Origin of the sequence: Delftia sp. WSY_22 (genome assembly GCF_043104185.1) — a bacterium.
Classification (GTDB): domain Bacteria; phylum Pseudomonadota; class Gammaproteobacteria; order Burkholderiales; family Burkholderiaceae_C; genus Comamonas; species Comamonas tsuruhatensis.
On the sequence record NZ_JBICKN010000059.1, the window covers coordinates 1 to 112225 of the forward strand.

Consider the following 112225-nt stretch of genomic DNA (forward strand, 5'->3'; position numbering starts at 1 on the left):
TGCCAAGCGCTCAGGCACCATGCCTGACTCCAAGCCCATCGAAATCTTCCAATGAAGTTACTGATCGACTTTTTCCCCATCATCCTGTTCTTCGTCGCCTTCAAGGTCTGGGGCATCTACACGGCCACGGCCGTGGCCATCGTCGCCACCATCGCGCAGATCGCCTACCTGCGCGTGCGCCATGGCAAGGTCGAGCCCATGCAATGGGTCAGCCTGGGCGTGATCGTGCTGTTCGGCGGCGCCACCTTGCTCGCCCACAACGACACCTTCATCAAGTGGAAGCCCACGGTGCTGTACTGGCTCATGGGCGGCGCCCTGGTGATTGGCCAGCTGGTATTTCGCAAGAACCTGCTGCGCTCCGTCATGGGCGCGCAACTGCAACTGCCGGACAACGCCTGGCGCACCATGAACTGGAGCTGGGCAGCCTTCTTCGCGGTGATGGGCGCGCTCAACCTGGTCATCGCCTACCGCTTCGACACCGACACCTGGGTCAACTTCAAGCTGTTCGGCGGCATGGGGCTGATGCTGGTCTTCGTGATCGGACAGGCCATCTACATGAGCCGCTTCATGCAGGAAGACAAGGGCGAGGCAGCCGCCGCCACGCCCGACGCCCTGCCCCCGTCCGGCGTGCAACAGGACAAGCAGCCATGAGCGCACCCGCCCATCCACTGCCCATCACCGCCGAAGCCATGCAGGCCGTGCTGCGCGAGCGCCTCGCCCCCGATCACCTGGAAGTGATCGACGAAAGCCACCAGCACGCCGGCCATGTGGGAGCCAACGGCACCGGCTTCGGCACGCATTTCCGCGTGCGCATTGCGTCACCTTTGTTTCAAGGCAAGCCGCGCGTGGCACGCCACCGCCTTGTGTATGATGCGCTGCAAGAATTCATTGACCAGGGCGCTCACGCCATCGCCATCGAGGTTCTTTGAACTTTTACAGGCTCCGAAGATTCGGAGCCTGTTGCGTATCCACGCTATAGAATCAATTTTTCCTTCATCTCTGGAATTCGCATGAAAAAACAGCTTCTGACCAGCCTGGTGACTGCCGCCGTGCTGAGCACCGCAGCCCTGTCCGCCTCGGCCCAGAACATCGCCGTCGTCAACGGCAAGGCTGTGCCCAAGGCACGCGCCGAAGTGCTCAAGCAGCAGATCGAGCAAAGCGGCCGCCCCGTCACGCCCGAGATGGAAGGGCAGATCAAGGAAGAAGTCATCGCCCGCGAGATCTTCATGCAGGAAGCCAACAAGCGCGGCCTGGCCAACAGCGAAGCCTACAAGCAGCAGATGGAACTGGCCCGCCAGACCATCCTGATCCGCTCGCTGTTCGAAGACTTCCAGAAGAAGAACCCCGTGACCGACGCCGAAGCCAAGGCCGAGTACGACAAGGCCGTCGCTGCCAACAGCGGCAAGGAATACAAGGCCAGCCACATCCTGGTCGAGTCGGAAGACCGCGCCAAGGCCATCATTGCCGAGATCAAGGCCGGCAAGAAGTTCGAAGACATCGCCAAGAAGGAGTCCAAGGACCCCGGATCCGGCGCCCGTGGCGGTGACCTCGACTGGGCCAACCCCGGCAACTACGTGCCCGAGTTCTCCGAAGCCCTGATCAAGCTCGAAAAGGGCGGCATGACCCAGGAGCCGGTCAAGAGCCAGTTCGGCTACCACATCATCCGCCAGGACGACGTGCGCCAGGCCGAACTGCCCAAGTTCGAGGAAGTCAAGCCCCAGATCGTGCAGCAGCTGCAACAGCAAAAGCTGGCGCAATTCCAGGAATCGCTGCGCGAAAAGGCCAAGATCCAGTAAGATGCTTGCGTGTCGGCGGTTTTTGCCGTCGGCCTGACCATCACCAGCCCGCCTTGTGCGGGCTCTTTTTTTGCCCCAGGCAAGGTGGCCGCCAAAGAAAAAAGCTGCCCCTGGGGGCAGCCCGATTCAAGCCTGATTCATCCTGTCCCGGCGTCCACGGCACCGGAAACCAGGCCATCGTGCTTCTCAGAACTGGTAGAGCGCGGTCAATCTGACCGTGCGACCCTCTCCGTACTCCACGGCCGAAGAACGCGACTGCTCGCCCAGGCGCTGGCGCACGCCGGCCACATAGGCCTTGTTGCCGATGTTTTCGAGATTGAGCCTGAGCTTCCATTGCCGGTTGAGTTCATAGCCGACCATGGCGCTGTGCACCCAATAGGCAGAGAGCTTCCCATCGCCTGCCGAGGTGACATTGCGCGTGCCCACGAAGCGCACCCCATAGCCCACCGTCCAGCCTTGGGGCAATGCATAGGTGGTCCACAGGTTCAGCGAATGGCGCGGCGTATTGCCCAGCGCCTGGCCCACACGCGCAGGCTCGTTCAATGACTTGAGGGTCTTACTGGCCATGAAGGTGTAGTTGGCGAAGAGGTCCCATTGCGGAGTCACCTTGCCTGCAGCCCCGAGTTCCAGCCCGCGCACGCGCTGCTCACCTGCCAGCAGATAGCTGCCATCGGCCATCTGCTCTCGGGCATTGGTCTTGTCCACCTGGAACAGCGCGGCTGTCAGCGCCAGCTGGCGGTCCCGCACATCCCACTTGGTTCCCAGCTCCAGGCTGGTGTTCTTCTCGGGCGCCAGCGAGGCCGTGGCCGCATCCAGGCCGGAACCATTGGAGACCAGGAATTCCGCGGAGGGGTTGAAGGCCGTGCCATAGGCTAGGTAGATGCGGCCGTTGTCGGCGGGCTTGAAGCTCAGGGCCGTGCGGCCGCTGAGCCGGCCGTCGGAACTGTCCACCGAGGTGCGCACGCCAGCGGCCGTTGTGGCGTTGGAGCGCCCGTCGATCCAGTCATAGCGCAGGCCCAGGTTCAGATCCCAGCGCGGACCCAGCGCAATGGAGTCGGTGGCATACAGCGCGCGGGTGTCCAGGCGGGTTTCGTTCCTTCCGCTGTTTTGCAGATCCGTGGTGCCCGTCCAGTATCCGGGCGGACGGGCCAGCGGATAGCCGCCGGCCGGGAACTGCCGGTTGATGTTGTAGGAAGAGGTGGTGCGGTCATAGGTCTCGCGTGCGATCTCGAAGCCCGTGACCAGCGTATGCCCCAGCACGCCTGTGTCGAAGCGCTGGGTCAGGTTGGTCTGGTTGATCCACAAGGTGGTGGCCGCATCGCGGCCATAGGCCTGCGGACCTGCGGGCCGGTAGTAGCCAGGCTGCATGCCCCTCAGATCGACATGCGAGGCCGAGATCACGGTATCGCGGCTCAGCCGCGAGTAGCGCGAGAGGTTCTGCAGCTTGGCGCCCGAGGCGAAGTCATGCTCGATCTTCGCGGTCAGGGCATCCTGGCCGATCTTTTCCCGATCAAGGTTGCGCCAGCCGAAATAGGCATTGCGCGAGACGCCATCGAGCATCTTGCCGCGAAAGGCCGGCACGCCATAGTCGGGAAGATTGTCATCGCTCTGATGGAAGAAGCCGAGGGTCAGGCGCGTGGGCGAATTCAGCCCCAGGGCCAGCGAGGGCGCCACGCCCCAGCGCCGCTTGAAGATGGTGTCGCGCCCGGCCACGTCGCTGTCATGGCCCATGAGGTTCAGGCGCATGGCAGCCTTGCCGCCAGCCAGCACCCTGTTGGCGTCGAGCGTGACGCGCCGGTAGCTGGCCGTGCCCAGGCCTGCGTCGGCCTCGGTGAAGTCATGGGCCTTGGGCTGCTTGCTGATCATGTTGATGCTGCCGCCCGAGGTGCCCGCGCCGCCGAAGACCGAGTTGGGTCCCTTGATGACCTCGACGGATTGCGTGTTGAAGAGATCGCTTCGGCTCTTCTGCCCGCTGTCGCGCAGCCCGTCGATCTGCAGGTTGGCGTTGGCGCTGAAGCCGCGGATGTTGATGCTGTCGCCCGAGCCTGCACCGCCCTCGCCCGCATTGAAGGTGATGCCGGATACATTGGACAGCGCCTGCTGCAGGCTCAGGGCGTTTTGCTCCTGCAGCACCTGCCCGGGCACCACGGTGATGGTCTGCGGCACATCCAGCAGCGGCTTGGCGTATTTGGCCGATTCGGATGCCTCGGTGCGCGAGCCGGTGGAGCGCTGCCCGGAGACGGTCAAGGGCGCCAACTGCACCTGACGCTCATCGGCAGTGGCGTCCTGCGCATAAGCGGGCGTGACCAGCGCCGCAGCGAACACCGAAAAAAGGCACGACTGGGGGCCGGAGACGAAGGGTCGAGATAGCAAATGTGCTGTGCGCATGGCAAAGATCCACGTTGAAAATGAGAATCATTTGCAACGCAGCCTTTCCAAAGCAATCAGACCCGTCTGAATCTGGCGCATCACCCCTGGTTTCAGGCGTTTTCACTTGTTTTCACTTGCGCCGATCAGCGCGCTCCAGCCTCCTGCAGCAGGCGCTCCACCTCATGCTGGCTGCGCTGTCGGGCGTGGACGACGGCGGTCACGCCATCCTTGTCGGGCAGATTGAGATCGGCCCTGGCCGCGATCAGCTGGCGGACGATGTCCTGGTAGCGCGGGCCTCCGTCGCCCAGCAAAACGGCTTCGAGCAGGCAGGTCCAGCCCAGCCGGTTCACATGGTCGGCCCGTACACCTGCGGCCAGCAGGGCCTGCACGGTATCGACGTGGCCGCGCTCGCAGGCCGGGATCAGCGCCGTGCCGCCGTAGCGGTTGGTGCTTTGCAGATCGGCGCCGTACGACAGCGTCATGCGCAGTATCTCCAGGCGGCCCAGGGCACCGGCCAGCAGATAGGCACTGTCCTGCAGGTCATTCTTGAGATTGGGGTTGGCCCCATGGACCAGCAGCGAGCGCGCGACCTCGACATGGTTGCCGCGCACGGCCAGCAGCAGCGGCGTATTGCCCTGCCGGTCACGCACATCGACAGGTGCGCCGCGCTTGAGCCAGTCGCGTACCTGCAGCGCCTCGCCGGCCTGGGCGGCCGCCAGCAGCGCGGGGCCGAATTCCGGGCGATTCACCGCACCCTCCTGCGCCCTGGCCGCATCGCGGCCCTCGGCGGCTGTGGCCACAGCCTGCGCCTCCTGCGCCTCCTGCGCCTGCGTCTCTGGTCCCTGCGCATCCGCCAGTCCCGCGGCAAGACAGGCCGTCAGGATTGCAGCGTGCCGGACATGGGCGCCGGATCGGGAAACAGCATGGTGCATACAAGCCCTCCTGGAAAACACGGTTGTGCGGCAAGCGTAAGGCAAGCTTGCCCGGTTGCGCATGAAGCCGGGGCGTCGCACGTCAGTTTCATTCAGGAACTATAGCTACATCGCCTGATCCCACGCGCTTTCCCCGGGCTCGCGCCGGAAAGTCTCCGCGCGCCAGCCTTTCTCAAACGAAAGGAGACCTGTTCCCGTGTCTTGCAACAAAAGCCGTGCCGCCCGCTGGCTGGCCACAGCCGCCACCGCCCTCGCCGTCCTCACCACCACCCTGGCCCCGGCCGCCGCCCATGCGCGCGAGTTCGTCAGCGTCAAGGGCGCCAGCGTCAATGTGCGGCAGCAGCCCACCACGCGCTCGGCCACGCTGTGGGAACTGGGCAAGGGCTATCCGCTGCAGGTGGTGCAGCGCAAGGGCCAGTGGCTGCGCGTCAGGGACAACGAGAGCACGCTGGGCTGGGTGCATGCGCCGCTGACCGGCAAGACCCCGCACATGGTGGTGACCGGGCGCACCGCCAATCTGCGCGCAGGCCCGGGCCAGAAACACCGCGTGGTGGGCAAGCTGGCTGAGCTGGAGGTGGTGCGCACGCTCAAGAAGCAGGGCTCCTGGGCCCATGTCCAGCGCGACAACGGCCAAAAGGGCTGGGTGGCGCGCAGCCTGACCTGGGGCTGGTGACCTGGGCTGATTACCTGGACGTCTGGCTGGACGTTCAGCCGTTGACCACGACCTGCGCGCGCGGCGCATAGCCGTGGTTCAGCGGACCGTGGCCGGCGCCCGTGAACACATCGGCACCGGCCGCAATCGCGCCCAGGATGTACTCGCGCGCCTGGGCCACGGCCGTCTCCAGCGGCAGGCCCAGCGCCAGGTGCGAGGCAATCGCCGAAGACAGCGTGCAGCCCGTGCCGTGTCCGTTGTGCGTGGCAATGCGCTGCGACTGCAGGCGCAGCCGCTGGCCGTTGCCATGGCCCAGCAGGTCCACCACCAGATCGCCCGACAAGTGCCCGCCCTTGAGCAATGCGGCCGGCGCGCCCAGCGCCAGCAGTTCCTGCACGGCGCCGTCCAGTGCGTCTATGCCGTCAATGGAGTGGCCCAGCAGCAGCGCTGCCTCGTCCAGATTGGGCGTGACCACGGTGGCCAGGGGGAACAGTTCGCGCACCAGCACGGAGGCGGTTTCCGGGGCGATCAGCCGGTCGCCGCTGGTGGCCACCATCACGGGGTCGAGCACCACGTTGCGCAGCTGGTGGCGGCGGATGGCATCGGCCACCACCTGCACCACCTCGGGCGTGGCCAGCATGCCGATCTTGACGGCGTCGGCGCCGATGTCCTCGACCACGGCATCGATCTGGCCGCGCAGTATGTCCACGGGAATGCCGTGGATGCCGCTGACGCCCAGCGTGTTCTGCACGGTGATGGCCGTGATGGCCGTCATGCCGTAGCAGCCCAGGGCGCTGCAGGTCTTGAGGTCGGCCTGTATGCCGGCGCCGCCGCCGCTGTCGGAGCCCGCGATGATGAGCACGCGGGCATAGCGCTTGCGCGCGGCGGGAGCCGGTTCGGGGGATGCGGCGGTCGAAGGGGAGTGGTCGGCAGTCATGGGCGAAAATTATCACCCATGCGCATGGTCAATACCGGCAGCTGCGGGATGTGCTGTAATGCCTGCTGACGGACGAAACAGGGGTGTCCCGTCGGTGAAACAGGGCCTGGCCCGCCTCGCCGATGCGTGACTGAGAAACACCCTGGGGCCCCGGGGCGACCAGCCCCCTGCCGCACAAGCCTGCACCACAGGCACCTTGCCGCGCAGCGCCCCTGCACCCGATCCAGGTCATGCTGGCGTGGGGAGTTTCAATCAATCGGGGTGGTACGCCGCGTTTTGTCCAGCACATGCCCTGTGCGCGGACAGCCGGCCGGCAGTCCCACGGGCATGGGCGCACTTGACCACCAGATGCACATGTCCGTTCTACAAGCTTCTTCCCGCATCGCCATTCTGGGCGGCGGCCTCATGGGCCGGCTGCTGGCATTGGCGCTGGCCCGTCGCGGCCACGGCATTGCCGTATATGACGCCCACGGCCCCGAAGGCGATGGCGCAGCGGCCCGCGTGGCCGCCGCCATGCTCGCGCCCCTGGCCGAATCGGCCATCACCGAGCCCGGCGTGGTGCGCATGGGCCAGCACGGCCTGACGCGCTGGCCCGAACTGCTGGCCCAGCTCGATGCGCCCGTGTTCTTCCAGCAAAACGGCACCCTCATCCTCTGGCACCGCCAGGACGCGGGCGATGCCCAGCGCTTTTTCGGCCTGCTGGAGAAAAACCGCCGCATCAACCCCAGCCTTCCCGCGCTGCAGCCGCTGGCCGACCAGGCCCTGCACGACTGCGAGCCCGCGCTTGAGCGGCGCTTTGCCCAGGCCATGTACCTGCAGGGCGAAGGCCAGCTGGACAACCGCCAGCTGCTGGCCGCGCTCCACGCCACGCTGACCCGCCTGGGCGTGGAGCAGCACTGGAACCAGCCGCGCGAGCTGGCCGACTTCCGTCCCGGCACGCCGGGCCAGCCCGACTGGGTGCTGGACTGCCGGGGCCTGGGCGCACGCGGCCAGTGGCCTGCGCTGCGCGGCGTGCGCGGCGAGGTGGTGCGCATCCATGCGCCCGAGGTCACGCTGCAGCGGCCCACGCGCCTGATCCATCCGCGCTATCCGATCTACATTGCGCCCAAGGAGGACCACCTCTTCGTCATCGGCGCTACCGAGATCGAATCCGACGACATGTCGCCGGCCAGCGTGCGCTCCACGCTGGAGCTGCTGAGCGCCGCCTACACCGTGCATCCGGGTTTTGCCGAGGGCCGCATCGTCGAGATCGCCACCCAGTGCCGCCCCACCCTGCCCGACAATCTGCCGGCCGTGCGCTGGAGCGCGCCGCGCGTGATGGAGGTCAACGGCCTGTACCGCCATGGCTTCATGATCGCGCCGGCCATGCTGGACGTGGTGCTGGAGCTGCTCGACGGCGGTGATTCCGAACTGGCCCGCCGCTTCGATGTTGCCGTCGAGCATGCGCCATCGCAGCACAAGGCAGCCGCCTGAACGGCACGCACGGCACTTTCACGCACAACAGACCGGACATGCATGCAGGGCCGACAAGACCGGCCCTGCCTAAGATCGAACAAGCCCCCGTACCCGCCTTTCGTTTCCCCTCAGCCGCCATGAACATCACCATCAACCAGCAAGCGACCGAACTGAGCGACGGAGCCACCGTGGCCGACGCGCTGGCCCAGCTTGCGCCGCGCCCGCCCTTTGCCGTGGCCATCAACACCGTCTTCGTGCCCAAGGCCCGCTATGCCGAGCAGGCACTGAACGACGGCGACCGCCTCGAAGTGATCTCGCCGGTGACCGGCGGCTGATGCCCCATCCGACTCTCCCATTGCCTCACGCCATGACGACTTCCGCCCCTTCCTCCGACGACAGCCTGGTCCTGTACGGCCAGCGCTTTGACAGCCGCCTGCTGCTGGGCACCTCCCGCTACCCCTCGCCCGCCGTGCTGGAAGCTGCCGTGCAGCGTGCCCGCCCCGCCATGGTCACGGCCTCGCTGCGCCGCCAGGGCAGCAATGCCGCCGAGACCGGTGCCAGCTTCTGGGAATTGCTCAAGAAGCTGGCCGTGCCCGTGCTGCCCAACACGGCCGGCTGCATGACCGTGCAGGAAGCCGTGACCACGGCCCAGATGGCACGCGAAGTCTTCGAGACCCCCTGGATCAAGCTGGAGCTGATCGGCGACGACTACACCCTGCAGCCCGACACGCTGAACCTGGTCGAGGCCGCCTCCATCCTCATCAAGGACGGCTTCCAGGTCCTGCCCTACACCACCGAGGACCTGGTGCTGTGCCAGCGCCTGGTGGATGTGGGCTGCCAGGCCGTCATGCCCTGGGCGGCGCCCATCGGCACGGGCCGCGGCCCCGTCAACCCCTATGCCATGCAGACGCTGCGCGAACGCCTGAAGGTGCCGCTGATCGTGGATGCGGGCCTGGGCCGCCCGTCCCATGCCTGCCAGGTCATGGAGTGGGGCTATGACGCCGTGCTGCTGAACACGGCCGTGGCCCTGTCCGAAGATCCCGTCGCCATGGCCGGCGCCTTTGCCGATGCCGTGAATGCCGGCCACGCCGCCCATCGCGCCGGCGCCATGGCCGAGCAATCTGCCGCCCAGCCCAGCACGCCCGTGCTGGGCACGCCGTTCTGGCACCACGGCTGAGGAGACCGGCCATGAGCAACGACTCGATCCAATCCTGGGCAGACGCCATCGTGCGCCTGCACGGCGCCACCTTCGCCCCTGAAGGCTCCGCCCTGCCCTCCCAGCCCGTGCCGCAGGCACAGCGCCAGGAGCCGGCCTATCTTGCGGCGCTGCAGGCCTGCAGCGCCCTGGGCTTCATCGCCATCGACGCCGAGACGCTGGCCTGCGCCTGGCAGGCGCAGACGCTGCGCAGGGGCCGCTTCGAGGCCACGCTATGGCCCGACGATCCGCGCGACTTCGGCCTGGAGGGCGCCGATCCCGCACTGGCCTTCCCGGACTGCCCAAGGTCCCTGGGCCTGTACGGCGTGCTGCCCGATGCGCAATGGGTGGGCCGCATGGCCCGCGCCGGTGTGCCCACCGTGCAATTGCGCTTCAAGTCCGAGGACCGCGACGCCATCGCCCGCGAAGTGCGCGCCGCCGTGGCCGCCGTGGAAGGCACGGGCGCCCTGCTCTTCATCAACGACCACTGGCGCGAGGCCATCGATGCCGGCGCCTATGGCGTGCATGTGGGCCAGGAAGACCTGGATGCGCTGGCCGGCGCCGACCTGCAGGCCATCCACGCCTCGGGCCTGCGCCTGGGCGTGAGCACGCATGGCTATGCCGAAATGGTGCGCGCCCATGCCGTGCAGCCCAGCTACATCGCGCTGGGCGCCGTCTTTCCCACCACGCTCAAGAAGATGGCCACGGCTCCGCAGGGCCTGGCGCGCCTGGGCGCCTATGTGCGCCTGATGCAGCGCTATCCGCTGGTGGCCATCGGCGGCATCTCGGCCGACCAGTTCCCGGCCGTGCGCGCCACGGGCGTGGGCTCGGTGGCCGTGGTGCGGGCACTGGTCAATGCCGAGGACCCGGAAGCGGCGGCGCAGCAGTTGCTTGCCAGCATGCAGGCTGCGAACTGAGCCTTTGCGGGACCACACATCAAAAAAGGGAGCATCTGCTCCCTTTCTTGCATGTGCACCTGGCTCAGTCCTTGGACGGCTCCTTGCCGTCACCCTGCGGCGACGGAGCCTGTGGCGTGGTCCGAAAGGCCGGGTCGGTCTCGCGCGACAGCAGCATGTCCACCGAGCGGCTCAAGGGCTCGTCCAGGCCGCGGTGATCGCGAAGGGTTTCGGGCGGTTGCAGTTCCCAGTTCTCCAGCGCCAGATCCATGCTCAGCGGCGCCTTGAGATTGTGCTCGCTGAAGCCCACGGGGCCTGAGCCGGGCGCCGACAGCACCACGGGCGGAAAGCGCGAAGGCACGTCCACCGTGGGCAGTTCATCCTCGCCCAGCGCGGTGAGGTCTATGTCCAGCAGCGGTGCCGCCGCATCGTGGATGAAGGACGGCGTCTCGCTCAGCGGAACGGCACGCACCTGGCCGGCAGGCAGCTGGCCTGCCTGATCCAGGTCGAAGTCCAGCGGCTGCATTTCAAACTGCAGCGGCGCGGACAGGGAGTCCGGCGCGCGGCTGTCGGCAGCCTTCTCACCGGCTGTACCGGAGACCGTGGACAGCGCCTGCGTGTCCATGGGCGTGAACTCCAGGCCCGGATCCTGCGGCGACAGGGAAGAGGCAGCCTGCTGCGGTGCGGCCTCTACCGGAGACGGTTGCAGCTCGGCCATCCAATCCACATCCATGAAGGCGGCAGCGGCGGCCGGTGCGGGAGCGGGTTCCGCGGCCGATGCGAGGACGGCTGCGCCGGCCGTGGCTGCGCCGGCTGCGGCCGTGCCCGCCACCATGCGCGGCGTGGTGCGCTCGCGCGGGCCGGGCTCGCCGCGCGTTCCGGCGGGCGAGGTGCGCGCGATGGACAGCAGCAGCAGCAGGTCATCGAAAGCGGCCAGGTCGAAGGGGGCTGGCGCATCGGGGTCGGGTGCACCGTCCTGCTTGAACAGGTAGTGCGCCAGGCAGTCCTCGACCTCGTCCACAGGCCACAGCGCCTCGATGCGTGCCAGCTGCTCGGGATAGCCCTGCAGCAGGCTGCTGCCCTTGTCGGTGAAGCCCGGCATGGCCGGCACGCGGGCGTTGAAATGCTTGGCAAAGCGGGCGCGCAGCTGGTCGAAGTCGTCTCGGCGGCTCAGCGTGTAGTACAGGTGCAGCAGCTCCAGATAGGCCAGCGGCGAGGAATCCTCATGCGTGGCGATGTGCGAGCGCAGCAGCTCGATGGCCTGCTGGTGCTCGCCCACCGAGATGAAGAATTCCGCCTGCTGCTGCACGTCGAACATTTCGCCGGGCTGCACCATGCGCCGGGCCTTGATGGCCTCGGGCGCAGGCGAGCGCGCTGCGGTCTTCTCGCCCTCCGGCTCGGGCAGCTCGGCCTGCACGGACACAGGCACGGGAATGGTGGCCGGGCCGAAATCGCCGGGGTCCACGTCCTCATGCAGCTCGTACGTCACGCCAGGGCGCATCTGCGCGCCGCGCTGCACATAGGGCGAGGCCAGGGTATCCGGGCCACGGCGATCATCCGGCGACGGCGCAGGCCGGTGTTCACGCAGGCTGGGTGCCATGGGCCGCGTGGGCCGATGGGGGTCCAGGGAATGCGGCAGGGTGTTGATCCCGTCATCGTGCGAATGCGGCGGGCTCGACGGCACGGGGTCCTGCGACGAACGCTCCACCGATTCCCGCCAGGCATCCGGCTCGCGCGAGAACAGCGAGGCGCCCGAGCGCATTTTCCAGGCCATCCATGCGATCACGGCCACGGCGGCGATCAGCGCCAGCAGCAGCGCATTGAACAGCCACGACGAGCCGCCCGACTCCTGGCGCATGGCCTCCAGTTCGGCCCGTAGCTGGGCCAGTTGCCCACGGTCGGCGGTGTCGCGCTTCTTGAAGGCCGCCATTTCGGCCTCCAGCGCCTGCACGCGCTTGTTGGCCTCGGCCAGCTGCTCGCTGCCCGCATCGAACATGGGAGCCGCAGATGCGGCGGCGCCCTCGGGTGTCCCGGGTGTTCCGGCTGCGCCAGCGGCGCCCGGGGTGCCGCCCGTGCCCAGCCATTCCTCCACCGGCTCCATGCGCAGGCGCGGTTCTATGCGCAGGCCCGCCTGCAACTGCCCGGCCTGGGCCTGGGCGGTCACGCCCACGGGCGGCCTCGATTTCTCGGCCGCCGCCTTGGGTTTGGCCTGGGGCCTTGGCTGTGTCTTTGGCTTGGACTGGGGTTTCGGTTCCTTGGCAACGGGCACCGCTGCGGGCCTGGAATCGGCCCGGGCGCTGCGGCCAGCGGCCGGGCGGGAGGAAGTCGAAGATGGGTCGGAAGCGGCACCCGCTGCACCTGCAGCACCTGCAGCACCTGGTGCACCGGCACCCGCGGCCGCCAGCGCCGGCTGGGCTGCCGCCAGCTCCCGCACATTGATGGGCTGATTGCCCGTGGCATCCACCGACTCGGGCAGCTGCGCCAGCAGCGTATAGCTGCGGCTGATGCCGCCGCCTTCGCAGCCGGCCCAGAGCTTGAGCGTCACCACGGGCTCGTCCACCGTGTAGCTGGCCTGCACACGAACGGCCTTGCCCGATGTGGTCGGGCTGACGCGCACACGCGAGGATTCGATGGGCCTGTCACCGGCCAGCAGCTCGGCGCGCACGCAGGAGCTGCCGGCGTCATTTCCGCTATCGGGCTGCAAGCCCACCACCAGGTCGAACGGAGCGCCCAGCACCACGTTGCCCCGGGGACTGCCCAACGACAATGCGGACGCGTTCCAGGCCATGGAGGACAGGGCGACGCCGAGAATGGTGCTACAAATTCTCACATCAGCCTTTCTTTGAACGCTTGCATTTTTGCATAGACACCTGTAGGACACCTCCTCTATGTACATGATCCAAAACAACATTTCTCCTATCAGGAACGTCGGATTGATAGGCGCAGGCATCATGGGGCAAGGCATTGCCCAGCTGGCCGCCCAGGCAGGCGCCGGCGTGCTGCTGCAGGACGCTCGCCCGGGCGCTGCCGCGCAAGCGCAGCAACAGCTGTTTGCGCTGTGGGACCTGCTTGAGAAGAAACAAAAAATAACAAGTGAGCAGGCCGCAGATTGCAAGGCCCGGGTGACGGTGGCGGACGGTCTCGATGCGTTCAGGAACTGCGACCTGGTGATCGAGGCCATCGTCGAGCGCATGGATGCCAAGCAGGCGCTGCTGCGCGAGCTGGAGGCCATCGTTGCGCCCGGGACCCTCATCGCCAGCAATACCTCGGCCCTGTCCATCACCACGCTGGCCACGGCGCTCGAGCACCCGCAGCGCTTTGCCGGCTTTCACTTCTTCAACCCGGCGCCGCTGATGAAGGTGGTGGAGATCGTGCGCGGCCTGGCCACGGACGAGGCCACCTGCGCCACGCTGGCGCAGTTCGCGCGCAGCTTCGGCCACACGCCCGTGCGCGCGCAGGACACGCCGGGTTTCCTGGTCAACCACCTGGGCCGCGGCTATGTGACCGAGGCGCTGCGCATCGTGCAGGAAGGCATTGCCGACTTCGCCACCATCGACCGCATCCTGCGCGAGCAGGTGGGCTTCAAGCTCGGCCCGTTCGAGCTGATGGATCTCACCGGCCTGGATGTCACCCATGCCGTGATGGAGCACATCTACCACCAGTACTACCAGGAGCCGCGCTACCGCCCCAGCCCCATTGCCGCGCAGCGCGTGGCGGCCGGCCTGCTGGGGCGCAAGACCGGCCAGGGCTTTTACCGCTATGCCGAAGGCCGCGCCGAGCAGCCTGCCGAGCCTGCCGTGCCGCAGGTGCAGACGCTGCCACCGGTCTGGGTGTCGGCACGCGCGGCCCGGCGCAACGAGATCTACCAATTGCTCAAGAGCCTGGGCGCGCGCATTGAAACCGCGCAGGCACCGACCGAGCAGGCCTTGATCCTGGTGGCGCCGCTGGGCCTGGACGTGACCACGGTGGCTGCCGTGGAGCGGCTGGACTGCACGCGCACCATGGGCATCGACATGCTGATCGCCGACGCCGACACGCGCCGCCGCGTGCTGGCAACCACGCCGGCCACGCGCACCGACATGCGCGATGCCGCCCATGCGCTTTTTGCCAGCGACGGCAAGGCCGTGAGCGTGATCCGCGACAGCGGCGGCTTCGTCACGCAGCGCGTGGTGGGCTCCATCGTCAACATCGCCAGCGACATCTGCCAGCAGGGCATCGGCAGCCCGGCCGACCTGGAAAAGGCCGTGACCCTGGGCCTGGGCTATCCCATGGGCCCGCTGGCCATGGGCGACCGCTGGGGGCCCACCAACATGCTGGAGGTCCTGTTCAACCTGCAGACCGTCTACGGCGATCCGCGCTACCGCCCCAGCCCCTGGCTGCGCCGCCGTGGCGCGCTGGGGCTGAGCCTCACGCACGAGGAGCCATAAGCCCTGCAAAGCCGGCGACCCGACGCACGACGGGTCGCCTTTTTTTCGCCGCCCTGCCCCGTTTTCGGCAGGCCCAGACACCGAAGTGACAGGCCCGCCGGCGGCATGCTGCGCCGCGGCGGTCCCACACGCGACAATGTGACCGTCATCAGTCACGCAAAAGACAGGCCATGGACGACCCGATTCTTACCATCGAAGAACGTGAAGCGATCAATTCCGGTCGCTGGTTTTCATCACTTTCTCCATCGCTTCGGCACGACATTCTTCGATGCGCTTACGTCAAACGGTTCAAAGATGGCACGCTCATCTGCGCACGCGGAGAACCGCCCGAGGAATGGATCGCCTGCGCCCGGGGTGCGGTGCGCGTGAGCTCGACCTCGATCACGGGCAAGCAGATCACGCTGGACTACGTGGAGCCGGGCATCTGGTTCGGCGACGTGGCCATCCTGGACGGGGACAAGCGCACGCACGATGCCTATGCGCACGGCGAGACCACGCTGCTGTGCGTGTCCAAGACCGACTTCAAGAAAATCCTGTCCATGCATGTGGAGTTCTCGGAAGCCATGCTGCGCCTGCATGCGCGGCGCATCCGCCAGCTCTACGGCCTGGTCGAGGACCTCAACACCCTGCCGCTGCGCGCGCGCCTGGCCAAGCAGCTGCTGCACCTGGTGCGCAGCTATGGCGTGACCAGCCTGTCGGATGGCAGCGAGATCCGCATCGGCCTGCACCTGGCGCAGGAGGAACTGGCGCAGTTGCTGGGCGCCTCGCGCCAGCGCGTGAACCAGGAACTCAAGGCCATGGAGCGCGAGAACGCCATCCGCATCGAGCCGGGCGGCCTGGTGGTCTGCGACCGCGACACGCTGCTGCGCATCGCCGCGCCCGACGCCTGAACCTGCGCGGCCCGCACCGCGCCGCGCACACACACAGCCTTTTCCTTCACCGACCGGACGTTCGCGCCGGCCGGTGCCTTGCCGCGCCCGTGCTGCGCGGCTGTTCCCGTTTGTTGAACCGATTCTCGAACCGATCACAGGACTGACTGCCCCATGAGCACTTTCGACCATTTCGTAGGCACACGCGCCGTCTCCGACCAGCACGCATTCGACGTGCCCGCGCTCACCGCCTGGATGCAGGGCCATGTGCAGGGCTTTGCCGGCCCGCTGCAGGTGGAGATGTTCAAGGGCGGCCAGTCCAACCCCACCTACAAGCTGATCACCCCGGGTCGCAGCTACGTGATGCGCTCCAAGCCCGGCCCCGTGGCCAAGCTGCTGCCCTCGGCCCATGCCATCGAGCGCGAGTTCCGCGTGATGAAGGGCCTGGCCGGCACCGACGTGCCCGTGCCCCACATGTATGCGCTGTGCGAGGACGAGTCCATCATCGGCCGCGCCTTCTACATCATGGAGTGCATGGAAGGCCGCGTGCTCTGGGACCAGTCCCTGCCCGGCATGGAGCCGGCCCAGCGCGCCACCATCTACGACGAGATGAACCGCGTGATCTCGGCCCTGCACACCGTGGACTTCGCTGCCCAGGGCCTGGCCGACTACGGCAAGAGCGGCAACTACTTCGAGCGCCAGATCGGCCGCTGGAGCAAGCAGTACGTGGCCTCGGTCACCCAGCCCATCCCCGAGATGGACCAGCTCATGCAGTGGCTGCCCGCCCACATGCCGGCCAGCGCGCTGGATGCCTCGCGCGTGTCCATCGTGCACGGCGACTTCCGCCTGGACAACCTGATGTTCCACCCCACCGAGCCGCGCGTCATCGCCGTGCTGGACTGGGAGCTGTCCACCCTGGGCCACCCGCTGGCCGACTTCAGCTACCACTGCATGAGCTGGCACATCCCGGCCACGCTGGGCCGGGGCATCGCAGGCAAGGACCTGGCGGCCCTGGGCATTCCCGGCGAAGAGGAATACATCCGCCGCTACTGCGAGCGCACGGGCCTCAAGGACGTGGACACGCTGCGCGCCGACTGGAACTTCTACATGGCCTACAACATGTTCCGCATCGCGGCCATCCTGCAGGGCATCGCCAAGCGCGTGGAGGCCGGCACGGCCTCCAGCGCCCAGGCCAAGGCCTCCGGCGACACCGCCCGGCCCATGGCCGAGCTGGCCTGGTCCTTCGCCCAGCGCAGCTGAGCCATCCAGACCAGCCCCCAACACTCACCGATCACCCCGTTTCCACCACAAGCGACAAGCCAAGAGAAGGAGCGCATCCATGGACTTTGAATATTCGCCCAAGACCAAGGACCTGCAGGAACGCCTGCTGAAGTTCATGGACGAGCACATCTATCCCGGCGAAAAGGACTATGCCGCCGAGATGGAAGCCAACACCGCCGCAGGCAAGCGCTGGACGCCGCTGCAGACCATCGAGAAGCTCAAGGTCAAGGCCCGGGAGCAAGGCCTGTGGAACCTGTTCCTGCCCGTGGACAGCGCCGAGGCCGCAGGCTACAAGGGCGGCGGCCTGACCAACCAGGAATACGCGCCGCTGGCCGAGATCATGGGCCGCGTGCCATGGTCCAGCGAGGTGTTCAACTGCTCTGCGCCCGACACCGGCAACATGGAGACCATTGCGCGCTACGGCAGCACCGAACTCAAGGAGCGCTGGCTCAAGCCGCTGCTGGACGGCAAGATCCGCTCGGCCTTCGCCATGACCGAGCCCGAGGTGGCCTCCTCCGACGCCACCAACATCTGCACCCGCATCGAGCGCCAGGGCGACGAGTACGTGATCAACGGCCACAAGTGGTGGATCTCGGGTGCCGGCGATCCGCGCTGCCAGGTCTTCATCACCATGGGCAAGACCGACCCCGATGCGCCCAAGCACTCGCAGCAGAGCATGATCATCGTGCCCGGCGACGCGCCCGGCATCCGCATCGTGCGCCCGCTCAACGTCATGGGCTATGACGACGCGCCGCACGGCCACATGGAGATGTACTTCGAGAACGTGCGCGTGCCCGTGGGCAACATCCTGCTGGGCGAGGGCCGTGGCTTCGAGATCGCCCAGGGCCGCCTTGGCCCCGGCCGCATCCACCACTGCATGCGCCTGATCGGCCTGGCCGAGCGCGCGCTGGAGCTGATGTGCAAGCGCGCCAGCTCGCGCATCGCCTTCGGCAAGAGCGTGGCCCAGCAGACCGTGACGCAGGAGCGCATCGCCGAGGCACGCTGCCGCATCGACATGGCGCGCCTGCTCACGCTCAAGGCCGCCTGGCTGATGGACATTGCCGGCAACAAGGTGGCGCGCAGCGAGATCGCCATGATCAAGGTGGTGGCCCCCAGCATGGCCTGCCAGGTCATCGACTGGGCCATGCAGGTGCACGGCGGCGGCGGCATGAGCGACGACTTCCCGCTGGCCAGCGCCTACGCCCACGCGCGCACGCTGCGCTTTGCCGACGGCCCGGACGAGGTGCACCGCAACGCCATCGCCAAGTGGGAGCTGGGCAAGTACGGCGCCTACGGCAAGGATGCCGGCGTGCCCATCACGCGCGGCAGCTGAGCAGGCTTCAAGCCTGAGGCCTCAGGCCGCACACCCGGCAGGACCGGGTGGCGGCCCTGGCCCTTCCCTCTCAGCCAGGTGGCAATGCCCCCTGGCTTTTTTGTGCCTGTCTTTCCGGCATTTCAGTGCCCATGGCAGGCGCCTCCCACCCCCCGCCCAGCGCCCGGTACAGCGCCACGCGCGCCTGCAGCTGCAGCAGGCGCTGCAGCACGGCATCGTCCTGGGCCGCGTACAGCGTGGTCTGGGCCTGCAGCAGGGACAGCAGGCTTTCCGCCCCGGCCTTGTAGCGCAGCTCGGCCAGCGACACGGCCTGGCGGGCCTGGGCCAGCACCTCGGCCTGGGCCTCGGCCTGGGCCTTGAGGCCGTGGACGGCGTTGAGCGCCAGGTCCACATCGCCATAGGCCGCGACGATGGACTTGTAATAGCCGGCCAGCAGCTCCTCGCGCCGGGCCTGGGCGCCATCGCGCTCGGCCGCCAGCCGACCGCCGTCGAAGATGGGGCCGGCGAGGCCGGCCAGCAGCGAATAGACCGGCTCGCGCAGCCAGTCGCTGGCGCGGCCCGCGCTGGTGCCCGCGCTGCCCGTAAGGGTCAGCCGGGGCCACAGCGCCGCACGGGCGGCCTGCAGGTTGGCGCTGGCGGCGGCCAGTTGCGCCTCAGCACTGGCAATGTCAGGGCGGCGCTGCAGCAGCTGCGTGGGCAGGCCTGGGCCGATCTCGGGCAGCTGCAGGGCTTGCAGCGAATCCGTGGCCAGCGCGGGGCGCCGGGCCTGGCCCAGCAGCACGGCCAGCGTGGCATCGGCATCCTCGCCCTGGTGGCGCAGCGTGGCCAGGGCCTGGCGCTGGCTGGCCACCAGGCCGCGCTGCTGGGCCAGCTCCAGCTGGGTGGCGGCACCTGCGCGCGCACGGGACTCCACCAGGCCCAGCAGCCGCTCGGCATTGGCCACGTTGCGCGCCGCAATGGCCTGGCGCTCGCGCAGCGCCACGGCCTGCAGCCAGCCATGGGCCACCTGGGCGGTGACCGTGAGGCGCACCGTGTCCTGGTCGAACCGGCTGGCCTGCCAGGCCGCCGCCGCCGCATCGCGCGTGGCGCGGTTGCGGCCCCAGAAGTCCACCTCATACGAGGCCGTCAGCGCGGCGCCGTAGACGCTGGCCTGCCCGCCCGCCACCTGTGCATGGTTCATGCGCTGGGCGCGCAGCTCGCCATTGAGCGAGGGCAGCAGCGCCGCGCCTGCTTGGCGCGTGGCCGCCTCGGCCTGGCGCACGCGGGCCATGGCGGCAGCCATGTCCAGGCTCTGGTCCTGGGCGGCCTGCACCACGCCGCCCAGCTCCGCACTGCCAAAGGCCTGCCACCACTGCGGTGAAACAGAGGCAGGGACGGCTTCGCCCTGCTGCTTCCACGAAGCGGCCAGCGCAGGCGCTGTCCTGTCCGGCACCGTCTGCTGCGCGGCGCAGCCGCCCAGCGCAGCCAGGGCCAGGGCCATGCAGCCCAGGCGCGCATTTCCCAGCGTCTTGTCGTTCATGTCTTTCATCTCACTCTCCCGCCAGCGCGCGCACCGGGTCCAGCCGCGCCGCCGTCTTGGCAGGCATGTAGCCGAACACCAGGCCCGTCACCACGGCGCAGGCAAAGGCGCCCAGCATGGCGCGCACCGAAAACACCACGGGCACGCCCGCCACGATGAGCACCACGCCCACGGCCAGCCCGGCCAGCAGGCCCACCGTGCCGCCCACGAAGGTGACCAGGCTGGCCTCGGTCAGGAACTGGCGCAGGATGTCGCGCTGGCGCGCGCCCGTGGCCATGCGGATGCCGATCTCGCGCGTGCGCTCGCGCACCGTCATCAGCATCACGTTCATCACGCCGATGCCGCCCACCACCAGGGAGACGGCGGCAATCAGGCCCAGCATCACCGCCATGCTCTGGCGCGTGGCCGCCTCGGCCTGGATGCGCGCGGCCGCGTTGCCGATGCCGAAGTCCTCGCGCCCGCCGTGGCGCGCCAGCAGCAGCTTGCGCATGGCCTCCTCCGCCTCGTGCACCACGTCGGAGGACATGGCCTCGATCACCACATAGTCGGGCTGGGTCTGCGACTGGTAGACGCGCGCCCGGCCCGAGCGGTAGGGAATGAAGACCATGTCGTCATAGTTCTGCGCGCCCGAGTCCGCGCCGCGCTCGCTCATCACGCCGATGACCTCGAAGGCCGATGTTCCGATGATCAGCTGGCGGCCCAGCGGGTTGGGCGTGTCGGGGAAGAAATGCTGGTGCGCCTTGTGGCCCAGGACCACCAGGGGCGCCAGGTCGCGGTCCTCGGCCTCGGTGTAGTAGCGGCCCTGGGCCACCTTCCAGTGGTGCACCAGGGGCATTTCCTCGCTGGCGGCGAACACGTAGATCTGCTTGTCGGCCTTGCCGTAGCGCACGGTGATGGGGTCGCCGATCACGGGCATGACGCGCCGTATCTCGGGCAGTTCGCGCACGGCGGCCAGGTCTTCCTCGGTCATCTGCCCGGCCGGCCCGCCCGTGGCCGGCGGCTTGCTGCCCATGTAGAGGATGGCCGTGCCCATGGTCCCCATCTGCTCGACCACCTTGCGCCGCGCGCCCTCGCCAATGGCCAGCATCACAATCACCGAGGCCACGCCGATGACGATGCCCAGCAAGGTCAGGCTGGTGCGCACGCGGTTCATGCGCATGCCGCGCCAGGCGCTGCGCGCGGCCTCGAACAGCTCGGCCAGCCAGGGCGCGCCGGCGCTGCCGCGCTGCGGCGTGAGCGGCAGGGCAGCAGCGCCCGCATTCGCCGCATTCACCGCGTTGGCGGCATCGTCGCGCCGGCTGTCGCTGGTGATGCGGCCGTCGCTGATCTCGATCACGCGGCGCGCCTGGGAGGCCACCGCGCGGTCGTGGGTGATGAGGATGATGGTGTGGCCCGCATCGGCCAGCTCGCGCAGCAGGGCCATGACCTCGGCGCCGCTGTGCGAGTCCAGCGCGCCCGTGGGCTCGTCGGCCAGGAGGATCTGGCCGCCGTTCATCAGCGCGCGCGCAATCGACACGCGCTGCTGCTGCCCGCCCGACAGCTGGTTGGGCCGGTTGCCCAGGCGCGAGCCCAGGCCCAGGCGCTCCAGCAGCGCACGGGCGCGCCGCACGCGCTCTTCCTTGGGCAGGCCTGCGTAGATGGCGGGCATTTCCACGTTCTCGCTGGCGCTTTCGCTGGCGATCAGGTGGTAGCCCTGGAAGACGAAGCCGAAGGCCTCGCGCCGCAGCCAGGCCAGCGCATCCGAGTCCAGCGTGGCCACGTCCTGGCCCTGGAAGTGGTAGCTGCCCTCGCTGGGCCGGTCCAGGCAGCCCAGGATGTTCATCAGCGTGGACTTGCCCGAGCCCGAGCTGCCCACCACGGCCACGAACTCGCCCGCGCGTATCTCCAGGTCGATGCCGTGCAGCACGGTGACGGCGGGCTGGCCGCTGTCGCCGCCGCCGTAGTGCTTGGTGATGCCGCGCAGCTCTATCAGCGGTGCGGCCAGCGGCGCGCCGGCCTGCATGCCCTGCGCCATCACCATTGCAGCCACCGCGGGCCACGGTCCAGAGGCGTCTCGCCGACGATGACGCGCTCGCCTTCCTGCAGGCCCTCCAGCACCTCGGCCTGGTGGCGGCTGCGCACGCCCAGGCGCACGGTGCGCTGCTCGGGCTGGCCCTTGGCGTCCAGCACGCGCACGGTCTGCGTGCTGCCGGCCTTCTCGGCCTTTTCTGCCTTGTCGGCCACGGCCATCAGCGGCACGGTCAGCGCCTGCGCGGCCTGCCCGGTGACGAAGACCACCTGGGCCGTCATCTGGGGCATCAGCTCGGCGTCCTCGTTGTCCACATCGAACAGCACGGTATAGGCCACGGCCTTGGTGGCGGGCGCAGGCGCCTGGCCCGCATTGCCGCCGGCCGGCGCCTGGCTGGTAGAGGGCGAAGGCAGCACCTGGCGCACCTTGCTGGACCAGCGCCGGGGCCTGGCCTGGTCGGCGCCGCCCAGCGTGGTGAAGTACACCGGCATGTCGTCGCGCACGCGGCGCACGTCGGCCTCGGACACTTCGGTCCACACCGTCATGGCCGACAGGTCGGCAATGCGCAGGATGTTGGGCGTCTGGTAGGTGGCGTTCAGCGTCTGGCCCTCGCGCGCCTCCACCGACACCACGGTGCCCGCCATGGGCGCGTAGATGCGCGTATAGCCCAGGCGCGCCTCGTCGGCCTTGAGCGTGGCCTGGGTCTGGTCGATCTGGGCCTTCAGATGCTCCATGCGGGCGCCGGCGGCGGCCAGGTTGGCTTCTGCGGTCTGCAGGTCTTCCTCGCGCGTGGCCCCGTCGCGGGCCAGCTGGCGCTGGCGCGTGAGCTGCTGCTCGGCCAGCTTGCGCAGCGCCTGCTGCTCGGCCAGCTGTGCGCGCAGGCCCGCCAGCGAGGCGCGCCCCGCATCCACCGTGGCGCGCTGCACGCTGGGGTCGATCTCCACCAGCAGCGCGCCCTTCTCCACCTGGGCGCCGGGCTCCACGCGCAGCCGGGTGACCTGGCCCGACACCTGGGCGCCCACGTCCACATAGCGGCGCGGCTGCAGCGTGCCGATGGCCGTGACGGTGGACTCGATATCGGTGCGCGCCACGGTCTCGGTCTGGTAGGCCACGGCAGGCCGGCTGGACCACCAGGCGGCCGCGCCCCCGGCCGCCGCCAACAGGACCACCGCCACGGCGATGGCTTTCCAGCGTTGCTGCGTGCGCGTCATGCTTGCCTCCCGATCACACACACCCCGAACTGGAACGAAAGCAGGAAACTCATCTGAAAAACCCCGTAATGCCGAAACTGAAAACAATCCACGCCAAATCCGCCACGGCAAGCACGCCAGCCAACCAGGCCAGCCGCGCCGCCCAGCGCGCATGGGCGCTGATCAGGGCCACGGCCATCAGCGCGCCGGCGGACACAAAGCCCAGCCAGGCCACCGTGCCCACCGTGCCGCCCCAGCCCGAGACAACGGGCACAAGGGCCAGCGCCAGCAGCGCCGTGCCCAGGCCGCGCAACTGCGGGCCACGGCGGGCCGGCAGCTCGCGCGCGCCGGTCAATTGTTCGTAGTGGCGGTCCATGGCAAAGGCCAGGGCCGCCATGCCTGCAAAGGCCAGGGCCAGTGCGGCCAGGGATGCGTGCAACGTGCTCATGCCTGCACCTCCGAGGGGCCGGCTACGGCGGCCTGCCCCTTGGCCGCCTTTTGCCTGGTGGCGGCACCCTCGCCGCGCCGCGCCAGCCAGCGCCAGGCCCAGGCGGCCGCCAGCCCCGTGGCCAGGCAGAACAGCTCCACCCCGGCGCTTTCCCAGTCGCCCTCCAGCATGTGGGCCGACAGCGGCTCGCCCACGGTGATCCAGTTGAGCAGCGGCAGCAGCAGGCACAGCATGGCCAGCAGGCCCATCTGCTGGCGCCAGGCCGCGGCTGGCGCGCAGGCCAGCGCATGCACCAGCGCCAGGCCCCACAGCCCGAAGAACACGGCCAGCTCCCAGTCAGCGCGGTGCGCCAGGCCCACGGGCACCAGGCGGTTGGCCCACAGGTAGCCGATGCAGCCCAGGCCCAGCCCGGCGATGGCCGCCACGTTCAGGCCCTCGATCAGCCGGTACACGCGCGCCGTGGCGCTGCCGAACTCGCCCTGGTGGCGGCTGCGGCGCTTGACCATGAAGAGAATGGCGCCCGTGGCCATCATGGCCGCGCCCGCCAGGCCGCACAGAAAGTACAGCCACTTCATGGCCAGCCCGCCGAACTTGACCATGTGCAGCCCACCCATGACCGCCTGGGCCAGCGAGGGGGCGCCGCCGTCGGCGCCGCCGGGCAGGCGTACCTGCAGCACCTCGCCCGTGGCGGCCGAGAACATGGCCATGCCCGAATTGGGGCTCAGGCGCTGATGTGCACGGTCATCGCTGTTCCAGCCGTAGACGCCGATGCGTGCCGAGGCATCGCCGGGATGGTCGATGACCACCGCGCGCACCGCCTGGCCCATCAGCTCCTGGCCACGCCGTGCAAACGGCTCCAGATCGGGCACCGCCAGGGGCTTGCCGGACAGCGCGGGCGGCCCGGCCTCGTTCATGTCGGCGATGAAGGCCGTGCGGGCGGCCTGGTCCGTGCCATAGACCGTCCAGACGCCAACGGGCATGAAGCTCAGGCTGGAGATGGCGATGCCGGTATAGGCAATCATGAACTGGAAGGGCAGCGTCAGCACCGCCACGGCGTTGTGCGCGTCCAGCCAGCTGCGCTGGCCCTTGCGTGCGCGAAAGGTGAAGAAGTCCTTGAAGATGCGCTTGTGCGTGACCACGCCGCTGACCAGGGCCACCAGCATGGCCATGGCGGCAATGCCTATCACCCACAGCCCCACCTGCCCTGCATGCAGTTCATAGTGGAAATCCACGAAATGGTTGCCGCCCATGGTGGCGCGCGCGGCACCGTGGCCATGGCCGTGGCCGGCCCCCATTTCCTCGCCCGTGGCGGTGTCCAGCTCGGCATCGGCGTACTGGCGGTTGGCGTCGAACCAGTAGACACGCAGGTCGCCGCCGCCCTTGTCGTCGGACGGCCAGATCTCCCACATCTGCGCGCCCTGGTGGTGCTTTTGCATGTAGGCCGCGCCCCAGGCCAGGCGCTGGCCCAGGTCCGCACCCTGCCCGGCCGGCGCGGCGGCGCGCGCTGCCGCCTCGGCCGCCTCCTCGGCATGGTGCTCGGGCGTCATCCAGTGCGTGATGGCTTCCTGGAACACGGCCAGCGAACCCGTGAGGAACACCGCGAACAGCAGCCACGAAAACCACAGCCCGCACCAGGTATGCAGCCAGGCCTGGGCCTGGCGGAAACCGCCCGTGGCAGCGCCGCTGCCGGGGACCTTGCTGATCTGCGCCTTGGCCATCTCAGCCTCCCGCGCCATTGCGCGCCAGCAGCAGCGCGGCGCCGCCCATCAGCGCCGCAGGCACCAGCAACCCCAGCCAGACCCGGCCCGCCGAAACCGGCGAGAACGCCCAGATCACCGCCAGCGCGTGCAGCGCAAAGCTCCACTGCATGCCGGCGATCACGGCATCGACACGCGCGCCGGGCAGCGCAGCGGCCAGGAAGGCCGCCAGCGCGCTGGCCAGCGCATAGCCGCCGAAGACGGCGGCCAGCAGGCGGGACAGGACAAGCAGGCCCGGATGGGTGGGTTTGGCGGAATGGCCGGATTGGCCGGAATGGGAAAGGGACATGTAGTGGGTTGTTCAGAAAAGCGGCAATGCAAATGCCGAAAGCAATGGCCGTGACGGCCCTCCTGATACATGACAAACGAGATTGAAAAAAAGGCCAGCCGCAATAGACAGCGGCCTGGGTGGTTGCCGGCCTACGCCCGGTGTTGCTGTGCCCGCCCGCAGGCCGGCATGGGGCTGGCGCTCACCCTGCACGCGGAGTGCGGTGAAGGAGGCGGACAAATCCATGGGGCTGGATCATAACCGCGCAAAGAAGAATCATTCTCAATAAACGCAATGCATGCCGGGCTCTTTCAGCGGTTCCTGGGCCATCCCTGAAAGGGCGCGATTGCAAGGTGCGACGGGCCGCGAAGCGACTTTGCGCACGCCGCACGCGCTATCATCCGCACCGGCCCCCTGTCACGGGGCCGGTGCTTCAAAACACCTTCACCACACAGCGGCTGAGCCTTCCCGAAAGAAGGCCTCGTCACGTCTGAACACCTGGCAAGTGGGCTCCCGCCCGCTCGTCCAAACGGTTACGGGCGGGATGGGGCTGTCCGCAAGGCTGCCCGCACGTCTGTGTGCGTGTTTTGAACATCCCGTCCACCTTTTCCGTGCTTCAAAACGCGGAATTGGCGGTTTCAAATCTCACACAGGAGTACGGAACCATGAACGCCGTTTCTCTCGCACTCGCCTGCACGCCCTCTTTTGGCGCCGCCCTTTCCACACGGAGGGCCCAGGCATGACCCCCGCCCAGCCCAAATCCGCCACGGACAGCCACACCACCCGGCAGCTGTCCAACGCCCTCACCCAGGTGGACCATCTAGTGCAGCAAGGCTGTGCAGAGATTTCCTCCATCGCCCAGCTCGCCCTGGCATGGCTGGAGACGCCCAAGGGCCATCGCCACATGGACGTGGTGGCCCGCGCCCTGCAAAGCATCCGCGACAGCGCCGAGACGCTGGCCGACTACGCAGGGACCGAGGCCCAGGCCATGGGCTGCGGATTCGAAGACGCGGCTGAGATGCGCCGCGCCGAAGCGGCCGAGGCAGCCGCCAAAGCCATGGCGCACCTGCTCGGATGCCGCACCCATGAGCCGGTGCGCCCGCAGGGCTGAGGCATGGCCATGGACAAGGACATCCCCAGGACACAACCCCCCAGCCTGCACCAGTTGACCAGCGCCATCACCGAGATCCACAGCAGCGTGCAGGAAAACTGCACCGAGATCTCGGCCCTGGCGCAACTGGCCCTGGCGGCAGTGCATGCACCGCAGGAGCACCACAGCCAGCAGGCCCTGGCCCATGCGCTGCGCGCCATCCGCGACAGCGCCGACCTGCTGGCCGGCCATGTGAAGGTGGAGGCCCGGCGCGTGGTGTAGCCCCCATCCGCCGCCTACCCCGCAATGGCTCTGCAAGGGCTGCTGGCTCCGCAATGGGCGCCAGCGGCCTGCACCGCCGTCCTCGGCTGCTGCCGCGCCAACTCCACCCCATCCTCACAGGGAAAGCTTCACCACTTGTAGTTCAGCACCGCCATGGCCTGGCGCGGCGTGCCGAACTGGCCCTGGCCGTCGATGTTGACGTAGTACTTCTTGTTGAAGAGGTTGTTCAGGTTCAGCTGCAGCGAGAGCCTGGGGCTGAAGGCGTAGCGCGCCATGAGACTGGCGGTGGCGAAGGATTTCTGCTCGAAGACCAGGTCATTGCCCGCCACGAAGACGCTGGCGCGGGTGCGGCTTTGCCATTGCAGGCCACCGCCCACGGTGAGCTGATTCCATCCACCGGGCAGGCGGTAGGAAGTGAACAGCTGGGCCTGGGTCTTGGGCGCCCACGCGTTGATGGACAGGCCCTGGGCGTCACGCGCGACGGTGTGGGCAATGCCGGCCGACAGGTTCCAGCCCGTGGCCAGCTCGCCCGAGAGCTGGGCCTCGAAGCCCTTGCTGGTCACGCCCTTGGCGCCGTAGTAGGCGAAGTCGGTGGTGCCGGGCACGACCTGGCCTTCGTCCAGCTGGGCCACGTTGTCCTGCTGGATGCGGAAGACGGACAGCGAGCTGTTGAGCCTGCCGTTGAGGTGCTCGCCCTTGATGCCGATCTCGAAGCTCTTGCCCGCCACGGGGTCCAGGTAGCTGCCGCCACGGTCGCGGTAGTTCTGGGGCTGGAAGATGTCGGTGTAGCTGGCATAGGCCGAGAAGCCTTCGCTCAGGTCCAGCACCAGGCCTGCGTAGGGGATGAAGACGTTGTGGTCGCGCACCTCGCTGAGGCTGCGCACCTTCCAGCTGCTCTGGCGCCCGCCCACGATGAGCTTGACCGGATCGGCCAGCGACAGGCGCAGCGCGCCGTACAGCGCGTCCTGGCGCGTGTGGTCCAGGCTGCTGGTGGTCAGCGGCCCCCAGGTGGGCTCGGCATAGGAGCCGTCCCATTGGTAGTAGTTGCCCACGTCCTGCAGGGGGCTGGTGCGCGCATGGCCGGCCTTGTGTTCGCGGGCACGGCTGCTGGTCAGGCCGACCACGGCCTCATGGCGGCGCCCGCCCAGTTCCCAGCCGCCCGTCACCTGCAGGTCGGCGCTGTTTTGCTGGAAGCTGTATTCGGAGTAGTTGGGCAGGGCCGCCATGCCCAGGCCGGTGGTGATGTCGGGCTGGCGCATGAGGTACAGCAGCTTGGCGTCGTAGGCGCTGTCGCGGTGCACGAAGTTGGCCTTGAGCTTCCAGTCGTTGCCGAAGCGGTGCTGCAGATTGGCGAAGATGCTTTTGTTGGTGCTGTTCCAGCGCGTCCAGTTCGCGGCCGTGGTCTTGGAGGTGCTCCAGTCGGCCGGCATGCCGTTCGTGAAGACCAGCGGCAGGCCGCCCCAGGTCGAGCCGGTGGGCCGGTTGGCCTGGTAGTCGGCGCCCACGCTGAGCGTGGTGTCGGGCGTGAGGTCGGCATCGATCACGCCGTAGAAGACCTGCTTGCGCGCGTGGTAGAGATCCACATGGGAGTCGCGCTCTTCGGCCATGCCGGCGACGCGTGCGCGGATGCGGCCGTCCTGCGTCAGCGGCATGGACAGGTCCACCGTGCCGCGATGGTGGTTCCACGAGCCCACGCTGGCCGAGGCCGAGCCCGTGAACACCTTGCTGTTGGCGTGCTTGCGCACCATGTTGATGGAGGCCGACGGATTGCCCGCGCCCGTGAGCAGCCCCGTGGCGCCGCGCACCACTTCGACGCGGTCATAGATGGTGGTGTCGTTGCCCGATTCGCCGTAGAACGACAGGCCGATGGAGGTGGGCACGCCGTCGTACTGCAGGTTGTCCACGTAGAAGCCGCGCGAGTAGAAGTCCGAGCGGTCGCTGTCCGAGCTGACGACATGGATGCCGGTGACGCTGCGCATGGCGTCGTTGAGCGAGAGCAGGCCCTGGTCCTCGATCTGCTGGCGCGTGAGCACGCTGACGGACTGCGGCGTGTCGCGCAGCGACAGGCTCAGGCCCGTGGCCGCCGCCGTGGCCGGCGTGGTGTAGGAGCCCGAGCCTTCGGTGGTGGGGCTGGCCTGGGCCGAGGCCGTGACCAGCACGGTCCTGAGTGTCTGGGAGGACGGCGCGCCTGCCGCACCCGCAGCACCCGCCGCGCCGGAGGTGGCAGGCACCACGGGCATCTCGCGCAGGGTGTAGCCGCCGCCGGCCGAGCGCACGGCCGCCAGCGGCGTGCCCAGCAAGGCGCGGTCCAGCGCCTGCTCCACGGTGAAGCGCCCGCTCACGCCGCCGCTGCGCAAGCCTTCGGTGACAGCCGAGCCGAAGGTGACCAGCACGCCGGCCTCGCGCCCGAGCTGGTTGAGCACGCTTTCGAGCGGGCCGGCGGCAATGTCGTACTGGCGTTGCTGCGAAGCACCGGCAGCCGGCTGCGCCCAGGCCTGTGCCGGAGCCAGGGCGCCTGCGGCGGCCAGCCCCGCCAGCGTGCCCGCGCACAGCACCTGCAGCGCCAGCGCCACCGGACGTAACGCCGGGGCCGCCTGGGATGGGCGGACAGTGGGGGCGGCAGTCTGCCGCATGGAGTTCTGGCGCATGGTCTGAGGGCGCATGGAAAGGCCTTGTTGCAATGGTTGTAGAGAAGCGTTGGCGCACGCTGCGGTGCGCTCCTGTCTCTGTTGACAGCCATCGCCGGCAAATCAGCTCACATTTTTTTCAGGAAAGTGCGAAGGCCTTCATGCAGCCCGTGCCGCTCATGCCTTGCCCGCCCCGGCAGGCCGCACCATCACCCAGTAGCGCGAGAAGGAGTGGATTTCCACGGGCAGCGAGGAAGTCAGCGCGGCCAGCACGCGGTCGGTGTCGGCCAGCGGATAGGCGCCGGAGACGTGCAGGCCGGCCACGGCCGGGTCGCAGCCCAGGCGCCCGCGCCGGTAGCGGCCCAGCTCGGCCAGGAAATCCTCCAGCCGCATGCGCGAGGCCACCAGCATGCCTTCGGCCCAGGCGCTGGCCGCCGTGTCCAGCGCGCCGGAGTGCACGGCCTGCTGGGCCGTGAACGTGCCCTGCTCTCCCGCATTGATGCGCTGCGCGGCATGCAGGGCATGCGCGGGCCGCAGTTGCACGGCGCCTTGCAGCACGCCCACTTCGATGCCGGGCTCGCGCTCGCGCACCGTGAAGCGCGTGCCCAGGGCCTGGACGGCGCCCATGGCGGTCTGCACGATGAAGGGCCGGTGCAGGCTGTCCGGCGCGGTCTGCACGAGGATTTCGCCACGCACCAGCTCCAGCACGCGCTCGGCCGCGCCGTAGCGCAGATTGAGGGCGCTGCCGGTGTTGAGCACCACGCTGCCGCCATCGGGCAGCGGCAGCCGGCGCTGCTCTCCCACGGCCGCGACCTGGTCGGCCGTCCAGCCGCGCCAGGCCTGCGAGCGCACGACGGCCGCGGAGCCTGCGCCCGAGACCAGCAGCACGGCCAGCGCCTGCACCGCACGGCGCCTGCCGGCCGAGCCGGGTGCGGCCAATGCGGCCCGCGCCAGCGGCATGGGGATGCCGGCCATCTGGCTGCCCATGGATTCGATGCGCTGCCAGGCGGCCTCATGCTCGGGGCTGGCCGCACGCCAGCGCTGCAGGCCATCGTGCTGCCGGGCCTGGGCCTGGCCGGAGTTCAGTTGCAGCCACCATTGCACGGCCTGGCGGGCCACTTCGGCAGAAATGGGGGAAGAAGCGGAAGGGAACGCCTGCATGCCGCCTACTCCGGGAAGAAGCAGCGCATGGCCGCCTTGGCCAGATGCCGCTTGACCGTGGAGATGGAGATGCCCAGCTCGGCCGCGATCTCGCCATGGCCGAGCCCTTCGAGCTGGGCCAGCAGGAAGGCCTGCTTGGCCAGCGCGGGCAGGCGGCCCAGGCGCCGGTCTATCTCCACCAGGGTCTCCAGCACCATGAGCCGGACCTCGGGCGGCGGCGCCACGGGCTCGGGCATGGCGGCCAGGGCATCGAGATAGGCCTGCTCGATGGCGCGGCGCCGCACCTGGTTGATCAGCAGGTTGCGGGCAATGGTGGTCAGGTAGGCGCGCGGCTCCTGGAGCTGGTCCAGCCCCTTGGCGCCCAGCACCTTGAGGAAGGTGCTCTGCGCCAGATCGGCCGCGTCGAAGGCATTGCCCACCTTCTTGCGCAGCCAGCCCTGCAGCCAGCCGTGGTGGGCCAGGTACAGGGATTCGACATGGGCGGACAAGGAAGGCGATGGGCTGGACACGCGACGACCCGAGATTGAGAATAATTCTCAATTATAGGCAACTGCGACCCTCTTGCGACCCTGCTCTACCGCCTGCTGCTGCAGTCCGTTCCTCCTGGCCGCGTTTCAGAACTTGCCGCGCAGGGTGAGCGTCGCGCTGCGCGGTGCGCCGTAGACATTGCCCCAGGCCGGCGCGCCTATGGTCTGGTAGTAGGTCTTGTCGAACAGGTTGGCCACGCTCAGTGCCACGGACCAGTTGCGGTCGATCCGGTAGCCCAGGCGGGCAGACCACACGGCATAGGCTGGCTGCACATCGGTGATGGCGCCCACCGCGCGCGAGCTGGCGGTCTGGAAGTTGACGCCGCCGCCCACGTTCCAGGCGCTCCATTCGCCCGGCAGGCGGTAGTCGCTCCAGACCCGCAGCATGTGCTTGGGCGTGTAGGTGCTGGCGAACTCCACGCCGGCATTGGAGGTGTTGTTCAGGTACTTGAAATGGCTGAAGGTGTAGCCGGCAAACAGCTGCCAGCCGCGCGCCACCTCGCCGCTGATCTCGGCATCCAGCCCCTGGCTGCGGACCTTGCCCACGGAGACATAGCAGTAGGTGCTGGCCGAGCAGGGGTTGACCAAGTCCTCTTCGGCGCGGTTCTTCTGGTCGATGCGGAACAGGGCCACGGCCGCGTTCACCCTGCCGTCCAGCAATTCGCCCTTCATGCCCACTTCCAGATTTCGCCCCTTGATGGGTGCCAGCAGGTCGCCGGCCGCCGTCACGGCGTTCTGGGCCTGGAAGATGTCGGAGTAGCTGGCATAGGCCGACCACTGGTCATTGAGCGCATAGACCAGGCCGCCATAGGGCGTGATGACGCCGCTTTCCTTGTACGGGTCGTTGTAGGCCTCGCCCGTGTTGCGGTAGTTGCTGCTGCTCGTGAAGCGGGTGATGCGGGCGCCGCCGATCAGGGTCAGCGCATCGGTGAGGCCCAGCCGCGCCACGCCGTAGGCGCCGGACTGGGTCATGCGGGTGCGGCTTTCATCGCCGCGATAGCGGTTGGCCAGGAATTCCGCGCGGAACGGCTCGCGGATGGCGGCGCTCGGGTCGAACACGTTGTTGGGCAAGCCCATGCGGATCAGCGAATAGTCGCTGTCGTTGACCATGCGGCCCGTGTTGGCGCCAAAGCTCAGCGAATGCCGGCGGCCGAAGGCGTCGAATTTGCCGTCCACCGCCACGTCCAGGGTCTTGTTGTCGGTGGTGACATCGAACAGGCCGGCATACATCTCGTTGCCCGCCAACGTGGCGGGATTGATGGCCCCCAGGGCGAAGGCGTACTTCATGTCGTGCTTTTCCCGGGTGTAGCCCGCCGTGGCCTTAACGGTCCAGTCCGCGTTGAAGCGATGCTGCAGCTCGGCAAACAGCGATGTCTGCTCGCTGTCCCAGCGGTTCCAGTCCGCGCCCAGGAAGGTGGAGCGCGGCAGCCGCAGGTCTGCCCCGTCGGCATAGCGCGGCAGGCCCTGGAAGAACGGCGTGGAGCGCAGCCGCTCGTGGGTGGTGCCCACCGTCAGCCGGGTCTGGGAGCTGAGGTCGTACTCCAGCACGCCGTAGAGCACGCCGGTGCGGCTGCTGGCCACGTCGTAGAAATAGTCGCGGCTGTTGAGGCTGGCGACCACGCGCCCGCGCAGCGTGCCGGCCTCGTTGAGCGGGCCCGTGGCATCGATCTCGCTACGCAGGTTGTTCCAGGAGCCCACACTGGCCGATACCTCCAGCTGGCGCTCTGCCAGGGGGCGCTTGCGCACCATGTTGATGGCCGCGCTGGGAGAGCCCGCCCCCTGCAGCAGCCCCGTGGCACCGCGCACCACTTCCACGCGGTCCAGCGTGGCGGCGTTGCTGGTGAAGTTGTCGGCCTGCGGGTAGTAGAAGGCGCGGTTCACGCCATCGAACTGGTAGGTGTCCACGCGGAAGCCGCGCGAGTAGACATAGCGCCCGCCCATGGGGCTGTCGTACATGGTGATGCCCGTGGTGCTGGCCAGCACGTCGTCCACGGTGTTGAGGTTCTGGTCGTCCATGCGCTGGCGCGTGATCACGCTGATGGACTGGGGGATGTCCTTGATCGCCTGCTCGCCCTTGCCCACCGTGACCGCGCGGGCCACGTAGCTGCCCGTACCTTCGCTGGTGGCGCTGCGCTCGGCGCGGGCCGTCACCTGCACTTCGTTCAGGACCGTGGTGGAGCCGGCGCCAGCGCTGGCCGGTGCGGCCTGCCTGCGCAGCGTGTAGCTGCCATCGCTGCGCGCCACCATGTCCAGCCCGCTGCCGGCCAGCAGGCGCTGCAGCGCCTGCTGCGGCGCGTAGTGGCCGGACAGTGCCGGGCTGGTGAGCCCTTCGGTCAGCGCAGGATCGAAGGACAGCGAAATGCCCGCCGCCGTGGCCACGCCGGCCAGCGTGCGGCCCAGCGGCCCGGGCGCGATCTGGTAGGTCTGGGCTGCGGAAGCGGGGGCCGGTTCGGCCGCCTGCCCGGCGCCTGCGGCCAATGCCATGCCCAGCAGGGCCAGGCGGGCGGCATGCGCCAGGGGATGGAAGACGGGATGTGGCATGGGTACGGCAGGCATGGAAATCGGTCCTTGGAGGCGGTGAAGAAAAAAGCTCTTTCCCCGTTGCCAGCCGAGATCCGAAAAAGTGTCACCCTGCCTCGATTTTTTTAGTTCCTGGCGACCACGGTGATCCAGTAGCCGCGCATGCGCGTCTGCACGTCGACGGGATAGGTGGAGGCCAGCATGGTCAGCGTCCGGTCCGTATCGCCCAGCGGAAAGGAGCCGGACACGCGCAGCGCGCGCACCTCGGGCGCGCACTGCAGCAGGCCGGGGCGGTAGCGCGACAGTTCGGCGCAGAACGCGGCCAGCGGCATGGCGTCGGCCATCAGCATGCCGTGGGTCCAGGCCGTGGCCTCGGGCTGCAGGGGCTGGGGCGCGGTCACCTCCCCCGCTCGCAATACCGTTTGCTGACCGGCTTGAACGACCAGCGCCGGGCTGGCGGCGCCGCGCAGCGTCACTTCCACGGCGCCCTCGGTCACGGCCAGGCGCACGGGGCCGCCGTCCGCCCTGCCCCCTTCTTGCCGCACGGTGAAACGGGTGCCCAGCGCGCGCAGCCGGCCATGGGCGGTGTCCACGACAAAGGGGCGGTGCGGCGTGGCGGTATCGGCCGCCGTTTCTATGGAAATCGCGCCCTGGCGCAGGGTGAGCAGGCGCAGTGCGCCATCAAACCGGATGTCCACCGCGCTGGCCGTGTCCAGCAGGAGGCGGCTGCCATCGGCCAGATGCTCGGTGCGGCGCTCGCCGGTGGCGGTGCGCAGGTCGGCGCCCCAGCCGCGCTGGTCCGCCGCACTCCATACCAGCCAGCCTGCAGGCGCCACGGCCAGCAGCGCGGCCAGCCGGGCCACGGCGGCGCGGCGCTGGGCGCGGTGGCTTCGGGGCCGGTCCAGCGCCGGCATGGCCAGCGCTGCAGGCAGGCCGCCCAACTTGCCCAGCAGCCGCTCGGCGCGCTCCCAGGCCAGGGCATGCTGTGGGTCGGCCTGGCGCCAGCGCTCGCAGGCGGCGCGGTCGGCGTCGGTGGCGCCGCTGTCGTGCAGGCGCATCAGCCATTCGGCGGCCTCGTCGAGCACGCGCGCTTGCAGGGGCGTCTCCATCACGCCATTGCCACCAGGCATTGGCGAAACGCCTGGGCCATGTAGCGCTTGACGCTGGTGAGCGAGACCTCCAGCTGCTGCGCGATGTCCTCGTACTTCATGCCGTCCAGCTGGGACAGCAAAAACGTGCGCCGCACGATGGGCGGCAGCGCGTCCAGCATGGCGTCTATCTCGTGCAGGGTCTCCAGCACCAGGGCGCGCTGCTCGGGCGACGGCGCCACGGGCTCGGGCAGTGCGGCCAGGGCTTCGAGGTAGGCCTGCTCCAGCGCCTGGCGCTTGTACCAGTTGACGAGCACGCCCTTGGCTACCGTGGTCAGGTAGGCACGCGGCTCCTGCACACCGGCCAGGTCGCGCACGCCCAGGATGCGCACAAAGGTGTCCTGCGCCAGGTCGGCGGCATCCGCCCCATTGCCCAGCCTGCGGCGCAGCCAGCCCTGCAGCCAGCCATGGTGGCCGGCATAGAGGGCGGAGATTTCGCGGTGCAAGGGGCTGGAGGCGGCGCTGGAGGCTGGGGCGGATGGCATGGTAGGACCCGATGGCTTGAAGGCGGGAGGCACCATCAAACAAGAATCATTCTCAAATCATTGTAACCAGCGGAATCACTTGCCTAAGAGTGCCATCAGGCGGACCATCCAAAGGCGAACAGTGGGAGCAAGTGCGACCAGAGTGGCTGACATCCAGCTGCTGCGCCGGATCGGTATCATTTAGAAACAATCAATCATCAGCTCAGCATCCATCAGGAGAGCGAACCATGTTCGAAACGCGGGTAGCAGGCACGGCAGGACAACAGGCGCTGTGGAGCACGCTGGACAAGGCCATGGCGCTGGCGGAATTCACGCCCGAAGGCCGGCTGATGCGCGCCAATGCCAACTACGAGGCCATCCTCGGCTATCCGGCCACGGGCGCTGAAGGTCTGCTTCACAGCGATCTGTGCACGCAGGCCCAGGCCGACCCGGCCGCCTACGGTCAGTGGCGCCAGCGCTGGGGCGCGGGCGAGACGGTTTCGCGCGTGGGAGAGCACCGGCGCCGCGACGGAAGCACCTGCTGGCTGGAGGCCACCTATGCGCCCGTGCTCGATGCGGCCGGCGCCCTCAGCCATGTGCTGTGCATTGCCACCGATGTCTCGGCCCGCATGCTGGCCGACCGCCGGCGGCAGGAGCACATGCGGCGCCTGTCCCTGGTGGCCGATGCCACCGATGCGGCCGTGGTGATCGCCGATGGCAACTGGACCATCAGCTATGTGAATGCGGGCTTCAGCCGCATGTTCGGCTGGAGCAGCGAGGAAGTGGTGGGCCGTGCGCCCATCGCCCTGCTGGTGCCCCATGCCTCGCCCGAATTCACGGCCGCCTACCGCGCCGAGCTGGACGCAGGCAAGCCGGTGTACCGCGAGGAGATCCTGGTGGGCAAGGATGGCGAGCGGTATTGGGTCAGCGCCCAGGCCAATCCCGTGATGGGGCCGGACGGGCGGCTGCAGACCACGGTGACGGTGATCACCGACATTACCGAAGCCAAGATGCATGAGGTGCTGCAGCGGCGCGCCCTGGAGGCCATGGCCCGCGACCAGCCGCTGACCGAGGTGCTGGACCTGGTGTGCCGCGAGGTCGAGCGCATTGCGCCCGATATCGCGGTCTCGGTGCTGGAAGTCGATGACCAGAACCGCCTGCATCCGCTGGCCGCGCCCAGCCTGCCGGCCTCCTATTCGGCGGCGCTGGACGGCGTGCCCATCGGCCCCAATGTCGGCTCCTGCGGCGCGGCGGCCTTTCACAACCGGCCCGTGCTGGTGGGCGACATCGCCACCGACCCGCTGTGGGCCGACTACAAGCACCTCATCCTGCCGCTGGGGTATACGGCCTGCTGGTCCACGCCCATCTGCGGGCTGCAGGGCGGCGTGGCCGGCACCTTTGCCTTCTACTACCGCCATTTCAACCGGCCCGGCCCCGATCCCTTCCACCAGCGGCTGGTGGAGGCCTGCACCGACCTGTGCGCGCTGGCGCTGGAGCGCGAGCAGGCACGCCGCCGCATCCGGCAGCTGGCCTTCTACGACGGGCTGACTACCCTGCCCAACCGCAGCCTGCTGCTGGCCCAGGCCGAGCAGGCGCTGTCCGTGGCGTCGCACGAGGGCCACGAGCTGGCCGTGGTCTTCATCGACCTGGACCGTTTCAAGCAGGTCAACGATTCGCTGGGCCACCCGGCCGGCGACCGGCTGCTGTGCAGCGTGGCCCAGCGCATTCAGGCGGAGCTGCGCACGGGGGACATTGCCGGGCGGCTGTCGGGCGACGAGTTCGTCATCGTGCTGCCACACTGCGGCGGTGCACAGGCGGCCGAGGTGATAGAGCGGCTGCAGTCGGCACTTGGCGAGCCCTGCATGATCGACGACGTGTCCCTGGCCAGCACGGCCAGTTGCGGCATTGCCGTGTTTCCCGCCGACGGGCGCGACATGGAGACCCTGCTGCACCGCGCCGACATGGCCATGTACCAGGCCAAGTCGGGCGGGCGCGGGCTCTACAGCTTCTTCAGCCCCGAGATGAACCGCCTGGCCCAGGAACGCCTGGTGCTGGAGACGGCGCTGCGCGACGCCCTGCGCAGCGGCGGCCTGCGACTGCACTACCAGCCCCAGCTCGACCTGAAGGACGGGCGCCTCTACGGCGTGGAGGCCCTGGCGCGCTGGAGCCATGCGGAATTCGGCGAGATCTCGCCCGCACGCTTCATTCCACTGGCCGAGGAATGCGGCCTGATCGGCGAGCTGGGCACCTGGGCACTGCGCGAGGCCTGCCGCCAGCTGGGCGAGTGGCGCAGCCGGGGCATCGACGTGCCGGCCATGTCGGTCAACCTCTCGCCCACCAGCTTTCACAACCTGGACCTGCCGCGCATGATTGCCGACACGCTGGAGCACAACGCGCTCAAGCCGCAGGACCTCACGCTGGAGATCACCGAAAGCCTGCTGCTGGACACCAACCCGGGCACCATGCGCACGCTGCAGGCCGTGCATTCCCAGGGCGTGCGCCTGTCCATGGACGACTTCGGCACGGGCTACTCCAGCCTCAGCTACCTGCGGCGCCTGCCGGTCAGCGAGCTCAAGCTGGACCGCAGCTTCGTCGCCGACCTGGAGCACGACGAGGCCGCCCAGGCGCTGAGCAACGCCATCCTGGGCATAGGCCGCAGCCTGCACCTGACCGTGGTGGCAGAGGGCGTGGAGACGGCAGCGCAGAACACCATCCTGCGCGAACAGGGCTATCCGGTGGCACAGGGCTATCTGTTCTCTCGCCCGCTGCCGGCCGCTGATCTGGAGCGGTGGCTGCAGGCATCGAGCGCGCAGGCCGGCCTGGCGACGGACGTGTGAGCGGGCATGTGAACGGGCATGTGAGCGGACCAGGCCATGCGCGCGGAGACCTTGGCCGGCAAAAGTAACAATCCGCAATAAATATTCGGACTGGACCTATTTTTCCCTAAGCCTCGCCGGCAAGTGACCGATATCTGCGGCATGGCGGCGGCTGAGTGTCGGCCCCGCTGATCGCCACAGATCGCCACCGTTTCCGCCGACTCCCAGCCCCAGCCGCTCATCCGCTTTCGCTCTTCGCCATACGGCACTCCCCCACCATGATGTTTTTCCGCAATCTGAAGCTGGCCCCCAAGCTGCTGGCCTCCTTCATCGCCCTGCTGCTGCTGACCGCAGGCCTGGGCCTGTTCTCCGTGGTCCAGCTGGACCGCGTCAACCAGACCGCCACCGACCTGGCCCACCACTGGATGCCTGCCGAGCGCGTGCTCCTGGAGATGCGCTACCAGCTGCAGCGCTACCGCTCGCAGACCATGCAGCATGTGCTGGCCACCTCCATGGAAGAGATGGCCGTCTACGACAAGAACATGCCCGCGCTGTGGTCCGAGCTGCTGAAGAACCAGCAGGCCTTCGAGCGCTATGCCAATACGGCTCGCGAGCGCGAGCTGATGGCCGGCATCAAGGACGACCTGGGCCAGTACGCGCAGCACACGGCAAAGATCGTGGACCTGTCCCACGCCCTGCGCACCGACGAGGCGTCCGAGCTGCTGCGCGGCGATTCGGTCAAGACCAGCCGCGCCATCAACAGCAAGCTCGATGAACTGATCAAGCTCAACGCCCAGGGCATCGAAGATGCCAACCAGGCCGGTGACGACATCTTCACGGCTGCGCGCTGGTGGGTGATCGCCCTGCTGGTGGGCGCCGTGGTCTTCGGCCTGGCCATGGCCCTGCTGATCGCCCGCAGCGTGGCGCGCCCCCTGCAGCAGGCCGTGAGCCTGGCGCAGGCCGTGGCCGCAGGCGACCTGGGCAGCCGCATCGAGGTGCATGGCAAGGACGAGACCGGCCAGCTGCTGCTGGCCCTGAAGCACATGAACGAAAGCCTGCAACGCATCGTGGGCCAGGTGCGCCAGGGCACGGACTCCATCGCCACGGCCAGCGGCCAGATCGCATCGGGCAACCAGGACTTGTCGGCCCGCACCGAGGAGCAGGCCAGCTCGCTGGAGCAGACCGCCGCCTCCATGGAGGAGCTGACCTCCACCGTCAAGCAAAACGGCGCCAACGCCCAGCAGGCCAACCAGCTGGCCGCCGCCGCGTCCCAGGTCGCCGTGCGCGGCGGAACGGCCGTGGCCCAGGTGGTGCAGACCATGTCCGCCATCAACGATGCCTCGCGCAAGATCGTGGACATCATCGGCGTCATCGACTCCATCGCCTTCCAGACCAACATCCTGGCGCTGAATGCCGCCGTGGAAGCGGCCCGCGCCGGCGACCAGGGCCGGGGCTTTGCCGTCGTCGCCTCGGAAGTGCGCACCCTGGCCCAGCGCTCGGCCGCCGCCGCCAAGGAGATCAAGCAGCTCATCGACGACTCGGTGGGCAAGGTCGAGGAAGGCAGCGCCCAGGTCGATTCGGCCGGCAAGACCATGGAGGAGATCGTGGCCAGCGTGCGCCGCGTGACCGACATCATGGGCGAGATCTCGGCCGCCAGCCATGAGCAGACGGCCGGTATCGAGCAGGTCAACCAGGCCGTCACGCAGATGGACCAGATGACCCAGCAGAACGCGGCCCTGGTCGAGGAATCGGCGGCGGCCACCGGCGCCCTGCAGGCCCAGGCCAAGGCGCTGGCCGAGGTGGTGAGCGTGTTCAAGCTCTCGCCGTCCACCGGCATGCTGGGCAGCAGCCGCGGTGTCAGCCACGCCGCCGCCGTGGCAGCGCCCCGCCAAACACCGGCGGCGCCCCGTCCGCATCTGGCGCCTGCCGCTCCCAAAGGCGCTGTGCCCGCACGCGCATCGGCCGCCCTGCCTTCTGCAACTGGTGCGGCCGGTGCGGCCGGTGCAACCCCTGCTCCGGCAGGCGCCGCGCGCCCGGCCCAGCCGGCGCAGCCGGCCCGGCCTGCCGTGACCGCACCTGCCAGGGCCAAGGCCAAGGCGGCCAGCACGGCCTCCGACGACGATTGGGAAACCTTCTGAACCAGGTTTTCGCCCGCCCCGCCGGGGGCGGACACACCGGCCAAGGCCCGACCAGCTCCTGCTGGCCGGGCCTTTTTTCCGGGCGCCTCGCAGGCGGATCACGCCCCTGCCATGGCCAAGCCCTTCAAATCTGCCATGATCGACCGCTGCAAGCCCTTGTTTTGAAAGCCCTCGCCAGTCTGCAGCCCTCCCGCAGCCCCGCGCGACAGGCGCTTGGCCCGGCACGGTGCCCCAGCATGAGAAAATCGGCGATTCAGCCAAGAACACATTCATCAGAAGACGGAACACATCATGGAAGCAGAACGCATCAACCTCATCGGCAACACCCTCGAAGATCTGTCGCAGCGGACGGCAGATCTACGGAGGTATCTTTGACTACGATGCAAAGTACGAACGACTGCGCACGGTAAATGCTTCGCTGGAAGATCCCAGCGTCTGGAACGACCCCAAGAAGGCCCAGGAACTGGGCAAGGAAAAGAAGCTGCTCGACGGCGTCGTGCTGACGCTGCAAAAGCTCACCGCCGAGCTGGCCGACAACGCCGAGCTGTTCGAGATGAGCAAGGAAGAAGGCGATGAGACCGGCCTGCTCACCATCGAGGGCGAGACCGCCAAGCTGCAGCCCCTGATCGAGGAACTGGAGTTCCGCCGCATGTTCGGCAAGGAAGCCGATCCGCTGAACTGCTTCGTGGACATCCAGGCCGGCGCCGGCGGCACCGAAGCCTGCGACTGGGCCGGCATGCTGCTGCGCCAGTACCTGAAGTACGCCGAACGCAAGGGCTTCAAGGCCACGGTCGAGGAAGAGACGCCGGGCGACATCGCCGGCATCAAGAGCGCGACCATCCACATCGAGGGCGAGTACGCCTACGGCCTGCTGCGCACCGAAACCGGCGTGCACCGCCTGGTGCGCAAGTCGCCCTTCGACAGCTCGGGCGGCCGCCACACCAGCTTTGCCTCGCTGTTCGTCTATCCCGAGATCGACGACTCGATCCAGATCGAGATCAACCCCTCGGACGTGCGCACCGACACCTACCGCGCATCGGGCGCCGGCGGCCAGCACATCAACAAGACCGATTCGGCCGTGCGCCTGACGCACATCCCGACCGGCATCGTCGTGCAATGCCAGGATGGCCGCAGCCAGCACAGCAACCGCGACGTCGCATGGCAGCGCCTGCGCTCCAAGCTCTACGAGCACGAGATGCAAAAGCGCATGGTGGAGCAGCAAAAGCTGGAGGACACCAAGACCGATGTGGGCTGGGGCCACCAGATCCGCTCGTACGTGCTGGACAACAGCCGCATCAAGGATTTGCGCACCAACGTCGAAATCTCGGCCACCCAGAAGGTGCTGGACGGCGACCTCGACGCTTTCATCGAAGCCTCGCTCAAGCAAGGCCTCTGATTTCAAGCCCCTGGGCGGCACCGGCCGCACAGGGGCTTGGACTCTGTCCCCTGATATTGGCATAGGAAGGAATCTGTATGCTGCAACTGCGTGACGGGCAGGCCCCTGCCACCGCCATCCACCGCGCCGACTACCAGGCTCCTGCCTGGTGGATCGACACCGTGGACCTGACCTTCGATCTCGATCCGGCCAAGACCCGCGTGCTCAACAAGATGCGCGTGCGCCGCAACACCGAGGTGCCGGCGCAGCCGCTGCGCCTGGACGGCGATGAACTGAACCTTGCGCGCGTGCTGGTCAACGGCGGCGGCACCTCGTTCAAGATGGACGGCGACCAGCTCGTGCTGGAGAACCTGCCCGAGGGCGGCGACCCCGTCGATCTGGAAATCTTCACCACCTGCGCGCCCGCCAAGAACACCAAGCTCATGGGCCTGTATGTGAGCCAGGGCACGTTCTTCACCCAGTGCGAGGCCGAGGGTTTCCGCCGCATCACCTATTTCCTGGACCGTCCCGACGTGATGGCCATGTACACCGTGACGCTGCGCGCCGACAAGACCGCGTACCCGGTGCTGCTGTCCAACGGCAACCTGGTCGAGCAAGGCGCGCTGGAAGACGGCCGCCACTTCGCCAAGTGGGCCGATCCGCACCGCAAGCCCAGCTACCTGTTCGCTCTGGTCGCCGGCAACCTGGTTGCGCGCGAGCAAAAGATCAAGAGCCGCGCAGGCCGCGACCACCTGCTGCAGGTCTTCGTGCGCCCCGGCGACCTGGAGAAGACCGAGCACGCCATGAACTCCCTCATGGCCAGCGTGGCCTGGGACGAGGCCCGCTTCGGCCTGTCCCTGGACCTGGACCGCTTCATGATCGTCGCCACCAGCGACTTCAACATGGGCGCCATGGAGAACAAGGGCCTGAACGTCTTCAATACCAAGTACGTCCTGGCCAGCCAGTCCACGGCCACCGACACCGACTACGCCAACATCGAGTCCGTCGTCGGCCACGAGTACTTCCACAACTGGACCGGCAACCGCGTCACCTGCCGCGACTGGTTCCAGCTGTCGCTCAAGGAAGGCCTGACCGTCTTCCGCGACCAGGAATTCAGCATGGACATGGCGGGCAGCCCCTCGGCGCGCGCCGTCAAGCGCATCGAGGACGTGCGCGTGCTGCGCACCGCCCAGTTCCCCGAGGATGCGGGCCCCATGGCCCACCCGGTGCGGCCCGACAGCTACATCGAGATCAACAACTTCTACACCGTCACCATCTACGAAAAAGGTGCCGAGGTCGTGCGCATGCAGCACAACCTGGTGGGCCGCGAAGGCTTCGCCAAGGGCATGAAGCTGTATTTCGAGCGCCATGACGGCCACGCAGTGACCTGCGACGACTTCGCCCAGGCCATGGCCGACGCCAACCCCGACAGCGAACTGGCCCGGCGCCTGGACCAGTTCAAGCGCTGGTACAGCCAGGCCGGCACGCCACAGCTGCGCGCCGAAGGCAGCTATGACGCGGCCGCCCGCACCTACACGCTGACCCTGAGCCAAAGCTGCGCGCCCACGCCCGGCCAGGCCGAGAAGCTGCCCTTCGTCATCCCCGTGCAGATGGGCCTGCTGGGCCAGGACGGCCGCGCGCTGACCCTGCGCCTGCAGGGCGAAGATGCGCAGGCAGCCGGCGACAGCCGCCTGTTGGTGCTGTCCGAACCCAGCCACAGCTTCGTCTTCACCGACGTGGACCAGGAGCCCGTGCCCTCGCTGCTGCGCGGCTTCAGCGCCCCCGTGGTGCTGCAGCACAGCGACAGCGATGCCGCCTTGCTGACCCTGCTGGCCCATGACAGCGATGCCTTCAACCGCTGGGAAGCCGGCCAGCGCCTGGGCCTGCGCATCGCGCTGCAGGCCATTGGCGACACCTCCATCACGGCAGACGCCAGCGGCCAGATCGCCGCTGCCCTGCTGCCGGCCTCCTTCGTCGAGGCCATGCGCGGCGTGCTGCGCCATCCGCAGCTGGATGCGGCCTTCAAGGAACTGATGCTGACCCTGCCCGGCGAAAGCTACATTGCCGAGCAACTGGCCGTGGTCGATCCGCAGCGCGTGCACGCCGTGCGCGAAGCCATGCGCCAGCAACTGGCCACCGAACTGCAGGCCGACTGGCAGCAGGCATGGCAGGAGCACAGCGACACCGGCGCCTACCGCCCCGACCCCGTCAGCTCCGGCCGCCGCGCCCTGTCCGGCATGGCACTGTCCATGCTGTGCCTGGCCGCGCGCGCATCGGGCGACACGGTCTGGCCCGGCAAGGCGCTGCAGCGCTTCAAGGACGCAGGCAACATGACCGACCGCATGAGCGCCCTGACGGCACTGGTGCAAAGCGGCCACCCGCTGGCCGCCCAGGCCCTGGCGCGTTTCCACAAGCTGTTCCAGCACGATGCGCTGGTGCTGGACAAGTGGTTCGCGCTGCAGGGCGGCGCCTGCGACCGTGGCGGCAACGTGCTGCCGGCCGTCAAGCAGCTGATGAAGCACCCCGACTTCCAGATCAAGAACCCCAACCGCGCGCGCAGCCTGATCTTCAGCTACTGCAGCGCCAATCCCGGCGCCTTCCACCGCGCCGACGCGGCGGGCTACGTGTTCTGGAGCGAGCGCGTCATCGAGCTGGACGCCATCAACCCCCAGGTCGCCGCCCGCCTGGCGCGTGCCCTGGACCGCTGGAGCAAGCTGGCCGAGCCCTACCGCACCGCTGCACGTGAAGCCATCGCCCGCGTGGCGGCTCGCGCCGAACTCAGCAACGACGTGCGTGAAGTCGTCACCCGCGCCCTCGCGGATTGACGAGCCACCCCCTGAGTCGCTTCGCGCCTTCCCCCTTGCATGGGGACGACACCCTCGGTGCGAGGCGGCTCTTCCTCGGTGTCCCTGGCTTGAGCAGCGCCGGTTTTATGTTGCAAGCCAGGAATCACTGGAATGCTGTTCATCAGCAGATGCATACGCCATGCCGCATCTGCTCCCGGATTTTTAGGAGTTGAACCCATGAAGAAAAACGTCAGCCTGACCCGCTACCTGGTCGAGCAGCAACGCGTGGACGGCCTCATCCCCGGCCAGCTGCGCCTGCTGCTGGAAGTCGTGGCACGCGCCTGCAAGCGCATCAGCCAATCCGTCAACAAGGGCGCCATCGGCGACGTGCTGGGCACGGCCGGCAGCGAGAACGTGCAGGGCGAAGTCCAGAAGAAGCTGGACATCATCGCCAACGAGGTGCTGATCGAGGCCAACGAATGGGGCGGCCACCTGGCGGCCATGGCCTCCGAGGAAATGGAAGGCATCTACCTGGTGCCCAACCGCTACCCGCACGGCGAGTACCTGCTGATGTTCGACCCGCTGGACGGCTCGTCCAACATCGACGTCAACGTCTCCATCGGCACCATCTTCAGCGTGCTCAAGAAGCCCGAAGGCCACCCCGGCGTGACCGAGCAGGACTTCATGCAGCCCGGCACCCAGCAGGTAGCGGCCGGCTACTGCATCTACGGCCCGCAGACCACCCTGGTGCTGACCGTGGGCGACGGCGTCTCCATGTTCACGCTGGACCGCGAGCAAGGCTCCTTCGTGCTGGTGCAGGAAAACATCCGCATCCCCGAGGACACCAAGGAATTCGCCATCAACATGTCCAACATGCGCCACTGGGACACCCCCGTCAAGCGCTACGTGGACGAATGCCTGGCCGGCGTGGAAGGCCCGCGCGGCAAGGACTTCAACATGCGCTGGATCGCCTCCATGGTGGCCGACGTGCACCGCATCATGACCCGCGGCGGCATCTTCATGTACCCCTGGGACCGCCGCGAGCCCAACAAGCCCGGCAAGCTGCGCCTGATGTATGAAGCCAACCCCATGGCCTGGCTGGTCGAGCAGGCCGGCGGCGCCGCCACCAACGGCAAGCAGCGCATCCTCGACATCCAGCCCACGCAGCTGCACGAACGTGTGAGCGTCATCCTCGGCTCGAAGAACGAAGTCGAAAAAGTGACGCAATACCATTCCGAGGCATAAATTTGCCGTTATAATTTTTGTCTGTCGCCGGTGTAGCTCAGTTGGTAGAGCAGCTCATTCGTAATGAGAAGGTCGAGGGTTCGATTCCTTTCTCCGGCACCAAACAAGAAGCCCCAGATTCGCAAGAGTCTGGGGCTTTTTCGTTGGGCACTCTGAGTGCATTCCGGCAACAATGATCAGGTGCGGATAGGCTGAGCCACCAGACGCACGCCAAGAGCGCCACAGACGCGACGGATGGTGTCAAACCGAGGCTGGCTGCCCGGCCGCAGTGCCTTGTACAAAGCCTCCCGGGTCAGACCGCTGGCACTGGCTATCTCGCTCATGCCGCGCGTGCGTGCGATCACGCCAAGGGCATGGGCCAGTTCGGAGGGGTCATCTTCTTCCAGCACCAAGGACAGATAGGCAGCCACGTCCTCATCGGTTTTCAGGTGCTCGGCCATGTCAAAGGTGGGAAGGTCAGCAATCTTGGTCATGGTCAGTTCTCCAGGGTCTTGGACAGGGCAATTGCAGCCGCAATGTCCACCTGCTGGGTTGCCTTGTCGCCACCACCCAACATAACTACCAGCACGTAACACGCAAAGCTAACGGCGAAACCACCCCAGTGGTCAGAATTTCTGCAGCTGGACATGTGCCTTGTGCCATCAGGCCAGCACGACAAGTCGCCAATCCGCAGCGGGCTGCCAATGCACTTCTTCGCTTCCTGATATAGCCACCTCGGGCAGGGGCCCAGGCATGCAAAGCGCCAGGCACACGGCCTGTGCATCGCAATCCCGGCCTTGCCACAGGCGGCCGTGGGCCAGGGGCGGCCCAGCCATGTCGAGCGCAGCGCAGACGGGTATCCACGCAAGCTGCCGCATCCGGACAAAGTCCAGGCCCTGGCCCAGGCTCTTGAAATAGGCCTCCTTCAGGCTCCACAGCTGCACCAGGCTGTGCTGCAGGCGGGCTCCGTCCTGCGCCTGAAGCCATGCGCGTTCGGGCGGGGAGCACACCATCTCGGCCATGGCATGCACGTCGCGCTGGCGGTGCGCAGCCCTTCGCTCAAGGTCCACGCCTACCGGGCCTTGTGCGGCGGCGCAGGCCAGCCAGCCGGCGCTGTGCGAGAGGCTCAAACGGGGCTTCGCTCCAAAAATGCCGCCCTCCCCGCCTTGCTCCACGTGGGGGGCAGCATTGCGGGGCGCTGCTAGCCGCCAGGTCGATGCGGCATCGTGCCCGCCGGCCAGCAGCAGGCGCATGGCATAGCGGCAGGCGATGAATTCGCGCTGGCGCGCCTCGCGCATGCCGGCATGGCACTCCCGCTCCGAGTCCGTCAGCCAGCCCGCAGCCAGCGACTGCGCATTGGCCCACAAGGGCGCCTGCGCCCCCAACAGCAAGGCGCAGGCGGCCGGCGCGCTCAAATCACCGGCCTACGCGGGCATAGGTGCCCTTGAAGGTCACGCCGGCCATCACATTGCCTGCGCGGCATTCGAAATTGACTGGATCCCGGGTGGATTGCTTCTTGTTGAAGCTGTGCAGGTCCACCACGGCGTTGGCGCCCTTTTGCCTGGCCTTGGCCTCGAAGGCCATCAGGGCAGACAGCGCTGCCCAGTTGCAGGCCGTGGCATCGTCCTTGCCCACGCCGTTGGTTTTCTTGTTGGACACGTCATCGCCCAGCTTTTCGGAGATGGCAGGCGTGCTGGCACCGGACAGGTGAAAGCTCACGCTGCCGTCGAGCTTGCCCTGCTCCAGGCCGAGCTTCACCACATCGGCCAGCGGCAGCATTACTGCTTCATTGCGGGCATGTACCGCCGTTGCGGCCACCAGCGCCATGGCTGCCAAGATCATCTTTCTCATGGAAACTCCCTCTCTGTAAAAAAGCATGGAACAGGGACAGCGATGGATTACGGGGTACTGATTTTCTTCATCAGATTCCGGACCCAGCGGTTGTAGTTGGGATGGATCTCCCGCTTGCCATCGCCTTCCGAGTAATTCAGATTCACGCTGTGCAGATAGCTGATCCGGTAGGTATCTGTGTTGTAGTGCACCGCGATGTTGACCTGGTGCTTGCCTTGCTTGTCGTAGTGCAGCTCCAGGCGGCCCGGCTCGTCGCCGACCACCACCCAGCCCAGCGACTTCGACGCCACCACGATGCGATCGTGCAACTGCTGCGTCGTAGTCTCGGGCGAGGCGGTCCACATGACCGCCGGGGGTTCATAGATGTCCGTGCTTCGCGCCACCGCGCTGCCTGCGGCCAGGGCAAGGACCAGGACAATGGCGGCGGTTCTCGTCTGTTTCATTTCACTGGCTCCTGTTGCTTCCAACGTCGAAAAATCAATGAGGTGTTGATGCCGCCAAAGGCAAAGTTGTTGCTCATGACGATATCGGTGTGCAAGGCACGCGGCTCGCCCATGACGTAGTCCAGATCGGCGCAGCGCGGATCGGGTTGCTGCAGATTCGCGTTGGCTGCAAACCAGCCTTCACGCATCATCTCGATGCTCATCCAGGCTTCCAGCGCGCCGCAGGCGCCCAGCGTGTGGCCCATGTAGCCCTTGAGGCTGCTGATGGGCACCTGGCTGCCGAGCACTTCGCGGGTGGCCTGCGATTCGGCAATGTCCCCCTGGTCCGTGGCCGTGCCGTGGGCGTTGACGTAGCCGACCTCCGAAGGTTCGATCCCCGCGTCATCAAGCGCCATGCGCATGGCCTGGGCCATGGTGGCGGCGTTGGGCTGCGTCACATGGGTGCCATCGGAGTTGCTGGCAAAGCCGATCAACTCGGCCCGGATGCAGGCGCCCCGGGCAAGTGCATGCTCCAGCTCTTCGAGCACCAAGGTGCAGGCGCCCTCGCCCAGCACCAGGCCGTCGCGCCGGGCGTCGAAGGGACGTGGCGTGCACTCGGGGCTGTCATTCTTGACGCTGGTCGCAAACAGGGTGTCGAACACAGCCGCCTGCGTGGCATCCAGCTCCTCGGCCCCGCCGGCCAGCATGGCAAGCTGCTTGCCGCTCTGAATGGCCTCGAAGGCATAGCCCAGGCCCTGGCTGCCCGAGGTGCAGGCGCTGGACGTCGTGATGACGCGGCCTGTGGTTCCGAAGAACACGCCGATGTTCACCGCCGCCGTGTGCGACATCATCTTGATGTAGGTGTTGGCGTTGATGCCCTCGGTGCTCTTGTCGGCCATCATGCGGCCGAAGTCGCCGATGGCCGAGGGCGTTCCGGCGGACGACCCATAGGACACGCCCATGTGCCCGCTCTTGACGAAGGCATTGCCCAGCAGGCCGGCATCGGCCAGCGCCAGCTCGCTGGCACGCGTGGCCATCAAGGCGACGCGGCCCATGCTGCGCATGGACTTGCGGTTGTAGTGCGGCGGCAGATCGAAGGGCGGCACGGTGCTGCCCAGCCGGGTGCTCAGGCCCTCATAGGCAGCCCACTCGTCCATCACCCGGATGGCGGTTTTGCCGGAGCGCAGTCGCTCCCGCACCGTGGCCCAGTCGTGGCCCAGGGGACTCAAGGCGCCCACGCCCGTGACGACCACACGCCGTTTGCTTGCTGCGCTCATCCCACCATCCCTCCATTGACGGAGATGACCTGGCGCGTGACGTACGAGGCCTCGCCGCCCATGAGGAAGGCGACCGCACCTGCCACCTCGTCCACCGTGCCCATGCGGCGCATGGGAATCAGCGCCAAGGCATGTTCGAGCACTTCCTCGCTGACCATTTCCGTGTCGATCAGGCCGGGCGCCACGCAATTGACCGTGATCTCGCGCTTGGCCAGCTCCACGGCCAGGGACTTGGTGGCTGCGATCACCCCGGCCTTGGCCGCGCTGTAGTTGGCCTGGCCCCGGTTGCCCATCAGGGCGGAGACCGAAGCCAGCGTCACGATGCGCCCCGGCTTGCGGCGGCGCACCATGGGCATGACCACCGGGTGCAGCACGTTGTAGAACGCATCCAGGTTGGTATGCACCACGGCATCCCACTCCTCGCCCGTCATGGCGGGAAAGGCGTTGTCCCGGGCGATGCCGGCATTGCAGACCACGCCGTAGTAGGCGCCGTGCTGTTCCATGTCGGCCTCAAGCGCCTGAGCGCAGGCAGGACGGTCTGCCACATCGAACTGCAGCACGCGGGCCTGCCGGCCCAGCGCGGCAATGTCGGCCACCGTCTGCAGGGCCTGCTCGCGGCCGCTGCGGCAATGGACCACGATGTCGAAACCATCGCGCGCCAGGCGCAGGGCGATGGCCCGGCCTATGCCCCGGCTCGACCCGGTCACCAGCACCGTGGCTGGCTGGGCGATTGCACTCATGCTTGTCCAACTCCTTCTTGCTCCAGCGCCTGTATGAATGCGCTGCCATTGTCTGGTTCGTAAACGGATATGCGGGCCTGGGCGAGCACGCGGTCCTCGCCCAGGGGCTGGATGCGGCAATCGAACATGCCCAGGCCATTGGTGCCCACCAGTTCGCAGTGCACGCTCACGCGCAGCACGCTGCCCGGGGAAAAATGTGCGCAGGCCGCCTGGAACTTGCGCGTGCCCAGCAAAAAACCCAGCTTGACGGGCCGCCCGGCCTGCACCGCCTGCCAGCCGGCCCAGGCGGCCACGGTCTGGGCCATGTACTCCAGCCCCACCCAGGCGGGCATGCCGGCGTCCTGCAGAAACAGGCCATCACGCGGCACGGTGACCTGCGCATGGGCGCTGTCGGCAGATGCATCGAGCAGGCAGTCCAGCAGCAGCATCACGCCGCGATGGGGCACGTAGTTTTCAATCGGTAGAAATGCGTTCATCTCGATGGCTCCTCAGGCAGCGGCCAGCAGCAGGGCGCAGTTGCTGCCGCCAAAGGCAAAGGAATTGCTGAGCACGGCCCGGGGCGCACGCCCCAGCGCCATGCCCGGGCGGACCACGGCCAGGGCGGGCAGTTCGGGCGCCTGCTCGCTATCCCACCAGTGCGCAGGAAGCCGGCCCTGCGGGTTGTCGTGCAGCAGGTGCCAGGCCATGGCCGCTTCCAGCGCCCCGGCCGCCGCCAGGGTGTGGCCGGTCAGCGGCTTGGTGGAGCTCACGGGCGTTGCTTCGCCGAACACGCTGTGAATGGCCAGGCTTTCCATGGCGTCGTTGTGCACCGTGGCCGTGCCGTGCAGGTTGATGTAGTCCACGTCACCGGGCCGCATGGCCGCACGCCGCAGCGCCTGCTCCATGGCCTGGATGGCGCCCTGGCCGGATGGGTCGGGGGCCGACATGTGGTGGGCATCCTGGGTCTCGCCCCAACCGGCCAGACGCACGGGGCCTGGCTCTCGCGTCAGCAGGAAGAACGCCGCGCCCTCGCCCAGGTTGATGCCGCTGCGCCGGGCAGACAGCGGGTTGCAGCGCTGGTCCGACACGGCCTGCAGCGCGCTGAAACCGGCCACGGTGAAAGCGCACAGCGCATCCACCCCGCCGGCCAGCACGGCATCGACCAGGCCGGCCTGCAGCCAGCGCGCGGCAGATGCCAACGCCTTGGCCCCGGAGGAGCAGGCGGTGGAGAGGGTGTGCGCCGGCCCCTGGATGCCCAGGTGCTGGGCCAGGAACTCCGACACATTGCCCATTTCCTGCAAGGCGTAATCAAAGTCCTGCGGGAACCGGCCCTGTGCCTGCCAATGGGCGGCGGCGGCTTCGCCCTCCTGCACGCCGGCCGTGCTGGTGCCCACCACCACGCCCACACGCGCCGGGCCCCAGCGCGACAGTGCCTGCTCCACCGAGCCGCGCACGCCCTGGGCGGTGTGCCATGCCAGGGCGTTGTTGCGCGATCGCTGCGGCGGCGGTGCCCAGTCCAGCGTGGGAAGCACCACGTGGGGCGGCAGGCAGCCCAGCGGCAGGTGCCGGCCCGGGCTGTAGCGGTCGCTGCACTGCAGGCTGTCGGGGGCCTGGGTGGCGAACAATGCGGCACGCAGGCTGGCCGCATCGGCGCCCAGGGCGCTGGTGGCTGAAAGGGTTTGCACAAACACGGCCTGTGCCGTCGGGGTGATCGCGGTCATGCGCCCTCCCCTGCATTGGCACAGGGACGCATGCCGCCGGGCGAGGCAACGCGCAGTTGCCAGGCGCCTGCGGCATATACGATCTCGAACCCGTCGCTGCCGGCAGGCCGGATCTCGACGCGCGTCTGCCCTTGGTGAGACAGGCGTCTGGCCGATCCGCTGGCCGATCCGCTGGGTGTTCCGACCTCTTGCAGCATCCAGGACGCGGGCAAGTCCCGCGCAATGGCGTCCACCGGCCACAGCGCCAGCTGCATGTCGCCGAGCACCTGCGCCGGCGCTAGTTGCGCCGGCCACCAGCGTGACAGCTCGGCCTGCAGCTGCCGCCCATCCCAGACGATCACGCCCACGCGCTGCCCCAGGTGGACCAGCGCCAGGCGCACCGTCTGCGCATCGACCTCCAGCAGCGCGTCCAGTTCCTGCGCGGGCTGGCCAGGCGCCTGCACCACCAGATGCTGCTGCAGCGCCAGCGCGCAGCCCAGCGCAGCCGGCGGCAATGCCAGCCGCGGCGGCGTGGCATTGCCCTGCGGTGCACGCGCCTCTGGCGCGGTGGAGCAGCCTGCCAACGCGCTGGCCGTGATGATGGCAGCGCTCACGGAGCACACCGCGAACAAGGCTGGCGCACGCTGGCGCGCAAGGGCCGGGAAAAGACGCAGCCGCCTCATGCCATCACCCCCTGCCCAGGCTGGCAAAGCTGGCTCAGCACGTCCAGGCGGCGCTCCGGCTCGGCCACATAGGGGTTGCGTCCATCCCAGGCGTAGCCGGCGAGGATGGACGAGATCATGCGGCGGATGTCCGGCGCATGCGACGGGTGGAAGATCACATCCTGGAAGCTGCCGTCGTACCAGCCCTGCACGAAGGCACGGAAGGTATCGACACCTGCCTGCAGCGGCTGGGCATAGTCCTGTTGCCAGTCCACCGCCTCGCCCTGCCAGCTGCGGGCGATGCAGTCGGCGGCCAGGCTGGCCGACTTCAGGGCAATGGTCACGCCGCTGGAGAACACCGGGTCCAGAAACTCGCCCGCATTGCCCAGCAAGGCATAGCCCGGGCCCCACAGCGCGGTCACATTGGCCGAGTAGCCCGTGAGCGAACGACCCGGCGTGTCCCACCGGGCATTTCGCAGCACCTGCGCGAGGCTGGGCGTCTCGGCAATGATGGCGCGCAGGCGCTCGACCTCGGAGCCCGCATAGCGCTCCAGGAATTCGGGCGTGGCGACAACGCCCTGCGAGCTGCGGCCATTGGAAAACGGAATGGTCCAGAACCACACATGCCGGTGCTCGGGATGCACGGAAATCAGGATCTTGTCGCGGTCCATGTCCTGCGCCGCGATGCGATCCTCGACATGCGTGAACAGGGCCGCGCGCACGGGAAAACCGGAGGGCCGCTCCAGCCCCAGCATGCGCGGCAAGATGCGCGCAAAGCCGCTGGCATCCAGCAGATGGCGGGCCTGCACCACATATTCCTCGCCTTGCGGCGTGCGGGCCGTGACCTGCGGCTGGGCGCCTGCCACGTCCACGCCGGTCACCGTATGGCGATAGCGGATCTCGGCGCCCGCCTTCTGGGCGGCATCGGCAAGCACCTTGTCGAAATGGGCGCGCTGCACCTGGTACGTCGTGCCCCATCCGCAGGAGAACTTGTCACGGAAGTCGAAGGCCGTGCGCAGATCGCCCCGGGCGAAGGCCGCGCCGTTCTTGTGCTGGAAGCCCGCCTCCACCACGTCCTGCAGCATGCCGGCCTGCTCGATGTAGGCCATGCTTTGCGGCAGCAGGCTCTCGCCAATGGAAAAGCGCGGGAACTCTTCCTTCTCCAGGATTAGCACCCGGCGCCCCTGCCGGCGCAGCAGGCCCGCCGCCACGGCGCCGGAGGGACCGGCGCCGATGATCAGGATTTCAGTCTGTTCGATACGTTGCATGTACGGTGTCTTTTTCAGAGAGGGGTGCCGGCAGGCGCCTGCGGCGGCGCGCGAAACAGCGGCGCCAGCACCAGCACCAGCGGCAGGCCCAGCATCAGCGTGACGCCAAAGGCCCGCAAGGCCGGCGTCTGGGACAGGCCCAGCAGGCCGAATGACAGCCAGGTGCTGGCCGCGCCGATCACCACGGCCAGCCAGGCGTGGGGATCGTCCTCGTGCTCCTGCAGGAAGATGCCGTAGTCGATACCCACGCCCAGCAACAGCATCAGCGCCAGCACGTTGAAAAGCTGCCAGGGCTGGCCCCAGACGGACAGGACCACCGCCACCGCCAGGCTGGCCAGCACGGTGGGCAGCCAGGCTCGCCAAGCCTGGCTGCCAAAGCGCAGCCACAGAGCGGCCAGCACCAGGGCGTGGCCCAGCACCAGCAGTTGCGTCATCGACAGGCGGTAGCGCTGCAGCAGGCCGGAGATCTCGGCGGGCTTGTCCACCCAGACCACGCCCTCCAGCCCCTGCGCTGCCTGCGCCAGCCCCGGCAGTGCGGCCTGACCGGCCACGCCGCGCAGCATGAGCATGCTGCGCCAACGGCCATCGCGCTCGCCCAGCCACAGGGGGCCGGCCGCCGCGGAGATGGACTGCTCCAGCCAGGCCTGCACGGTCAGGGGCTGCACCGGTGCGGCGGCAGGCGTACTGAAAGACTCGCCCAATTGGGCATTGATCCCTTGCAGCACCTGGTCCTCGACACGGCGCACCAGGGCCAGATCCTCGCTCTGGCGCCGGGCGGAAGGCACCCAGTCGGACACAGCCGTGTAACCGGCAAGCTGACCATGCTGCACCAGCACATCAAGCCGCTGCTTGAGCAGCTCCTCGCGCTGCAGCAGCTCCTGGTCGCTGGCCCCGTCGAGCAGGTAGAACTGGGCCGGGCTGGGCAGGCCCAGCATGTCACCCACCTGGCGCTGCTGGGCAACCAGGGCAGGCGCGCCGTTTTGCAGCTGGCGCACATCGTCCTGGATGTTCAGGCGCCCACCCCACGCCAGCCAGGCCGCCATGGCGGCACACAGCACCACCGAACCCGGCAGCGCTGCGCGCCAGCGCGGCCAGGCCATCAGGCTCAGGCCTATGCGCCGTGCAGCGGGGCTGGCGGGCATGTGGCCCCGGTCCAGCCAGGGGAACCAGCAGACCACGGTCAACATGGCGGCGGCCAGTCCCACCACGGAGAAAACGGCCATCTGCCGCAGTCCCGGGAAAGCCGCGACGCCCAGTGCCAGGTAGGCAATCACGCTGGTGCCCAGCGCCAGCCACAGTGCCGGCAGCAGGGAACGCATCAGCGCATGCGGCGTGCGCCGTGGGGCGCCCTGCCGGGCAGCAAAGTAGTGAATGCCATAGTCCTCGGCCACACCCACCAGGCTGGCGCCGAACACCAGGGTCAGCAAATGCACCTGGCCGAACAGGGCCGCCGTCACGCTCAGCGCCACCGCCGTGCCGATCAGCAGGGACAGGCCCACCAGGGCCATCGGACGCACGGCTCGAAATGCCAGCCACGCCAGCAGCAGGACAGCGGCAAGGGAGCCCCAGCCGATGGTGTTGATCTCGCCATGCGCCTGCGTGGCCGCTGCCTCGGCATGCAGCGGTACGCCGGCCACCAGCAGTTGCGCATCGGGCCATTGCCGGCGCACATCGGCCAGGGCCTGCTGCAGCGCATCCTGCAGCACGGGTTCGCCTGACAGGCGAAACGCCGAGCCCGACAGCGCGTACTGCAGCAGCACCCATTGCTGCCCCTGCCCGGACACCCACAGCTCACCGTCGCGCGGCCGCGCATGGCTTTGCGCAGCGCGCGCCGTCCACCAGGGGGTCCACAGGCCCAGGGGATCACGAATCCAGTCGGTCAACCGCGCCTGCAGGCCGGGCTGGTACAGGTCCTGCAGGACCTGCTGCACCAGGACCTCGCCCGGCGTGTGCTGCAGCCGGTCGCGCTGCTGCGGCGTAAGCAGGGACTGGCGCCAGGGCTGGTAGAAATCCAGGGCCGCCTGCATGGAGACCTGCTGCGCCAGTGCCTGTTCGCGCAGCGGCGCGGCCGCCTGACGTGAAAGGCTTTGCCGCAACTGCTGTGCTGCCTGTCGGCTGCCGGCCCAGTCGGGCGTACCCAGCAGCACGGTGACCTGGCGCGACAACTGGTCGGCCAGCTGCTGCGTGGCGCGCGTCACCTCGGGCGCCTGTTCATTGACCGGCAGCAGTGCCAGCACATCGGTGTCCATGCGCTGGCCATGCCAGAAATGCCATTGGTGCACGGCCACCACCAGCACGGCCAGCAGCCAGGCCAATGCGGCTGCACGCCACAGAAGGCCGGGACGGTCCTGGCTGCCGGTGTCGTGCGCGGGGGATGGACTGGTGCTCATGGCGCGGGCTCAGTCAAACAGGGCGGCATCCTGCGCACGCAGCGCCTGCTCGGCAACGGGGTTCGCCATCTGGATCTGGCTGCGGTCGCCGCGCGCCTCCTGCAATTGCACGGACTGCACAAACTGCTGGCCGCTCAGGTCCACCGCCTGCAGCCACTGGGCCAGCACGGGGTCGCGCGGCACCAGGTGGAGACTCCAGCCGGCACCCTGCACCTGGCCGCTGACCTCGAAGTAGTGGGTGAGCTGCGCCAGGTCCGCCGACACCACGGCAAACAGCATGGCATTGATGGTGCGCAGCACAGGCTCGTCCTGCGCGCGCATCTGCACGGCCGTGCTGCCATCGGCGCCGCGCGACAGCAGGCTGTCGGGCCTGACGATCAGCGTCGAGGCAAAGGGCTGTCGCACCTGCCAGGCGATGCCCTTGCCACGTGCCACGACGAAGTCGCCCGAGGATTTGAGCGGCTGCCTGAAGCCCTGCACGGTCTTGAGCTGCGTGAACTGACCACGCACCACAGGCGCGCTCTGCACGCGCTCACGCACCTGGGCCAACAGAGCCTGCTGTGACACTTGGGAGGCCGGGGCGGTCTGGGAGCCGTCGCCAACGCCGGAAACACCGGCAGCAGGCGCGGCCTGCAAGGCAGCCGGAAGAGACAAGGTGCAGGCCAGGGCGCAGGCCATGCCCCATGCAGCCAAGCGCGTCCCTCGGGCAGTCATGGCTGCACCCCCAGCCGTTCCCACAGCACGGGAGGGCAGACAAAGCACATCTCGCGCGTGCGCATGTCCACGGCCACCTGGGTGGTGTGGGCCGTGTTCACTTTCTCGCCCGTGGCGGCATCGCTGAACAGGTAGTCGATGCGCAGGCGGTTTTCCCACTCGGTGATGGTGGCCTTGATCCGGAGCTTTTGTCCGAACAGCGCCGGGCGCACGTATTTGAGACGCATGTCCACCACGGGCCAGCCGTAGCCGGAGTCTCGCATGCGGGGATAGTCGTAGTCGAAGTGGGCCAGCAAGGCGCTGCGAGCCAGTTCGAGATAGCGCACGTAGTGGCCGTGGTAGACGATCTCCATCACGTCGATGTCGTAGAACGCTGGCGTGACTTCGATCTCGTAGCTCAGCCGCTCGCGCGAGGCGATTTCCTGGTCAGTGGCCATGAAGGCTCCGCGTGAAGGGCAAATTACCCATGGTTGAGAGGATGCGTGGGTGCAGGTGCAGGCATGCCCTGCTCCCAGAACGGGAAGAAGTTGAACCAGTCATAAGGCGCCTTGCACAGCAGGCGTTCAAGCTGCCGGGCATAGAGCCGGGCATAGCCGGCCAGCGCCTGCGCGCGCCGCGCGCGCGGCAGTTCAACCTGGGCGGCAAGCGGCACGAACTCGACGGCATAGCCCCGTCCCTCATGCACGCAGCCCATGAAATACAGCGGGCACTTGAGCAGGGCAGACAGGATGTAGGGCCCGCAGGGGAAGGCGGCCTCATGGCCCAGAAACAGGGCCTGCGTGGTCTTGCTCTCATGCACAGGAACGCGGTCACCGGCAATGGCGATGAACTCCCCGCGCGCCACGCGGTCGGCCAGTGCCATGGCGGTGGCCATGTTGAAGTCCAAGACCTGCAGCAGCTGCACCCCGCTGTCCGGCGCCATGCGGCGCAGCAGGCGGTTGAAGCGCTCGGCATGCCGGGTATGCACCAGGATGGTCAGTTGCAGGCCAGGGCATTGCCGGGCCAGGGTCTGGCACAGCTCGACGCAGCCCATGTGCGCGGTCACCAGCACGGCCCCCTGCCCGCAGGCCATCAGGTCCAGCAAGGACTGTTGCCCCTCCAAACGCACGTGCTCGGTGCGGTAGCTGCTCGTTACGGCAAGCAGCTTGTCCAGGATCACCTGGGCAAAGACACCAAAGTGCCGCAGGCCGTGCACCCAGCCCGGCCCGCGCGGCCACAGGCCATGCGCCTGTTGCAGGCGCTGCAGGTACTGCAGGGAAGCGCGCCGCGCCACCGGGCGCGTGAGCCAGTAGTAGCCGACGACCGGATACAGGCACAGCAGAAAGGGCCAGCGGCCCAGCCAGCGGTGAAGCTGGTAGAGCAGCCACATGCCGCCCACGCAGGTGCTTTCACCGATCTGCGCCCAGTGGTGCGGGCTGCGTGTGGAAGGCCCGCTCATGACGCCCCCCGCGTTCGCAGTCGGCGCGCCAACAGTTGCGGGCTGCGCAGCAGCATGCCGCCGAACAGGCGCGCGTGCATGCCGGAGATCCGAAGGTTGTCGCTCCAGACCCTGAAGTGCGACAGCCCATCGGCGGGATAGGTCACGGGCGTGGGCAAGGTCACGAAGGCCACGCCGCGCCAGTGCAGGTGCACCAGCACTTCGGTGTCGAATTCCATGCGCCGACCCATGCGGGTGCGGTCCAGCACCGCCACCGTGGTCTTCAGCGGATACACGCGGTAGCCGCACATGGAATCGCGAATGTCCAACGACAAGGTGTTGATCCACACCCACACATGGGTGAGGTACCGGCCATAAAGACGCGCCTTGGGCACGCTGGCGTCATAGGCGGGCGCCCCGCAGACCATGCTCCCCGGGTGGGCACGGGCCAGCGCCAGGAAGGCGGGAATGTCACTGACGGCGTGCTGGCCATCGGCATCGATCTGCAGCGCATGCGTGCAGCCCTGGGCCAGCGCGGCGCGCAGGCCGGCCATCACGGCGGCACCCTTGCCCTGGTTGCTTGCCAGGCGCAGCACCTGGACCTGCCCTGCGTGCTGCGCTGCCAGCGCATCCAGCACGGCGGCGCAGCGCGGCCCCGAGCCGTCGTCCACCAGCAGGCACGGCAGGCCGGCGTGCAGGCAGCCTCGGACCATCACGCCCACCGTGTCGGGGTGGTTGTAGACGGGGATCAGGGCCGTGGGACGAAAGCCAGGTGCCGTCATGGCCTGCGCTCCAGCAGGCGGCCGCTGGCATGCACGCCCCGCGCGGAACTCAACTCGAACTGCAGCCAGCCTTTCTCGGGCTGCCACTGCAGCTGCATCTGCACCGTATCGCCGGGTAGGATGGGCTGCTGGAACTTGAGCAGTTGCGCGTCGGCAAATCCGTGCTCCAGGCCGAAGGCCTGGGTCGCCAGGCTCACCACCCAATGCAGTTGCGCCACGCCGGGCACCAGGGATGCCTCGGGAAAATGCCCCTCCAGCACGCGCAGCCGGGGCTGCACCAGCAATTGCGCCGTGGCGCGCTGCGCGCTGCGTTCCTGCCATGCCGGCACGGGAATCACGGGATTGAACAAGGTCAGCAGGCTGTGATGCGTGGTCTTTCCCTGCGCATTCATGGGCATGCGCTCCACATAACGCCAGTGGCGCGGCAAGGCCACGCGGTCCACGCAGGGTTGCAGCAGCAAGCGCAGCGCCTGACCCATGCCGCGGCGGCCCTGCTGCTGCAACGCCTGCCAGCCCGCTTCGGACAGCTCCACCACCATGCCCACGCGCTGCGGCGCGCCGCCAGCCATGCCGCTGACGCCGAGCGGCTGCTCCAGCACCACGGCCCTGGCCTGCCGGACGTCACCATGGGTTTCCAGAACACGCTCCATGGCGGTCAGGGACACCCGCTTTTCGGCAATCTTCACAATGCGGTCTGCACGCCCCTGCAGCACGAAGCCCAGGCCGTCGGTGCCGGGCAAGGCACGGTCGGCCGTCTCCCACCAAAGCTGCGCATCAGGCAGATGGCGCGAGCGCACGGCAAGAAGCCCGCTGTCCGACAGGCGCAGCTCCACGCCAGGCAGGGCCTGCCAGGATTCGCCGTGTTCTGCGCGGCGGCGCCAGGCGATACCGCCGGTTTCAGAGCTGCCGAAGACTTCGGTGGGCGAATGGCCCAGCAGTTGCAGCGTGTGCTGCGAGGCGCTCTCGGCCAGTGGGCCGCCGGAGGAAAACACACCGCCCAGCCGCTCCATCGCCTGCGACCAGTCCAGGTGCGTCGGCAAGCGGCCGAGCATGGCGGGGCTCGATACCAGCAGGCTGCGCGGCGCCTGCTGCAGTGGCTGCACCAGATCCTCGGGATAGTGCGCCAGATGCGTGCCCATGGCGCGGCCCGCCGCCAGCGGCCACAGAATGCGGAACAGCAGGCCGTAGATGTGATGGTGCGCCACGGTGGAGAGCACCTGCACGTGCGGCTCCTGCGCCATGCCGGCACCGAACACGGCCTGCAGGGCCTGCACCTCGGCATCCAGCTGCGACAGCCGCTTTTCAATGCGCTCGGGCACCCCCGTGGAGCCGGACGTGAACAGCACGACGCGCGCCTTTTGCATGTCCAGGGGCTGTAGTACCACGCCGTCCGCGCCAGCGGCATCAGGCACCAGGGCCTGGGGCAACTCGCCCGCGCAGGCCGCCACCTGGGGCAGCAGCGCCGACAGCGTGTGCGCATGCAGGTCACTGGCCAGCACCGGCGTCTTGCCCGCGTGCCATGCACCCCATAGCGCAGCGGCAAAGGTCAGCGGATTGCCGCAGTACAAGGCCACTTCCGCCCCTTGCACACGCTGGAAGGCCGCGCACCACGCCCGGACAGCATCGACCCATTGCGCGTGCGTGACCGGCGCATCCTGCGGCCTTGCCACCACATGCCCTGCGTCCCTGGACTGCGGCAGTGCCACCTGCGCCAATGCCACCCATGCCAGTGCCAGACCTTGTTCGCTCTTTGTGGCCGTCATCCTTGCCTCACACATGTCCATGGCGCCTGCGCACACGCTGGCGCACCAGCCACTCCACCGCCATCAGCAGCCCCATGGCCCCATAGGCGATCAAACCGTTGTACAAGGCCCAGGCCTCGTCGCTGCCATACAGGGCCGTACCGGCCGCCACTGCGCCATTGCAGACAAAGAAGACGCACCAAACGGCCGTCACCCGGGCGGTGTAGCGCACGGCCGGCGCAGGCAGATCGGGCTGCCGCAGCCGGGCCAGGCGCTCCACCACCGACGGCGGAAACCACAGGCTCCAGCCAAAGCCGGCCAGCAGCACGGCATTGACCAGCACCGGATAGAACTTGAGCGCCAGGCCATCGCCCTGCCACCACGAGACGGCAGACAGCGCCGCCGCCCCCGCAGCGACCACCCACCAAAATCCTTCGCGGCTGCTGCAGGCACGCGCCAGCGCCAGCACCACCAATGCGGCGGCAATCCAGTGCGCAGCCACACGCCCCAGCGCGGCATAGACGGCCAGCGGATAGAGCACCGTGGCCAGCAGCACAAGGCCTGTCGCGGTTTTGCGCATGGCAGGCGTGTTCCTCAGGCGACGGCGCTGTCTTCTTGCATCAGCTGATGCAGCGCATCCACCACGTCCTGGATGGTGCGCACCGACTTGAAGGCCTCGGCATTGAGCCGCCTGCCGACCAGAGGCTTCAGTTGGACGATCAGATCCACGGCATCAATGCTGTCGATGTCCAGGTCGTCATGGAGACGGGCTTCGGGAGTGATGCGCTCCGCCTCGATATCGAAGGTTTCCGTCAGGATTTCGACGATGCGTTCGTAGATGGTTTCTTTGTTCATGAAAATGTCTTTGCTGCGGTCTGCGCGGAGGGCCGCACTCAGTGCGTGCGCTGGGCCGCCACGAAGGCAGCAAGCGCCTGGACGCTGCGGAAATGCTGGCGCGTCTGTTCCGAGTCCCCGGACAGGCTCACGCCGAAACGCTTTTGCAGCGCCAGGCCCAGCTCCAGCGCGTCGATGGAGTCCAGTCCCAGGCCCTCGACAAACAGGGGCTCGCCCGCATCGATCTGCTGCGGCGTGATGTCCTCCAGCGCCAGGGACTCGATGATGAGTTCTTTGATTTCTTGCTCAAGCTCAGGCACGGGACGGTTCCTTGAATAGTTGTGCGGACAGATGGTCCGTGACATGTCGGGCCGCCACGGAGTCGCTGGCAGCGCCCTGGCAAAAGGCCTCGATACCGATGTCGTCACGGACTTCGATGAAAAAGTGGGGCTTGCGCGGCGGCACCTGCCACCACGGCGCGCCCTTGGTCAGCATGGGCAGGCTGCAATGGATGTGCACCGGCGTGATATCGATGCGGCCTCTGACCGCCACATGGGCCGCGCCGCGCTGCAGCCGGACTTTGCCGTGCAGCGGTGTTCGCGTGCCTTCGGGAAAGATGATCAGGTTGTTGCCGGATGCCAGCGAGCGCAGGCAGTCCTGCAGCAGGCCCTCGCCACGGCTGTTGGCAATGAAGCCGGCCGCCCGGATGGGGCCGCGCGTGAAAGGGTTGCCTGCCAGCGCCGCCTTGACGATGCAATCGGCATGGCGAACGAAGGAGATCAGGAACACCACGTCGATCAGCGATGGGTGATTGGCAAGAATCAGCAGGCCGCGCCGCTGCAGACGTTCACGGCCGTGCACTTCATAGGACAGAACGCCGACGCCCGCCATCAGGGCCACGAACCAGCGCAGGCTGTGATGGATCACCGACTGGGCCGCCCACTGGCGCGACTGCGGCTGGCGCACGGTCAGCAGCAAGGCCGGATAGACCACGCAGCGCACCACCAGCCCACCCAGGCCGAACACGGCAAAGCACAGGCCGGTGGCCGCCAGGCGCCACTGACGATTGAGCCACTCAGCCATGAGCGCGCTCCCATCGCCATGTACCTGCGCCACGGCGCTGTGCCGGGCGCTGCGGGCCTGTCAGGGATGCCTGGCCGTCGTGCAACAGAAACTGCAACACCTGCAACCCGTGCGGTAAATGCTGCAAATGCGGCGCGTGGTCCGGCTCCGGCTGCGCGGCGTCCATGCCGGGCTGCCTGCTCAACTGGAAACCGGACTCCCCGGGTACTGCCCATTGCACCAAGACCGCCCAGGCGAATACCACCTGGGGCTCTGTGTGGAAGCCGTCATACGGAGCAGGCAGTGGCGCGTCATAGCAGACCAGCATGACTTGCGGCGCGCCTTCGTGCAGCAAGCCCAATGCTTCGACCATGCCCGCTTCCGGCGCGCAATCGGTGGACGCCACGCACAAGGCATTGGCACGCATGCCTCGCAAAATGGAATGCTGGGCGCCAATGCCGTTATGCACCGCCAGGCCGAATGCCGTGGGAGACAAAGCCTGCCCCAGGGCCTGCGTTTGCAGCAAGTCAAGGGACTTTTCGGCATCGCCGTAGCGCGAAGCCCAGACCACGGGCAAATCTGCCACTGCAGCCTGCGCCAGAACGGCGTCGGCAGGGATGACTACGCATCGCGCCAATCGCCCGAAGCGCCTGCGGACGATGGGTGAAACATGGGCAAGATCCGGATGCACCTGCCCTTGCGGCAGGATGGGTTGACGTGCCCACTGTCGCCACTGGGCAGGCTCCTGCAGTCCAGGCGCGAGCGCCGACCACGCCCGAATCGCAAAAACGTGGCGCACGCAAATCTCCCTCTGATGCCGATGTTTGAATTTCACGCCCGATCGCTACCGGCCGTTGTTTTGACAAAAAACCGATGCATCTTAACTATTGAAACAAAAAATTCAATAGTATCTATTTTCAATATCTGTTACTTAAGTGCTACTGGCGACAGCGGGCGCAGCGTCGGTCCCATGGGTACGACGGCATCGTGGCCGACGGCTCTCCTGCCCAATGCGCCGGCTGCTCCTGAGCTGCGGCGCGGCGCCAGTGCGGCACGCCCACGGCCAATGCCGATATGGCCGTCCAGCCGTCGGCCACGCAGGTGGGCACGCTGCAGGCGCTTGTGCCCGACCAGAAAGGGGCTCCGTCGCCCGTGGGGCGTACGCAGTGCAACAAGGGCCGGCCTCCCCTGTTCTAGGTACCCGCCAATACGGCTGGCGCGCGCAGCGCACGGGCCGAAGCCGGCCGGGCTGGAGCGAGCATGGACCGGGAGGAGAAGGCTCCCCCCCTCAGGAAATCACATTCCGAATGAACCGCGTCACGCCTTCGTGCAGGTTCACGTAGGCGTAGTCCTGGGCGCTGCCGTAGATGGCGTAGTCGCCCGCTTCAATCGTCATGGGGCCTTCGCTCAGGTCCACCAGCAGGCGGCCTTCGACCACGACGATCATCTCGTGCCAGCCTTCCGGGTCGGGTTCGGCCTGGTAGCGTTCGCCGGGGCCCAGGGACCAGGACCACAGCTGGGCCTCGCGCGTGGCGGGCACGCTGCCCAGCAGCATGGCTTGGCTTTCGGGCCGGGTGCCGCGCCAGGCCATGGCGTCCATGCGCAGGCGCTGCGCGGCCGGGTCGCTGACGATTTCTATGAAGCTGGCGCCCAGCGCATCGGCCAGCCGATCCAGGCTGGACAGGCTGATATTGGTGTCGCCGCCTTCCAGCTGCACGACCATGCGCCGGCTCAGGCCTGCGGCCTCGGCCAGGGCCGCCTGGCTCAGTCCTGCACGCTGGCGAAGGCGGCGCAGGTTTTCGCTGACGAAAGCCAGGACATCGGAGCGCTCGCCAGCGCTGTGCAATATATTTCTCATATGATCTGCGCAATATGTTGCACACGTCATCTTCTCACAGTTCGCGCACGCCGCTGCTCAGCCGGCAGGAGCTGGCCCTGATCGCCGTCACCATGGTCTGGGGCGGCACCTTTCTCGTGGTCCATCTGGCCATGCAGCACAGCGGGCCGCTGTTCTTTGTGGGCCTGCGCTTCGTCACGGCGGGTCTGATCGGGCTGCTGGTGTTCCGCAAGGTCATGGCCGGGCTCACGCGCACCGAGCTGGTCGCAGGCACGGCCATCGGCGCCAGCATCTTTCTGGGCTATGGTCTGCAGACCTTCGGCCTGCAGACCATCAGCAGCAGCAAGTCGGCGTTTCTGACCGCCTTGTATGTGCCCATCGTGCCCCTGCTGCAATGGCTGGTGATGGGCAAGCCGCCGCGATTGATGAGCTGGATAGGCATCGGCCTGGCCTTCACGGGCCTGATACTGGTGGCGGGGCCCGAGTCCGGGGGAATGGAGTTGAACGTGGGCGAGATGGCGACCATGCTGAGCACGCTGGCGATTGCGGCCGAGGTGCTCCTGATCGGGCATTTCGCGGGCAAGGTCGATGCGCGGCGCGTGACCACGGTGCAGTTGCTGGCGGCCGGCACCATGGCGCTGCTGGCCATGCCCGTGGCTGGCGAGTCGGTGCCGGATTTCTCGTGGATCTGGCTGACGGCCGCCGTGGCCATGGCCTGCGCCAGCATCCTGATCCAGCTGACCATGAACTGGGCCCAGAAGTCCCTGTCGCCCACGCGCGCCACCGTGATCTATGCCAGCGAGCCGGTCTGGGCCGGCATCGTGGGGCGCATGGCAGGCGACCGGCTGCCGGGGCTGGCCATCCTGGGGGCAGTGCTGATCGTGGGCGGGGTGCTGGTCAGCGAGCTGAAATGGAGCCGGCGCAAGGCTGGAGCATCCACGGCTTGAGAGGGACGGGGGCGACATCCGTGGTGCTGTCCCGGTCTGCCTTGATGCGGCCTTGATGGCGTTGTGCGCAAACACAATCCGCCCTTGAGGCAGTAGTCCCTAGAGTCAAGGCCTCACAACAAATGGCTTCCCGATGAAGCCGCGCCGCCATGAGACCTGTCGCCATCCTCCAGCACGAATCCACCCAGGGCCCCGGCGTTCTGCGTGAACACCTGGAGCAGCAGTGCATTCCCTACCGAATGTTGCAGCCCGCCCTCGATGGAAGAGCCCCTGTGCATGCCGCCGACTACAGCGGCATCGTGGTGCTGGGCAGCAACCATTGCGTCAACGAGGGCCTGCCCTGGATGGAGGATGAACAGTCCCTGCTGGCCGACGCGCTGCGGCATGACGTTCCCGTGCTCGGCCACTGCTTCGGCGCGCAGATGCTGGCGCGCGCCATGGGCGCCAGGGTCTGGCGCAACCCCTGCCCCAACATTGGCTGGAGCCGCATCTGGGTGACGGCCGCCGCCCAGCAGCTCATGGACCTGCCGCGCGAGGCCACGATCTTCCATTGGCACTACGACACCTTCGAGATCCCGCGCGGCGCCGTGCGCACCATGTACGGCAGCCACTGCCTGAACAAGGGCTTTCGCCACGGCCGGCACTGGGCCTTCCAGGGCCACATGGAGGTGACTGCCGCCAGCGTGGCTGCCTGGTGCGCCGAAGGCCATGACGAGCTGCTGCGCGCACGCGGCCCCGCGGCGCAGACCGAGAGCGAGATCCTGCGCCACCTGGACCTGCGCATTCCCGTGCTGCACGCCCTGGCCCACCGCACCTACCGGGCCTGGACGTCACAGCTGCAGCGGCCCGTGGTCGTGCCCCTGAGCGCGGCCAGCCGGTAAACCTTCCAGGCCAGGCAATCCCTGGTGAATACCCTGGGTGCGCTTGACGCAGCTTTTGCGTGCAGGGAAACTTTCGATACGAAATAGAAAACCTTCGAATCGAAAGAATCCATGCAGGAACAAGGCAACAGTTCACTCAAGCGCAGGCTGCAGATCGTGGAGCTGGCGCGCAAGACCGACGAGGTGCGGGTGGAGGCGCTGAGCGTGCTCTTCGGCGTCTCCACCGTCACCATCCGCAACGACCTGCACTACCTGGAGCAGCAGGGCTATGTGGTGCGCGCCTTCGGCAAGGCGCGCTACAACCCGGCCCTGCTCAAGACGGCGGCCGAGCTGCCCGGCGCCCACGCCGCCGCACAAGGCCCGGCACAGGCCCAGGTAGCCCAGGGCGCGCTGGGCTGGATCGAGGACGACGCCTCGGTCTTCCTGGGCAGCGGACGCATCACCCACCGCGTGCTGCCGCTGCTGGCCAGCCGCCAGGGCATTGCGCTGACGCTGCACGACCTGTCCATGGTGGCGACGGCACGGCAGTTTCTCGATTGCGCCATCCACGTCACGGGCGGCTCGCTGGCCGGCGACGAGCCCTGCCTCATCGGCCCCGGCGCTGAAACGGGCCTGCGCGGCCGGCCGCTGGACATCTGCCTTTTCGAGATCTGCGGCATCGACGAGCGCAACCGCCTGCTGTGCCGCGACCCGGGCGCCGCGCGGCTGTACGCGGCAGCCGTGGAGCACAGCGCCAAGGCCGTGGCGCTGGCACTGGATCTGGACGGCACCTCGGGCGGACACCCGGTCTGCGACATCGCTCAACTCGACGGCCTGTGCGCGCACCAGGACATGGAGCCCGGCGCCTTCGATCTGCTGGCACGCCACCGGCTGCAGGCCACCCACAAGGCCGAGGGCCGCATCGAGTTCGCCAGAAGCTGAGTTTTTCCACAACGACAGAGGGAGGGAGACCGCCATGGACCGCAACACGTTTCTCCGGCGCATGCTGGCCGGCGCATTCACATTCGGCCTGCCGGCCAGCCCGGCGCTTGCACAGCCCGGCCCCGGCCCCGCGCGCACCATCGGTGTGTCCCTGCTCACGCAGCAGCACCCGTTCTACCTGGAGCTGGCCCAGGCCATGCAGCAGGAAGCCGCGCGGCAGGGGCTGAAGCTGGACCTGAGCATTGCCAACCAGGACCTGGGCAAGCAGATCTCCGATGTGGAGGACTTCGTCAGCAAGAAGGTCGATGCCATCATCCTGTCGCCCGTGGATTCACGCGGCGTCAAGGCCGCCGTGCTCAAGGCCGCCGCCGCCCGCATACCCGTGATCACCGTGGACATTGCGGCCAGCGGGGTGGAAGTGGCCTCGCACGTGGCCACCGACAACCGCGCCGGCGGCGTGCTCGCCGGCCAGCTCATGGCCCGCGCCACGGGTGGCAAGGGCCAGATCGGGGTGCTGCACTACCCGTCCATACAGTCCGTGGTCGATCGCGTGGAGGGCTTCAAGTCGGCCATCGCGGCCTTCCCGGGCATGAAGATCGTCTCGGTACAACCCGGCATCACACGCGCCGAGGCCCTGTCCGCATCGCAGAACATGCTGCAGGCCCACCCCGACCTGGCAGGCATCTTCGGTTTTGGCGACGATGCGGCCCTGGCCGCGCTGGCCAGCGTCAAGGCCGCCAGAAAGCTGGAGCAGGTGAAGATCGTGGGCTTTGACGGCATGGCCGAGGCCCGCGCAGCCGTGGACCGCGAACCGGCCTTCGTGGGCGTGATCCGCCAGTACCCCGACCAGCTGGGACTGCAATCCGTGGCCCTTGCCGCGCAATTGCTGTCGGGCAAGCCGGTGGAAAAACTCCACCCCGTGCTGCCCGGCGTGTACACGGCTGCCGCCAGGTAAATGGACCTGCGGAGCCCGCCATGCCAGGCCCCACTGCACACAGCCACCCAGGCCGTGCCATGCTCGCCGCCGTTGCGCCGCCCCCCATGCTCGAAGCCCGGGCGCTGGCCAAATCCTTCGGCGCCGTGCAGGCGCTCAAAGGCGTTTCCTTCCGCCTGCGCGCAGGCACGGTGCACACGCTGCTGGGCGAGAACGGGGCCGGCAAATCCACCCTGCTCAAGATCCTGGCCGGCGTACACCGGCCCGATGGCGGCCAGCTGCTGGTGGCCGGCGCCCAGGCCCGGCTCGGCAGCCCCGCCGATGCGCAGCGCCACGGCATCGCCATCGTTCACCAGGAGCTGAGCCTGGCGCCCAACCTCAGCGTGGCGGACAACCTGTTTGCCGCGCGGCTCCCGCAGCGGGCCGGCTGCGTGGACCGCCGCGCACTGCGCCGCGACGCCGCCGCGCTGCTGGCCCGACTGGGCATGGACCTGGACCCCAACGCGCAGGTGGCCGAACTGTCGCTGGCCCAGCGCCAGCTGGTGGAGATCGCCAAGGCGCTGTGCCAGCCCTCGCGCATCGTCATCATGGACGAGCCCACGTCCTCGCTCAGCGACAGCGAGGCGCAGATTCTCTTCACCCTCACCGCCCGCCTCAAGGCCGAGGGGCGCGCCATCATCTACGTCTCGCACCGCATGGACGAGATCATGCGCATCTCGGACGAGATCACCGTCATGCGCGATGGCAGCTCCATCTGCACCCTGGCGCGGGACGAGACCGACATCGGGGCGCTGATCGCGCTCATGGTGGGGCGCCAGATGCAGGACATCTATCCGCCGCGCGGCCCCGCCCCTGACCGCAGCACGCGCGCCCTGCTCCAGGTGCGCGGCCTGGGCCTGGCCGGGCGCTTCGAAGGCATTGACTTCGAGGTCCATGCGGGAGAGATCGTGGGGTTCTTCGGGCTGGTGGGCTCGGGCCGGTCCGATGTCATGGATGCGCTGTTCGGCATGCACCGCTGCACGGGCAGCATCCTCATGCACGGCCGGCCGCTGCGCCTGCGCTCGCCGGCCGACGCCATCGGCCACGGCGTGGCTTTCGTGACCGAGAACCGCAAGGAGCAAGGCCTGGTGCTGGACCAGTCCGTGCAGCACAACATCTGCATGGTGCAGGTGCACAGCGGGCGCGGCGGCGCACTGCTCACCGACGAGGCCGCCGAGCAATCGCTGGCCCGCGCCTGCGTGCAGCGGCTGAAGATACGCGTTGCCGGCCTGCACCAGCCCGTGCGCCAGCTGTCGGGCGGCAACCAGCAAAAGATCGTGTTCGCCAAATGGCTGGCCATGCGGCCCCGGCTGCTGGTGCTGGACGAGCCCACGCGCGGCATCGACGTGGGCGCGAAGTTCGAGATCTATGCCCTGATCCGCGAGCTGGCAGCGGCCGGCACCGCCGTCATCCTGGTGTCGTCGGAGCTGCCCGAGGCACTGGCCCTGAGCGACCGGCTGCTGGTCATGCGCAACAAGCGCCTGGTCCAGAGCCTGGACACCCTTCATCTGCGCCAGGAGACCGTGATGGCGCACGCCACCGGAGCAGGACTGCCATGAACCATTCCGACCTGGGCCTCCCCGCCACGGGCGCGCCCGAAGAACGCCTTCCCGGCGACCGGCGGTATGACGGCAGGCATGGCTGGCGGCATGCCTGCAAGCCGCTGCGGCGCCATGCCGGCACGCTCATGGGCCTGGCCGGCCTGGTGGCGCTGTTTTCCCTGCTGTCGCCCGCCTTTCTCACGGCCGGCAACCTGCTCAACGTGCTACTGCAGGTGTCCATCATCGCCATCGTGGCCTTCGGCATGACCTATGTGCTGCTGCTGGGCGAGATCGATCTCTCGGTGGGATCGGTGGTCGCCCTGGCCGGCAGCGCGGCCGGCCTGATGCTGGGCCAGGGCCTGGCGCCTGCCCTGGTGCTGCCCGCCGTGCTGCTGTGCGGCCTGCTGCTGGGCGCGGTCAACGGCTCGCTGTCGGCGCTGCTGCATCTGCCGTCCTTCATCGTGACGGTGGCGACCATGGGCATCTTCCGGGGGCTGGCCTATATCGTCTCGGGCGGCATGCCGGCGCCGGTGGACAGCGAAGCCTTTCTGTGGATCGGCAATGGCGAGCTGCTGGGCATGCCCGTGCCCATCTGGATACTGGCCGCGCTGCTGGCTGCCAACCACTTCGTGCTGTCGCGCACCGTGTTCGGCCGCAAGACCTATCTGGCAGGCGGCAATGCCGAGGCGGCCATCTATGCAGGCATACGCGTGGGGCAGCTGAAGATCGCCATCTTCATGCTGTCGGGGCTGATGGCGGCCGTGGGCGGCCTGCTGCTCACCTCCCGCCTGTACTCGGCCCAGCCCAACGCGGCCATGGGCTGGGAGCTGGACGCCATTGCCGCCGCCGTGCTGGGCGGCACGCGCCTGGCCGGAGGCCACGGCAGCGTTGCGGGCACCTTGATAGGGGCGCTGATGATCGGCGTCATCAACAACGGCATGAACCTGATGAGCGTGCCCTACTTCTACCAGCTCATCGTCAAGGGCAGCGTGATTCTGGTGGCCGTGTGCATCGATGTGCACAGCAGGCGCAGGCGCTGACGCATGGGCCGGTGGTGCAGCGAACGGCGCACGGGGTTTGATTCCAAAGGGAGGGAGAGCATGCAATCCATCATGACCATGGGCGAGATCCTCGTCGAAATCATGGCCGAGCGAAAAGGCCAGAGCTTTCGCGCGCCGGGGCCGCTGGCCGGGCCCTATGCCAGCGGGGCGCCCGCCATCTTCATCGACCAGGTCGCCCGGCTGGGGCATCCGGCCGCCATCATCGGCTGCGTGGGCGATGATGATTTTGGCTGGCTCAACATCGACCGCCTGCGCCGCGACGGAGTGGACACCAGCGCCATCGCCGTGTGCAAGGGCGCCGTCACGGGCAGCGCCTTCGTCACCTACCGCGACAGCGGCGAGCGCGACTTCATCTTCAACATCACCAACAGCGCCTCGGCACAGCTGCAGCCCGAGCAGGTCAACCAGGCCGTCCTCAAGGACTGCGCGCACTTCCATGTCATGGGCTCGTCGCTGTTCTCGTTTCGCATCATCGATGCCATGAAGAAGGCCATCGAGATCGTCAAGGCCCAGGGCGGCACCGTGTCCTTCGACCCCAACGTGCGCAAGGAGATGCTGCGCATCCCCGAAATGCGCGAAGCCCTGGCCTACATCCTGGAGTTCACCGACATCTTCCTGCCCAGCGGCCACGAGGTCACCCAGCTGGCCCGCTCGGCCGACGAGGCCGGCGCCATCGCCGAGATCTTTGCGCGCGGTGTGCGCGAAATCGTGGTCAAGCGCGGCGCCGACGGCTGCAGCTACTTCAGTGCCGACGAGCGCATCGACCTCGACGCCCTTGCCGTGGACGTGGCCGACCCCACGGGCGCGGGCGACTGCTTTGGCGCTACCTTCATCGCCTGCCGGCGCCTGGGCAAGACCGCGCTGCAATCGCTGCGCTACGCCAATGCGGCCGGCGCGCTGGCCGTCGCCAGCAAGGGGCCGATGGAGGGCACATCCGGCTTTGCCGGGCTCGACGCGCTGCTGGCACAACAGCCGCAGCACCTGCGGCATGCGGTGATGGAGGGCTGAAACCATGCCCGCCCATCTCACCCACCCCACCCATCTCACCCACTTCACCCGCCTGGCGCAGTCACGCTCCGGGCAAACGCCAGCAGCCGCAGGCGATGCGCTCGCAACAGGCAGCGCACTTGGCATCTACTCCATCTGCTCGGCCCATCCCCTGGTCATCGAGGCGGCCATGCACCAGGCGCTGGACGACGGCACGCCCCTGCTGGTGGAAGCCACCGCCAACCAGGTCAACCAGTTCGGCGGCTACACCGGCATGCAGCCCGCCGACTTCCGCGGCTTCGTGCTGGCCATCGCCCACCGCGTCGGCCTGCCGCCCGACCGCGTGCTGCTGGGCGGCGACCACCTGGGTCCCACGGCGTGGACGCACCTGCCTGCCGCCGAGGCCATGGAACTGGCGCAGGACCTGGTGCACGCCTATGCGGCGGCCGGCTTCGTGAAGCTGCACCTGGACGCCAGCATGGCCTGCGCAGACGACCTCCAGGCGCTGGACGACGAAACCGTGGCCCGCCGCGCTGCCCTGCTCTGCCAGGCGGCCGAGCGCGGCAGCACCTGCCCGGCGCCCGGCCCCGTCTACGTGATCGGCACCGAAGTGCCCGTGCCCGGCGGCGCCGCGCATGCGCTGGAGCATGTGCAAGTCACTGCCCGCGCAGACGCCCAGCGCACGCTGCAGGTGCACCGCGACGTCTTCGCGCAACAGGGGCTGGACCCCGTCTGGCCGCGCATCATTGCCATGGTGGTCCAGCCCGGGGTGGAGTTCGATCACACGCGCGTGGTGGACTACGCGCCCGGTGAAGCGGCCGACCTCAAGCAGTTGCTGCGCCAGCACCCGCAACTGGTCTTCGAGGCCCACTCCACCGACTACCAGCGGCCCGAGGCCCTGCGCCAGCTGGTGCAGGACGGCTTTGCCATCCTCAAGGTCGGCCCCGGCGCCACCTTTGCGCTGCGCGAGGTGCTGTTCGCGCTGGCCTCCATCGAAGAGCAGCTTGTGGACGCACCCCAGCGCTCCCACCTGCCCGCCGTGCTGGAGTCGGCCATGCTGGGCCGCCCCGCCAACTGGGAGCGCTACTACCGCGGCGAGCAGCCCGATCCCGGCGCCCAAAGGCTGCTGCGCATCTACAGCTACAGCGACCGCATCCGCTACTACTGGGCCGACCCCACGGTGAACGCCGCCGTGGCGCGGCTGCTGGACAACCTGTCCGCCTGCACCCTGCCCGAGAACATGCTCAGCCAGTTCCTCCCAGCCCAATACCAGGCCGTGCGCGCCGGGCGGCTGGCACCCTCGCCCCACGCACTGGTGCTGGACCGCGTGCGCGAGGCGATACGGCCGTATGCGGCGGCCTGTGGGGGCTGCCCTGACAATCCAACGCGGGGTGGTTGCCATGCACAAACTCACACTTGATCTGGATGACGCCACGTACGGCTTGTTGGAGCAGGCAGCCAAGGCCCAGGGCATGTCAAAGAGCCGCTGGATGGCCCTGGCCATTCATGACCACTTCAGACGAGAGTGGCCTCAGGACTGCCTGGAACTGGCGGGCCGTTTCGCTGACTTTCCGCTACGCGATGAGCCGGCGCAGCTCACAGCTGCCCCGCCTCCCCCCTGATCAAATCCCACACGCTTTGCGCCACGGGCGACAGTTCGCGTTGGCGGCGGCGCACCAGCATGATGTCGCGCTGCACGCGCGGCAGCAGGGGGCGGCTGGCAAGGGCGTCGGGGGCGGCGCCACTCGCGGGAATTCGCCATGCCTGCGGCACGGCCAGTTCCGGCACCACGCTCAGGCCCAGGCCCGCCTGGAGCATGCAGAAGATGGTGGTGGTGTGGCCGACTTCCTGCACCACGGCGGCCTCGGCGTCGTGGGCCTGCAGCGCGGCGTCGATCAGGCGGCGGCTGCCCGAGGCGTGGTCCAGCAGTACCAGCGGCTGGCCGGCCAGGTCGCTCCAGGCCACCTGGCGCTTGCGGGCCAGCCGGTGCGTGGCCGGGCAGACCAGGCAAAAGGGCTCGCTGAGTATGGTTTCGCAGTACAGGTCATCGCGGCCCTGCGGGTCGATGACCACGCCGAAGTCCACCTCGCCGCTGCGCACGCTTTGCAGCACATCGCTCTGGATGCGGTCCAGCAGCAGCAGCTCGATGCCCGGCGCCTGCTCGCGGCAGCGCGCAATGCAGCGCGGCATCAGGTGGGCCGACAGCGTGGGGCTGCTGGCCACGCGCACCTTGCCCAGGCGCTGGGTGGCCAGGCCGCTGACTTCGAGCAGGCATTCATCCAGCGCGTCCAGCACGCGCGTGGCATGGCCTTGCAGCAGGCGGCCGGCGTCGGTCAGCTCCACCTCGCGCGTGGTGCGGTGCAAAAGCTGCACGCCCAGGGCCTGCTCCAGCTCGGTGACATTGCGGCTGACGGCAGGCTGGGTGAGCGCCATCAGTTCGCCGGCTCGGCTGAAGTTGCGGCTTTCCGCCACGGCCAGGAAGGCGCGCAGCTGGCGCAGGCTGATATTCATACGGAAAAATTATAAAACCATCAGATAAATCCATTTCTCTTTTCAATGACCGTGGCGTCCAATCGGGGCCTTGCAGCCTGGCTGCACGAACCGATAGTTAGTTGGAGAGAGTTTTCCCATGGCACGCCCCCGCTTCGCCCCTGACAATTTCACGCTGATGCTGCTGTCCACCGTGGCACTGGCCAGCTTCCTGCCCGCCTCGGGCGCCGTCTCGCAGTGGCTGGAGGTGGCGACCACGCTCATGGTCAGCCTGCTGTTCTTCCTGCACGGCGCCAAGCTCTCGCGCGAGGCCATCTTTGCCGGCATAGGCCACTGGCGCCTGCACCTGACCATCTTCGCGGCCACCTTCGTGCTCTTTCCCCTGCTGGGCTGGGCGCTGCGCCCCGTGCTCGAGCCCCTGGTCACGCCCGAGATGTACATGGGCGTGCTCTTCCTGTGCACGCTGCCGGCCACGGTGCAGTCGGCCATCGCCTTCACGGCCATGGCGCGCGGCAACATGCCCGCTGCCGTGTGCAGCGCATCGGCCTCCACGCTGATGGGCATCGTGATCACGCCCATCCTGGTCAGCATGCTGCTGCACAAGAGCGCCGAAGGCGGCGACGCGCTGCAGGCCATCGGCAAGATCGCGCTGCAGCTGCTGCTGCCCTTTGTGCTGGGCCATCTGCTGCGGCCCGTGATCGGCGGCTTCATCTCGCGCCATGCCAAGCGCGTGAAGTTCGTGGACCAGGGCTCCATCCTGCTGGTGGTGTACACGGCCTTCAGCGCCGCCGTCATCAGCGGCCTGTGGCAGCAGACGCCCCTGCCCGCGCTGCTGGGCCTGCTGCTGCTGTCGTCCATCCTGCTGGCCCTGGTGCTGGTCATCACGTCATGGACGGCGCGCCGCCTGGGCTTTTCCAAGGAGGACGAGATCACCCTGGTGTTCTGCGGCTCCAAGAAGAGCCTGGTCAGCGGCGTGCCCATGGCCAAGGTGCTGTTCGAGTCCAGCGCCGTGGGCGCCATCGTGCTGCCGCTGATGATCTTCCACCAGCTGCAGCTCATGGTCTGCGCCGTGCTGGCCCAGCGCTATGCACGCCGGCCCATGCACCCCGAGGCGATCGAGGATGGCGCCGCGCCCGCCAGCGCTGCGCCGGCCGCCAAGGCCGAAACGGCGCCGGCCAAATAAGGCGCGGGCGCGCTCCCATAACGAAAAAGCCTGGCTCTCGCGCCAGGCTTTTTTGCATCTCAGCCCTTCAGGGCCAGGTTGTTGAGCTTGTCCAGACGCTCGGGCCAGCTTCCCTGCTGCGCCGACTGCAGCAGGATGCGCGTCCAGGCGATCCAGGCGTCCCACTGCACGCGCTTGTCCCAGGCATTGCCCCAGCCGCTGAAGCACTGCAGCGCGCTGGTGGCAGCGCGCGCGGCGTCGTCGGCGCGGCCGGCAGACAGGTAGAGCTGGGCCAGCACCATCTGCGGCTCGCCCACCCAGGGGTTCAGGCGCACGGCGCTTTCCAGCACGGCCGTGGCGGCGTCCAGATCCACCAGCGGCTGGTCCAGCTGGATCACCGACCAGTACAGCGATACGGCAGCGGCCTCGTCGCCGGGCGACAGCTGCCGGCTGCAATGGTCGAACACCGGCGGCAGCGGCAGCTGGGCGCGCAGCGCCGGGTGCTGCAGCGCACGGCCCAGGTCGCTGATCTGGCTGAGCATGCGGCTGGCAGGCCGCATGGGACCGGGCCACAGCGAGGCCGCCCAGTGCACGCCCTGCTGCCGCTGGTTCTGCACCTGCGGAAACTGCGAGTAGATGTCTTCCTGCCAGCTGAACCACTGCTCCATGGCATCGGCCATGCTCACGATGGTGAAGGCCGCCACCTCATAGGCGCTCAGGCGCTGGCTGCGGCCGGCGGATTCCAGCGCCATGGAGCCGTCTTCGGCCAGGTCGCCGGCCAGGATCTTCTGCATGAACTGCGTGCGGCTCATGGTGCAGAACAGGTAGACCAGGTGCTCGGCGCCCTCGCCCACCAGCTCGCGCAGGCGGCCGCGCTCGCTGCCCGCATCGAACTTGACCAGGTCCACGAAGGCGTTGCCATAGACGCTGTGCAGCAGGCCCAGCAGGCGCACGTCGCGCGGCTGGCGCCACAGCGCCAGCGAACGGGCCACGCCCGCCAAGTGGTGGCGGAAGGTGCCGGCCTTGTGCCAGTCCTGGCCCACGCCGCGCGCCAGCACCACGGGCAGCACGGGGGCGAGGTCGGCATCCTTGGCCAGCCATTCCTCGTCCAGCAGGTCCTGGGCGCGCGTGAACAGCGCCTCGTCAAGTGTCTGGAACAGTGTCGGGACAGGCAGGCTCATGCAGGCACCTCCATGGCAGCGGCGGGCCGCTGGGTATATTGCGCCACCCAGCCCGCCGTGTCGGCGAACAGGCGCAGCGCCTTGATGCGCCGCGTGGCGGTCAGCGTGAAGCGGTGCTCCACGCCCGCCGGTATGCGCAGGTAGTCGCCGGGCTGCACGCGCAGCACGCGCTCTTGGCCGTGGGCATCAAAGAAGCCGAACAGGCCTTCGCCTTCGAGGATGTAGCGCACCTCGTCATCGGCATGGGTGTGGGGCTTGTCGAAGCGCTCCAGCGCCTCGTCCAGGCCCGGCGTGCCCGGGTGCAGCACGACCAGGTCCATGCTGTGGTAGCCATGGGCCACGCATTCGTCGACCACCAGCATGCCCACGGCCTGGACCACGGTGGCCTTGCCGCCGTCATCCAGCTGGGCCTGCGCCAGCAGCGTGGCCAGGCCGGGCTCGGGCGCCAGCGGACGGTGCTGCCATTGCACGCCGATGGCGGCCACGAAGTCCGCGTCGGAAACTTGGTGGGATGCGAGGCTGCCCATGGTCTTACCAGGCCGCCGTGTAGGCGCCCTTGAACTGCGTGTCGATGAACTGGCGCACCTCGGGCGATTGGTAGGCCTTGACGAAGGCCTGCAGGCCCGCGTCCTTTTCATGGCCGGCGCGCGTGGCGATCAGCACGGTCACGTACGGCGTGTCCGTGGCTTCCAGCGCCAGCGAATCCTTTTGCGGCGACAGGCCTGCGGCCACGGCATAGCTGCTGTTGACGGCGGCGGTGTCCAGATCGTCCAGCGAGCGCGCCAGCTGGGCGGCCTCCAGCTCGACGAAGCGCAGCTTCTTCGGATTGGCGGTGATGTCCAGCACCGAGGCACGAGCGCCCGCGCCGGTCTTCAGTTCGATCAGCTTTTGCGCGGCCAGCACCATCAGTGCGCGAGAGCCGTTGGTGGGGTCGTTGGGGATGCCCACGCGCGCACCGCTCTTGAGGTCGGCCAGGCTTTTGATCTTCTTGGAGTACACGCCCATCTGCTGGTTGACCGCACGGGCCACGGGCACGAGCTTGTAGCCGCGGTCCTTGTTCTGGGCGTCCATGAAGGGCTGGTGCTGGTAGATGTTGGCATCCAGCTCGCCCTGCGACAGCGCCGCATTGGGCTGGATGAAGTCGCCGAACTCGACCAGCTTCACCTTCAGGCCGTTCTTCTCGGCCACTTTCCTGGCCACCTCGGCGATCTGGGCATGCGGGCCCGAGGTCACGCCGATGGTGACCGAGCCGTCGGCCGCATGGGCCGGCAGCGCGGCCATTCCCGCCAGGGGCAGGACGGCGGTCAGGGCCAGCGATTGAAGCAATGCGCGCTTTTTCATGGAATCCCTCTTTCAGACAATCTCGCGGCAGCTTGCCGCCCCGGCCACGCCAGCCGCACCGGCCGCCGGGGTGTGTGGATCAGCGGTGGCTCAACCTGCGCACCGCCCAGTCGCCCAGGCTCTGGATGGCCTGCACGAAAAAGATCAGGATGATGACCACGGCCAGCATCACATCGGGCAAAAAGCGCTGGTAGCCGTAGCGGATGCCCAGGTCGCCCAGGCCGCCGCCGCCGATGGCGCCGGCCATGGCCGAGTAGCCGGTCAGGCTCACGAAGCTGATGGTCAGGCCTGCCACGATGCCGGGCAGCGCCTCGGGCAGCAGGATCTTCCAGACGATCTGGCCCGTGGTGGCGCCCATGGACTGGGCCGCTTCCACCAGGCCGTTGTCCACCTCGCGCAGCGCGGTCTCCACCAGGCGCGCCACGAAGGGGGCTGCCGCAATGGTCAGCGGCACCACGGCCGCCCAGGTGCCGATGGACGAGCCCGTGATCAGACGCGTCAGCGGGATGATGGCGACCAAAAGGATGATGAAGGGGGTGGAGCGCAGGGCATTGACGATCCAGCCCACGATCTTGTTGGCCGGGCCGTTCTGCAGCACGCCGCCGTGGTCGGTCAGGCGCAGGAACACACCCAGGGGAATGCCGATCAGGCCGCCCACCAGGCCCGAGACGCCGACCATGATGATGGTCTCCCACAGCGAGCTGACGAACAGCTCCAGCATCATTTCCGAAAAATTCTCAAACATCGCTCAATCCCTGGTGGAAACGATCTGCACCTGCACGCCGGTGGCGCGCAGATGGTCCACGGCGGCATCGATCTTTGCCGCGTCGCCGCTGGCGAAGACGGCCAGCGAGCCGAAGGTCTGCTCCTGGATCTCGTCGATCTGGCCATGCAGGATGGACAGGTCCAGCCCCAGCTCGCGGATCAGGTGCGACAGGATGGGCTGGTAGGCGCTCTCGCCCGCATACGACAGGCGCAGCAGCCGGCCTTGCTGGCTGGGCGCCAGCTGGGCGGCCAGCGCATTCACGCGCACGGCCACCGACTCGGGCAGTTGCTGGGGCACGATCTCGTCGATCAGGCTGCGCGTGATGGCCTGCTGCGGGCGCGTGAACACGTCGATCACGGGGCCCAGCTCGGCGATCTCGCCGCCGTCGATCACGGCCACGCGGTCGGCGATCTGCTTGATCACCTGCATCTGGTGCGTGATCAGCACCACGGTCAGGCCCAGTTCGCGGTTGACCTTGCGCAGCAGGTCCAGGATGGAGCGCGTGGTCTCGGGGTCCAGGGCCGAGGTGGCTTCGTCCGACAGCAGCACCTTGGGGTGGCTGGCCAGCGCGCGCGCAATGCCCACGCGCTGCTTTTGCCCGCCCGAGATCTGCGCCGGATAGCGGTCGCGCAGCGCGCTCAGGCCCACCAGGTCCAGCAGCGGGTCCACGCGCTTCTTGATGTCGTCGGCCGACATGCCCGCCAGCTCCAGCGGCAGCGCGGCGTTGTCGAACACCGTGCGCGAGGACAGCAGGTTGAAATGCTGGAACACCATGCCGATGTCGCGGCGCGCCGTGCGCAGCTCGGCATCGCTGAGCTGCATCAGGTCCCGGCCGCCCACCAGCACCTGGCCGGAGGTGGGACGGTTGAGCAGGTTCAGGCAGCGCACCAGCGAGCTTTTGCCCGCGCCGCTGCGGCCGATGATGCCGAACACCTCGCCCGACTCGATCTGCAGGTTGATGCCCCGCAAGGCATGGACGGGCCCGGTGGGGCCCTTGTAGGTCAGGGAAAGATCCCGAATCTCGATCATGAAAAAACGCCGCGGCGCAGGACGGCCTGGGGACGCCGCTGCGCATTGTTGGGAAGTGGGAGCAAATATAGGTTGCGCGTATAAAAACGCAAACTATAAAAAAATTAAGTAATAAGAAGCTCCGGTTATGCCCAGGACTTCACTACTTTCTGCACAACCCTCAACTATGCCTGAATGTGGACACGCCCTGGCCCTGCCGGGCTATGCGCGGCACCACGGAGCACTGAGGCAAGGCCCTTCTTGCGGCGGCGTCTGATTGACAGTATGGCCGGCACGCTGCCGTCGCGGCCTGGCGGTCCTGGCCCGCTCCTGCTTTTGACGATTGCAGGCACCCGCCGCTGCCGCCGCGCTGACGCCAGAAGCAGCCTTTGCTGACAGGCCGCGCGGCACGCGCCCTCCTACAGTGGGCTCAACCCCACAGGAGAAGAGCGCCATGCGCCCAGAACAACACTCCGGCGCCGGCAGCCAGGCCGGCGCGGCTCCCTTGTCGCGGCGCGGCTTTCTGCAGGCCGCCAGCATCGCAGGCGTCAGCGTCTGGGTGGCGCCGCTGGCCAGCCAGGCCTATGCAGCCCTCTTTGAAGATCGCGTCCTGGGCAGCGTGGCCCGCGAGCCGGCCACCCAGCTGCCGCGCATGCGGCTCGATGGCCGCTCCAAGGTCATGGGCGCCAAGGTCTTCGCCCGCGACATCCGCGCCCGCGACATGCCGCACTGGCCCCAGCAGCAATCCCATGCCTTCATCGTGCGCACCACGCTGGCCGACCGGCTGTTCGACGGCATGGACCTGTCTTCCCTGGACGGCGAACTGGCGCCCGACCGCGTGGTCACCGCCGAAGACCTGGCGCGCGACGGCCTGGCCTTTCCCGAGTTCTATGGCGAAGACATGCTGCTACCCGCAGGCAACACCCCCGCCTACCTGGGCCAAGCCGTGGCCATCCTCATCTACCACGACTTCGCGCGCTTTCGCTTTGCCAAGGAAAGGCTGCAGGCCACGGCCGGCGTCATCCGCTACGGCCGCATCACGGGCGCGCTGGACCGTCCGCCCTGGGGCGTGTTCCGCTATGTGCGCCAGGGCGGCGCCACGGCCTTTGACGAAGACGTGTTCTCCAGCCTGCGCGATGCCCCGCTGTTCCCCGCCGAGCGCAAGCCGCTGGTCTGGCCGCAGATCTCCAAGGCCGACGCGGTCACGGCACGCGGCCTGCGCGCGGCCGAGCAGATCGCCCAGGAACTGGCCACGCCGCCGGCCGACTGGCTGGTGCTGCAGCGCCACTACGCCACGCAATCGGTGGACACGGCCGCGCTGGAGCCCGACAACGCCAACTGCTGGTATGACGCGGCCACGCAAAGCCTGCACATGGTGCTGGCCACGCAGTCGCCGCACGAAGTGGCCGAATGGGCTGCGCAGATGGTGCAGGCCAGCAGGTTCCCGCTCAAGCGCCTTTTCGTGCACCCGTGCTACACGGTGGGCTACGGCTCCAAGGACCACGCGCCCATGCCCTACTACGGCCTGGTCTGCGCGCTTTATGCGGATGGCAAGCCCGTGCGCCTGGCCAATGACCGGTTCGAGCAGTTCCAGTCCTCGCTCAAGCGCCATGCCTTCGAGATCGACTACACCATGGCCATCGACAGGAAGACCGGCCTCTTCCAGAGCCTGGTGGCCAACATGACGGCCAATGGCGGCGGCCGGGCCAACTTCTCGCCCTCGGTCGCCATGGTGGGCGGCACGGCGGCGCAGTCCATCTACTACTTTCCCAAGAACGACATCACCGCCGTGGCCCTGGCCAGCCGCGCGCTGGACGCGGGCTCGGCACGCGGCTACGGCACGCTGCAGAGCATGGCGGCCACCGAAATGATGGTGGACGAAATCGCAGAACTGCTGCAGATCGACCCCATCGAGCTGCGCCTGCGCAACGTGCTGACCTCGGGCGCCAAGAACACCCAGGGCGCCATTGCCGCTGGCGCCCTGCGCGCCGACGAGGTGCTGGAGCGCGCCCGCCGCCATCCGCTGTGGACCGAGCGCGCCAAGCGCAAGACCGCCTACGAGGCCAGCCACCCCGGCCAGCGCTACGGCGTGGGCTTTGCCTGCGTGCAAAAGGACTTCGGCACGGGCGGCGAGGCGGCCTTCGCCCGCATCGAGATATCGCCCCAGGGCCGCGTGCTGCTGCACCACTCGGGCACCGAGATCGGCACGGGCATGGGCACCTCGCAGGCCCAGCTGTGCGTGCAGTGGTTCGGCAAGCCCGCCGACGAGCTGCAGACCGCCTGCCTGGACTGGCCGGAGTTGCCGCTCAAGGCCGAGGGCGACAACTACACCATGCCCCAGGCCGACCAGGACCGCTTCGCCACCCGGCCGCTGTGGACGCCGGTCTACGCCTCGCCGGCCAGCGCCAGCAACTCGGCCTACTACTACAGCCACGCCACCAGCGAGACGGCGCGCGTGGTCTTCGAGCACGGCCTGTGGCCGGCCGCCGTCGCCATCTGGAGCCAGGGCACGGGCGGCGGCCAGAAGGCGCCCTACGTGGTGCGCCGCGAGGACGCGCGCTGGGTCAACGGCATGCTCACGGCCAACGGCATGCAGCCGCTGTCCCTGCAGGCCCTGGCCCAGAAGGCCCATGCCATGCAGCTGGTCACGGGCGCCGTGGGCCATACCTTCAACCGCTGGCAATGGGCCGAGGCCGACTTCGACATCCTGGGCACCAGCGCGCGCCGGCCGCTGGACGCGCTGGCCGTGCGCCTGGGCAGCGCGCCCGATGCTTCCGCCGTCACGCCGGCCCCTGACACCAGCGACACGCCGCAGGCGGCCACGCCCGTCGAGGCCTCTGTCACCGCGCGGCGCAGCGCCGCCGGCTACCGCATGATTGCGCGGCGCAACCTGTTCTATCCGCCCATGCAGCGCAACAACGCAGGGGTCACCTACTACAGCGCCAATGCGGCCTTGGTCGAGCTGGCGGTGGACACGGGCACGGGCGCGGTCGAGCTGCTGGCCCACCACTCCATCATGGAGTGCGGGCGGCCCATCGTGCCCGAGCTGGTACATGGCCAGCTCGAAGGCGGCATCGCCATGGGCATAGGCCATGCGCTGTACGAAACCATGCCGCTGTACGAGGGCGGCCCCGGCGACGGCAACTGGAACTTCCACCGCTACCACCTGCCGCGCGGCAGCGAGGTGGCGGTCTGGAAGCAGACGGCCGAGCTGCTGGCACCGCTGTCGGACACCGATCCGCCCAAGGGCATTGCCGAGGTGGTGATGATTCCCATCGTCGCCGCCATCGTCAACGGACTGCACCACGCCATAGGCAAGCGCTTCCACGACCTGCCCGTGACCCCGCAAAAGATCAGGGAGGCCCTCGCACCATGAGCCTTGTCCCGCGCCCCTTGTCGCTGACCGTCAACGGCCAGAGCGTCGGCCCCATGGACGTGCCCGAAGGCATGCCCATGATCGACTTCCTGCACGAATACCTGAACCTCACCGGCTCGCGCCTGGGCTGCGGCATCGGCGAATGCCGGGCCTGCACCATCATCGTGGACGGTCCCGAGGGCAGCCGCGAGATGCGCACCTGCATCACCGGCGCCCACTACTTCCAGGGCCGCAAGGTCCGCACCATCGAAGGCATTGCCGACCCGGCCGGCGCGGACACCGCGCCCCCGCCCTCGCCCGGCGCCTCGGGCCAGCCGCGCAAGGTCATTGCCATCAGCCCCGTGCAGCAGAAGTACCTGGAGCATTTCAGCTTCCAGTGCGGCTACTGCACGCCGGGCTTCGTCATCGCGGCCACGGTGCTGGTCGAGCGCCTGGCCAAGGCGCCCATCCGCGCGGCCGATGTGGAACAGGTCGTGGGCGAGGCGCTGCAGCCCCACCTGTGCCGCTGCACCGGCTATGTGCGCTACTACGCGGCCGTGAAGGACCTGGTCCTGAACACGCCCGGGCTGACCTTGAAAGGATGAGCGCCATGTCCGCCGCCGACCCCAGCGCAGCCACCCCCACCGGTGCCACCGCCGCCACCGCCGCGCCACCCGCAGACTACAGCGGTGCCCGCCCCCCGCCACCGCGCAGGCCCAGGCGCCGCTGGCGCGGGCTGCTGCTCATCCTTCTGCTGCTGGCCGTGCTGTTTGCCATTGCCGCCGTCTGGGGCAACCGGCCCCATGTGCCGCAGCGCGAGCCGCAGGCCGTGCACCGCAGCCCCCAGCAGTTGGCCCAGGGCCTGTATCTGGCGCGCGCCGCCGACTGCATGGCCTGCCATGACGGGATGGGTGGCATGGGTGGCGCCCGGGAAGGCCAGCCCTTTGCGGGCGGCAAGCCCCTGCCCACGCCCTTCGGCACCCTCTACGGCACCAACATCACCCCCGACCCGGACCACGGCATAGGCCGCTGGACGGCCGAGGAATTCCACGCCGCCGTCACCCGCGGCACGGCGCCGGGCGGGCGCCAGCTCTACCCGGCCATGCCTTATGCCTCCTACCACCTGATGAGCCGCGAAGACTCGGACCTGATCTACGGCTACCTGATGAACATCCGGCCCGTGGCCCAGCCCAACACCAAGCCCGCCCTGCCCTTCCCCTTCAACCTTCGCGTGCTGATGTTCGGCTGGAAGACGCTGTTCCTGTCCAGCGCTCCCCTGCCCGTAGGCTCGCAGGGCCAGAGCCCGGCCTGGCTGCGCGGGCAGTACCTGGGCAATGTCATGGGCCACTGCGCCGAATGCCACACGCCGCGCGGCATGTTCGGCCAGATGCAGAAGGACCGCTGGCTGCAGGGCGGCACGCTGTCGCTGTTCACGGCCCCCGGCATCACCGCAGAAGCCCTGGCCGCACGCGGCTGGACGCGCGAGGGCATGGCCCAGTTCCTGCAGACGGGCTTCTCGGCCCACGGCAGCGCCTTCGATGAAATGCACGAGGTCATCGCCAACAGCACCCGGTACCTCACGGCCGAGGACATGACGGCGCTGTCCACCTTCCTGCTGGGCGACAACCCGCCCGCGCCCCAGCCCCTGCCGGCCGCCGCGCCCCCGGATTCCGGCACCGGCAACAGCGCGGGCAATGGCGCCGGCAACGGCGCGGGCACGCTGGACGCAGGCCGGGGCCACTACATGGCGCTGTGCGCCAGCTGCCACGGCAGCGAAGGCCTGGGCCGCAGCCTCACCATGCCCCCGCTCAAGGGCAACAGCACCGTGCGCCAGGCCGACGCCCGCAACCTGGTGCTGGCCATCCTCGTCGGCCTGCCCAAGCACCCGGCCACCCAGCAGGGCCCCACGCCCCTGCCCGGCATGCCCGGCTTCATGCAGGAACTGACCGATGGCGAAGTCGCCGCCCTGGCCAACTACACCCGCGCCACCCTGGGCGGCCAGCCCGCCGACGTGACGGCCGGCCAGGTGGCCGACCTGCGCAGCGCAGCCGGAAAGTCAGGGCACAAGGCTGCGCCGTGAGACACCGGCTGTTCTACGGAGCCCAACCCGTATGCCCGCGCCTGCGGCGTGGCGGTTGCGGGGTTGCAAGCCTGCCGAAGGACAGGCTTGCTTCGTCATCTGACTCGCCGTGATGTTTGAGTGAAGCGCGCAGCGCGCAACGAGTTTCACGGCGAACCCCGCAACCGCCACGACGCAGGTTGCCCGCAGCGAAGCGGAGGGTCGCGGACATCCGGGTCGCCTTCTTTGATCTGACCTTTCTTGGCGAATCAAGAAAGGGCAGTCGGCTGCCGGGCCGAGACCCGGCCTCGAAAAACAACCACCCGGCAGGGGGAAATGAGCCCCCCCCTGCACTCGCTGACAAGCCGCGATCACAGCCCGAAACCCCGCCCATTGTTTCCACCACGGAACCAACCGCGTTCCACCACCCTCCTTTCCCAGCCGCCCCTGTCTCCCTAGAGTGAAAGCAAAAGGAGACAAGCATGTTCGAAGCCAATCTATTCCAGGGCCAGCGCGTCCTGATCACCGGGGGCGGCACGGGGCTGGGCCTGGCCATGGCGGCCAAGCTGGCGGAGCTGGGTGCCGAGCTGCACCTGTGCGGCCGGCGGCATTCCGTGGTGCAGCAGGCCTGCGAGATGCTGAACAACGACACGGGCGCGCAGGCCTTTGCGCATGAACTCGACATTCGCCAGCCCGAGGCCGTGCACACCGTCATCGACCGCATCTGGGCCGAACACGGCCCGCTGACGAGCCTGGTCAACAACGCGGCCGGCAACTTCGTCAGCCGCACCGAGGACCTGAGCATCAACGGCTTCCATGCCATCTCGGACATCGTCTTCCGGGGCACCTTCTACGTCACCCAGGCCGTGGGCCGCCGCTGGATCGCCGAAGGGCTGCCGGGCTCGGTGCTGTCCATCGTCGTCACCTGGGTGGATACGGGTTCGCCCTTCGTCGTGCCCTCGGCCATGTCCAAGGCCGGGCTGGACGCCATGACCAAATCGCTGGCCGTGGAATGGGGCCCCAAGCACATACGGTTCAACGCGATTGCACCGGGCGTGATTCCCACCCAGGGCGCCAGCCAGCGCCTGCGCCCCAGGATCGACGGCAACGAGGACTCGGCCGACCGCCGCCGCCTGGACAACCCCACGCGCCGCCTGGGCACGGGCGAGGACATCGGCAACATGGCCGCCTTCATCCTGGCCCCGGGCAACACCTGGCTCAACGGCCAGACCATCACGCTGGACGGCGGCGACGCCCTGGCCAACGGCGCCTACTTCACCGAATACCAGGCCTGGGACGATGCCGACTGGGCGCGCGCCCGGCAGATGGCCAAGGCCGCCAACCAGCCCAACGTCAACGATGGGGAGCAGGAGGCCACGCCCACATGAGCACCGCCGCCACGCCCCATTCCACCCTGGTCTTCGAACAGCGCACGCTGACCGGCGCCGCCCAGCAGCAGCGCGGCCGCCAGCTGGCCCAGGGCCTGCGCAGCCTGGGCCTGGCCGAAGGCGACGTGCTGGCCGTCTTCCTGCGCAACGGCATCGAATACGCCGACGTGGTCCATGCCTGCCGCATTGCGGGCATCTACTACTGCCCCGTCAACTGGCATTTCACGGCCACGGAGATCGACTACATCCTGGCCGACAGCGGCGCCCGCGGCCTCATCACCAGCCAGGACCTGCTCGACGGCCTCAAGGGCGAGCTCTATGCGGACCTGCCCCGGCGCGTCGCCCACGCACGCGAGCCGGAGCAGGACTACGAAACCTGGCTGGCCGCCCAGGCACCCTACGACGGCCCGCTGGTCGCGCCGCGCGGCCACATGGCCTACACGTCGGGCACCACGGGCCGCCCCAAGGGCGTGCTGCGCAAGGCGTTTCCCGTGGAAGAACTGCCCCGGCGCCTGGCCGTGAACCAGGCGCTGATCGCCACCGCCTACGGGCTGCGGCCCGGCGCGCGCACCCTGCTGACCGCACCCATCTACCACAGCGCGCCCAGCCTGTACTTCCAGAACGCGCTCATGCTCAGCGAGCTGGTGGTGCTGGAGCAGCGCTTCGACCCCGAGCGCTTCCTGCAGCTGGTGCAGGAGCACCGCATCGACACCGCCTACATGGTGCCCATCATGTACGTGCGCCTGCTCAGGCTGCCGCGCGAAGTGCGCGAGCGCTACGACATCTCCTCGCTGCGCTTCATCGCCTCCACCGGCTCGCCCTGCGCGCCCGAGGTCAAGAAGGCCATGATCGAGTGGATGGGGCCCATCATCAACGAGACCTATGCCTCCAGCGAGTCGGGCCTGGTCACCTTCATCGGCTCGGCCGACGCCCTCACCCACCCCGGCAGCGCGGGCCTGCCGCTGCAGGACGCCGAGGTCCGCATCCTCGACAGGCAGGGCCAGGCGCTGCCCACGGGCGAGGTCGGCCTGATCTACGTGCGCCAGCCCGCCTATGCCGACTTCACCTACAAGGGCAACGAAGAGGCCCGCCGCAAGATGGACCAGGGCGGCCTGATCACCCTGGGCGACATGGGCTACCTGGACGAGGAAGGCTTTCTCTACGTCTGCGACCGCGACTCGGACATGGTGATCTCCGGCGGCGTGAACATCTACCCGGCCGAGATAGAGAACGAGCTGCTCAGGCACCCCGGCATAGCAGACTGCGCCGTCATCGGCGTGCCCGATGCCGAGTACGGCGAGCGGCTGCTGGCCCTGGTCGAGCCCGGCCAGTCAGGCACACTGCCCGAAGCGGAACTGAAAGAATGGCTGCGCGGCCGGCTGGCGGCCTACAAGCTGCCGCGCAGCTTCGTCTTCCAGCGCCTGCCCCGCGACGACAACGGAAAGATCGCCAAAAGAAAGCTGCGCGACGCCCACTGGGGCGCGACGCAGCGCAAGATCTGAACCCGCCAACACCGAAAGAGAAGGAGACAACGCATGAACAAGGCCATTGCATTGCTGCTTGCCGCTGCGGCCACCGCAGCCGCAGCCCCCGGGTTCGCCCAGTCCGACTACCCCAGCAAGCCCATCAAGCTCATCGCCCCGTATGCGCCGGGCGGCTCGGTCGACGTGCTCGCCCGCACCCTGGCCACGCACCTGTCCACGGAGCTCAAGCAGTCCGTGGTCGTGGAGAACCGGCCGGGCGCCAACACCATGATTGCCGCCTCGGCCGTGGCGCGCTCGCCGGCCGACGGCTACACCCTGCTGCTGGCCAGCAATGCCAGCATGGTGCTCAACCCCCTGCTCTACAAGAAGCTCAGCTACAACCCCGACCGGGAGCTGAAGCTCACCAACATCCTGGCCGAGGCCCCGCTGGTGCTGGTCACCAACAGCCAGACCGGCATCAAAAACGTGGCCGACCTCAAGGCCTACTCCAAGGCCCACGCGGGCAAGCTCAACTACAGCTCGGTCGGCCTGGGCAACCCGCTGCAGCTGACCACCGAGCTGATCAAGTCCCGCCTGGACGTGGCCGCCACCCACATTCCCTTCAACGGCAGCGCGCCGGCCCTCACCGCCCTCATGGCCAACGACACCCAGCTCATGGTGGACGTGGCCGGCACCTCCCTGCCCCACATCAAGGCCGGCAAGCTGGTGGCCATTGCCACCACCGGGCCGGAGCGCTCGCAGTTCCTGCCGCAGACGCCCACCATTGCCGAATCGGGCGTGCCGGGCTTCAGGGCCTCCACCTGGTTCGGCATTGCCGTGCCCGCAGGCACGCCCGCGGACGCGCGCAACACCCTGCAGGCCGCCGTCAACAAGGTCATGCTCAACCCCGAGTTCGCCAGTGCCCTGGGCAACCAGACCCTGGCCGCCAGAAAACCCCAGACCCAGGCCCAGCTCGACGACTTCCTGGCCGCTGACGGCCAGATGTGGCGCAAGGTGATCGCGGACAACGCGATTGCGCTGGAGAACTGAAGACCGAAAAGGTGATGAACTAGGTGCCTAAGGATCGGACACCTCGGCCTGCTCCACGAAGCGCAGCAGGCTGGCCCTGAGGAACTCGGTCATCACCTTGACGGCATGCGAGGGCCGGCGGTCCTCGGCCGTGATGATGTACAGCCGGTCGCCCAGGCCGGACACCGTCCAGTCCGGGCACACGCGCTGCACCGCGCCCGATCGCAGCTCGTCCATCACCATGTAGTTGGGCAAGGTGGCCACGCCGCTGCCCCGGAGCATGGACTGCTTGAGGAAGGGGAAATGCTCGCTGGTGATGCAGGGCTCGCACTTGAGCGCAATCTCCTGCTGCCCCTTTTTCACCGAGACGGCATAGGTCTTGCCGTCGCCGGGCGGCGTCAGCAGCACGCCGTGGGGAATCTCGGCGGGGTCGTGGAACGGCCGCGCCTTGGCATAGGCGCTGCTGGCATACAGGCCAAAGCCCACCGGCCCCAGATCGCGCGCCACCAGGTGCTCCTGCACGTCGCGCGCCACGCGCACGGCCACATCCACCTGGGCGCTCATGGGATCGCTGACCCGGTTGGAGAACAGCACGCGGATGCGCACCTGCGGGTGCCGCTTCTGGAACGCCAGCAGCATGTCGGCCAGGTACAGCTCGCCCAGGCCCGTGGGAATGCTCAGCCGCACCGAGCCCGTCACCACATGCTGCAGCGCGTCGATGGCGCCCTGCGCCGCCTCCACCTCCTGGATGATGCTGCGCCCGTGCTCGTACAGCACCTCGCCCGCCGCCGTCAGCAAAAAGCTGCGCGTCGTGCGGTGCAGCAGGGTCACGCCCAGCGCCGTCTCCAGCGCCTTGAGCTCCTTGCTCACCTTGGAGCGCGTGATGTCGCGCTTGCGCGCCGCAGCGCTGAGGCTGCGCGCGTCCACGATCTCTACGAAATTGCGGATGAGGTTGATGTCCATGGCTTGAGAGCGGCAGGTCAGGCGGTCCGCCTTGTTCGCGGCCGCAGGCAACGCGCCCGGACCGCCACCCCCGGACTATGGCACCGTCACGACGCCTGGCCCCGCCACCCGTGGGCGCCGGGACACAGGGCTTTCCCCGGTGCCCGCTGCATCAGTCCAGGCTGATCTGCGACGAAGAGGCCACCTGCTTCCAGGTCGTCACATCCTTGAGGATCACCGCGCCGAACTGCTCCGGCGTATTGGCCACCACCGTGCCGCCCAGCTCTGCCAGGCGCTGGCGCAGCTGCGGATCGGCCAGGGCCTGCACGCTGGCCTTGTGCAGCTTGTCGCGGATGTCCTTGGGCAGGTCCTTGGGCGCCAGCAGGCCATTCCAGGCCTGCACGGCGTAGCCGGGCACGCCGGACTCTGCAAAGGTCGGCACATCGGGCAGCTCGCTGCTGCGCTGGGCCGTGGCCACGGCCAGCGGGCGGATCTTGCCGGACTTGATGTGCGGCAGCGAGGCCGGCAGCGGCTCCCACAGCATGGACACCTGGCCGCCGATCAGATCGGTGAAGGCCGGGCCAGCGCCACGGTAGGGCACATGCATGATCTGCACGCCCGCCTTGGCCTTGAACAGCTCCATGGCCAGATGGCCCAGACCGCCCGCGCCCGAGGACGCATACGACAGATGGCCCGGCTGCGCCTTGGCCAGCGCGATCAGCTCCTTCAGATTCGCCGCCTTGACCGAGGGATGCACGCTGAGCACGCCCGGCACCGTGATCACCTGGGTGATGGGCGTGAAATCCTTCACCGCGTCATAGGGCAGCTTGGTGTAGACGGCCGGATTCGTGCCGTGCGTGCTGGACGTGGCGCCCAGCAGCGTATAGCCGTCCGGCTTGGCATCGGCCACGAAGCGCGTGCCCAGCGAGCCACCGGCACCGGCCTTGTTCTCCACGATCACCGAGGCGCCCAGCACCTTGCCCAGTTGCTGCGCGAACAGGCGGTTCACCACATCGGCCGTGCCGCCGGGCGGAAACGGCACGATCAGGCGGATGGGCTCGGCCGTGGGCCAGCCGGCATCGGCCGCCAGGGCCGACTGCGCGGGCGCCAGGGCGCCCAGGGCCAGGGCCGCCGTGGTTGCAGACAGGCTGCGGATCATGAAATTGCGGCGTTGCATGAGATTTTTCTCCTCGTTGAAATTCTTCGGGACCAGGACCGGCCAGTCACTGGCCAGTGACCCGCCAGTCATCGGCCCAGGCGCTCCAGCCAGGCCAGCACCCGGCCCAGCACCTCGTCGCCATTGGTGTCCAGCATGCAGAAATGCGAATTGCCGGTAATGCCTGCGGCCGGCAGGTCCAGCACCTCGGCACGGCCGCCAAGGCGGCGCAGCAGCTGCCAATACACATCGGTCTGCGCGCGGTACTTCTGCCACTGCGGGCTGTGCGCGAAATGGTCGCCCCACACCGCCAGGTGCGGGATAGCCGAGGCAGGCGCGAAGGCATCCGCCCCCTGCTGACCCTGCTGCCCTTCTTGCACCACCGGCATGCCCGTAGGCTCCACCCCCACCACGGCGCGCACCAGGTGCGGCTTGCGGACGGCCGCATGCGCGGCAAAGCCACCGCCCTGGCTGTGGCCCATCACCACGCAGGGGCCGAACTGCTCCAGCAAGGCGTCATAGGCCGCCATGGCCATGGCCTCATGCCCCAGCCAGCGCGGCACCATCTGCCGCACCAGGGCACAGAAATGCTCATGCGGAAAACGCTGTCCCGCGAAAGGCTCGCCCAGGCCAAGGTCCACGCCTGAAGGCGTCGCATGGCCTATGCGAAACAGCGTCCACGCCTCCTCGGCACTGCGGAACACGGGCGCCTCGGCATAGATCTCGGGGAACATCGCCCAGCCCGCGCGGCCGCGCTCCACGGCATCGCAGACCACCACGTCGTGGCCCGCCTCCAGCAGGCGCCACAGCCAGCCCTGGCGCCCATCGGGCGTGGACTCCCACTGCGCCCCGGTCATGCCGCCGCCATGCAACAGCAGCACGGGCAGAGGGCTGCGCGGACGCGCCAGGCGGTACTCCATGGCATACATCTGGCCCACGGCATAGCTGCCATTCATGTCCAGCGGCCGCTCGCCGCCGTTGCGCACCACTTCCCTGTGCTGGATCGGCAGATCCCGCACCGTGCGCTGCGCACCGCCAATGAAATGGCTTTGCATCTTCCTGAGGCAAACTTCAGGCATAACAGGGCTTCTCTCGCATGCCGCCATGCTAGGCATGCCCCGCCTTGGTGCTGTGCCGATTGCGGCGGGGCTGTGCCGGATCAGCACAGCCCTGCACCCACCCTACCCATGCACGAACTCAACCTCAAACTGCTGCAGGACCTGCAGGCCCTGGCCGACACCGGCAGCCTCTACAAGGCCGCCGAGCGCCGCCACATCACCCACCCTGCCTTCGGCCGCCGCATCCGCGCGCTGGAGGAATGGGCGGGCACGCCCCTGGTCGAGCGCGGCCACCAGTCCACCACGCTCACGGCCGCCGGCAAGACGCTGCTGGCCTCGGCCCATGAAGTGCTGGGCATCCTGGAGCAGACCCACGGCCTGCTGCAGCGCCCCCACCGCACGCGCGATGAAACCGTCACCATCGCGGCCGGCCGCACGCTGTCGCACACCGTCCTGCCGGGCATCATCACCGCCCTCAACCAGTCCATGCCCCAGCTGTGCTGGAAAGTGGTCACCACCAGCCTGGACTACGGCGTGGAAATGCTGCTGCAAGGCAAGGTGGACCTGCTCATGTGCCACGCCCAGCCTGCCATCGAAGGCAGCCTGCAGGGCCACCACCTGGCCTGGCTGCCCGTGGGCCAGGACACGCTGATCCCCGTCAGCATCCCCCTGGTCCCGCAGTTGCCCAAGTACGCCCTGCCCGCCCACGGCGGCGGCCCGCTGGTGCCCTACCTGGACTACGCGCAAAGCATGTCCCTGGGCAAGATCCTGCGCAGCCACCTGCACGAGCTGTGCGACACCACGCGCCTGCGCACTGTCTACGAGGCCGACCTCGCCGACTCCCTGCACGCCATGGTCCACCAGGGCCTGGGCCTGGCCTGGCTGCCGCTCACCCTGGTCAAGACCGACCTGACCGATGGCCGCCTGGCCCGCGCGGCCGGGCCCGACAAGGACGTGCCCATCAACGTACGGCTCTACCGGCGGCCTGCCGCGCAGAGCAAGCCGCTCACGCGCAGGGTGTGGGCGGGGTTGGAGAATCTTTATGGGAGGAGTCAGAAGTCGTGAGCAGTCAGTCTGACCCGTAGCGTTCGACCTTCACGTTACTCAGCGTCTGCGAATTTAGAGCTGCAGAACTCATCCACCATCGCCTTGAACATCGGGCTTTGGCCAGTCTCTGCGGCCACCAGCGTACTGGCAGCATTCGAATAGAAAGCGCGATAGCCGGAATAGGCACCGGCTTCATTCTTGCCATCAATTTTTCCGCACAGCGTGGGCTGTTCATCCACGTTGCTGATAAACAAGTCCTTGAAGCGTGCAGACTGGGGATTCTGGAGCTTCTTGGATGTACTGATCTTCGCGTTTGCCACGAAGCTCTTCCAATTGCCAGCGGCGATCTGGCCAACTGCCTGTTCATTGGATTGGCGCTTTTCCTGCGAGGATTTCAAATCAGCCTTTGAGAACTTGCGCCCCATCACGCTGGCCTCTTCCACCTCCGCACTGGTCTTGCCCACGGAGCACACCAGCTTTGCGCCCATGTAGTTGAACTCAAGATTGATGCGATCGTCCTGTGCAAACGTTCGCATCTTGTCGTCCACGGGCGAAGCGGCATCGGGGAATGTCTTGAGGCACGCCTTTATCGCACTGTCGCGATTGGCCACAGGTGCGGCGGCAACGCCCAATGCCATCTGCGCAACGGCCATTGCAATGATCAGCTTCTTCATGTGTTCCGCTCCCTTATTCAATTGATTCATTCATGCCCGACTTGGGCGCGGGCATCTTATCAGTTGCATTTGAATCATTCGCGCAATGGACGTTGCGGATTCCCACTTCGGATTGCATCCCTTCATCACCTTGCCAAACAGCTGCTTCTCAAAGCCTGCATTCGGCCTCGCAGACACACCGAATCGCTGCCCCGCCCTCCGCACCCTGCGGCATCAGGCAAGCCACATTGCAGAGATGGAAGCTGCCCAGGACTTTCCCCTTGGCCCCGCTGCAGCCTTGAACTAGCATGGCCTGCACCGTCCCGGCCGGGGCGGATCTTCCTTGGGCATCGATGAGCTTTCCCGTTCAGATTCCGATCCGAGTCCCCTGCCCTCCGGGCGCCTGCATCTGCGAGCACGACGCCCTGCTCGCCGACTCCATGGCCGACCAGCGCATCCTGCGGCTCACCAGGGAAGAGGAAAAACGCCTGCTGCAGCGGCTCGAACAGATCACCAGCCTGCAGGACCTGCGCCATGTGGAGCAGCGCATGTATGAGCAGCTCGGCATCCGCGTGCGCATCGAGCCCGGAGCCAGCGAAGTGCGTACAGTGCGCGGCATCCAGATCGAGGTCTTGCCCATGCGCGGCCTGTGCAGCAAGACGCGGCAGGCGATTCCTGCGGCGATTCGGCGGGGGATGGAGAGGACGCCGGAGGTGGCGTTTGAGTTGTTGGATGAGGGGGGGTTGTTTGGGTAAGGATTGGCAACCTCGACCGACCAGGAATCACTGGTTTTCCGCAAGGCGCTCAATTCCAGCTTTGCGACTGTGGCCAGAAGCTAGCTCCAGACCTCCTCTGTCAGACGCCTCAACTCATCAACCGCCGCAGAAAAAGCCGTCTTGTCAAATACTGCTCTTTTATTTCCCGCTACCCATTCAACCGAAACAACAATACCATTTCTCACATCGATGGCACGTCCGATTCTCGCCCAACTCACCGCTTCTTCATCAACCAGCTGCTCTACCACCGCAACAGTGCAATTCATATCCATATCATCTGGACAGATCATGATTGGCACTATCGTCGACGAATTTTCATTTTTTGGATTCAAAAGATACCAGGCATTTTGCAAATCGCACTCATCAATAAGCCACCCTTGGGCCGGGACAAGGCCACCCACAGTATCTTCTCCAAAGACAGCCGAGCAATCTGCCTCTTTCAACCATAACTCAAGCGGCACCCCGTCAACCACCAGGACAGGATGGGGAGCCTTCGCGTAAAGCGACATGTGCATTACAGCTTCAATAACGTTCATGTGGTGTCAAGATTTCATTTTCAGTGTCCATGACGATCGATTGTCCTTACCGCGCACAGGTCCCGTCAACCTCCTTCACTCTCCGTAGGCTCACCATCCCTGTCGCGTGACCCATACGGGCACTCCGCCCGAAGACATGCACGCCATCGCGAGGCGACCTGCCACCATGCCTACTCACCGCCACCGCAAACGCTGAGGATGCATGGCAGCACGCCTGAATCAGGATGCCAGCCTCCTCATCATGCGGCACAATCAGCCGACTGCGACCCTGAAGCCAGGTTTGAATCTACTGGAAGCACCAGCAACCCGCCTCCAACATGGAATGCCCCATCTGCACAAGCACTGATTTTCATCGCCCCGCGGAGAAATCTGCAATGGAAATATGGCACTGCAAAAACTGCGGGAATGGATGTGCAGTGCGTTGCAATTACATCCCCGATCTTTCGGACGTGAAAGGCCATGACCTGTTCGTTGGAACGGCATCGGTTTCCACAGGAATAACGGGCCTTAAGGCATTGATCCAGTTAAAGAAAGCTCTTTCATTTGCAGAGCATTTTGTGCCTGCCAGACTTGATGAGCAGCACCGAGCCGGGAAACTTTGTTGGGACCTAGGATATTTTCTGGATTTTGAAATCCAACAGGCCGAAGCAGAGTGCGAACGAATCGGAATAGCTGCGTCATTCAATAGATTGGTCTAGGCGGGCTTGATGCAGATGACAACCGGCGTGCGACGACAGACAATGCCAGTCCGTGGCACACGCAACCAATCCGGCTCTTATGTCAAAGCACACCAGCGCGGCTTCTCGGATATTAACAACTACCTACATAGACTCCGTGTGCCCAGCCATATACGCAGTCCTGCTCGTACATTCAAGATCATCGATAAGACAAAGATCGATAATCATGGAATATTTCAATCACTCCAAAGTTACCAACAACAACGGACTTTAATTTGAAATTCCACAACCATTCGCTGCTGGCTTTTTTGCAAAATATGCTATTATCCACTCAGGAGAAGCGGCCAATAAATGGTCTATACAACGCATGAACAATGATGATCTATACTCATTTTTTTCCGACCCTGAACTGATCGAGTTAATCGAGCAGGCAAAGATTTCAGATGATATCCTAGATGTCATAACATTGAATGAAAATCAGCATTCAGATATGCTAGCTTGGTGCTTGACACCAGGGGAAGGACATGGTCAAGGGGACTCCGTCATTAAAGATTTTCTAGAAGCCGCATACCAAAAATCAGATGCAGCTATCTACGATAATAAAAAGTTCTTTCGCAAATGGACACCGGGACGTATTCGTGTGTCGAGTTTTGGCTCAGCTTTCGTTACGCGGGAATTTGTGGTGAGTGTAAAAGAACCCGGGCAAGAAGAAAAGCGTACCGGACGACTCGATCTTTTCATAGTAGATCCTCAGAACAAGCTACTGATTGCAATCGAAAACAAAGTTGGTGCGAGACTGACCGAAGAGCAACTGGCTCGCTACCAAGGAGCAATAAATAAAGAAATTGGCAGTCGTCCTATATTCAAAGACTATGAATTCGCTTACGTCGTGCTGGATCGTGAACTTGATTGGTACACAGATGACAAACTAAACGCGCTCGGCAAGCGCTGGGCACTGCTCGACTATTCATGGCTTGAAGCATCGGCCCGTCGGGCGCGATTGCAAGTTACCCGCAACAACCAAGCCGCACAACTGCTGGTTGCCTATTGCCAAAAACAGACTAGCTGGGAGAGTTCGTCGGAAGCACGGCTGTCTGAACTAGCTGGTGAAATTGCCAGCAAGCATCCACAGGTGATTGCCGCGCTGAGTGCTTTGCGCGGCCAGAGTATCGCTCAGTGGACGCCAAAGACGCTTGAAGGCCTAAGCGGCGAGCTGGCTCTTTTCCGTGCGCAGCACTTGCGGCTGTGCATGTTACTAATACGTAGCCAGGGCATTGCATCGTTACAACGAAAAATCCGCAAGGCCTTACCCCTCAGTGACATGGTAAACGGGCGAACTTGGCTAGAATTTGCCACGCCAGACATAGCCGAACTAACCATCGACGATGAAAGCTCCTGGGCGCTATCTGTAAATATCCGTCGGCAGCCAAATAATGACGACAACAAGCCACGCTACACGTTGCGAGCAATGTGGAGGCGCGCCTCTTTCGACGATGCCCATGGAAACGAAACCGACCTCCGTCGCCACTTTGAAGCAGTATTGCCCGGGCTCAAGCACTTCAGTTCTGCAACAGAGCGTCGAATGGTGATTGCGCAAAGTCTGGATGCAGACGCGGTATTGCAACGAGCAGTTAAGCTAGCGCAGCAGTTGTCGGCTTCCTTGTTAAATTTGAGCATAGCCACCCCCATGCGAAAAATATCATAGATGTCATTGGACTGCGGCCGCAACTCCATCGTTTGATCACAGCCATTAACACATTGAATACCCAATGTATGTCACAAACAGGAGCGTTAGAATGCAAAGAATTCTACCGATAGTCGATCTATGAAATTCGAGAATCGACTAAAAGCTGTCGAGCACAATCACTTTTGATCCACGCAAATTCCGAAGTTTATATACATCTAGTACATGAGAATATTACATGGACGATAAATACAAAGTATTCGAAGACGATGAGGCAGGTTATCACGCCTGGTTAGCGCATAACCCCAATGGTTTTGTTTTAAACACAGACCGCCCACCGCGCGCTGAGTACATGCCACTGCACACAGCGAGGTGTAGCACCATCAAAATACCCGCTACTCACGCACGCCCTGACCCTTTTACGAGTCGTGGCTACATGAAGGTTTGCGCTAATGATCCTAATGACCTGCTCGCCTGGATGCAAACTAAAGGCGCGAATGAATTCTCGAAGCTATGCAGCAAATGTAGAGTTGCGGAATTCATGACTGGCAGCGCGGGAGATAGCTGGACGAACGATGAATTACGCTCTTCAGTTGAGGCTTACCTAGAGATGCAACGCAAAGAGCGAAACAATGAGCCGTTTACAAAAAAGCAGTATTACAAAAAATTAACGCAAGACTATGGGCGTACCGTCAAAGCATTTGAGTACCGCATGCAGAACATTTCTTATGTTCTATCGCTTATGGGCAGGGATTGGCTTACAGGGCTAAGACCGGCAAGAAATGTTGGAAAAAGAGTTGCCTGTCTGATTGAAGCATTGGTCTTAGAGCTGAGTAATAGCCAGCAAGCCCCTGTTGTAAAATTTGAGTTTCAGGTTCGTGAGAACCTGGAAAACAAAAAGCAAGCCAAGCCAGCAGGCAACAGCAACCCCGGCACAATCATTCGCCAAGTAGCTCAGTTCGAACGCGATCCTGCGGTTAAAGCTTGGGTGTTAAAAAAGGCTGCTGGCGTTTGCGAGTGCTGCAGTAGCAATGCACCGTTTGAGAGCACAGATGGCCAACCTTTCCTAGAAGTCCACCACATTCGCAAATTGGCAGAAGGGGGATCAGACACAGTAAGCAATACTGTAGCTCTCTGCCCCAATTGCCATCGCGCACTACACTATGGAATGAGAGCAAAAGAGCTTATCGAAAGTATATTTATCAAGGTGAATCGCCTAATTCGCGAATGAATCATGGATTTTTAATTAATTTTGATTCAACTATTTCTGGGTAGATTGAAGGGTTATATTCATAGTCACAATCCAACACGCACATCGCGCCCAGCCTAATCCTTCAATACATCCCTCACCCGTTTCCTAACTTCCTCACCCGAAACCCCATACCTGAGCAACAACTCCGCCACTTCATCATCCGTATCCGAATAGAAAAACGCCATCGGAACCTTGAGCACTTCCGCCAGCTTGCGCACGGTCAGCAGGTCCGGCTTGTGTTTCCCCAGCTCATAGCGATTGATCCGCGCACTCGCCACAAACGGATCGATTCCCGCTTCAATTCCCAGCATTTTTTGGGACAGGTCTGCTGCAAGCCGAGCCTGCTTCAGCCTCGCGCCCCATTGTTCATCTGCGTCTGACATCTCGTGCTTTCCAAAAGCTACGAGACTCGTAGTTATGCTGTATTCTCGATACTACGAGTTGCGTAGTTTTCTAGCCTGCAGCCACGAATCGCTACGGACCGTCCTCGCCGCAGCACGGCGCTTCGACACAGGAGCAGCAACCCATGAAGCACATCCCCCCATCCCCTCCCCCCGAAAACACCCACGCCCAGAAGCTCGCAACAGCGCTGCATGAAATGGACCGCTTCGTGCAGCAAGGCTGTGCCGAAGTTTCCGCCCTGGCCCAGTTGGCGCTGGCCTGGCTGGAGATCCCGGAGGGCCATCAGCGGCTGGACGTGGTGGCGCAGGCGCTGGTGACCATTCGCAACAGCGCTGAATCGCTGGCGGAGTTCGCGGGCAGTGAAGCCCGGGTGATGAACTGCGAGTACGAGGACCAGGCAGAGGTGCGCCGCAGCGAGGCGGCCAAGGTGGCTGCCGAAGAGGCCGGGCATGTGTACACCGTGGTGGGGCCTGGGGTGGCGCGCGGCGTCAGGTAGTGCCGGAGGCACCGGGTCTGCGCCCCGTTGCACCCTGCACGGCCGTCTATCCCTTGCGCGTGCGAAACAGCAGCCACAGCAGATACACCCCGCCCAGCAGCCCCGTTACCAACCCGATGGGCAGATGCAGGCGCACGGGTGCCCACTGGCTGAGCATGTCGGCCGCCAGCAGCAGAACGGCGCCCATGGCTGCCGCCGTGAACAGGGGCACGTCGGGCGACAGGCCCAGGCGCCTGGCCACCTGGGGCGCGGCCAGCGCGATGAAGGCGATGGGCCCCGCCGCTGCCGTGGCGATGGCGGTCAGGGCCACGGCAGCCATCACCATGGTGAGCCGCGTGCGCGGCACGTTGACGCCGAGCTGGGTGGCGGCATCGTCGCCCAGCTCCAGCAGGTTGATGCGCCGGGCGCACCGCAGCACGACGGGCACGATGGCGATGAAGCCCAGCGCGGCGGGCAGGACATGGGCCCAGGTCCGCGCGCTGAGCGAGCCGGCCAGCCAGCGCTGCGCGGCGACGGCCCGGTCCAGATCCCCCATGACCAGCAAGATGGTGTTCAGGCCCGAGAGCGTGGCCCCCACGCCTATGCCCACCAGCACCAGCCGGTAGCCGCCGGCCGCACGCCGGCCCCCGGACAGCGCAAGCACGACAGCCGCCGTGGCCATGCCCGACAGCACGGCGGCCAGCGATGTCCACAGCGGCCCGGCGTCACCGAGCACGATGAGCGCAATCGCCCCGCTGGCCGCGCCGGTGGTGAAGCCGATCACGTCCGGCGAGCCCAGCGCGTTGCGGGAGATGGACTGGAAGATGGCGCCCGCCATGCCAAGCGACGCGCCCACGAAGACGGCCGTGAGGACACGCGGCAGCCGCACCCGCTGCACGATGCGCTCTGCTGCGGGGTTGGAGCCCGTGCCCAGCAGGCTGTCGAGCACTTCGGCGGGGCTGAGGGACAGGGTTCCCGTGCCCAGCAGCAGCACACCCAGCACGAGGGCCAGCACGACCAGCGCCATGCCCACGGCCAGCGGCCTGGGCCGCCAGAGAAACGAACAGGCTCCCCAGCGCACAACGGATGTGTTCACGGAGGTCTTCATAGCCTGCTCAACCGGTATCTGCACGCCACCCAGACAAAGAACGGCCCGCCGATCAGGCAGGCGACGATGCCCGCAGCCACTTCGGCAGGTGCCGCGACGACACGGCCCAGCACGTCGGCCCCCAGCAGCAGCACCGCCGCGTAGAGCGCGGACAGCGGCAGTATCCAGCGGTAGTCCGGCCCGCACGAGAGGCGTGCCAGATGCGGCGCCACCAGGCCGACGAAGGCGATGGGCCCCACGGCCGCCGTGGCGGCCCCGGCCAGCAGCATGACCGCCAGGCAGGCCAGTTGCGCGGTGGCGCGCACATTGACGCCCAGCGCCAGGCCCACGTCATGCCCCAGCGCCATGGCGTTGAGCTGGCCGACGATGGCCCAGGCCGCCGCCAGCCCTGCCGCCACGGCAGCCGCCAGCACGGCGGCGCTGGCATAGCCGCTGCCCTCCAGCGAGCCCGCCGCCCAGTGGCGGAAGCCGTCGAAGACTTCCGGGGGCGCGTTGAGCAGGATGATGCCGGCGCTGGAGGTGAGCATGACCGACAGGCCGGCCCCGGCCAGGACCAGGCGCACCGGGTGCGCGCCCGCGCCCCGGGACTGGCCGAACGCGAAGACGGCAGCGCCCGCCAGCCCCGCGCCGGCAAAGGCGCACCAGACGTACTGGAGCACGGACGTCAGGCCGAAGGCCGTCATGCCGATGAGCACGGCCAGCGCCGCGCCCGCGTTGACGCCCAGCAAGCCCGGCTCCGCCAGGGGATTGCGGGTGACGGCCTGCATGAGCGCGCCGGCCACGCCCAGTGCCATGCCGGCCAGGATGGCCACCACGGTGCGGGGCATGCGCAGCAGGCTGACGATCAGGTGCTGGTCATCACGCAGGTCCGGAGCCCGCAGCGCGCCGAGGATGTCGGCCAGCGCAATGTCGCGCGAGCCGACGGTGATGCCGAGCACGGCGATGATGGCCAGCGCCAGCAGCCCGCCCGCAAGGCCCAGCCAACGCCTGCAGTGCAGGGAGGAGCGCGAGGAGGAGCGCAAACAGGAGCGCGAGGCAGGCCGCGCCGCCGCGCCTTGGAGCCGTGCACGCATGGCTCAGCGGAAATGGCTTGCCACGGCGTCGACCATCTGCTGCCCCGAGTAGTAGTCGATGCGAAACGAGGTCGGGCCCAGCGGATAGACGCGCCGGCCGGCAACGGCGGGCAGGTTGGCCAGCAGCGGATCGTCCAGGAAGGCCTGCACATCGCCCTGCGAGGCGCCGAGCAGGAAGACGGAGTCGCCGGTGATGGCGGCCGAGAGATTCTCGCGGGAGATGAATTCGAAGTCCGAGGCGCGTGTGACCTGGGCGGCCAGCGCGGGCGGCAGGCCCTCCACCTTGAAGCCCAGTGCGGCCAGCAGCCGCGCATGGGGGCTGGCGGCGCGGCCTATGGAGTAGCTGCCGGCCAGGTTGTAGGCAACGATGCTGACCGGCTGGGCCGGGGGCGTGATGGAGGCGGCGGTCTGCGCCACATGGGCATCGAAGCGGGCAATGGCTGCGGCGGCCTGCTTCGCATGGCCCGTGATGCGGCCCAGTTCGGTGGCGATGTCCTGCCAGGACTGGCTGGAGTAGTCGACCACGACCATGGGCACGCCCTGCGCCTGCAGTTCGGTGCGGTGCTGGGCCACGCTGTCGGCCCCGGTGGCGGAGGCCACCAGCAGGTCGGGGCTGGCGCCGATGGCGGCCTCGATGTCGAATTGCAGGTTGCGGTAGAGCACCTGCACGCCGCGCTTGTCGGCAACCGCGGCCCATTGCGAGAAAAAGCCCTTGTCGTCGGTCATGCGGCTGGGCGTGGTCGCGGCGGTCGCGACGACCGGCGCATCGATGGCCAGCAGGATGCCGGTCACGCTGGGCGAGGTGGAGACGATGCGCCGGGGCAGCGGTGCATGGTCTGCGTGTGCTGCAGCCGGCGTATCCGATGTATGCGGTGCGGCGCCCGCCACGGGAACGGCGGCGCGTGGAAACCATGCGAAACAGGCCAGCACGGCCAGTGCGGCGGCCGCACCCAGGGCGGCAAGTTGGAGTCTGTTCATCTCGATCCGAAGCGACGGGGCCGGGCGCCAGGGCGGCGTCTTCAGCATATTCCGTATTGTAGAATTCATTCCACATTGCAAACACCGAAGGACCTATCGATTGTGGGAAATGACCGGCCATGACGCAGCGCCTGAGTGCTGATGCGGTGACGCTGCGCTACGGCGAGCGCACGATTTCGCAGGGCCTGTCCCTTGCCATTCCCGATGGTTCCTTCACCGTCATCGTGGGGCCGAACGCCTGCGGCAAGTCCACCCTGCTGCGCGCGCTGTCGCGGCTGCTGGTGCCGGTGGCCGGGCAGGTCATCCTGGATGGCCGGCACATCTCGCAATTTCCCGCCAAGGAGGTGGCGCGGCGCCTGGGCCTGCTGCCGCAAAGCGCGGTGGCGCCCGAGGGCATCAGGGTGGCGGACCTGGTGGCGCGGGGGCGCTACCCCCATCAATCCTTCCTGAGGCAGTGGACGGACGCGGATGAGCAGGCCGTGGCCGAGGCCATGCAGGCCACCGATGTGGCAGCGCTGTCCGACCGCCTGCTGGACGAGCTGTCAGGCGGCCAGCGCCAGCGGGTGTGGATTGCGATGGTGCTGGCGCAGCAGACGCCGATCCTGCTGCTGGACGAGCCCACGACGTTCCTGGACATCGCCCACCAGATCGAGCTGATGGAGCTGCTGGCGGATCTCAACGACGCCGGCCGCACGGTGGTTGCGGTGCTGCACGACCTCAACCAGGCCTGCCGCTATGCCTCGCACCTGATCGCCATGCGCGACGGGCGCATTGCCGCGCAGGGCGCGCCCGGGGCGATCTTCACGGAGCAGTTGGTGCAGGAGGTGTTCGGCCTGCCGGCCGTGATCATTGCGGACCCCGTGTCGGGGACACCCATGGTGGTGCCCAGGGGGCGCAGGGCCGTGAATGCCATGGAGCGCGCCGCGGGGAACTGAGGCGCCCGGGCATTTTTCCCGGCGCGGCTTTCAAGGCGAATCTGCGCTGAAGGCCCGCCCGCCCGTGGACTGGTTGATCAGGCTGGCCTCGCGGAACAGCGCGACCCGGTCTTGCGGCGACTTGAGCTGGCCCAGGTCCGAGACGGTGGTGACCGCGCAGACGATTTCATGCTGCGCATCGAACACCGGCGCCGCCTGGCCCGTGACGTTGGACAGCAGGTGGCTGGTCATCTCGGACCAGCAGCGCTCGCGCACTTCGTCGAGCACGGCCTTGGCCGGCGGCTTGCCACGGAAATGGGCGGGCTGCTGGCGCCGTGCGGCGTCGATGGTGGCCTTGGGCAGGAAGGCCTGGAACACCAGGCCGCAGGCGGTGTTGTCTATGGGCAGGATGTCGCCCAGCGCCAGCGGGTTGATCGAGAAGTAGGCGCTGCGGTACCAACGCACCAGGGTGGGCCCCCGGTCGGTCCAGATGGCCACGCCGCCGCTGAGCGCATGGCTGTGCGTCAGCGCCTTCATGCGCTGCGCCGCAATCTCCACCGCATCCACACGCTTGAGCGCGCCAATGCCGATGCTCAGCGCCGCGCTGCCCAGGTCATACAGGCCGCTGGCCGGGTCCTGCTTGGCCAGGCCTTCCTTGACGAGGCTTTGCAGGTAGCGGTGGGCCGTGGAGCCCCCCGTTCCCGTTCGCCGGGCCACCTCGCCCAGCGCCAGCTCGCTTTCGGCATTGGCCAGGACCATGAGAAACCGGGTGGCGATGGAGACGGACTGGATGGTGCCGGAGCGCTTCTCGCCGGCTGTCGTCTGAGGTGTTGTTGTTTTCAAGGGCTGGGCTTTCTTGCCTGTACCAGGCGCATCGCAGGTGGGGGCGCAGGCGCCGCCGGTGTCGATGATACCGGCTCTGCCGAAGGCTCTGCACAGGTGCGCGCACACCATTTCGCCGCTGTTTTTTTCTTCCGCATGTGGGAATGCATTCCCTACTGTGGAATTTCAATGCATGATGGCGACCTTTGAAAAATACGAATCATTCTCATCAAAGGAAGATGCTGTGAAGCTGTGTTTCCATCGCAGGCTCCCGTCCCGGGCGGGCGCCATCGCACTCTCTACCCTGATGGCGCCGGCCGGCGCCTTCGCGCAGGGCGCGTCGGGTTCCGGGGGGGAATCCACCGCGCTTGAAGCGGTCGTGGTCAGCGGAGAAAAGGTCAGGCGCGAACTCAAGGACACGGCCTCCTCCGTGTCGGTCAAGGCCGGCAAGGACCTGGCCCGGCAGGAGTCCGGCAATGCCTCGGTCCACGAGGTGCTGCACGATGTGCCCAACGTGGTCTACACCGACACGGTGGGCGCGCCCATCATCCGCGGGCAGGACACGCAGGGCCCCAACAACGGCCAGAACGTCTTCTGGGGCGGCACGGTGCCGCGCGCCACCATCAACCTGGATGGGCACTACCTCAACTACAACGAGATGTTCTTCGGCGCGACCTCGGTCTGGGATGTGGAGAGCATCGAGGTGTTCCGCGGCCCGCAGACCACCTCGCAGGGCGCCAATGCCATTGCGGGCGCCATCGTCGTGAACACCAAGGACCCCAGCTTCAAGCGCGAAGGGGCCTACCAGCTGGAGGCGGGCGACTACCAATCGCGGCGTGCGTCCATCGCCGTCTCCGGCCCCGTGGGCGAGGAGCTGGCCGCGCGGCTGGCCGTGGACTACTCGGGGCGCGATACCTTCATCGACTACACCAATCCGCAGTTCCAGCGGGGCCAGGCCGATCAGGATTTCCGCGCGCTGAACGCACGCATGAAGTTCCTGTGGCTGCCCAGCAGCGTTCCGGGCCTGGAGGCCAAGTTCACCTATTCCCACAACGACAGCAACCGCCCCAGCCAGGAGGCAGCGTCCGCTCCGTTCACCGCGCTGGAGCACTGGACGACGACCATGCCCAGCTGGAAGCAGAAGACCGACACCGGCATCCTCGACCTCAGCTACGAGCTGGGCAACGGCGTGCGGCTGGTCAACCAGTCCCAGTATTCGCGCTCGTCCGTGCAGCGCTATACCGGCATTCCCGGCGAGGGCGATGCCGATATCCGCCAGAACAATGTCTCCAATGAGTTCCGCGCCCTGGTGGGCAGCGACAAGGACCGCCTGAGCGGCTTCGGCGGCGTCTACTACGCGCGCACCGGCACGGACGAAAGCCTGCTGCTGCGCGGCCTGTCCGCCTTCGACGACACGAAGAAGAACCTGGGCGTCTTCGGCGAGCTGAACTGGCGCCTGGCCGACCGCTGGACCCTGACCAGCGGCCTGCGCTACCAGCACGACGAGGTGGTGCGCAATGGCACCTCCGTGCTGGCACCCACCGCCCTCGACTACACGAAAACCTTCTCGGCCCTGCTGCCCAAGCTGTCCCTGGCCTATGCCGCCACACCGCGCTGGACCGTGGGCGCGCTGGTCAGCCGGGGCTACAACCCGGGCGGTGTGTCGCTGAACCTCACCAGCCGGCAGTGGGCCTATTTCAAGAAGGAGTCGATCTGGAACTACGAGCTGTTCAGCCGCGCCAGCCTGCTCGATGACCGGCTGATGCTCAACACCAACCTGTTCTACATGGACATGCGGGATGCGCAGTACAACATCCCCGTGGTCATCTCCCCGGGCGTGGCCCAGTCCTACACCATCAACGCGGAGAAGGCCCATGCCTACGGCTTCGAGCTGGGCGCCGACTACCGCGCGCTGGACAACCTGCGGATCAAGGCCGGCGTGGGCGTGCTGCGCACCCGCATCGAGGAGATGGGCAGCAACCCCGGCTACGAGCACAACCGCTTCGCCCGCTCGCCCGGCTACAACCTGAGCCTGGGCGTGAGCTGGGACGCCAGCCCCCGGTTCAATGTCTCCGGCCAGGTGCGCCACCTGGACGGCTACTACTCCGATACCGCCAACACGCGCGCCTATGCGGTCGGCTCCAACACCATCGCCGACCTGCGCATGACCTATGCCTACAGCGCGCGCGTGCAGCTGTACGGCTATATCAAGAACGTGTTCGACAGGCGCGCACCGACGTACCTGCAGCAAAACCGCGGCATCGGCGGCATCGAGGCCAGCATGACCGCGCCGCGCATGATCGGCGTGGGCGTGCGCGGAACGTTCTGAGATGGGAATGACAGCAGACATGACACCCCGCAAACCCCTGCACATCGGCCTTTCGCTGGCCCCCACCTGGCTGAGCGGCGACGCCTGGCGGCGGCCCGGCAGCAATATCGAAGGGCTGTACTCCAGCGACTTCGCCCTGGACCTGGCCCGGCGCGCCGAGGCCGCGCACCTGGACTTCGTCTTCCGCCCGGACGTGAGCTTTCTGCCCATGGAGGCGCTGGAGACGGGCGCGGGCTTCGCCAGCCTGGACCCCACGGTGCTGATGGCCGCGCTGGCGCGCGAGACCTCGCGCATCGGCCTGGTGTCCACGGTATCGACCACGTTTTTCCCGCCCTATGCGGTGGCGCGCCAGCTGCAGTCGCTGCACTGGATCAGCAACGGCCGCGCCGGATGGAACATCGTCACGGCCCTGCAGGGCCACGAGAACTTCGGGCTGCACGCCATGCCCGATGCCGATGAACGCTATGCGCGGGCCGCAGAGTTCACCGACGTGGTGCGCCGGCTGTGGGCCAGCTTCCCCAACGAGGCCTTGAAGATCGACCGGGACAGCGGCCGCTATGCCGATGCCTCGCTGGTCCACCCCATAGACCACGAGGGACCGCACCTGAAGGTGCGCGGCCCGCTGAACCTGCCGGAGTTCGGCGGCCCGCGCATTCCGCTGGTGCAGGCGGGCGCGTCCAGCACCGGGCGCGACTTTGCCGCATCGGTGGCAGACATTGTTTTCGCCCCCACGCCGGACCTGGACGCAGCGCTGGAGCTGCGCCGGGACCTGTCTCGGCGCGCCCAGCGCCATGGGCGGCAGGCGCAGGATGTGCGCCTGCTGCCCGGCCTGAGCCTGTACCTGGCCGACACCCGCGAGCAGGCCCGGGAGATGTTCCAGCAGACGCACGGCCGGGTGGACAGGGGCCGCAAGCTGGCATCGATCAAGGCCATGGTCGGCCTGGACCTGACGGACTGGCCCGCAGACCGGCCGATCACCGCAGCCGACCTTCCGCCGCCCGTGGCAACCCCGTCCAGCCGCACGCATGCGGGCCTGCTCAGGCGCCTGATGGAGCGCGAGTCATTGCGCATTGACGAGCTGCTGCAGCGGCCGGAAATCCTCTCCGCCGCGCACTGGCAGGTGGTCGGCACGGTGGACGATGCCGTGGCGCAGATCACCGAGTGGAGCGCTGCCGGCGCCATCGACGGCTTTCTGGCTGCGCCCGGCGGCTCCGTCGAGTCCCTGCATTGCGTGCTGGAGCAGCTGGTGCCGCGCCTGGTGGAGGCCGGCCTGTTCCGTTCCCGCTACACGGGCACCACGTTCATGGAGCACCTCGACGAGTCGAGGTAGGGGCTGCGCCCTGCCCTCGCCGGGCCTTCACTGCGCCCGCGTGTCGGAACCGCCATCGGGCTCGAACGCAAAGCCCACGCCATAGACGGAGCGAATCCACTCATGGCGGTCGTCCGCCGCCTTGAGCTTTTTGCGCAGGTTCTTGATGTGGCTGTCGATGGCGCGCTCGTTCACGTCCAGCGTGTCGGCGCAGGCCAGCTCCAGCAGCTGCGCGCGGGAGTACAGGCGGCCGGGCTGGCGCATCAGGGCCTGCAGCAAGGTCAGCTCCCGCTTGGTCAGCGGCAGCACGCTGCCGTTGAGCATGGCGCGGCCCTGCTCGGGCAGCAGCGTCAGGCGTTGCTGCGCGGGGCCGGGGCCGGCACTGCGGCGCAGCACGGCCTTGACGCGGGCCACGACTTCGCGCGGGGCGAAGGGTTTGCAGATGTAGTCGTCCGCGCCCAGCTCCAGGCCCAGCAGGCGGTCCATTTCCTCGACACGCGCGGTGAGCAGGATGACGGGGCTGGCGCTGTGGGGGCGGAACTGGCGCAGGATGTCCAGGCCGTCCAGCCCCGGCAGCATGATGTCCAGCAAAGTGAGGTCGGGCGGGGAGCGCAGCATGCGGTCCAGCGCCTCGCGCCCGTGGCGGATGTGCTCGACTTCGTAGCCTGCATGGCGCAGGTAGTCGATGACGATGGCGGCCATGTCGGTTTCGTCTTCGACCAGGAGGATGCGGGCAGGCTTCATGGCGCGGGATTTTCCAGCAAGGGCAGCCACAGCGTGATGCGCAGGCCGCCCAGCGGCGAGGCGGCGGCCTCGATGCTGCCGCCATGGGCCTGGACGATGGTGCGGCAGATGGCCAGCCCCAGGCCGGAGCCGCCCAGGCCGTCGCCATCGCGCACGCGGGAGGCGTCCACGCGGTAGAGGCGGTCGAACAGGCGCGGCAGGTGCGGGCTGGCCACGCCGGGAGCCGTGTCGTCCCAGCGCAGCTGCAGCATGCTGCGGTCCTGCATCTGGACGATTTCGGCGGACACCTGCAGCCGCCCGCCCGCAGCCGTATAGCGCAGGCTGTTTTCCAGCAGGTTGGCAAACACCTGGTGCAGCCGGTGCGGATCGCCCTGCACCAGCGGCGGCGGAATGCGCGCGGCCAGCTGGTCCACGGTGGAGCGGTCCAGGCCGATGCCCACCTGCTCGAAGCCGGGCCGCGCGCCGTCCAGCGCCTCGCCCAGCAGGGTCAGCACATGCACGGGCACATGGCCCGAGCCGTGCAGGGCCTGCGAGTCGTCCAGGCTCACGCGCAGGTCGCTGACCAGCCGTATCAGCCGCATGATCTGCCGGTGCAGGCGCAGCGCCATGCGGTCGTCCATGGGCAGCACGCCGTCCTGCACGGCCTCGACCTCGGCGCGCATGGTGGACAGGGGCGTGCGCAGCTCATGCGCCACGTCGGCCAGCCAGCGCTGGCGCGAGGCTTCCATGGTGGCCAGCTGCACGGCCATGTCGTTGAAGGTTTCCGCAAGGCGGGCCAGTTCCGCATCGCCCCTGATGGCCACGCGCGTGTCCAGCCGGCCGGCCGCAATGCCGCGCAGGCCGTCGACAAAGGCGGTCAGCGGCTCCAGCCAGCGCCGCGTGAGCCAGGCCGACAGCAGCAGCGCCAACAGCAGGCCGGCCAGCCCGGTCCAGGCCACAAAACCCATCTGCTGCGCGAGGAAGGCGCGGTCCAGGTCGCGCTGCATGCCCTGCCCGGTCTGCACGGGGGACAGCACGATCTCGCCAATGGCCTGCCCATTGGCGGCGCGCAGAACGCGGTGCGCCGCACCGGGCTGCGGCGCCATGCCGGAGATGAGCTGGCCCTGGGCATCCAGCAGGCCCACGCGCGCCCACGGGCCTCCGAAAGGGCGGTCTGGCGGCGGGCCTGGGCGGTCTGTACGGTCGGAGCGATCTGAGCGATCTGAGCGATCGGCAGGCTCTCCGCCTTCCAGCCCAGGCGGCGGCGGAAACTCCGGGCCCGGCCCCGGGCCGTGGCTTCCCTCAAAACCAGGCCTCGGCTCCGGCATGGGCATGGGCATGGGGGGCCGTGGCCCGGGCTCGCCCGCAGGAAAGCCCCGGCCCATGCCTGCGCCCGGGCGCACCATGTCGCGCCAGAAACCGGGGTTGGCGCGCGCCGCATCCCAGCCGCCGTTTTGCTCGTGGTGCTGGACCAGCCGCTCGGCCAGCCCGTCCATGCCGGTCAGCTCCACCTCGGCCATGTAGGGCCCCAGGCCCCGCTGCAGGCCCAGGCGCGAGAAGCCGAGAAACACCAGCAGCAGGGCCACCAGCAGCACGGCAAGGGCGAAGAAGGCCTTGTGCTGCAGCTTCAGGCGCGGGAGGCGGAGGCTCATTCAGTTGCTGCGTCAGACGGCAATGCCGATGGATATCATGGCGGTGTGGCCATTGGTGGTGTCTCCGGTGAAGGTGGGCGTCTGCCAGGCGATCTGCTCGCTGGTGTTGTCGCCGAAGACATTGTCCGATGTCACGCTGACCCGCGACAGGTTGGAGACGCTGGCGCTGTAGCCGCTGACACCGGCATAGACGGCGCTGGCGATGTCCTTGGGCATGGCCATCTGCGAGGTCAGCAGCTTGTTGGTGTAGCTGCCGGCCGTGTCGAGGCTGCGGAACACCTCGAAGTGCATGTGCGGCCAACGCCCGTCATAGCAGCCCGGGAAGATGGTCACAAAGGTGCATTCGCCATTGCTGTCCGTCGCCTGCACGCCGCGCAGGAAGTTCTGGTTGAGCAGGTCGGTGGAGTACAGCGAATACTCGCCCTCGCGGGTGCAATGCCACAGGTAGATGGCATAGCCTTCCAGCGGGCTGCAGTTGGTGCCGACGTTGACCAGGGTGATCTTGAGCGTCAGCGGCAGGCCCGCAGCCGTGCCGCTCATGCCGCCAAAGCTGCTGCGCAGGTCGCTGCGCACCACGCCGCTTTGCGACAGCACGTTGACCAGGCTGCCGCGCGAGCCGTTGGAGCCGTCGGCGGGGTAAGGGCCTTCGGTTTCCGTGGGATCGACCATGCAGGTGCCGGTCGTGGTTCCAGTACCCGTACCTGTGCCCGTTCCCGTGTCGGTGCCCGTTCCTGTCCCGGTTCCTGTGCCGGTCCCTGTCGAATCACCGGAATCACCTCCGCCGCCACCGCAGGCGGACAAGAGCGCGGCAGCGCCACCGGCAGCCATCAGGCCCAACAGGCCCAACAGGCGGCGGCGCTCGGACAGGCGGCGCGCCATGACTTGCAGATCGTGCTGAAGGCCCAGGTCGTGGGCAAGATCATGGGCATCTTGAGAGTGGTTCATGGGGATGGCTTTTCATGAGGGCCTGTGCGCAGGCCCGTGGGGTTGCAGACAGCCCGGCGGCGTGGCCCGCCGGGCCACGCGATCACTGCTGCGGATGGGGCGGCGGCCCGCCTGCGCCGGGCCCGCCGGCCGGCATGGCCACCAGCTGCCCGTTCAGGCTGCGGCAGGTGCCGGCCAGCGTCTTGCCATCGGGCATGGTCAGCGTCACGCTGTCGCCCTCGGCCTTGCCCTGGCAGGCCGTATAGGCCTCGGGCGGCGGCGACGGCGGATTGCCGTGCCCCCCGTGGCCCTGCGCATGGCTGCAGGCCGCCGCGAAGGCCGCCAGCGCCAGCACCAGGGCCGGGCGAATGCGTGAAGCGTTGGTTTGCGAGAAATCAATCATGGTCTTTTCCTGGAGTTGCACAGGAATTCTTGCGACCAATCTGGGGGGAAATTGGGAGAAGTGGGGACGAGCTGGTACAAGCTCACAGAGCGAGTGAGTCAACAAGCTCTGCATCGCACAACAGAACCATGAAACCAACAAGATTCCTGCTGCTGGCCGCCCTGCTCGGCCCACCCGCTCTTGCTGCAGATCTGACCGTGATCGAAATGCATGCGGCAAGCGGCAATGATCGCCCGTACAGCCTGGATGGCCAGCGGGTCAGTCCGGCTCAGTTGAGAAACACACTCTCCAGGAGGCTGACCGCAGCCCCCGATGCCAAAAGTACGGTTCGCATTGCCGTGCTGGTCGATCCCGATGTGAAGGTCGGCGCCCTCTCCGAACTTCGCGGCCTGGTGATGAAAGTGGGATTCGGCATGCCGCGCTATTTCATGACGACGCGGGTGAATGACAGGCTCTCCGAGATCCAGGTGAACTACAGCCCGGTCTTCCCGAGAAGCGGGCTGGAGGCGGTGATGTCGTCCGGCCAATCGGCTGCAGATCCAGCGGCAACAGCACCCACTCCGCCCCGCTGATCACAGCCCCAGCATTGTCCTTAGGAGTCAGAGGGCCGA

Annotated in this window: 101 protein-coding genes and 1 tRNA gene; 44 read left to right on the forward strand and 58 right to left on the reverse strand. The window is 67.4% G+C overall.

Annotated features, from left to right (window positions below):
* The first annotated feature begins 51 nt into the window (after window positions 1-51).
* The 3 genes from ACF8NF_RS25720 to ACF8NF_RS25730 all read left to right on the forward strand — a co-directional run bounded on the left by ACF8NF_RS25720 (window position 52) and on the right by ACF8NF_RS25730 (window position 1796).
* A complete protein-coding gene (locus ACF8NF_RS25720) occupies window positions 52-651 on the forward strand; it encodes a septation protein A (RefSeq protein WP_017406454.1) in 600 nt (199 codons plus the stop codon).
* The gene (locus ACF8NF_RS25725; RefSeq protein ID WP_013802780.1) at window positions 648-929 is read left to right on the forward strand and encodes a BolA family transcriptional regulator; all 282 of its coding nucleotides are present in this window, start codon (window positions 648-650) and stop codon (window positions 927-929) included. The genes ACF8NF_RS25720 and ACF8NF_RS25725 overlap by 4 nt, the downstream gene beginning before the upstream one ends.
* An 81-nt stretch (window positions 930-1010) precedes the next feature.
* Window positions 1011-1796, forward strand: coding sequence for a peptidylprolyl isomerase (locus ACF8NF_RS25730; protein WP_016446742.1), 786 nt, complete (start codon window positions 1011-1013; stop codon window positions 1794-1796).
* Window positions 1797-1982: 186 nt separating this feature from the next.
* Here ACF8NF_RS25730 and ACF8NF_RS25735 read toward each other — a convergent pair whose 3' ends face one another.
* Window positions 1983-4184 (reverse strand): TonB-dependent siderophore receptor, encoded by a 2202-nt coding sequence (locus ACF8NF_RS25735; RefSeq protein WP_209800594.1) that lies wholly within the window; start codon window positions 4182-4184, stop codon window positions 1983-1985.
* Between the two features lie 125 nt (window positions 4185-4309).
* The gene (locus tag ACF8NF_RS25740; protein ID WP_209800591.1) at window positions 4310-5098 is read right to left on the reverse strand and encodes an ankyrin repeat domain-containing protein; all 789 of its coding nucleotides are present in this window, start codon (window positions 5096-5098) and stop codon (window positions 4310-4312) included.
* A 196-nt stretch (window positions 5099-5294) separates the two neighbouring features.
* On the opposite strand from ACF8NF_RS25740, the gene ACF8NF_RS25745 reads away from it, so the two are divergent.
* A complete protein-coding gene (locus ACF8NF_RS25745; RefSeq protein ID WP_154834517.1) occupies window positions 5295-5771 on the forward strand; it encodes an SH3 domain-containing protein in 477 nt (158 codons plus the stop codon).
* Window positions 5772-5805: 34 nt separating this feature from the next.
* On the opposite strand, the gene thiD is transcribed toward ACF8NF_RS25745, so the two are convergent.
* Window positions 5806-6687 carry a bifunctional hydroxymethylpyrimidine kinase/phosphomethylpyrimidine kinase gene (thiD, locus tag ACF8NF_RS25750; RefSeq protein WP_126312205.1) on the reverse strand — a complete coding sequence of 294 codons (882 nt, stop codon included), beginning with the start codon at window positions 6685-6687 and terminating at the stop codon, window positions 5806-5808.
* A gap of 354 nt (window positions 6688-7041) precedes the next feature.
* Between thiD and ACF8NF_RS25755 the strand changes: the two genes are divergently transcribed.
* The 4 genes from ACF8NF_RS25755 (at window position 7042) to thiE (ending at window position 10254) form a co-directional block, all read left to right on the forward strand.
* On the forward strand, window positions 7042-8160 hold the full coding sequence (locus tag ACF8NF_RS25755; protein ID WP_392451521.1) for an FAD-dependent oxidoreductase: 1119 nt from the start codon (window positions 7042-7044) through the stop codon (window positions 8158-8160).
* Window positions 8161-8279: 119 nt separating this feature from the next.
* Window positions 8280-8477, forward strand: coding sequence for a sulfur carrier protein ThiS (thiS, locus tag ACF8NF_RS25760; protein WP_012205130.1), 198 nt, complete (start codon window positions 8280-8282; stop codon window positions 8475-8477).
* A 32-nt stretch (window positions 8478-8509) separates the two neighbouring features.
* The gene (locus tag ACF8NF_RS25765; protein ID WP_016452920.1) at window positions 8510-9319 is read left to right on the forward strand and encodes a thiazole synthase; all 810 of its coding nucleotides are present in this window, start codon (window positions 8510-8512) and stop codon (window positions 9317-9319) included.
* 11 nt (window positions 9320-9330) lie between these two features.
* A complete protein-coding gene (thiE, locus tag ACF8NF_RS25770; RefSeq protein WP_392451522.1) occupies window positions 9331-10254 on the forward strand; it encodes a thiamine phosphate synthase in 924 nt (307 codons plus the stop codon).
* A gap of 64 nt (window positions 10255-10318) precedes the next feature.
* Here thiE and ACF8NF_RS25775 read toward each other — a convergent pair whose 3' ends face one another.
* Entirely contained in the window at window positions 10319-13000 is a 2682-nt protein-coding gene (locus tag ACF8NF_RS25775) for a FimV family protein (protein ID WP_227468587.1), read from the reverse strand.
* Window positions 13001-13121: 121 nt separating this feature from the next.
* Between ACF8NF_RS25775 and ACF8NF_RS25780 the strand changes: the two genes are divergently transcribed.
* The 4 genes from ACF8NF_RS25780 (at window position 13122) to ACF8NF_RS25795 (ending at window position 18143) form a co-directional block, all read left to right on the forward strand.
* Window positions 13122-14660, forward strand: coding sequence for a 3-hydroxyacyl-CoA dehydrogenase (locus tag ACF8NF_RS25780; RefSeq protein ID WP_046986449.1), 1539 nt, complete (start codon window positions 13122-13124; stop codon window positions 14658-14660).
* Between the two features lie 170 nt (window positions 14661-14830).
* The gene (locus tag ACF8NF_RS25785) at window positions 14831-15550 is read left to right on the forward strand and encodes a Crp/Fnr family transcriptional regulator (RefSeq protein ID WP_012205125.1); all 720 of its coding nucleotides are present in this window, start codon (window positions 14831-14833) and stop codon (window positions 15548-15550) included.
* 153 nt (window positions 15551-15703) lie between these two features.
* Window positions 15704-16789 carry a phosphotransferase gene (locus tag ACF8NF_RS25790; protein WP_046238236.1) on the forward strand — a complete coding sequence of 362 codons (1086 nt, stop codon included), beginning with the start codon at window positions 15704-15706 and terminating at the stop codon, window positions 16787-16789.
* Between the two features lie 79 nt (window positions 16790-16868).
* Complete coding sequence (locus tag ACF8NF_RS25795; RefSeq protein WP_016446718.1) at window positions 16869-18143, forward strand: acyl-CoA dehydrogenase family protein; 1275 nt, start codon at window positions 16869-16871, stop codon at window positions 18141-18143.
* A gap of 70 nt (window positions 18144-18213) precedes the next feature.
* Here the strand turns inward: ACF8NF_RS25795 and ACF8NF_RS25800 are convergent, their stop codons facing one another.
* The 6 genes from ACF8NF_RS25800 to ACF8NF_RS25825 are packed head-to-tail and all read right to left on the reverse strand — an operon-like array spanning window position 18214 to window position 25354.
* A complete protein-coding gene (locus ACF8NF_RS25800) occupies window positions 18214-19671 on the reverse strand; it encodes an efflux transporter outer membrane subunit (RefSeq protein ID WP_392451523.1) in 1458 nt (485 codons plus the stop codon).
* A gap of 1 nt (window position 19672) precedes the next feature.
* Window positions 19673-21676 carry an ABC transporter permease gene (locus tag ACF8NF_RS25805; protein WP_392451524.1) on the reverse strand — a complete coding sequence of 668 codons (2004 nt, stop codon included), beginning with the start codon at window positions 21674-21676 and terminating at the stop codon, window positions 19673-19675.
* Window positions 21676-22881, reverse strand: coding sequence for an efflux RND transporter periplasmic adaptor subunit (locus tag ACF8NF_RS25810; protein WP_016450742.1), 1206 nt, complete (start codon window positions 22879-22881; stop codon window positions 21676-21678). Before ACF8NF_RS25810 ends, ACF8NF_RS25805 begins: the two co-directional genes overlap by 1 nt.
* 49 nt (window positions 22882-22930) lie before the next feature.
* Window positions 22931-23308: a DUF3325 domain-containing protein gene (locus ACF8NF_RS25815; protein ID WP_016450743.1), complete on the reverse strand. Its 378-nt coding sequence runs from the start codon at window positions 23306-23308 to the stop codon at window positions 22931-22933.
* Window positions 23305-25026: a PepSY-associated TM helix domain-containing protein gene (locus ACF8NF_RS25820; RefSeq protein WP_392451525.1), complete on the reverse strand. Its 1722-nt coding sequence runs from the start codon at window positions 25024-25026 to the stop codon at window positions 23305-23307. Before ACF8NF_RS25820 ends, ACF8NF_RS25815 begins: the two co-directional genes overlap by 4 nt.
* Before the next feature lies 1 nt (window position 25027).
* Entirely contained in the window at window positions 25028-25354 is a 327-nt protein-coding gene (locus ACF8NF_RS25825) for a DUF3649 domain-containing protein (protein ID WP_016452933.1), read from the reverse strand.
* A 718-nt stretch (window positions 25355-26072) separates the two neighbouring features.
* Here ACF8NF_RS25825 and ACF8NF_RS25830 point away from each other — a divergent pair.
* Both ACF8NF_RS25830 and ACF8NF_RS25835 read left to right on the forward strand, forming a co-directional pair.
* Window positions 26073-26444: a hypothetical protein gene (locus tag ACF8NF_RS25830; RefSeq protein ID WP_277848551.1), complete on the forward strand. Its 372-nt coding sequence runs from the start codon at window positions 26073-26075 to the stop codon at window positions 26442-26444.
* A gap of 3 nt (window positions 26445-26447) precedes the next feature.
* Complete coding sequence (locus ACF8NF_RS25835; RefSeq protein WP_046986446.1) at window positions 26448-26705, forward strand: hypothetical protein; 258 nt, start codon at window positions 26448-26450, stop codon at window positions 26703-26705.
* Between the two features lie 128 nt (window positions 26706-26833).
* Here the strand turns inward: ACF8NF_RS25835 and fhuE are convergent, their stop codons facing one another.
* The 6 genes from fhuE to ACF8NF_RS25865 all read right to left on the reverse strand — a co-directional run bounded on the left by fhuE (window position 26834) and on the right by ACF8NF_RS25865 (window position 35173).
* Window positions 26834-29368 carry a ferric-rhodotorulic acid/ferric-coprogen receptor FhuE gene (gene fhuE / locus ACF8NF_RS25840; protein ID WP_392451526.1) on the reverse strand — a complete coding sequence of 845 codons (2535 nt, stop codon included), beginning with the start codon at window positions 29366-29368 and terminating at the stop codon, window positions 26834-26836.
* Between the two features lie 141 nt (window positions 29369-29509).
* Window positions 29510-30493: a FecR domain-containing protein gene (locus tag ACF8NF_RS25845; protein WP_074923606.1), complete on the reverse strand. Its 984-nt coding sequence runs from the start codon at window positions 30491-30493 to the stop codon at window positions 29510-29512.
* Window positions 30494-30498: 5 nt separating this feature from the next.
* Complete coding sequence (locus ACF8NF_RS25850) at window positions 30499-30981, reverse strand: sigma-70 family RNA polymerase sigma factor (RefSeq protein ID WP_016450750.1); 483 nt, start codon at window positions 30979-30981, stop codon at window positions 30499-30501.
* Window positions 30982-31107: 126 nt separating this feature from the next.
* Window positions 31108-33576, reverse strand: a complete 2469-nt coding sequence (locus ACF8NF_RS25855; protein ID WP_392451527.1) for a TonB-dependent siderophore receptor — start codon at window positions 33574-33576, stop codon at window positions 31108-31110.
* Window positions 33577-33665: 89 nt separating this feature from the next.
* Window positions 33666-34670 carry a FecR domain-containing protein gene (locus tag ACF8NF_RS25860; protein WP_313281332.1) on the reverse strand — a complete coding sequence of 335 codons (1005 nt, stop codon included), beginning with the start codon at window positions 34668-34670 and terminating at the stop codon, window positions 33666-33668.
* Window positions 34649-35173 (reverse strand): sigma-70 family RNA polymerase sigma factor, encoded by a 525-nt coding sequence (locus ACF8NF_RS25865; protein WP_392451528.1) that lies wholly within the window; start codon window positions 35171-35173, stop codon window positions 34649-34651. The genes ACF8NF_RS25860 and ACF8NF_RS25865 overlap by 22 nt, the downstream gene beginning before the upstream one ends.
* Before the next feature lie 227 nt (window positions 35174-35400).
* Between ACF8NF_RS25865 and ACF8NF_RS25870 the strand changes: the two genes are divergently transcribed.
* The 6 genes from ACF8NF_RS25870 to ACF8NF_RS25895 all read left to right on the forward strand — a co-directional run bounded on the left by ACF8NF_RS25870 (window position 35401) and on the right by ACF8NF_RS25895 (window position 45614).
* Window positions 35401-37989, forward strand: a complete 2589-nt coding sequence (locus ACF8NF_RS25870; RefSeq protein WP_209800557.1) for a GGDEF and EAL domain-containing protein — start codon at window positions 35401-35403, stop codon at window positions 37987-37989.
* A gap of 257 nt (window positions 37990-38246) precedes the next feature.
* Window positions 38247-40106: a methyl-accepting chemotaxis protein gene (locus tag ACF8NF_RS25875; RefSeq protein WP_392451529.1), complete on the forward strand. Its 1860-nt coding sequence runs from the start codon at window positions 38247-38249 to the stop codon at window positions 40104-40106.
* Between the two features lie 291 nt (window positions 40107-40397).
* Window positions 40398-41502 (forward strand): peptide chain release factor 2 gene (prfB, locus tag ACF8NF_RS25880; protein WP_392451530.1). Its coding sequence is split into 2 segments (ribosomal slippage): window positions 40398-40478 and window positions 40480-41502, totalling 1104 coding nucleotides; the frame shifts between segments, so codons are not numbered across the junction.
* Window positions 41503-41579: 77 nt separating this feature from the next.
* Window positions 41580-44306, forward strand: coding sequence for an aminopeptidase N (gene pepN, locus ACF8NF_RS25885; protein ID WP_016450620.1), 2727 nt, complete (start codon window positions 41580-41582; stop codon window positions 44304-44306).
* A 198-nt stretch (window positions 44307-44504) separates the two neighbouring features.
* Window positions 44505-45512 carry a class 1 fructose-bisphosphatase gene (locus ACF8NF_RS25890; protein WP_012205101.1) on the forward strand — a complete coding sequence of 336 codons (1008 nt, stop codon included), beginning with the start codon at window positions 44505-44507 and terminating at the stop codon, window positions 45510-45512.
* 26 nt (window positions 45513-45538) lie between these two features.
* Window positions 45539-45614 (forward strand) — tRNA-Thr (locus ACF8NF_RS25895).
* Between the two features lie 74 nt (window positions 45615-45688).
* Here the strand turns inward: ACF8NF_RS25895 and ACF8NF_RS25900 are convergent.
* The 22 genes from ACF8NF_RS25900 to ACF8NF_RS26005 form a co-directional block, all read right to left on the reverse strand.
* Complete coding sequence (locus ACF8NF_RS25900) at window positions 45689-45985, reverse strand: addiction module antidote protein (protein ID WP_017406814.1); 297 nt, start codon at window positions 45983-45985, stop codon at window positions 45689-45691.
* 168 nt (window positions 45986-46153) lie between these two features.
* A complete protein-coding gene (locus ACF8NF_RS25905) occupies window positions 46154-46906 on the reverse strand; it encodes a 4'-phosphopantetheinyl transferase family protein (RefSeq protein WP_392451531.1) in 753 nt (250 codons plus the stop codon).
* A gap of 1 nt (window position 46907) precedes the next feature.
* Entirely contained in the window at window positions 46908-47342 is a 435-nt protein-coding gene (locus tag ACF8NF_RS25910; protein WP_392413085.1) for an excinuclease ATPase subunit, read from the reverse strand.
* 47 nt (window positions 47343-47389) lie between these two features.
* The gene (locus ACF8NF_RS25915; protein WP_209672864.1) at window positions 47390-47785 is read right to left on the reverse strand and encodes a hypothetical protein; all 396 of its coding nucleotides are present in this window, start codon (window positions 47783-47785) and stop codon (window positions 47390-47392) included.
* A complete protein-coding gene (locus ACF8NF_RS25920) occupies window positions 47782-49041 on the reverse strand; it encodes a beta-ketoacyl-ACP synthase (RefSeq protein WP_209672865.1) in 1260 nt (419 codons plus the stop codon). Before ACF8NF_RS25920 ends, ACF8NF_RS25915 begins: the two co-directional genes overlap by 4 nt.
* Window positions 49038-49781, reverse strand: a complete 744-nt coding sequence (locus ACF8NF_RS25925; protein ID WP_209672866.1) for a 3-ketoacyl-ACP reductase FabG2 — start codon at window positions 49779-49781, stop codon at window positions 49038-49040. Before ACF8NF_RS25925 ends, ACF8NF_RS25920 begins: the two co-directional genes overlap by 4 nt.
* On the reverse strand, window positions 49778-50257 hold the full coding sequence (locus ACF8NF_RS25930; RefSeq protein WP_061287592.1) for a hotdog family protein: 480 nt from the start codon (window positions 50255-50257) through the stop codon (window positions 49778-49780). The genes ACF8NF_RS25925 and ACF8NF_RS25930 overlap by 4 nt, the downstream gene beginning before the upstream one ends.
* A 12-nt stretch (window positions 50258-50269) precedes the next feature.
* The gene (locus ACF8NF_RS25935; RefSeq protein WP_392451532.1) at window positions 50270-51481 is read right to left on the reverse strand and encodes a beta-ketoacyl-ACP synthase; all 1212 of its coding nucleotides are present in this window, start codon (window positions 51479-51481) and stop codon (window positions 50270-50272) included.
* Complete coding sequence (locus ACF8NF_RS25940) at window positions 51478-52074, reverse strand: DUF3261 domain-containing protein (RefSeq protein ID WP_392451533.1); 597 nt, start codon at window positions 52072-52074, stop codon at window positions 51478-51480. Before ACF8NF_RS25940 ends, ACF8NF_RS25935 begins: the two co-directional genes overlap by 4 nt.
* 65 nt (window positions 52075-52139) lie before the next feature.
* Window positions 52140-53390: an NAD(P)/FAD-dependent oxidoreductase gene (locus ACF8NF_RS25945; protein WP_392451534.1), complete on the reverse strand. Its 1251-nt coding sequence runs from the start codon at window positions 53388-53390 to the stop codon at window positions 52140-52142.
* A 14-nt stretch (window positions 53391-53404) separates the two neighbouring features.
* A complete protein-coding gene (locus tag ACF8NF_RS25950; protein ID WP_392451535.1) occupies window positions 53405-55780 on the reverse strand; it encodes an MMPL family transporter in 2376 nt (791 codons plus the stop codon).
* A 9-nt stretch (window positions 55781-55789) separates the two neighbouring features.
* Complete coding sequence (locus tag ACF8NF_RS25955) at window positions 55790-56320, reverse strand: outer membrane lipoprotein carrier protein LolA (protein ID WP_240479255.1); 531 nt, start codon at window positions 56318-56320, stop codon at window positions 55790-55792.
* Window positions 56321-56490: 170 nt separating this feature from the next.
* Complete coding sequence (locus ACF8NF_RS25960; protein WP_392451536.1) at window positions 56491-56931, reverse strand: acyl-CoA thioesterase; 441 nt, start codon at window positions 56929-56931, stop codon at window positions 56491-56493.
* Window positions 56932-56954: 23 nt separating this feature from the next.
* Window positions 56955-57932 (reverse strand): acyltransferase, encoded by a 978-nt coding sequence (locus tag ACF8NF_RS25965; protein WP_392451537.1) that lies wholly within the window; start codon window positions 57930-57932, stop codon window positions 56955-56957.
* Window positions 57929-58693, reverse strand: coding sequence for a glycosyltransferase family 2 protein (locus tag ACF8NF_RS25970; RefSeq protein ID WP_392451538.1), 765 nt, complete (start codon window positions 58691-58693; stop codon window positions 57929-57931). The genes ACF8NF_RS25965 and ACF8NF_RS25970 overlap by 4 nt, the downstream gene beginning before the upstream one ends.
* Window positions 58690-60456, reverse strand: coding sequence for an AMP-binding protein (locus ACF8NF_RS25975; RefSeq protein WP_160854391.1), 1767 nt, complete (start codon window positions 60454-60456; stop codon window positions 58690-58692). Before ACF8NF_RS25975 ends, ACF8NF_RS25970 begins: the two co-directional genes overlap by 4 nt.
* Before the next feature lie 7 nt (window positions 60457-60463).
* Window positions 60464-61015: a hypothetical protein gene (locus ACF8NF_RS25980; protein WP_209800535.1), complete on the reverse strand. Its 552-nt coding sequence runs from the start codon at window positions 61013-61015 to the stop codon at window positions 60464-60466.
* Window positions 61016-61029: 14 nt separating this feature from the next.
* Window positions 61030-61290, reverse strand: coding sequence for an acyl carrier protein (locus ACF8NF_RS25985; protein ID WP_017406831.1), 261 nt, complete (start codon window positions 61288-61290; stop codon window positions 61030-61032).
* A gap of 38 nt (window positions 61291-61328) precedes the next feature.
* Complete coding sequence (locus ACF8NF_RS25990; RefSeq protein WP_128422704.1) at window positions 61329-61589, reverse strand: phosphopantetheine-binding protein; 261 nt, start codon at window positions 61587-61589, stop codon at window positions 61329-61331.
* Window positions 61582-62352, reverse strand: a complete 771-nt coding sequence (locus tag ACF8NF_RS25995; protein WP_017406833.1) for a 1-acyl-sn-glycerol-3-phosphate acyltransferase — start codon at window positions 62350-62352, stop codon at window positions 61582-61584. The genes ACF8NF_RS25990 and ACF8NF_RS25995 overlap by 8 nt, the downstream gene beginning before the upstream one ends.
* On the reverse strand, window positions 62345-63166 hold the full coding sequence (locus ACF8NF_RS26000) for a beta-ketoacyl synthase chain length factor (protein WP_392451539.1): 822 nt from the start codon (window positions 63164-63166) through the stop codon (window positions 62345-62347). Before ACF8NF_RS26000 ends, ACF8NF_RS25995 begins: the two co-directional genes overlap by 8 nt.
* Before the next feature lie 453 nt (window positions 63167-63619).
* The gene (locus tag ACF8NF_RS26005) at window positions 63620-64189 is read right to left on the reverse strand and encodes a helix-turn-helix domain-containing protein (protein ID WP_026062195.1); all 570 of its coding nucleotides are present in this window, start codon (window positions 64187-64189) and stop codon (window positions 63620-63622) included.
* A 14-nt stretch (window positions 64190-64203) separates the two neighbouring features.
* On the opposite strand from ACF8NF_RS26005, the gene ACF8NF_RS26010 reads away from it, so the two are divergent.
* The 8 genes from ACF8NF_RS26010 to ACF8NF_RS26045 all read left to right on the forward strand — a co-directional run bounded on the left by ACF8NF_RS26010 (window position 64204) and on the right by ACF8NF_RS26045 (window position 72899).
* Window positions 64204-65115 (forward strand): DMT family transporter, encoded by a 912-nt coding sequence (locus ACF8NF_RS26010; RefSeq protein ID WP_043791313.1) that lies wholly within the window; start codon window positions 64204-64206, stop codon window positions 65113-65115.
* Between the two features lie 149 nt (window positions 65116-65264).
* Window positions 65265-65996, forward strand: coding sequence for a type 1 glutamine amidotransferase (locus ACF8NF_RS26015; RefSeq protein ID WP_016448076.1), 732 nt, complete (start codon window positions 65265-65267; stop codon window positions 65994-65996).
* A 111-nt stretch (window positions 65997-66107) separates the two neighbouring features.
* Window positions 66108-66917 (forward strand): DeoR family transcriptional regulator, encoded by an 810-nt coding sequence (locus tag ACF8NF_RS26020; protein ID WP_392451540.1) that lies wholly within the window; start codon window positions 66108-66110, stop codon window positions 66915-66917.
* Window positions 66918-66951: 34 nt separating this feature from the next.
* Complete coding sequence (locus tag ACF8NF_RS26025; RefSeq protein ID WP_016448078.1) at window positions 66952-67872, forward strand: substrate-binding domain-containing protein; 921 nt, start codon at window positions 66952-66954, stop codon at window positions 67870-67872.
* A 59-nt stretch (window positions 67873-67931) separates the two neighbouring features.
* On the forward strand, window positions 67932-69449 hold the full coding sequence (locus ACF8NF_RS26030; RefSeq protein WP_392451541.1) for a sugar ABC transporter ATP-binding protein: 1518 nt from the start codon (window positions 67932-67934) through the stop codon (window positions 69447-69449).
* A complete protein-coding gene (locus ACF8NF_RS26035) occupies window positions 69446-70471 on the forward strand; it encodes an ABC transporter permease (protein ID WP_392451542.1) in 1026 nt (341 codons plus the stop codon). The genes ACF8NF_RS26030 and ACF8NF_RS26035 overlap by 4 nt, the downstream gene beginning before the upstream one ends.
* Before the next feature lie 60 nt (window positions 70472-70531).
* On the forward strand, window positions 70532-71500 hold the full coding sequence (locus ACF8NF_RS26040; RefSeq protein WP_209672880.1) for a sugar kinase: 969 nt from the start codon (window positions 70532-70534) through the stop codon (window positions 71498-71500).
* Window positions 71501-71504: 4 nt separating this feature from the next.
* A complete protein-coding gene (locus ACF8NF_RS26045) occupies window positions 71505-72899 on the forward strand; it encodes a D-tagatose-bisphosphate aldolase, class II, non-catalytic subunit (protein ID WP_392451543.1) in 1395 nt (464 codons plus the stop codon).
* A 176-nt stretch (window positions 72900-73075) separates the two neighbouring features.
* Here the strand turns inward: ACF8NF_RS26045 and ACF8NF_RS26050 are convergent, their stop codons facing one another.
* Window positions 73076-73990, reverse strand: coding sequence for a LysR family transcriptional regulator (locus ACF8NF_RS26050; protein WP_016448084.1), 915 nt, complete (start codon window positions 73988-73990; stop codon window positions 73076-73078).
* A 118-nt stretch (window positions 73991-74108) separates the two neighbouring features.
* Here ACF8NF_RS26050 and ACF8NF_RS26055 point away from each other — a divergent pair, with 118 nt between their 5' ends.
* The gene (locus tag ACF8NF_RS26055) at window positions 74109-75152 is read left to right on the forward strand and encodes a bile acid:sodium symporter family protein (RefSeq protein WP_392451544.1); all 1044 of its coding nucleotides are present in this window, start codon (window positions 74109-74111) and stop codon (window positions 75150-75152) included.
* 59 nt (window positions 75153-75211) lie between these two features.
* Here ACF8NF_RS26055 and ACF8NF_RS26060 read toward each other — a convergent pair whose 3' ends face one another.
* From ACF8NF_RS26060 to ACF8NF_RS26080, 5 genes are all read right to left on the reverse strand, one after another.
* Window positions 75212-76312 (reverse strand): DUF6817 domain-containing protein, encoded by a 1101-nt coding sequence (locus tag ACF8NF_RS26060; RefSeq protein ID WP_099733951.1) that lies wholly within the window; start codon window positions 76310-76312, stop codon window positions 75212-75214.
* Complete coding sequence (locus tag ACF8NF_RS26065; RefSeq protein WP_392451546.1) at window positions 76309-76839, reverse strand: cupin domain-containing protein; 531 nt, start codon at window positions 76837-76839, stop codon at window positions 76309-76311. Before ACF8NF_RS26065 ends, ACF8NF_RS26060 begins: the two co-directional genes overlap by 4 nt.
* Before the next feature lie 4 nt (window positions 76840-76843).
* A complete protein-coding gene (locus tag ACF8NF_RS26070; protein WP_392451547.1) occupies window positions 76844-77653 on the reverse strand; it encodes a MetQ/NlpA family ABC transporter substrate-binding protein in 810 nt (269 codons plus the stop codon).
* Window positions 77654-77732: 79 nt separating this feature from the next.
* Window positions 77733-78398 carry a methionine ABC transporter permease gene (locus ACF8NF_RS26075; RefSeq protein WP_012205011.1) on the reverse strand — a complete coding sequence of 222 codons (666 nt, stop codon included), beginning with the start codon at window positions 78396-78398 and terminating at the stop codon, window positions 77733-77735.
* Between the two features lie 3 nt (window positions 78399-78401).
* A complete protein-coding gene (locus ACF8NF_RS26080) occupies window positions 78402-79448 on the reverse strand; it encodes a methionine ABC transporter ATP-binding protein (protein WP_392451548.1) in 1047 nt (348 codons plus the stop codon).
* Between the two features lie 433 nt (window positions 79449-79881).
* On the opposite strand from ACF8NF_RS26080, the gene ACF8NF_RS26085 reads away from it, so the two are divergent.
* The 6 genes from ACF8NF_RS26085 to ACF8NF_RS26110 all read left to right on the forward strand — a co-directional run bounded on the left by ACF8NF_RS26085 (window position 79882) and on the right by ACF8NF_RS26110 (window position 88742).
* Window positions 79882-82803, forward strand: a complete 2922-nt coding sequence (locus ACF8NF_RS26085; protein ID WP_392451549.1) for a xanthine dehydrogenase family protein molybdopterin-binding subunit — start codon at window positions 79882-79884, stop codon at window positions 82801-82803.
* Entirely contained in the window at window positions 82800-83387 is a 588-nt protein-coding gene (locus tag ACF8NF_RS26090; protein WP_034392455.1) for a (2Fe-2S)-binding protein, read from the forward strand. Before ACF8NF_RS26085 ends, ACF8NF_RS26090 begins: the two co-directional genes overlap by 4 nt.
* 5 nt (window positions 83388-83392) lie before the next feature.
* A complete protein-coding gene (locus ACF8NF_RS26095; RefSeq protein ID WP_392451550.1) occupies window positions 83393-84862 on the forward strand; it encodes a c-type cytochrome in 1470 nt (489 codons plus the stop codon).
* A gap of 461 nt (window positions 84863-85323) precedes the next feature.
* Window positions 85324-86229: an SDR family oxidoreductase gene (locus ACF8NF_RS26100; protein WP_074923637.1), complete on the forward strand. Its 906-nt coding sequence runs from the start codon at window positions 85324-85326 to the stop codon at window positions 86227-86229.
* On the forward strand, window positions 86226-87731 hold the full coding sequence (locus ACF8NF_RS26105; RefSeq protein ID WP_392451551.1) for an acyl-CoA synthetase: 1506 nt from the start codon (window positions 86226-86228) through the stop codon (window positions 87729-87731). Before ACF8NF_RS26100 ends, ACF8NF_RS26105 begins: the two co-directional genes overlap by 4 nt.
* Before the next feature lie 33 nt (window positions 87732-87764).
* Window positions 87765-88742: a tripartite tricarboxylate transporter substrate binding protein gene (locus ACF8NF_RS26110; RefSeq protein WP_012205004.1), complete on the forward strand. Its 978-nt coding sequence runs from the start codon at window positions 87765-87767 to the stop codon at window positions 88740-88742.
* Window positions 88743-88769: 27 nt separating this feature from the next.
* On the opposite strand, the gene ACF8NF_RS26115 is transcribed toward ACF8NF_RS26110, so the two are convergent.
* The 3 genes from ACF8NF_RS26115 to ACF8NF_RS26125 form a co-directional block, all read right to left on the reverse strand.
* A complete protein-coding gene (locus tag ACF8NF_RS26115) occupies window positions 88770-89684 on the reverse strand; it encodes a LysR family transcriptional regulator (protein ID WP_017407664.1) in 915 nt (304 codons plus the stop codon).
* Window positions 89685-89835: 151 nt separating this feature from the next.
* Window positions 89836-90840, reverse strand: coding sequence for a tripartite tricarboxylate transporter substrate binding protein BugE (locus ACF8NF_RS26120; protein ID WP_016448095.1), 1005 nt, complete (start codon window positions 90838-90840; stop codon window positions 89836-89838).
* Window positions 90841-90908: 68 nt separating this feature from the next.
* Entirely contained in the window at window positions 90909-91874 is a 966-nt protein-coding gene (locus tag ACF8NF_RS26125; protein WP_392451552.1) for an alpha/beta fold hydrolase, read from the reverse strand.
* Window positions 91875-92006: 132 nt separating this feature from the next.
* On the opposite strand from ACF8NF_RS26125, the gene ACF8NF_RS26130 reads away from it, so the two are divergent.
* Window positions 92007-92942: a LysR family transcriptional regulator gene (locus tag ACF8NF_RS26130; RefSeq protein ID WP_392451553.1), complete on the forward strand. Its 936-nt coding sequence runs from the start codon at window positions 92007-92009 to the stop codon at window positions 92940-92942.
* Between the two features lie 35 nt (window positions 92943-92977).
* Here ACF8NF_RS26130 and ACF8NF_RS26135 read toward each other — a convergent pair whose 3' ends face one another.
* Window positions 92978-93598, reverse strand: a complete 621-nt coding sequence (locus tag ACF8NF_RS26135; protein ID WP_017403990.1) for a hypothetical protein — start codon at window positions 93596-93598, stop codon at window positions 92978-92980.
* Window positions 93599-93930: 332 nt separating this feature from the next.
* On the opposite strand from ACF8NF_RS26135, the gene ACF8NF_RS26140 reads away from it, so the two are divergent.
* Complete coding sequence (locus tag ACF8NF_RS26140; protein WP_071957113.1) at window positions 93931-94332, forward strand: hypothetical protein; 402 nt, start codon at window positions 93931-93933, stop codon at window positions 94330-94332.
* Between the two features lie 80 nt (window positions 94333-94412).
* Here the strand turns inward: ACF8NF_RS26140 and ACF8NF_RS26145 are convergent, their stop codons facing one another.
* The gene (locus ACF8NF_RS26145) at window positions 94413-94889 is read right to left on the reverse strand and encodes a hypothetical protein (RefSeq protein ID WP_082848173.1); all 477 of its coding nucleotides are present in this window, start codon (window positions 94887-94889) and stop codon (window positions 94413-94415) included.
* Window positions 94890-95933: 1044 nt separating this feature from the next.
* Here ACF8NF_RS26145 and ACF8NF_RS26150 point away from each other — a divergent pair.
* Both ACF8NF_RS26150 and ACF8NF_RS26155 read left to right on the forward strand, forming a co-directional pair.
* Window positions 95934-97271: a PD-(D/E)XK nuclease family protein gene (locus ACF8NF_RS26150; protein WP_392451554.1), complete on the forward strand. Its 1338-nt coding sequence runs from the start codon at window positions 95934-95936 to the stop codon at window positions 97269-97271.
* 217 nt (window positions 97272-97488) lie between these two features.
* On the forward strand, window positions 97489-98481 hold the full coding sequence (locus ACF8NF_RS26155) for an HNH endonuclease signature motif containing protein (RefSeq protein WP_012204994.1): 993 nt from the start codon (window positions 97489-97491) through the stop codon (window positions 98479-98481).
* A 95-nt stretch (window positions 98482-98576) separates the two neighbouring features.
* On the opposite strand, the gene ACF8NF_RS26160 is transcribed toward ACF8NF_RS26155, so the two are convergent.
* Window positions 98577-98885 (reverse strand): helix-turn-helix domain-containing protein, encoded by a 309-nt coding sequence (locus ACF8NF_RS26160; RefSeq protein WP_012204993.1) that lies wholly within the window; start codon window positions 98883-98885, stop codon window positions 98577-98579.
* Between the two features lie 143 nt (window positions 98886-99028).
* Between ACF8NF_RS26160 and ACF8NF_RS26165 the strand changes: the two genes are divergently transcribed.
* Window positions 99029-99400, forward strand: coding sequence for a hypothetical protein (locus tag ACF8NF_RS26165; RefSeq protein ID WP_047328120.1), 372 nt, complete (start codon window positions 99029-99031; stop codon window positions 99398-99400).
* Window positions 99401-99446: 46 nt separating this feature from the next.
* Here ACF8NF_RS26165 and ACF8NF_RS26170 read toward each other — a convergent pair whose 3' ends face one another.
* Genes ACF8NF_RS26170 through fepB form a run of 3 tightly spaced genes read right to left on the reverse strand, consistent with a single transcriptional unit; the run spans window position 99447 to window position 102538 of the window.
* Window positions 99447-100487 (reverse strand): FecCD family ABC transporter permease, encoded by a 1041-nt coding sequence (locus ACF8NF_RS26170; RefSeq protein WP_392451555.1) that lies wholly within the window; start codon window positions 100485-100487, stop codon window positions 99447-99449.
* On the reverse strand, window positions 100484-101560 hold the full coding sequence (locus tag ACF8NF_RS26175; protein WP_034367203.1) for an iron ABC transporter permease: 1077 nt from the start codon (window positions 101558-101560) through the stop codon (window positions 100484-100486). Before ACF8NF_RS26175 ends, ACF8NF_RS26170 begins: the two co-directional genes overlap by 4 nt.
* A 3-nt stretch (window positions 101561-101563) precedes the next feature.
* A complete protein-coding gene (gene fepB / locus ACF8NF_RS26180; RefSeq protein WP_319072888.1) occupies window positions 101564-102538 on the reverse strand; it encodes a Fe2+-enterobactin ABC transporter substrate-binding protein in 975 nt (324 codons plus the stop codon).
* A gap of 119 nt (window positions 102539-102657) precedes the next feature.
* On the opposite strand from fepB, the gene ACF8NF_RS26185 reads away from it, so the two are divergent.
* Window positions 102658-103473, forward strand: a complete 816-nt coding sequence (locus tag ACF8NF_RS26185; RefSeq protein ID WP_392451556.1) for an ABC transporter ATP-binding protein — start codon at window positions 102658-102660, stop codon at window positions 103471-103473.
* Window positions 103474-103503: 30 nt separating this feature from the next.
* Here the strand turns inward: ACF8NF_RS26185 and ACF8NF_RS26190 are convergent, their stop codons facing one another.
* Window positions 103504-104295, reverse strand: coding sequence for an IclR family transcriptional regulator (locus ACF8NF_RS26190; protein ID WP_012204987.1), 792 nt, complete (start codon window positions 104293-104295; stop codon window positions 103504-103506).
* A 358-nt stretch (window positions 104296-104653) separates the two neighbouring features.
* Here ACF8NF_RS26190 and ACF8NF_RS26195 point away from each other — a divergent pair, with 358 nt between their 5' ends.
* Both ACF8NF_RS26195 and ACF8NF_RS26200 read left to right on the forward strand, forming a co-directional pair.
* Window positions 104654-106603: a TonB-dependent receptor gene (locus tag ACF8NF_RS26195; protein WP_277848580.1), complete on the forward strand. Its 1950-nt coding sequence runs from the start codon at window positions 104654-104656 to the stop codon at window positions 106601-106603.
* Between the two features lie 19 nt (window positions 106604-106622).
* Complete coding sequence (locus tag ACF8NF_RS26200; RefSeq protein WP_392451557.1) at window positions 106623-107933, forward strand: NtaA/DmoA family FMN-dependent monooxygenase; 1311 nt, start codon at window positions 106623-106625, stop codon at window positions 107931-107933.
* A gap of 27 nt (window positions 107934-107960) precedes the next feature.
* On the opposite strand, the gene ACF8NF_RS26205 is transcribed toward ACF8NF_RS26200, so the two are convergent.
* From ACF8NF_RS26205 to ACF8NF_RS26220, 4 genes are all read right to left on the reverse strand, one after another.
* Window positions 107961-108656, reverse strand: coding sequence for a response regulator (locus ACF8NF_RS26205; protein ID WP_043822656.1), 696 nt, complete (start codon window positions 108654-108656; stop codon window positions 107961-107963).
* Window positions 108653-110287 (reverse strand): ATP-binding protein, encoded by a 1635-nt coding sequence (locus tag ACF8NF_RS26210; protein WP_392451558.1) that lies wholly within the window; start codon window positions 110285-110287, stop codon window positions 108653-108655. Before ACF8NF_RS26210 ends, ACF8NF_RS26205 begins: the two co-directional genes overlap by 4 nt.
* 12 nt (window positions 110288-110299) lie before the next feature.
* A complete protein-coding gene (locus tag ACF8NF_RS26215; RefSeq protein ID WP_392451559.1) occupies window positions 110300-111232 on the reverse strand; it encodes an intradiol ring-cleavage dioxygenase in 933 nt (310 codons plus the stop codon).
* 82 nt (window positions 111233-111314) lie between these two features.
* Window positions 111315-111614, reverse strand: coding sequence for a hypothetical protein (locus ACF8NF_RS26220; protein ID WP_016453656.1), 300 nt, complete (start codon window positions 111612-111614; stop codon window positions 111315-111317).
* A 128-nt stretch (window positions 111615-111742) separates the two neighbouring features.
* Between ACF8NF_RS26220 and ACF8NF_RS26225 the strand changes: the two genes are divergently transcribed.
* Window positions 111743-112186, forward strand: a complete 444-nt coding sequence (locus ACF8NF_RS26225; RefSeq protein ID WP_203399531.1) for a hypothetical protein — start codon at window positions 111743-111745, stop codon at window positions 112184-112186.
* Window positions 112187-112225: the final 39 nt, after the last annotated feature.

Coding starts and splice junctions, on each gene's coding strand:
- ACF8NF_RS25720 (WP_017406454.1), top strand. CDS start 52: ATGAAGTTACTGATCGACTTTTTCCCCATCATCCTGTTCTTCGTCGCC.
- ACF8NF_RS25725 (WP_013802780.1), top strand. CDS start 648: ATGAGCGCACCCGCCCATCCACTGCCCATCACCGCCGAAGCCATGCAG.
- ACF8NF_RS25730 (WP_016446742.1), top strand. CDS start 1,011: ATGAAAAAACAGCTTCTGACCAGCCTGGTGACTGCCGCCGTGCTGAGC.
- ACF8NF_RS25735 (WP_209800594.1), bottom strand. CDS start 4,184: ATGCGCACAGCACATTTGCTATCTCGACCCTTCGTCTCCGGCCCCCAG.
- ACF8NF_RS25740 (WP_209800591.1), bottom strand. CDS start 5,098: ATGCACCATGCTGTTTCCCGATCCGGCGCCCATGTCCGGCACGCTGCA.
- thiD (WP_126312205.1), bottom strand. CDS start 6,687: ATGACTGCCGACCACTCCCCTTCGACCGCCGCATCCCCCGAACCGGCT.
- ACF8NF_RS25755 (WP_392451521.1), top strand. CDS start 7,042: ATGTCCGTTCTACAAGCTTCTTCCCGCATCGCCATTCTGGGCGGCGGC.
- thiS (WP_012205130.1), top strand. CDS start 8,280: ATGAACATCACCATCAACCAGCAAGCGACCGAACTGAGCGACGGAGCC.
- ACF8NF_RS25765 (WP_016452920.1), top strand. CDS start 8,510: ATGACGACTTCCGCCCCTTCCTCCGACGACAGCCTGGTCCTGTACGGC.
- thiE (WP_392451522.1), top strand. CDS start 9,331: ATGAGCAACGACTCGATCCAATCCTGGGCAGACGCCATCGTGCGCCTG.
- ACF8NF_RS25780 (WP_046986449.1), top strand. CDS start 13,122: ATGTACATGATCCAAAACAACATTTCTCCTATCAGGAACGTCGGATTG.
- ACF8NF_RS25785 (WP_012205125.1), top strand. CDS start 14,831: ATGGACGACCCGATTCTTACCATCGAAGAACGTGAAGCGATCAATTCC.
- ACF8NF_RS25790 (WP_046238236.1), top strand. CDS start 15,704: ATGAGCACTTTCGACCATTTCGTAGGCACACGCGCCGTCTCCGACCAG.
- ACF8NF_RS25795 (WP_016446718.1), top strand. CDS start 16,869: ATGGACTTTGAATATTCGCCCAAGACCAAGGACCTGCAGGAACGCCTG.
- ACF8NF_RS25800 (WP_392451523.1), bottom strand. CDS start 19,671: ATGAAAGACATGAACGACAAGACGCTGGGAAATGCGCGCCTGGGCTGC.
- ACF8NF_RS25805 (WP_392451524.1), bottom strand. CDS start 21,676: ATGGCGCAGGGCATGCAGGCCGGCGCGCCGCTGGCCGCACCGCTGATA.
- ACF8NF_RS25810 (WP_016450742.1), bottom strand. CDS start 22,881: ATGACGCGCACGCAGCAACGCTGGAAAGCCATCGCCGTGGCGGTGGTC.
- ACF8NF_RS25815 (WP_016450743.1), bottom strand. CDS start 23,308: ATGAGCACGTTGCACGCATCCCTGGCCGCACTGGCCCTGGCCTTTGCA.
- ACF8NF_RS25820 (WP_392451525.1), bottom strand. CDS start 25,026: ATGGCCAAGGCGCAGATCAGCAAGGTCCCCGGCAGCGGCGCTGCCACG.
- ACF8NF_RS25825 (WP_016452933.1), bottom strand. CDS start 25,354: ATGTCCCTTTCCCATTCCGGCCAATCCGGCCATTCCGCCAAACCCACC.
- ACF8NF_RS25830 (WP_277848551.1), top strand. CDS start 26,073: ATGACCCCCGCCCAGCCCAAATCCGCCACGGACAGCCACACCACCCGG.
- ACF8NF_RS25835 (WP_046986446.1), top strand. CDS start 26,448: ATGGCCATGGACAAGGACATCCCCAGGACACAACCCCCCAGCCTGCAC.
- fhuE (WP_392451526.1), bottom strand. CDS start 29,368: ATGCGCCCTCAGACCATGCGCCAGAACTCCATGCGGCAGACTGCCGCC.
- ACF8NF_RS25845 (WP_074923606.1), bottom strand. CDS start 30,493: ATGCAGGCGTTCCCTTCCGCTTCTTCCCCCATTTCTGCCGAAGTGGCC.
- ACF8NF_RS25855 (WP_392451527.1), bottom strand. CDS start 33,576: ATGCCTGCCGTACCCATGCCACATCCCGTCTTCCATCCCCTGGCGCAT.
- ACF8NF_RS25860 (WP_313281332.1), bottom strand. CDS start 34,670: ATGCCTGGTGGCAATGGCGTGATGGAGACGCCCCTGCAAGCGCGCGTG.
- ACF8NF_RS25865 (WP_392451528.1), bottom strand. CDS start 35,173: ATGCCATCCGCCCCAGCCTCCAGCGCCGCCTCCAGCCCCTTGCACCGC.
- ACF8NF_RS25870 (WP_209800557.1), top strand. CDS start 35,401: ATGTTCGAAACGCGGGTAGCAGGCACGGCAGGACAACAGGCGCTGTGG.
- ACF8NF_RS25875 (WP_392451529.1), top strand. CDS start 38,247: ATGATGTTTTTCCGCAATCTGAAGCTGGCCCCCAAGCTGCTGGCCTCC.
- pepN (WP_016450620.1), top strand. CDS start 41,580: ATGCTGCAACTGCGTGACGGGCAGGCCCCTGCCACCGCCATCCACCGC.
- ACF8NF_RS25890 (WP_012205101.1), top strand. CDS start 44,505: ATGAAGAAAAACGTCAGCCTGACCCGCTACCTGGTCGAGCAGCAACGC.
- ACF8NF_RS25900 (WP_017406814.1), bottom strand. CDS start 45,985: ATGACCAAGATTGCTGACCTTCCCACCTTTGACATGGCCGAGCACCTG.
- ACF8NF_RS25910 (WP_392413085.1), bottom strand. CDS start 47,342: ATGAGAAAGATGATCTTGGCAGCCATGGCGCTGGTGGCCGCAACGGCG.
- ACF8NF_RS25915 (WP_209672864.1), bottom strand. CDS start 47,785: ATGAAACAGACGAGAACCGCCGCCATTGTCCTGGTCCTTGCCCTGGCC.
- ACF8NF_RS25920 (WP_209672865.1), bottom strand. CDS start 49,041: ATGAGCGCAGCAAGCAAACGGCGTGTGGTCGTCACGGGCGTGGGCGCC.
- ACF8NF_RS25925 (WP_209672866.1), bottom strand. CDS start 49,781: ATGAGTGCAATCGCCCAGCCAGCCACGGTGCTGGTGACCGGGTCGAGC.
- ACF8NF_RS25930 (WP_061287592.1), bottom strand. CDS start 50,257: ATGAACGCATTTCTACCGATTGAAAACTACGTGCCCCATCGCGGCGTG.
- ACF8NF_RS25935 (WP_392451532.1), bottom strand. CDS start 51,481: ATGACCGCGATCACCCCGACGGCACAGGCCGTGTTTGTGCAAACCCTT.
- ACF8NF_RS25945 (WP_392451534.1), bottom strand. CDS start 53,390: ATGCAACGTATCGAACAGACTGAAATCCTGATCATCGGCGCCGGTCCC.
- ACF8NF_RS25950 (WP_392451535.1), bottom strand. CDS start 55,780: ATGAGCACCAGTCCATCCCCCGCGCACGACACCGGCAGCCAGGACCGT.
- ACF8NF_RS25960 (WP_392451536.1), bottom strand. CDS start 56,931: ATGGCCACTGACCAGGAAATCGCCTCGCGCGAGCGGCTGAGCTACGAG.
- ACF8NF_RS25965 (WP_392451537.1), bottom strand. CDS start 57,932: ATGAGCGGGCCTTCCACACGCAGCCCGCACCACTGGGCGCAGATCGGT.
- ACF8NF_RS25970 (WP_392451538.1), bottom strand. CDS start 58,693: ATGACGGCACCTGGCTTTCGTCCCACGGCCCTGATCCCCGTCTACAAC.
- ACF8NF_RS25975 (WP_160854391.1), bottom strand. CDS start 60,456: ATGACGGCCACAAAGAGCGAACAAGGTCTGGCACTGGCATGGGTGGCA.
- ACF8NF_RS25980 (WP_209800535.1), bottom strand. CDS start 61,015: ATGCGCAAAACCGCGACAGGCCTTGTGCTGCTGGCCACGGTGCTCTAT.
- ACF8NF_RS25985 (WP_017406831.1), bottom strand. CDS start 61,290: ATGAACAAAGAAACCATCTACGAACGCATCGTCGAAATCCTGACGGAA.
- ACF8NF_RS25995 (WP_017406833.1), bottom strand. CDS start 62,352: ATGGCTGAGTGGCTCAATCGTCAGTGGCGCCTGGCGGCCACCGGCCTG.
- ACF8NF_RS26005 (WP_026062195.1), bottom strand. CDS start 64,189: ATGAGAAATATATTGCACAGCGCTGGCGAGCGCTCCGATGTCCTGGCT.
- ACF8NF_RS26010 (WP_043791313.1), top strand. CDS start 64,204: ATGTTGCACACGTCATCTTCTCACAGTTCGCGCACGCCGCTGCTCAGC.
- ACF8NF_RS26015 (WP_016448076.1), top strand. CDS start 65,265: ATGAGACCTGTCGCCATCCTCCAGCACGAATCCACCCAGGGCCCCGGC.
- ACF8NF_RS26020 (WP_392451540.1), top strand. CDS start 66,108: ATGCAGGAACAAGGCAACAGTTCACTCAAGCGCAGGCTGCAGATCGTG.
- ACF8NF_RS26025 (WP_016448078.1), top strand. CDS start 66,952: ATGGACCGCAACACGTTTCTCCGGCGCATGCTGGCCGGCGCATTCACA.
- ACF8NF_RS26030 (WP_392451541.1), top strand. CDS start 67,932: ATGCTCGCCGCCGTTGCGCCGCCCCCCATGCTCGAAGCCCGGGCGCTG.
- ACF8NF_RS26035 (WP_392451542.1), top strand. CDS start 69,446: ATGAACCATTCCGACCTGGGCCTCCCCGCCACGGGCGCGCCCGAAGAA.
- ACF8NF_RS26040 (WP_209672880.1), top strand. CDS start 70,532: ATGCAATCCATCATGACCATGGGCGAGATCCTCGTCGAAATCATGGCC.
- ACF8NF_RS26045 (WP_392451543.1), top strand. CDS start 71,505: ATGCCCGCCCATCTCACCCACCCCACCCATCTCACCCACTTCACCCGC.
- ACF8NF_RS26050 (WP_016448084.1), bottom strand. CDS start 73,990: ATGAATATCAGCCTGCGCCAGCTGCGCGCCTTCCTGGCCGTGGCGGAA.
- ACF8NF_RS26055 (WP_392451544.1), top strand. CDS start 74,109: ATGGCACGCCCCCGCTTCGCCCCTGACAATTTCACGCTGATGCTGCTG.
- ACF8NF_RS26060 (WP_099733951.1), bottom strand. CDS start 76,312: ATGAGCCTGCCTGTCCCGACACTGTTCCAGACACTTGACGAGGCGCTG.
- ACF8NF_RS26065 (WP_392451546.1), bottom strand. CDS start 76,839: ATGGGCAGCCTCGCATCCCACCAAGTTTCCGACGCGGACTTCGTGGCC.
- ACF8NF_RS26070 (WP_392451547.1), bottom strand. CDS start 77,653: ATGAAAAAGCGCGCATTGCTTCAATCGCTGGCCCTGACCGCCGTCCTG.
- ACF8NF_RS26075 (WP_012205011.1), bottom strand. CDS start 78,398: ATGTTTGAGAATTTTTCGGAAATGATGCTGGAGCTGTTCGTCAGCTCG.
- ACF8NF_RS26080 (WP_392451548.1), bottom strand. CDS start 79,448: ATGATCGAGATTCGGGATCTTTCCCTGACCTACAAGGGCCCCACCGGG.
- ACF8NF_RS26085 (WP_392451549.1), top strand. CDS start 79,882: ATGCGCCCAGAACAACACTCCGGCGCCGGCAGCCAGGCCGGCGCGGCT.
- ACF8NF_RS26090 (WP_034392455.1), top strand. CDS start 82,800: ATGAGCCTTGTCCCGCGCCCCTTGTCGCTGACCGTCAACGGCCAGAGC.
- ACF8NF_RS26095 (WP_392451550.1), top strand. CDS start 83,393: ATGTCCGCCGCCGACCCCAGCGCAGCCACCCCCACCGGTGCCACCGCC.
- ACF8NF_RS26100 (WP_074923637.1), top strand. CDS start 85,324: ATGTTCGAAGCCAATCTATTCCAGGGCCAGCGCGTCCTGATCACCGGG.
- ACF8NF_RS26105 (WP_392451551.1), top strand. CDS start 86,226: ATGAGCACCGCCGCCACGCCCCATTCCACCCTGGTCTTCGAACAGCGC.
- ACF8NF_RS26110 (WP_012205004.1), top strand. CDS start 87,765: ATGAACAAGGCCATTGCATTGCTGCTTGCCGCTGCGGCCACCGCAGCC.
- ACF8NF_RS26115 (WP_017407664.1), bottom strand. CDS start 89,684: ATGGACATCAACCTCATCCGCAATTTCGTAGAGATCGTGGACGCGCGC.
- ACF8NF_RS26120 (WP_016448095.1), bottom strand. CDS start 90,840: ATGCAACGCCGCAATTTCATGATCCGCAGCCTGTCTGCAACCACGGCG.
- ACF8NF_RS26125 (WP_392451552.1), bottom strand. CDS start 91,874: ATGCAAAGCCATTTCATTGGCGGTGCGCAGCGCACGGTGCGGGATCTG.
- ACF8NF_RS26130 (WP_392451553.1), top strand. CDS start 92,007: ATGCACGAACTCAACCTCAAACTGCTGCAGGACCTGCAGGCCCTGGCC.
- ACF8NF_RS26135 (WP_017403990.1), bottom strand. CDS start 93,598: ATGAAGAAGCTGATCATTGCAATGGCCGTTGCGCAGATGGCATTGGGC.
- ACF8NF_RS26140 (WP_071957113.1), top strand. CDS start 93,931: ATGAGCTTTCCCGTTCAGATTCCGATCCGAGTCCCCTGCCCTCCGGGC.
- ACF8NF_RS26145 (WP_082848173.1), bottom strand. CDS start 94,889: ATGAACGTTATTGAAGCTGTAATGCACATGTCGCTTTACGCGAAGGCT.
- ACF8NF_RS26150 (WP_392451554.1), top strand. CDS start 95,934: ATGAACAATGATGATCTATACTCATTTTTTTCCGACCCTGAACTGATC.
- ACF8NF_RS26155 (WP_012204994.1), top strand. CDS start 97,489: ATGGACGATAAATACAAAGTATTCGAAGACGATGAGGCAGGTTATCAC.
- ACF8NF_RS26160 (WP_012204993.1), bottom strand. CDS start 98,885: ATGTCAGACGCAGATGAACAATGGGGCGCGAGGCTGAAGCAGGCTCGG.
- ACF8NF_RS26165 (WP_047328120.1), top strand. CDS start 99,029: ATGAAGCACATCCCCCCATCCCCTCCCCCCGAAAACACCCACGCCCAG.
- ACF8NF_RS26170 (WP_392451555.1), bottom strand. CDS start 100,487: ATGAAGACCTCCGTGAACACATCCGTTGTGCGCTGGGGAGCCTGTTCG.
- ACF8NF_RS26175 (WP_034367203.1), bottom strand. CDS start 101,560: ATGCGTGCACGGCTCCAAGGCGCGGCGGCGCGGCCTGCCTCGCGCTCC.
- fepB (WP_319072888.1), bottom strand. CDS start 102,538: ATGAACAGACTCCAACTTGCCGCCCTGGGTGCGGCCGCCGCACTGGCC.
- ACF8NF_RS26185 (WP_392451556.1), top strand. CDS start 102,658: ATGACGCAGCGCCTGAGTGCTGATGCGGTGACGCTGCGCTACGGCGAG.
- ACF8NF_RS26200 (WP_392451557.1), top strand. CDS start 106,623: ATGACACCCCGCAAACCCCTGCACATCGGCCTTTCGCTGGCCCCCACC.
- ACF8NF_RS26205 (WP_043822656.1), bottom strand. CDS start 108,656: ATGAAGCCTGCCCGCATCCTCCTGGTCGAAGACGAAACCGACATGGCC.
- ACF8NF_RS26210 (WP_392451558.1), bottom strand. CDS start 110,287: ATGAGCCTCCGCCTCCCGCGCCTGAAGCTGCAGCACAAGGCCTTCTTC.
- ACF8NF_RS26215 (WP_392451559.1), bottom strand. CDS start 111,232: ATGAACCACTCTCAAGATGCCCATGATCTTGCCCACGACCTGGGCCTT.
- ACF8NF_RS26220 (WP_016453656.1), bottom strand. CDS start 111,614: ATGATTGATTTCTCGCAAACCAACGCTTCACGCATTCGCCCGGCCCTG.
- ACF8NF_RS26225 (WP_203399531.1), top strand. CDS start 111,743: ATGAAACCAACAAGATTCCTGCTGCTGGCCGCCCTGCTCGGCCCACCC.